This window comes from Candidatus Vicinibacter proximus, assembly GCA_016713905.1.
GTDB lineage: Bacteria > Bacteroidota > Bacteroidia > Chitinophagales > Saprospiraceae > Vicinibacter > Vicinibacter proximus.
Map to the genome: position 1 here is coordinate 1,379,386 of JADJOE010000001.1, position 115,343 is coordinate 1,494,728.

Annotated in this window: 98 protein-coding genes (2 of these 98 only partly in view); 40 read left to right on the forward strand and 58 right to left on the reverse strand. The window is 36.3% G+C overall.

The genetic code is table 11. From position 1 onward, the window contains the following. The 8 genes from ggt to IPJ83_05360 all read right to left on the reverse strand — a co-directional run. A protein-coding gene (gene ggt, locus IPJ83_05325) for a gamma-glutamyltransferase (protein MBK7879962.1) crosses the window boundary here: on the reverse strand, positions 1 to 876 show its 5' portion. It extends 813 nt beyond the left edge of the window; only the first 876 of its 1,689 coding nucleotides appear in the window; the start codon lies at positions 874 to 876; its stop codon lies beyond the left edge, outside the window. A gap of 122 nt (positions 877 to 998) precedes the next feature. After that, positions 999 to 1,961: a ChaN family lipoprotein gene (locus tag IPJ83_05330; protein ID MBK7879963.1), complete on the reverse strand. Its 963-nt coding sequence runs from the start codon at positions 1,959 to 1,961 to the stop codon at positions 999 to 1,001. 475 nt (positions 1,962 to 2,436) lie between these two features. Further along, a complete protein-coding gene (locus tag IPJ83_05335; protein ID MBK7879964.1) occupies positions 2,437 to 2,922 on the reverse strand; it encodes a hypothetical protein in 486 nt (161 codons plus the stop codon). A gap of 117 nt (positions 2,923 to 3,039) precedes the next feature. Beyond that, positions 3,040 to 3,465, reverse strand: coding sequence for a DUF1801 domain-containing protein (locus IPJ83_05340; protein MBK7879965.1), 426 nt, complete (start codon positions 3,463 to 3,465; stop codon positions 3,040 to 3,042). 141 nt (positions 3,466 to 3,606) lie between these two features. Continuing rightward, on the reverse strand, positions 3,607 to 4,635 hold the full coding sequence (locus IPJ83_05345) for an LLM class flavin-dependent oxidoreductase (protein MBK7879966.1): 1,029 nt from the start codon (positions 4,633 to 4,635) through the stop codon (positions 3,607 to 3,609). A gap of 88 nt (positions 4,636 to 4,723) precedes the next feature. Further along, complete coding sequence (locus IPJ83_05350) at positions 4,724 to 5,593, reverse strand: pirin family protein (protein ID MBK7879967.1); 870 nt, start codon at positions 5,591 to 5,593, stop codon at positions 4,724 to 4,726. Positions 5,594 to 5,916: 323 nt separating this feature from the next. Continuing rightward, entirely contained in the window at positions 5,917 to 6,459 is a 543-nt protein-coding gene (locus tag IPJ83_05355; GenBank protein MBK7879968.1) for a GNAT family N-acetyltransferase, read from the reverse strand. Between the two features lie 523 nt (positions 6,460 to 6,982). Beyond that, entirely contained in the window at positions 6,983 to 7,654 is a 672-nt protein-coding gene (locus tag IPJ83_05360; GenBank protein ID MBK7879969.1) for an ion transporter, read from the reverse strand. 572 nt (positions 7,655 to 8,226) lie between these two features. On the opposite strand from IPJ83_05360, the gene IPJ83_05365 reads away from it, so the two are divergent. From IPJ83_05365 to IPJ83_05380, 4 genes are read left to right on the forward strand one after another with little or no spacing between them, the layout of a single operon-like run. Beyond that, a complete protein-coding gene (locus IPJ83_05365; GenBank protein MBK7879970.1) occupies positions 8,227 to 8,844 on the forward strand; it encodes a TetR/AcrR family transcriptional regulator in 618 nt (205 codons plus the stop codon). Between the two features lie 34 nt (positions 8,845 to 8,878). Then, complete coding sequence (locus tag IPJ83_05370) at positions 8,879 to 10,210, forward strand: TolC family protein (GenBank protein ID MBK7879971.1); 1,332 nt, start codon at positions 8,879 to 8,881, stop codon at positions 10,208 to 10,210. Positions 10,211 to 10,242: 32 nt separating this feature from the next. Then, on the forward strand, positions 10,243 to 11,289 hold the full coding sequence (locus tag IPJ83_05375) for an efflux RND transporter periplasmic adaptor subunit (protein ID MBK7879972.1): 1,047 nt from the start codon (positions 10,243 to 10,245) through the stop codon (positions 11,287 to 11,289). A gap of 51 nt (positions 11,290 to 11,340) precedes the next feature. Next, positions 11,341 to 14,391, forward strand: coding sequence for an efflux RND transporter permease subunit (locus tag IPJ83_05380; protein ID MBK7879973.1), 3,051 nt, complete (start codon positions 11,341 to 11,343; stop codon positions 14,389 to 14,391). 85 nt (positions 14,392 to 14,476) lie between these two features. Here IPJ83_05380 and IPJ83_05385 read toward each other — a convergent pair whose 3' ends face one another. The 6 genes from IPJ83_05385 to IPJ83_05410 form a co-directional block, all read right to left on the reverse strand. Beyond that, entirely contained in the window at positions 14,477 to 15,301 is an 825-nt protein-coding gene (locus tag IPJ83_05385; protein ID MBK7879974.1) for a hypothetical protein, read from the reverse strand. Positions 15,302 to 15,646: 345 nt separating this feature from the next. Continuing rightward, the gene (locus IPJ83_05390; GenBank protein MBK7879975.1) at positions 15,647 to 15,832 is read right to left on the reverse strand and encodes a hypothetical protein; all 186 of its coding nucleotides are present in this window, start codon (positions 15,830 to 15,832) and stop codon (positions 15,647 to 15,649) included. A 23-nt stretch (positions 15,833 to 15,855) separates the two neighbouring features. After that, positions 15,856 to 16,341 (reverse strand): hypothetical protein, encoded by a 486-nt coding sequence (locus IPJ83_05395; protein ID MBK7879976.1) that lies wholly within the window; start codon positions 16,339 to 16,341, stop codon positions 15,856 to 15,858. 656 nt (positions 16,342 to 16,997) lie between these two features. Continuing rightward, positions 16,998 to 18,860 (reverse strand): ABC-F family ATP-binding cassette domain-containing protein, encoded by a 1,863-nt coding sequence (locus tag IPJ83_05400; GenBank protein MBK7879977.1) that lies wholly within the window; start codon positions 18,858 to 18,860, stop codon positions 16,998 to 17,000. Between the two features lie 62 nt (positions 18,861 to 18,922). Beyond that, positions 18,923 to 20,248, reverse strand: a complete 1,326-nt coding sequence (locus tag IPJ83_05405) for a hydroxymethylglutaryl-CoA reductase (GenBank protein ID MBK7879978.1) — start codon at positions 20,246 to 20,248, stop codon at positions 18,923 to 18,925. A gap of 8 nt (positions 20,249 to 20,256) precedes the next feature. Then, positions 20,257 to 21,282 carry a type 2 isopentenyl-diphosphate Delta-isomerase gene (locus IPJ83_05410; protein MBK7879979.1) on the reverse strand — a complete coding sequence of 342 codons (1,026 nt, stop codon included), beginning with the start codon at positions 21,280 to 21,282 and terminating at the stop codon, positions 20,257 to 20,259. A 415-nt stretch (positions 21,283 to 21,697) separates the two neighbouring features. Here IPJ83_05410 and IPJ83_05415 point away from each other — a divergent pair, with 415 nt between their 5' ends. Both IPJ83_05415 and IPJ83_05420 read left to right on the forward strand, forming a co-directional pair. Next, the gene (locus IPJ83_05415; GenBank protein MBK7879980.1) at positions 21,698 to 23,485 is read left to right on the forward strand and encodes a hypothetical protein; all 1,788 of its coding nucleotides are present in this window, start codon (positions 21,698 to 21,700) and stop codon (positions 23,483 to 23,485) included. 6 nt (positions 23,486 to 23,491) lie between these two features. Then, positions 23,492 to 24,208 (forward strand): tetratricopeptide repeat protein, encoded by a 717-nt coding sequence (locus IPJ83_05420; protein ID MBK7879981.1) that lies wholly within the window; start codon positions 23,492 to 23,494, stop codon positions 24,206 to 24,208. A gap of 251 nt (positions 24,209 to 24,459) precedes the next feature. Here the strand turns inward: IPJ83_05420 and rpmA are convergent, their stop codons facing one another. The 7 genes from rpmA to IPJ83_05455 form a co-directional block, all read right to left on the reverse strand. Beyond that, positions 24,460 to 24,777 carry a 50S ribosomal protein L27 gene (gene rpmA, locus IPJ83_05425; protein MBK7879982.1) on the reverse strand — a complete coding sequence of 106 codons (318 nt, stop codon included), beginning with the start codon at positions 24,775 to 24,777 and terminating at the stop codon, positions 24,460 to 24,462. An 18-nt stretch (positions 24,778 to 24,795) separates the two neighbouring features. After that, positions 24,796 to 25,107 (reverse strand): 50S ribosomal protein L21, encoded by a 312-nt coding sequence (rplU, locus tag IPJ83_05430; protein ID MBK7879983.1) that lies wholly within the window; start codon positions 25,105 to 25,107, stop codon positions 24,796 to 24,798. A 267-nt stretch (positions 25,108 to 25,374) separates the two neighbouring features. Next, on the reverse strand, positions 25,375 to 27,570 hold the full coding sequence (locus IPJ83_05435) for a TonB-dependent receptor (protein MBK7879984.1): 2,196 nt from the start codon (positions 27,568 to 27,570) through the stop codon (positions 25,375 to 25,377). Between the two features lie 140 nt (positions 27,571 to 27,710). After that, positions 27,711 to 29,252 carry a phosphatase PAP2 family protein gene (locus tag IPJ83_05440; protein ID MBK7879985.1) on the reverse strand — a complete coding sequence of 514 codons (1,542 nt, stop codon included), beginning with the start codon at positions 29,250 to 29,252 and terminating at the stop codon, positions 27,711 to 27,713. A gap of 14 nt (positions 29,253 to 29,266) precedes the next feature. After that, positions 29,267 to 30,199, reverse strand: a complete 933-nt coding sequence (locus tag IPJ83_05445) for a transporter (GenBank protein ID MBK7879986.1) — start codon at positions 30,197 to 30,199, stop codon at positions 29,267 to 29,269. A gap of 361 nt (positions 30,200 to 30,560) precedes the next feature. After that, positions 30,561 to 31,391 (reverse strand): SPFH domain-containing protein, encoded by an 831-nt coding sequence (locus IPJ83_05450; protein MBK7879987.1) that lies wholly within the window; start codon positions 31,389 to 31,391, stop codon positions 30,561 to 30,563. Between the two features lie 109 nt (positions 31,392 to 31,500). After that, positions 31,501 to 32,556 carry a tetratricopeptide repeat protein gene (locus IPJ83_05455; GenBank protein ID MBK7879988.1) on the reverse strand — a complete coding sequence of 352 codons (1,056 nt, stop codon included), beginning with the start codon at positions 32,554 to 32,556 and terminating at the stop codon, positions 31,501 to 31,503. 168 nt (positions 32,557 to 32,724) lie between these two features. Here IPJ83_05455 and IPJ83_05460 point away from each other — a divergent pair, with 168 nt between their 5' ends. Together IPJ83_05460 and IPJ83_05465 are read left to right on the forward strand one after the other, a co-directional pair. Then, positions 32,725 to 34,041 carry a hypothetical protein gene (locus tag IPJ83_05460; protein MBK7879989.1) on the forward strand — a complete coding sequence of 439 codons (1,317 nt, stop codon included), beginning with the start codon at positions 32,725 to 32,727 and terminating at the stop codon, positions 34,039 to 34,041. Positions 34,042 to 34,198: 157 nt separating this feature from the next. Further along, positions 34,199 to 34,846, forward strand: a complete 648-nt coding sequence (locus tag IPJ83_05465) for a hypothetical protein (GenBank protein ID MBK7879990.1) — start codon at positions 34,199 to 34,201, stop codon at positions 34,844 to 34,846. A gap of 87 nt (positions 34,847 to 34,933) precedes the next feature. On the opposite strand, the gene IPJ83_05470 is transcribed toward IPJ83_05465, so the two are convergent. Beyond that, on the reverse strand, positions 34,934 to 35,122 hold the full coding sequence (locus IPJ83_05470) for a hypothetical protein (GenBank protein MBK7879991.1): 189 nt from the start codon (positions 35,120 to 35,122) through the stop codon (positions 34,934 to 34,936). Between the two features lie 76 nt (positions 35,123 to 35,198). On the opposite strand from IPJ83_05470, the gene IPJ83_05475 reads away from it, so the two are divergent. Then, positions 35,199 to 36,167 (forward strand): hypothetical protein, encoded by a 969-nt coding sequence (locus tag IPJ83_05475; GenBank protein ID MBK7879992.1) that lies wholly within the window; start codon positions 35,199 to 35,201, stop codon positions 36,165 to 36,167. 124 nt (positions 36,168 to 36,291) lie between these two features. On the opposite strand, the gene IPJ83_05480 is transcribed toward IPJ83_05475, so the two are convergent. The 8 genes from IPJ83_05480 to IPJ83_05515 form a co-directional block, all read right to left on the reverse strand. Further along, positions 36,292 to 36,696, reverse strand: a complete 405-nt coding sequence (locus tag IPJ83_05480) for a DUF1761 domain-containing protein (GenBank protein MBK7879993.1) — start codon at positions 36,694 to 36,696, stop codon at positions 36,292 to 36,294. A gap of 67 nt (positions 36,697 to 36,763) precedes the next feature. Beyond that, positions 36,764 to 37,468: a UMP kinase gene (locus IPJ83_05485; protein ID MBK7879994.1), complete on the reverse strand. Its 705-nt coding sequence runs from the start codon at positions 37,466 to 37,468 to the stop codon at positions 36,764 to 36,766. An 85-nt stretch (positions 37,469 to 37,553) separates the two neighbouring features. Beyond that, positions 37,554 to 38,390 (reverse strand): elongation factor Ts, encoded by an 837-nt coding sequence (locus tag IPJ83_05490; protein ID MBK7879995.1) that lies wholly within the window; start codon positions 38,388 to 38,390, stop codon positions 37,554 to 37,556. A gap of 48 nt (positions 38,391 to 38,438) precedes the next feature. Then, positions 38,439 to 39,149, reverse strand: a complete 711-nt coding sequence (gene rpsB / locus IPJ83_05495) for a 30S ribosomal protein S2 (GenBank protein ID MBK7879996.1) — start codon at positions 39,147 to 39,149, stop codon at positions 38,439 to 38,441. A 27-nt stretch (positions 39,150 to 39,176) separates the two neighbouring features. Continuing rightward, positions 39,177 to 39,572 (reverse strand): 30S ribosomal protein S9, encoded by a 396-nt coding sequence (rpsI, locus tag IPJ83_05500; GenBank protein ID MBK7879997.1) that lies wholly within the window; start codon positions 39,570 to 39,572, stop codon positions 39,177 to 39,179. 6 nt (positions 39,573 to 39,578) lie between these two features. Next, positions 39,579 to 40,022, reverse strand: a complete 444-nt coding sequence (rplM, locus tag IPJ83_05505) for a 50S ribosomal protein L13 (protein MBK7879998.1) — start codon at positions 40,020 to 40,022, stop codon at positions 39,579 to 39,581. Positions 40,023 to 40,477: 455 nt separating this feature from the next. Further along, on the reverse strand, positions 40,478 to 41,524 hold the full coding sequence (locus IPJ83_05510; GenBank protein MBK7879999.1) for a response regulator: 1,047 nt from the start codon (positions 41,522 to 41,524) through the stop codon (positions 40,478 to 40,480). After that, positions 41,508 to 42,797 carry a PAS domain-containing sensor histidine kinase gene (locus IPJ83_05515; protein ID MBK7880000.1) on the reverse strand — a complete coding sequence of 430 codons (1,290 nt, stop codon included), beginning with the start codon at positions 42,795 to 42,797 and terminating at the stop codon, positions 41,508 to 41,510. Before IPJ83_05515 ends, IPJ83_05510 begins: the two co-directional genes overlap by 17 nt. A gap of 84 nt (positions 42,798 to 42,881) precedes the next feature. Between IPJ83_05515 and IPJ83_05520 the strand changes: the two genes are divergently transcribed. After that, positions 42,882 to 43,310 (forward strand): CBS domain-containing protein, encoded by a 429-nt coding sequence (locus tag IPJ83_05520; GenBank protein MBK7880001.1) that lies wholly within the window; start codon positions 42,882 to 42,884, stop codon positions 43,308 to 43,310. An 88-nt stretch (positions 43,311 to 43,398) separates the two neighbouring features. After that, entirely contained in the window at positions 43,399 to 43,848 is a 450-nt protein-coding gene (locus IPJ83_05525) for a universal stress protein (GenBank protein ID MBK7880002.1), read from the forward strand. Positions 43,849 to 43,988: 140 nt separating this feature from the next. Here the strand turns inward: IPJ83_05525 and IPJ83_05530 are convergent, their stop codons facing one another. Both IPJ83_05530 and IPJ83_05535 read right to left on the reverse strand, forming a co-directional pair. Continuing rightward, positions 43,989 to 44,384 (reverse strand): hypothetical protein, encoded by a 396-nt coding sequence (locus IPJ83_05530; protein MBK7880003.1) that lies wholly within the window; start codon positions 44,382 to 44,384, stop codon positions 43,989 to 43,991. 11 nt (positions 44,385 to 44,395) lie between these two features. Continuing rightward, complete coding sequence (locus IPJ83_05535; protein ID MBK7880004.1) at positions 44,396 to 45,241, reverse strand: universal stress protein; 846 nt, start codon at positions 45,239 to 45,241, stop codon at positions 44,396 to 44,398. A 272-nt stretch (positions 45,242 to 45,513) separates the two neighbouring features. On the opposite strand from IPJ83_05535, the gene IPJ83_05540 reads away from it, so the two are divergent. Then, on the forward strand, positions 45,514 to 46,131 hold the full coding sequence (locus IPJ83_05540) for a hypothetical protein (protein ID MBK7880005.1): 618 nt from the start codon (positions 45,514 to 45,516) through the stop codon (positions 46,129 to 46,131). A gap of 6 nt (positions 46,132 to 46,137) precedes the next feature. Here the strand turns inward: IPJ83_05540 and IPJ83_05545 are convergent, their stop codons facing one another. The 14 genes from IPJ83_05545 to IPJ83_05610 all read right to left on the reverse strand — a co-directional run bounded on the left by IPJ83_05545 (position 46,138) and on the right by IPJ83_05610 (position 64,674). Continuing rightward, complete coding sequence (locus IPJ83_05545; protein MBK7880006.1) at positions 46,138 to 47,184, reverse strand: NAD-dependent epimerase/dehydratase family protein; 1,047 nt, start codon at positions 47,182 to 47,184, stop codon at positions 46,138 to 46,140. A gap of 5 nt (positions 47,185 to 47,189) precedes the next feature. Further along, complete coding sequence (locus IPJ83_05550) at positions 47,190 to 48,140, reverse strand: NAD-dependent epimerase/dehydratase family protein (GenBank protein MBK7880007.1); 951 nt, start codon at positions 48,138 to 48,140, stop codon at positions 47,190 to 47,192. Positions 48,141 to 48,177: 37 nt separating this feature from the next. Continuing rightward, the gene (gene asnB, locus IPJ83_05555; GenBank protein ID MBK7880008.1) at positions 48,178 to 50,085 is read right to left on the reverse strand and encodes an asparagine synthase (glutamine-hydrolyzing); all 1,908 of its coding nucleotides are present in this window, start codon (positions 50,083 to 50,085) and stop codon (positions 48,178 to 48,180) included. A gap of 102 nt (positions 50,086 to 50,187) precedes the next feature. Beyond that, the gene (locus tag IPJ83_05560) at positions 50,188 to 51,495 is read right to left on the reverse strand and encodes a hypothetical protein (protein ID MBK7880009.1); all 1,308 of its coding nucleotides are present in this window, start codon (positions 51,493 to 51,495) and stop codon (positions 50,188 to 50,190) included. A gap of 23 nt (positions 51,496 to 51,518) precedes the next feature. After that, positions 51,519 to 51,980, reverse strand: a complete 462-nt coding sequence (locus tag IPJ83_05565) for an IS30 family transposase (GenBank protein ID MBK7880010.1) — start codon at positions 51,978 to 51,980, stop codon at positions 51,519 to 51,521. A 45-nt stretch (positions 51,981 to 52,025) separates the two neighbouring features. Further along, positions 52,026 to 52,523 (reverse strand): IS30 family transposase, encoded by a 498-nt coding sequence (locus tag IPJ83_05570; protein MBK7880011.1) that lies wholly within the window; start codon positions 52,521 to 52,523, stop codon positions 52,026 to 52,028. A 149-nt stretch (positions 52,524 to 52,672) separates the two neighbouring features. After that, entirely contained in the window at positions 52,673 to 53,959 is a 1,287-nt protein-coding gene (locus IPJ83_05575) for a hypothetical protein (GenBank protein ID MBK7880012.1), read from the reverse strand. After that, on the reverse strand, positions 53,953 to 55,191 hold the full coding sequence (locus IPJ83_05580; GenBank protein ID MBK7880013.1) for a glycosyltransferase family 2 protein: 1,239 nt from the start codon (positions 55,189 to 55,191) through the stop codon (positions 53,953 to 53,955). Before IPJ83_05580 ends, IPJ83_05575 begins: the two co-directional genes overlap by 7 nt. Before the next feature lie 16 nt (positions 55,192 to 55,207). Further along, a complete protein-coding gene (wecB, locus tag IPJ83_05585) occupies positions 55,208 to 56,239 on the reverse strand; it encodes a UDP-N-acetylglucosamine 2-epimerase (non-hydrolyzing) (GenBank protein ID MBK7880014.1) in 1,032 nt (343 codons plus the stop codon). A gap of 172 nt (positions 56,240 to 56,411) precedes the next feature. Then, positions 56,412 to 57,929 (reverse strand): polysaccharide biosynthesis C-terminal domain-containing protein, encoded by a 1,518-nt coding sequence (locus IPJ83_05590; protein ID MBK7880015.1) that lies wholly within the window; start codon positions 57,927 to 57,929, stop codon positions 56,412 to 56,414. Between the two features lie 58 nt (positions 57,930 to 57,987). Next, positions 57,988 to 60,471: a YfhO family protein gene (locus IPJ83_05595; protein ID MBK7880016.1), complete on the reverse strand. Its 2,484-nt coding sequence runs from the start codon at positions 60,469 to 60,471 to the stop codon at positions 57,988 to 57,990. A gap of 131 nt (positions 60,472 to 60,602) precedes the next feature. After that, positions 60,603 to 62,492, reverse strand: coding sequence for a T9SS type A sorting domain-containing protein (locus IPJ83_05600; GenBank protein ID MBK7880017.1), 1,890 nt, complete (start codon positions 62,490 to 62,492; stop codon positions 60,603 to 60,605). Between the two features lie 161 nt (positions 62,493 to 62,653). Then, entirely contained in the window at positions 62,654 to 63,898 is a 1,245-nt protein-coding gene (locus tag IPJ83_05605) for a hypothetical protein (protein MBK7880018.1), read from the reverse strand. Continuing rightward, positions 63,898 to 64,674, reverse strand: coding sequence for a hypothetical protein (locus IPJ83_05610; GenBank protein MBK7880019.1), 777 nt, complete (start codon positions 64,672 to 64,674; stop codon positions 63,898 to 63,900). Before IPJ83_05610 ends, IPJ83_05605 begins: the two co-directional genes overlap by 1 nt. Positions 64,675 to 64,901: 227 nt before the next feature. Here IPJ83_05610 and IPJ83_05615 point away from each other — a divergent pair, with 227 nt between their 5' ends. The 3 genes from IPJ83_05615 to IPJ83_05625 are packed head-to-tail and all read left to right on the forward strand — an operon-like array spanning position 64,902 to position 69,670. Then, positions 64,902 to 65,855: an SDR family oxidoreductase gene (locus IPJ83_05615; GenBank protein ID MBK7880020.1), complete on the forward strand. Its 954-nt coding sequence runs from the start codon at positions 64,902 to 64,904 to the stop codon at positions 65,853 to 65,855. Positions 65,856 to 65,860: 5 nt separating this feature from the next. After that, the gene (gene rfbB, locus IPJ83_05620) at positions 65,861 to 66,916 is read left to right on the forward strand and encodes a dTDP-glucose 4,6-dehydratase (protein MBK7880021.1); all 1,056 of its coding nucleotides are present in this window, start codon (positions 65,861 to 65,863) and stop codon (positions 66,914 to 66,916) included. A 6-nt stretch (positions 66,917 to 66,922) separates the two neighbouring features. Then, positions 66,923 to 69,670 carry an SLBB domain-containing protein gene (locus IPJ83_05625; GenBank protein ID MBK7880022.1) on the forward strand — a complete coding sequence of 916 codons (2,748 nt, stop codon included), beginning with the start codon at positions 66,923 to 66,925 and terminating at the stop codon, positions 69,668 to 69,670. 30 nt (positions 69,671 to 69,700) lie between these two features. Here IPJ83_05625 and IPJ83_05630 read toward each other — a convergent pair whose 3' ends face one another. Further along, complete coding sequence (locus IPJ83_05630; protein ID MBK7880023.1) at positions 69,701 to 70,198, reverse strand: hypothetical protein; 498 nt, start codon at positions 70,196 to 70,198, stop codon at positions 69,701 to 69,703. 153 nt (positions 70,199 to 70,351) lie between these two features. Between IPJ83_05630 and IPJ83_05635 the strand changes: the two genes are divergently transcribed. The 5 genes from IPJ83_05635 to IPJ83_05655 all read left to right on the forward strand — a co-directional run bounded on the left by IPJ83_05635 (position 70,352) and on the right by IPJ83_05655 (position 73,408). Further along, complete coding sequence (locus IPJ83_05635; GenBank protein MBK7880024.1) at positions 70,352 to 70,684, forward strand: PadR family transcriptional regulator; 333 nt, start codon at positions 70,352 to 70,354, stop codon at positions 70,682 to 70,684. A 3-nt stretch (positions 70,685 to 70,687) separates the two neighbouring features. Continuing rightward, entirely contained in the window at positions 70,688 to 71,344 is a 657-nt protein-coding gene (locus tag IPJ83_05640) for a PspC domain-containing protein (GenBank protein ID MBK7880025.1), read from the forward strand. A gap of 150 nt (positions 71,345 to 71,494) precedes the next feature. Further along, positions 71,495 to 72,088: a TIGR04282 family arsenosugar biosynthesis glycosyltransferase gene (locus IPJ83_05645; protein MBK7880026.1), complete on the forward strand. Its 594-nt coding sequence runs from the start codon at positions 71,495 to 71,497 to the stop codon at positions 72,086 to 72,088. A 212-nt stretch (positions 72,089 to 72,300) separates the two neighbouring features. Then, positions 72,301 to 72,987, forward strand: a complete 687-nt coding sequence (locus IPJ83_05650; protein ID MBK7880027.1) for a MotA/TolQ/ExbB proton channel family protein — start codon at positions 72,301 to 72,303, stop codon at positions 72,985 to 72,987. A 22-nt stretch (positions 72,988 to 73,009) separates the two neighbouring features. After that, entirely contained in the window at positions 73,010 to 73,408 is a 399-nt protein-coding gene (locus IPJ83_05655; protein MBK7880028.1) for a biopolymer transporter ExbD, read from the forward strand. Between the two features lie 80 nt (positions 73,409 to 73,488). Here the strand turns inward: IPJ83_05655 and IPJ83_05660 are convergent, their stop codons facing one another. The 3 genes from IPJ83_05660 to IPJ83_05670 all read right to left on the reverse strand — a co-directional run bounded on the left by IPJ83_05660 (position 73,489) and on the right by IPJ83_05670 (position 77,438). Beyond that, entirely contained in the window at positions 73,489 to 75,858 is a 2,370-nt protein-coding gene (locus IPJ83_05660; protein ID MBK7880029.1) for a 3-hydroxyacyl-CoA dehydrogenase/enoyl-CoA hydratase family protein, read from the reverse strand. Positions 75,859 to 75,936: 78 nt separating this feature from the next. Beyond that, complete coding sequence (locus tag IPJ83_05665; GenBank protein MBK7880030.1) at positions 75,937 to 76,776, reverse strand: T9SS type A sorting domain-containing protein; 840 nt, start codon at positions 76,774 to 76,776, stop codon at positions 75,937 to 75,939. A gap of 116 nt (positions 76,777 to 76,892) precedes the next feature. Further along, positions 76,893 to 77,438, reverse strand: coding sequence for a 1-acyl-sn-glycerol-3-phosphate acyltransferase (locus IPJ83_05670; GenBank protein MBK7880031.1), 546 nt, complete (start codon positions 77,436 to 77,438; stop codon positions 76,893 to 76,895). 22 nt (positions 77,439 to 77,460) lie between these two features. Here IPJ83_05670 and IPJ83_05675 point away from each other — a divergent pair, with 22 nt between their 5' ends. From IPJ83_05675 to IPJ83_05690, 4 genes are all read left to right on the forward strand, one after another. After that, positions 77,461 to 78,396, forward strand: a complete 936-nt coding sequence (locus tag IPJ83_05675; GenBank protein ID MBK7880032.1) for a transporter — start codon at positions 77,461 to 77,463, stop codon at positions 78,394 to 78,396. A gap of 120 nt (positions 78,397 to 78,516) precedes the next feature. Next, a complete protein-coding gene (locus IPJ83_05680; protein ID MBK7880033.1) occupies positions 78,517 to 79,002 on the forward strand; it encodes an RNA polymerase sigma factor in 486 nt (161 codons plus the stop codon). A gap of 12 nt (positions 79,003 to 79,014) precedes the next feature. Further along, complete coding sequence (locus IPJ83_05685) at positions 79,015 to 79,632, forward strand: hypothetical protein (protein ID MBK7880034.1); 618 nt, start codon at positions 79,015 to 79,017, stop codon at positions 79,630 to 79,632. Positions 79,633 to 79,644: 12 nt separating this feature from the next. Further along, positions 79,645 to 80,100: a hypothetical protein gene (locus tag IPJ83_05690; protein ID MBK7880035.1), complete on the forward strand. Its 456-nt coding sequence runs from the start codon at positions 79,645 to 79,647 to the stop codon at positions 80,098 to 80,100. A gap of 372 nt (positions 80,101 to 80,472) precedes the next feature. Here the strand turns inward: IPJ83_05690 and IPJ83_05695 are convergent, their stop codons facing one another. Both IPJ83_05695 and IPJ83_05700 read right to left on the reverse strand, forming a co-directional pair. Beyond that, positions 80,473 to 81,057 carry a 50S ribosomal protein L25 gene (locus IPJ83_05695; GenBank protein MBK7880036.1) on the reverse strand — a complete coding sequence of 195 codons (585 nt, stop codon included), beginning with the start codon at positions 81,055 to 81,057 and terminating at the stop codon, positions 80,473 to 80,475. Positions 81,058 to 81,128: 71 nt separating this feature from the next. Further along, complete coding sequence (locus tag IPJ83_05700; protein MBK7880037.1) at positions 81,129 to 82,064, reverse strand: ribose-phosphate pyrophosphokinase; 936 nt, start codon at positions 82,062 to 82,064, stop codon at positions 81,129 to 81,131. Positions 82,065 to 82,124: 60 nt separating this feature from the next. Here IPJ83_05700 and IPJ83_05705 point away from each other — a divergent pair, with 60 nt between their 5' ends. Beyond that, positions 82,125 to 82,544: an SET domain-containing protein-lysine N-methyltransferase gene (locus IPJ83_05705; protein MBK7880038.1), complete on the forward strand. Its 420-nt coding sequence runs from the start codon at positions 82,125 to 82,127 to the stop codon at positions 82,542 to 82,544. Between the two features lie 42 nt (positions 82,545 to 82,586). Here the strand turns inward: IPJ83_05705 and IPJ83_05710 are convergent, their stop codons facing one another. Both IPJ83_05710 and IPJ83_05715 read right to left on the reverse strand, forming a co-directional pair. Next, positions 82,587 to 90,902, reverse strand: coding sequence for a hypothetical protein (locus IPJ83_05710; GenBank protein MBK7880039.1), 8,316 nt, complete (start codon positions 90,900 to 90,902; stop codon positions 82,587 to 82,589). Between the two features lie 183 nt (positions 90,903 to 91,085). Then, positions 91,086 to 91,670, reverse strand: a complete 585-nt coding sequence (locus IPJ83_05715; GenBank protein ID MBK7880040.1) for a thymidine kinase — start codon at positions 91,668 to 91,670, stop codon at positions 91,086 to 91,088. A 148-nt stretch (positions 91,671 to 91,818) separates the two neighbouring features. On the opposite strand from IPJ83_05715, the gene IPJ83_05720 reads away from it, so the two are divergent. Both IPJ83_05720 and IPJ83_05725 read left to right on the forward strand, forming a co-directional pair. Beyond that, entirely contained in the window at positions 91,819 to 92,538 is a 720-nt protein-coding gene (locus IPJ83_05720; protein ID MBK7880041.1) for a hypothetical protein, read from the forward strand. A gap of 44 nt (positions 92,539 to 92,582) precedes the next feature. After that, positions 92,583 to 93,251, forward strand: coding sequence for a rhomboid family intramembrane serine protease (locus IPJ83_05725; GenBank protein ID MBK7880042.1), 669 nt, complete (start codon positions 92,583 to 92,585; stop codon positions 93,249 to 93,251). 12 nt (positions 93,252 to 93,263) lie between these two features. Here IPJ83_05725 and IPJ83_05730 read toward each other — a convergent pair whose 3' ends face one another. Beyond that, complete coding sequence (locus IPJ83_05730; protein MBK7880043.1) at positions 93,264 to 94,223, reverse strand: GSCFA domain-containing protein; 960 nt, start codon at positions 94,221 to 94,223, stop codon at positions 93,264 to 93,266. A gap of 110 nt (positions 94,224 to 94,333) precedes the next feature. Between IPJ83_05730 and IPJ83_05735 the strand changes: the two genes are divergently transcribed. Next, positions 94,334 to 94,771: a hypothetical protein gene (locus IPJ83_05735; GenBank protein ID MBK7880044.1), complete on the forward strand. Its 438-nt coding sequence runs from the start codon at positions 94,334 to 94,336 to the stop codon at positions 94,769 to 94,771. A 123-nt stretch (positions 94,772 to 94,894) separates the two neighbouring features. Here IPJ83_05735 and IPJ83_05740 read toward each other — a convergent pair whose 3' ends face one another. Both IPJ83_05740 and IPJ83_05745 read right to left on the reverse strand, forming a co-directional pair. Next, the gene (locus tag IPJ83_05740) at positions 94,895 to 100,438 is read right to left on the reverse strand and encodes a gliding motility-associated C-terminal domain-containing protein (protein MBK7880045.1); all 5,544 of its coding nucleotides are present in this window, start codon (positions 100,436 to 100,438) and stop codon (positions 94,895 to 94,897) included. Between the two features lie 58 nt (positions 100,439 to 100,496). Continuing rightward, positions 100,497 to 100,928: a hypothetical protein gene (locus IPJ83_05745; protein ID MBK7880046.1), complete on the reverse strand. Its 432-nt coding sequence runs from the start codon at positions 100,926 to 100,928 to the stop codon at positions 100,497 to 100,499. A gap of 95 nt (positions 100,929 to 101,023) precedes the next feature. Here IPJ83_05745 and mtgA point away from each other — a divergent pair, with 95 nt between their 5' ends. Together mtgA and IPJ83_05755 are read left to right on the forward strand one after the other, a co-directional pair. Continuing rightward, a complete protein-coding gene (gene mtgA / locus IPJ83_05750) occupies positions 101,024 to 101,737 on the forward strand; it encodes a monofunctional biosynthetic peptidoglycan transglycosylase (protein MBK7880047.1) in 714 nt (237 codons plus the stop codon). Between the two features lie 502 nt (positions 101,738 to 102,239). Beyond that, entirely contained in the window at positions 102,240 to 102,383 is a 144-nt protein-coding gene (locus tag IPJ83_05755) for a hypothetical protein (protein MBK7880048.1), read from the forward strand. Positions 102,384 to 102,805: 422 nt separating this feature from the next. Here the strand turns inward: IPJ83_05755 and IPJ83_05760 are convergent, their stop codons facing one another. Then, positions 102,806 to 103,267, reverse strand: a complete 462-nt coding sequence (locus tag IPJ83_05760; GenBank protein MBK7880049.1) for a DUF1573 domain-containing protein — start codon at positions 103,265 to 103,267, stop codon at positions 102,806 to 102,808. Positions 103,268 to 103,453: 186 nt separating this feature from the next. On the opposite strand from IPJ83_05760, the gene IPJ83_05765 reads away from it, so the two are divergent. The 10 genes from IPJ83_05765 to IPJ83_05810 form a co-directional block, all read left to right on the forward strand. Next, the gene (locus IPJ83_05765) at positions 103,454 to 105,862 is read left to right on the forward strand and encodes a transketolase (GenBank protein ID MBK7880050.1); all 2,409 of its coding nucleotides are present in this window, start codon (positions 103,454 to 103,456) and stop codon (positions 105,860 to 105,862) included. Between the two features lie 67 nt (positions 105,863 to 105,929). Beyond that, positions 105,930 to 106,640, forward strand: coding sequence for a polyprenol monophosphomannose synthase (locus IPJ83_05770; GenBank protein MBK7880051.1), 711 nt, complete (start codon positions 105,930 to 105,932; stop codon positions 106,638 to 106,640). A gap of 444 nt (positions 106,641 to 107,084) precedes the next feature. Beyond that, positions 107,085 to 107,537 carry a division/cell wall cluster transcriptional repressor MraZ gene (mraZ, locus tag IPJ83_05775; protein ID MBK7880052.1) on the forward strand — a complete coding sequence of 151 codons (453 nt, stop codon included), beginning with the start codon at positions 107,085 to 107,087 and terminating at the stop codon, positions 107,535 to 107,537. Further along, on the forward strand, positions 107,530 to 108,441 hold the full coding sequence (gene rsmH / locus IPJ83_05780; GenBank protein ID MBK7880053.1) for a 16S rRNA (cytosine(1402)-N(4))-methyltransferase RsmH: 912 nt from the start codon (positions 107,530 to 107,532) through the stop codon (positions 108,439 to 108,441). The genes mraZ and rsmH overlap by 8 nt, the downstream gene beginning before the upstream one ends. A gap of 3 nt (positions 108,442 to 108,444) precedes the next feature. After that, complete coding sequence (locus tag IPJ83_05785) at positions 108,445 to 108,768, forward strand: hypothetical protein (GenBank protein ID MBK7880054.1); 324 nt, start codon at positions 108,445 to 108,447, stop codon at positions 108,766 to 108,768. Positions 108,769 to 108,772: 4 nt separating this feature from the next. Beyond that, positions 108,773 to 110,896, forward strand: coding sequence for a transpeptidase family protein (locus IPJ83_05790; GenBank protein ID MBK7880055.1), 2,124 nt, complete (start codon positions 108,773 to 108,775; stop codon positions 110,894 to 110,896). A gap of 61 nt (positions 110,897 to 110,957) precedes the next feature. After that, positions 110,958 to 112,364 (forward strand): UDP-N-acetylmuramoyl-L-alanyl-D-glutamate--2,6-diaminopimelate ligase, encoded by a 1,407-nt coding sequence (locus IPJ83_05795; GenBank protein MBK7880056.1) that lies wholly within the window; start codon positions 110,958 to 110,960, stop codon positions 112,362 to 112,364. A gap of 121 nt (positions 112,365 to 112,485) precedes the next feature. After that, entirely contained in the window at positions 112,486 to 113,742 is a 1,257-nt protein-coding gene (locus IPJ83_05800) for a phospho-N-acetylmuramoyl-pentapeptide-transferase (GenBank protein ID MBK7880057.1), read from the forward strand. After that, positions 113,743 to 115,047, forward strand: coding sequence for a UDP-N-acetylmuramoyl-L-alanine--D-glutamate ligase (murD, locus tag IPJ83_05805; GenBank protein MBK7880058.1), 1,305 nt, complete (start codon positions 113,743 to 113,745; stop codon positions 115,045 to 115,047). A gap of 5 nt (positions 115,048 to 115,052) precedes the next feature. Continuing rightward, positions 115,053 to 115,343: the start of an FtsW/RodA/SpoVE family cell cycle protein gene (locus tag IPJ83_05810; GenBank protein MBK7880059.1), read on the forward strand. It continues 897 nt past the right edge of the window; only the first 291 of its 1,188 coding nucleotides appear in the window; its start codon is at positions 115,053 to 115,055; its stop codon lies beyond the right edge, outside the window.

A 115,343-nucleotide genomic window follows, 5' to 3' on the forward strand; every position in this document is an offset into this window, starting at 1 on the left:
ATTTGCACATTCCATCATGTTCAACATTTCTACCAAGGCAACTCCTCCCGAACTCGGAGGAGGCATTGAATAAATGTCATATCCTTTGTAGCTTCCTTTTATTGGTTTGCGTTCTATGGCCTGATATTTTTCAAGATCTTTTTTGGTGAGAATGCCACCATTTTGTATCATGAATTGCTCAATCTCTTCTGCAACTGCACCCTTGTAAAATCCATCCTGACCTTTATCCCTGATAAGTGTCAGGGTTTTGGCAAGTGCCGGTTGTTTCCATAATTCTCCGGGTCTGGTGAGTACGTCTTTTGAGTTTTTAAAATAGTTTTGTATAAATGACTTTGAAGAAGATTCTCTGGACAACCATTGTGCTTCCTGATATAAACTCCAGGTCATAGGAAACCCTTTTTGAGCGAGGTCTATGGAGGGTTGTATTAAAACAGACCAGGGCAACTTTCCATATTTTCGGTGTGCAAGAAAAAGTCCGGCTACAGTACCCGGGACTCCAATGGCTTTTATGCTGTTGTGATTGAGATCTTCTATCAGTTTGCCTTCATTGTCAAGAAACATATTGGCAGTTGCTGCTAGAGGTGCCTTTTCCCGAAAGTCAATGGTGGTGACCGCACCTGATGAATTCATGTAAACTAAAAATCCACCACCTCCAATATTTCCTGCAGCAGGGTGGGTGACCGCCAGCGCAAAAGCAGTCGCAATACTTGCATCAATGGCATTCCCTCCTTTTTGCAAAATTTCAATCCCTGTCTGTGAAGCAAGTTTATTGGAGGTAACAACCATCCCATGTTCGCCATAAACTTGCGCAGAAAGCTGAGAAAAACAAAAACAGATTGTTAAAATCCAGAAAATTTTTGCAGCCTTATACTCCATGTTATACTTTTTTTATAAAAAAACTCATCACTTTTTGGATCGACTTATCCAGCCAACCAGCTAATGATTTTTTTTGCTGAAAATTTAATGTAAAAGCTTACCATCATGTAAGCAGATAAATTTTATTCTTTGAAGGTTCGTGGCACACTTGGATCTGTGATGATGATGTAATCTCCCAGGTGTTTGTGTTGACTCCAATCTATATTCGGAAATGAATCATCAGTCCCTGTTGAAATGATAAGAGATTTTGCCTTTGGATGATATTTTTTTAATTGCGTCACGATGGCAAACCCTTCATCACTGTGAAAACGACCGTTGACCTGCATCACTTTCTTATGCTTGTTCTTTTTCAAGTAATTTGCAATGGAATAGGCCATCGTTGCATCCCAAAGTGACTGTCCCAAAATTAAATTAAATCCGCCCATTTGCATGACTGGAGGAGCTTTCTTAGTGGTATCTGTGGTGGCTGCAGGAGCGTGTGCCGTCAAGGCCATCAGCTTGTCATAATATTTTCCGGAGGCGGTATCATAGGGCAAGGGTGCAAAAAATCTTTTGGATTCATCGGAAAGAGCCATCAGTGCTTGTTGACCTTTTCGGCCGGCAAGATTAGTGTAGCGGCTTGGAGCGTTGGCACAAATCACATCCAGTCCATTGGTTTTGGAAAACTCAACCATGGGTTTGTAATCTCTGTAATTGCTCCATACCCTTGCATCTTTTGTAAAGTTCTTCTCCCGTATTCCCCCTTTGAGATATTCGTTCATGACAGTCTGTACATCTCTGTCAAACATTTCCATTGAAAGGGCGGTGTTGTTTGAGAATTTCTGATGCATGGTTTCCAGCATCTTGTTTTCCAGATAATGAGCCACTGAATCATTGTGCTCTTCCCCAAAAAAAAGTACCTGGTAATTTTGCATGTCTTCGGCAATGTCTTTCAAGGTGACTTCCTTGCTAAGTTTTACAGAATATATCCGATAATTATTTTCTGAAATTTGTCCAAATATCGGTGTGGCAGAAAATAAAATGAAAAGCAGAGAAACATTTTGGAAAAGGCGCAATGCGCTTAATTTAATTGGATGATTGATCATACTTGGATTTAAATTGTTTTTGGTAAATGATTAAAATGATATTTTTTAATACAGTAATTCGCTTTAAGCAAAATAAAATATATTCAATCCTGCAAGTTCAAATTGCCAAATAAACTATCTGATGGCAATAGAACTCCTTTGATAGGATAACTTACTTGATTCAAATATTTATTCGCTTTAAGTGTATTAAAGGTTTAAAATTAGTGCTTCCTGAATAGATTCACCTCCAAGGACTCCAATTATATTTTGGGATTAAGCTCAGGTAATACCTGAATCCAGCCTCAAACTTGCTGTGCAGCCTGGCTATTGAAGGATTAAACTACTGAAAAACCCTTAACCCGATTCAAGCTTTGTATAACATTCCCAACCATCTCTTTAACCAGAATTCTCATCTTTTGTTGTTTTTTAGGATGGGATATTAAAAACATATTACAATAAATTATATATGAAAAACAGCTGTAATGAGTCTCTGATGTTAAATTTCTGCAAGAATTACCGTGTAGTTTTTACCATACGCTTTAGCACATGACGGACAAGTGGTGTAAAAGAAATACAATTTTTTCATCACCTTGTTTCGGGCGATTACGAATTTTTTCATTTCTACAATCCAATCTTCCATCTTGCTGTAAGGGCCTTCGAACACTTTGGATAAAAAATTTCCGGAAATTCTGGCCATTTCTGATTGGGGCACTTCCTTGGTGACGGAAATGTAAACCTCACTACCCCATAGGGAATTTTCATCCGAAAGCATAAGTGGTACCTCCACCTTTGCACCCGCCTGTTCAATTTTTTCCATATTCCTTTTCATCACTTTTCCATAATTAATTGGAATATGAAAAAAACTGATTACGTGATCCTTCACAAATAATTTGTCAACAAAATTAACCTCTTTCTCATCCCATGGTTCCGGGTTGAATCTTTTGCAACAACCGGTCTCTTCTGATTCACTTAAAATTTTCATATTGGAATATTTAAAATGGATACATCGGCTAAGATGAGAATTCATTTTTATTTTATGAATGACAATTGTTATCAGGGAGTATGACAAGCAACACTTCTAATTATTGTCGATCTTTAATTATTTATTTCCGTATTTCTTTTGCAAGTATTGGATGGAAGCTCTCATAAGACCTTCCAGTTTCAACAAGTCTATATCCGATAATTTATTTACATAAATACAGGCTTTCCCCATTTTGAATTTTCCAAGGCCATTTAATAAATGATTGTGTTCCTCCAGACCTGTGAAAACATAGAGCGATATGGCAGCTTTACGCGGTGAAAATCCAATCAGGGGCGCAATTCCTTCATGCCCGCTGTCATATTTGTAATGATAATTGCCAAATCCAATGATGCTGGGTCCCCACATTTTAGCTTCAAACCCGGAAACATTTTCCATGAGCTTGATCAAGCTTAAACTATCCTTTTGCTTTTGTTCAGTTTCAGCAAATGAATGAATAAATTCAAGCACATTCTGATCGGTTTCTACAGTTCTGTTTTTTGCCATTTTATTGAATATTCATTTTTATAGTCTCACATGCTAACCAAATTTAATAGGTGGTAGTATATTTTTATAAACTTTCAATACCAGCCAACAAATTAAGGCAAAATTGACAATAACAGAGCTCGTTATTTAGTCCGTGAATAATCATGATTTATTTGTCAGACTATTGTTTACCAGGGGCGAAACCTTTGTTCCAATTAATTCAATTGCCTGCAAGAGCTTTTCGTGTGAGAGCCCTGCATCCATCTGAAAGGTAAATCTGGAAATCCCACCAAGAGCTTCACTGTGGCGAAGAATTTTAGCTGCCACTTCTTCCGGATTGCCTACCAGCAATGCGCCTAAAGGTCCGTTTTGGGCATCAAAACCCGTCCTGGTCACGGGAGGAAAACCACGTTCTTTTCCAATTTGGGTAAACATCTCTGCATAACCTGGATAGTAATTTGCAATGGCTTCGTCTGTTTGTTCAGCAACATATCCCAATGAATGTAATCCGACTTTTAACTGAACGGGATCATGACCTGCTTTTTGTCCGGCCTGTTTGTATAAATCAATTAATGGTCTGAACCGATGGGTCTCCCCACCAATGATGGCAACCATCAGCGGCAATCCAAGTTGCCCCGCGCGCACAAAAGAAGCAGGAGTTCCTCCCACACCGAGCCAAATCGGAAGCTTTTCTTGCAACGGACGAGGATAGATTGGTTGATGCTGAAGCGGCGGTCGAAATTTTCCTGACCAGGTAATAAATTCCTGATCGCGTATTTTTAACAGGAGATCTAGTTTCTCCGTAAACAAGGCATCGTAATCATTCAAATTCAAACCAAAAAGTGGAAAGGACTCTATGAAAGACCCTCGACCTGCAACTATTTCGGCTCTTCCGTTCGAGATTAAATCCAAAGTGGCGAAATTTTGAAAAACCCTTACCGGATCAGCTGCACTAAGTACAGTTACTGCACTGGTTAATCGGATTCTTGAAGTGCGGGATGCCGCCGCAGCTAAAATCATGGATGAGGCGGAATCCAAAAATTCTTTCCGATAATGTTCTCCCATTCCAAATATTTCCAGCCCAACTTGATCCGCAAATTCAATTCGTTCGATAAGTTCATTAAGTAATTTTGCAGGATTTGCTTTTGCTTGAGAGGGAGCAGCTGCAAAACTGTCTATGCCAATTTCCATTTCTTAAATTTTGGATTATCTCCAATCAAACCAATGAACATTCAAATGGTTGGAAGTCCTGTAGAATAATCTTCATCAAGAATGAAGGCTATTCTTCTATAAGCATACCCATTTTACCCATTTGATAATCTCGCATAGCCATTAAAATCTCTGTTTCCGAATTCATGACAAAAGGTCCTTGCTGAACTACTTTTTCATTCAGCGGCGCACCGGATAATAAAATATATTGCGAGGCGGTTTTGGAAAAAATTTCTATTTCGCCTGGACTCTGGTCAAATACCAATAAGTTTTCCGCATCCACAATGCCATAACCTCCTATCCGTACAATTCCATGTACGATGTACAATATGGTATTGAATTCTTCTGATGTGTTGATGATTTGATTTCCATCATATAAAGCGTCGCTCCAAATGATTAATAAATCATGAGCAGTAGGTGCCATAGAATGTATATCCTTATGTTTTCCTGCAATTAATTTATTCGTGACCAATTGATCTTCAGAATGGAAAGTAGGTATTTTGTCTGCGGGAAAGTAATGATAGCTTGGTTGCTTCATTTTATTCGAAGCAGGTGTATTGATCCATAACTGGATGATTTCCTGTTGACCGTTATGCTCTGTTAATTCTTGTGAAGGACGTTCACTGTGGATAATTCCCGCACCGGCATTCAACCATTGGACATCTCCTTTGCGTGCAATTTGACTATTGCCCCGACTGTCCCGGTGATGAACTTCCCCATCCACCACAAAGGTAACCGGTGAAAATCCCCTATGTGGATGAGGACCTATTCCCTGATGAAGAGCAGGCGCAAGATTTGTGAAACTAAACTTTCCATGATGCAGCAATAAAAAAGGATCTACCTGCACCACATGCGGATTGGGTAAAGCCTGTTTGATCAATGTTCCGCCCATGTCTACATCTACGGAAGGAAGCAGATATTTCACTTTTTTGTGTACCATTTAGGAAAGAATTATAGAGAAGATTAGAAAGTAATTATTAGAGGAAAACCAATACGAAGTACCTCAAGACTGAACTGAACAAATGCACACAAAAATAGTGAATCCTTAAAGAATGTTTGTTAAAATTAGGTGTGAAATAATTTGATGCATAGATGTTATTATTGAATTAGATATGTTTGGAAAGAAAATATAAATTGAAATATTTTTTCAAGGAGCTAAAAAAAAATGACATTAAGTTTAACGTTTATGAAATTAAGAATTAAAAATTTGTTCTATTAAATTCCAATTCCATAAAACGGAAATACCATATAGGTTTAATCTTTTTATATATGGGCCATAGTCCATTCTGATCTAGTGATTTTCATCCAGTCACAGCAAATGTCCTCCCACATAAATTTCTCTATAAATTTCAAACCACATTTTTCCAGGACTTTGCGGGATGCGACATTTTCTTCATGTACCATGCCGATGATTTCTGAAAGATCCAGTTTGTTAAATCCATAATCCAATGCAGCCATGGCAGCTTCCGTGGCAAATCCTTTGCCCCAGTATTGTGGAAGTATGCGATAACCCACATCGTAGAAACAGGTGTGATTATTTTCATAATCGGTGATGAATTTTAGACCACTCCAACCAATAAAATTACCGGTATTCTTCTCTATTGCCGCCCAACGCCCAATGCCATGATCATTATATTGTAGACGGATGGATCGTATAACCTTTCTGATTTCTTCTATATGTTTAACAGGTGTATTTCCTAGATATTTATGAACCAAAGAATTTGAATCTAATTCAAAGAGAGAATGCTCATCCGTTGGCAATATCTCTCTGTAAACAAGCCGATTTGATTCTGTATAAATTTTCATGATATTTTTTCGATTCTGCAGATTTGACGCATAGTAAAGATTAAATTTATTTCTGGGCCAAGTCTAAGGTAAGCAGATAAATTTTCTGTCTGTCAAAACTCATGGAATTATTTTTCTAAAAGTTACGCTAATGGAAACCACCTTTCAATTAACAGCAAATGGAGAAAACTAAAATTGCACTACTGATGGAATCATACAACCGCGAAGATCAGGTATGTACATTTATTGGATCACCCGGTTTAGTTGCTGCGGATGCAGATAAAATTAAGCAACTGGCATCGAAGCTTTCAAAACCAAATAGAAATATGGTATTCCGTTCTTTACACAACAGAGGAGCTGCAGGTATATTTAACGAAGGGATTTCTGAGCTATGGAGGCTGCAAAGAGTGGTCAAAGGCCATGGCTATTTTCATTTTTATAACAGACCTGATGAAGATTGTCCTCCTGGAAAACAACTGCTCAAAAATCCGGAGCCCAGAATGCCTTCAGAACTCACCTATCACCAATACCATATTCTCAAAAACTACATGAATGCCCTGCATGCCGTGGATATTCCCATAGCCGGCGAGTTAAGGGAAATATATCGGGTAATGATGTCCGGAATAAAATTTTTAAAGCCATCATCAGTGGTATTTTCTTCTGTGGTGACTGGGTATTTATCTCCATAAGCGCCATAATTAATGGTAGAATAAGCCCACCAAATTGCATCCTCTGCGGTAAGAATGTTACTCTCCGGGTCGTGTTCTACCTGTAGAATTGCGAAGGAGGAAAATATAATCTTAAAAGTAGCCACTATGGCAGCAGTTCCAAGGGCACTGTTGGATCTTTTTTGATAAACATGGTTTACCAGATGATGGACGGATTTAAACGCTCTCAGGATTCGAAGCAATCTGATTAATCGGAAGGCTCTCCCGGTCCTCAATACATCTACTGCAGGAATACTTGCAAGAAGATCTATCCAGCCCCACTTCATATACGACAACTTGCTTTTGGCCTTATAAAACCGATAGGAAAAATCAAATAAAAATATCAGGCAAATCATATGATCCAGAAGGTGCAATATTTTGGATATTTCCGGCGGTAATCTTAACATGGTGTCCAGCATCAAAGCAACCAACACATAGATGGACAACAGGATAATCAGGATGTTTAGGAAGCCTAATTTCTCTGTTTTTTCCATTTGTTCTGTTTCCATAAAATTTGAATTAAGTTTTAAACCATGTTAACCAATTTGAATAAGTCAATAAATCATGGTCAAAGGTTTATTGTAAAAATAGTGCTGATTTTATTCTTCCGGCACTTTTGAATGAGGGGAAAATGAATGAAAAGCAATAGGCCAAACCGTAATACCTGTTTTTAGCATTATTTTGATCAAGTTAATCATTGCAAAGAGTTGAAAGCGGGACATTTTGTGAATTTACTGTACCAAAGTCGTAAGTCTATTTGCTGGGACCAATCCTAATCGAATGCTTAAATTTTACGATTTTTTACCCGACATGTTTGAGAATGAAATTTTTTAATAACTGATATTATGCATTATACATATTATTAAAATAAATATTTATATTATAACGATCATTTTACTAAACACTGTTTATTATATTTGCGTTGTTATTTTGACAAGCTGATCAAAATGGGATTTGTGAAAAGGGGTTCATTTAAACAATTGAAGAAAGCAATTGGAAGAATGAAATACTCCCAAAGCAAATGTCTTATTTTTCACAAGTTGCTTTTTAATGACTTAATCACTAACTAATCAAGCTGTACATGGGTATTTCAGAAAGAAAAGAAAGGGAAAAAAGCGAACTTCGGGAGCTGATACTCTTGAAAGCAAAGGAAATTCTGTCCAAAGAAGGCCAGGATCAGTTGTCTATCCGAAAGATCGCCACCGCTGCTGAATATAGCCCCGCAACCATTTACTTATACTTCAAGGATAAGGACGAAATCCTTTTTTCTTTGATGGAAATGGGCTTCACCCTGATGGGTAAGTTCCTGATGGAAGCTATCTCAGAACCGGATCCGGTAAAGCGGATCGCAGCGATTGGAAGAGGCTATGTGCGTTTTGGTATTGACAATCCGGATTGGTACGAATTGATGTTTAATTCCGAAAAGCCAATGAACCACCTGGAGCGTTGTAAAGAGGTCTGGGGACAGGGATTGAGCCTCTTCGAACTGCTGGTATCTACCTGTCAGGAAGTCATCGAAAGCAAAAGAACTAAAGCAGATAATCCACACATCATGGCTCTGCAGCTGTGGAGTAATGTCCATGGTCTGGTAAGTTTAGTGCAATCCCAACGATTGGATATCATCGAACAAGCACACCCGGATCACTTGGTTGCTGCAACCCTTGATCACATCATGAATTGCATATTTATCCACGAATAATTTTTTTACCCATTTGCTAAACAGTGTACATATTATGATCACAATTTATAAATCGGCACAGTGGCTTCTTATTTTGTTTATGTTGAACCAAATTGCCACAGCACAGGACTTTGACCCAATGGTTAAAGCGGTTTGGAAACAAAACAAAGAACTCCAGGCACGAAGTTTTGAACTCAAAAAGGCGGAGTCATCATTTATGGAAGCCAAGGCAATGTATCGGCCTTCTGTGAATTTTGGAGCGCAGTACACCCTAGCATATGGAGGTCGGTCAATTGCCCTCCCCATTGGCGATCTCTTCAATCCCGTGTACAGTACCCTAAACCAACTAACAGGTACGAATAATTTTGGCAGCTTGGAAAACGTAGAGACCCAGTTTTTACCCAATAATTTTTATGATGCGCACATCAGGGTTCAGCAACCCATTTATTATCCGGAAATCAGTTTGGGGAAATCCATTAAACTGGAACAAATCAAACTCCAGGAATTGGAAGTTAAAGCCTACAAACGACTGCTCAGTAAAGAGCTGATGACAACGCTGTTTCAATATAAAAGTGCTGAGGCATATTTGAACATAGTTCTACAGTCAGACACATTGCTTGCTGAAGCCCTTAGAACGACCTCCAGTATGGTTAGAAATGGAATTGCACTTCCGTCTGCACAACACCGAATTGAATCTGAAAAGGCCTCGCTGGAAGCCAAAAAATTGGAAATACAAGCCATGCGTAACAATGCATTGGATTATTTGACATTCCTTGTAGGTCCGGATGTGCAAATTTTGTTAAATGGATTGGTATTATCAGAATTTCCCACGATAAACAAAACAGAACGAAAAGATGGAGAGGAATTAGAACAATTGAAATCAGGAATAAAAATCAACGAGCTTCTTCAAAAAAAGGAAAAACAATTTTACAAACCTCGTTTAGGTGCACAGTTGGATCTGGGGTCTCAGGAATTTGATTTTGGTTTTGATCCATATGTCTTGCTTGGAATCAATTTAGAAATCAATCTCTATGATGGGGCGCGACACAAATATCGAAAAGACCAAAATAAATCAACCCTTGCTGCCATACAAATGAGACATGACCACCTTGAAGATCAATTTGAACTCCGTTCCGCAACCAGTCTGAATAATCTGGAATCAGCTATGGCGCAGGCAAAAACCTTTGCACCACGAATTGAGCATGCAAAAAAAATGTATCAGGAAATTTTTAAAAAATACAAAGAAGGATCGGTTAACTATTTAGAACTGCTGGATGCACAGACACTAAGTTTTAGAACCGAAACAGAATATACTTTGTCCCGTTTTCAGGTATGGATCAGATGGGCCGAACATCTTTACAACACGGCCAACTATCCAATTGATTAATCTTATTTTTTATTGCAATTTAATTTGAACAAATGAAAAAAATTCTCTTTTCCGCTTTCATTTTTATTTCCCTTTTATGGGCATGTAAAAAACAACAGCAACCTACTCCCGAAAATAATTCTCAGGACTTGAATTCAACTCCGGTTAAAACTGCAAAAATAGAATCCGGCAAAGAATCTGAGACCATTTCTGCACTGGGTATTGTAATGTCTGAATCGGATGCAAAACCTTCCTTTAAAACAGGTGGAATCATAGACAGAACTTTTGTGAAAGAGGGCGATGCGGTAAAGAAAGGACAATTGCTCGCAACACTGATCATGACTGAAATTAATGCACAGGTCAAAATAGCAGAAGAGGCTTTGGAAAAATCAGAGCGCGATTTAAAACGTGTAAAAAATTTATACACCGACAGTGTCGCCACGCTTGAACAATTTCAAAATGCATCCACAGCTTTGGAGATGGCCAGAAGATCCGTAGAAATTGCCAGATTCAACAGAGGACAAAGTGAGGTTCATTCCCCGATTGCAGGAAGAATTGTGAAACAAATTTTGCATCCGGGTGAACTCGCCGGTCCCGGGATTCCTGTTTATGCGATTATGGGTACTCAAAATCAGGATTGGACGGTTAGAGTAGGTTTGACTGATCGCGATTGGGCAAGAGTAAACATCGGAGATCCTGCCGAGATAAGTCTGGATGCTTATCCTGAAAAAAAGTTTACAGCAGTAGTAGATGACAAAGCTCCTGTTGGTGGCGAAGCCAGCGGTACACTGGACGTAATTTTAAAAATTAAGAACCTCAATATTTCACTTGCAGCAGGTTTGGTGGCCAAATCCATTATTTATCCAAAATCTGTTTCAACCTACACAACCATACCAATTGAAGCAATGGTGGAAATGAATCAACAGTCGGCTTATGTTTTTGTCATAGAGGAAGGAAGAGCAAAAAAAATCATGTTGAAAATAATAAGACTCATCGGGGATAAAGTAGCAATTCATGCTGAGACATCCTTACCGGAAGAAGTCATTACTACAGGGTCTTCTTATCTTGAAGAAGGTGACTTAGTTCGTAAAGTTAATTAGCATTAATATTTCAAAATATAATGGATCATTGTGGTCATTAAAAAATAGATCATGTCTTTTAATCAGTTTTTTGTAAAAAATTATCAATTCACTTTGGTGCTGTTTATCGCAGTGCTGATACTTGGGGCCAACTCTTTGATGAATATGCCGAGGGGAGAAGATCCTCCTTTTGGTGCACCTATTTTTTCCATCGTTGCAATTTATCCCGGGACAACACCTAAGGATATGGAACAGCTTATAGTGGATCCGATCGAGGAAGAATTATACCAACTCTCTGACATCAAAAAAATCAACACTTCTATTTCAGATGGACTGATGGTAATGTTGGTAGATTTTAATTATGGTGTGGATGTAGAAGCCAAGAATAATGACATAGTTAGAGAGATCAACAGACTTCGTCCGGATTTACCTGATGGACTGCTGGAACTCACCGTCAAACGCGCAGCAAGTAGTGATGTGGCAATTCTACAAACTGCCTTAGTATCTGAAACTGCAGATCCGCAAAAAATGAAATCTGAAGCGGAACGTCTGGAACGTGAACTGGAAAGAATAAAAGAAATTAAGTTTGTAGAAATTCAAGGTGTTCCGGACAGACAAATTAAAATTGAATTGAACCTGGAAAGAATGGCTCAACTAAAAATTGGTTTGAACCAGGTTCTTGGTTTGATACAAGCCAACAATATTAATATTCCCGGAGGGGATGTAGACCTTGGACAAAGAAAATTTAACATCAAGACTTCTTCTGAATTCGAACACATTGAAGACATACAAAAGACCATTATTCACACGAACAACGAAGGTAAAACCTTAAGATTGTCAGATATTGCCCAAGTTTATTTTGACGAAAAAGAAACAGACCACATTGCGCGGTTTAATGGGAGCAAGGCTCTTTGGGTGGTCACGGCTATGAAGGATAAAAAGAACATCATCACGGTGCGTAAAAAAATGCAAAAGATTTTGGATGAATTTGCCACCACTCTTCCTTCAGATATTAGAATGGAGCAAGCTTTTGATCAGGAGACAGGTGTCCGTAACAGACTTTCCGGTTTGGGAATGGATTTTATGATTGCTATTTTCTTGGTCCTGCTGACATTGTTGCCATTGGGTACACGCGCCTCTATCATTGTGATGATTTCCATACCATTGTCATTGAGTATAGGGTTGTTTTTACTGGACTTACTTGGTTATACCTTGAATCAGTTAAGCATCGTAGGCATGGTCATTGCTTTAGGATTGTTGGTGGACGACAGCATCGTGGTAGTTGAAAATATTGAACGATACATGCGTAAGGGAATTTCTGCGAGGGAAGCCGCTGTTTCTGCTACCAATCATATACTGGTTGCAGTACTTGGTTGTACCGCAACTTTACTTCTTGCTTTCCTTCCGCTTGCGAATCTCCCTGAAGGTTCTGGTGATTTTATACGTTCATTGCCAATGGCTGTAATGCTTACTGTACTGGCATCATTGTTTGTCTCGGTTACAATCATTCCATTTTTGTCCAGCATTATGTTAAAGGCTCATGAAAAGGACAGTCATCAGGATGGAAATATTTTCTTCCGTGGATTTAAAAATTACATCAATGCACCTTATCAAAAACTTCTTATCTGGTGCATTGGTCACCCGGTTAAAACATTGTTGACCGCAGCGGCTATTTTCGTGGCATCTTTTACATTAGTACCGAGATTGGGATTTAGTTTATTTCCTGCTTCCGAAAAGCCCATCATTATCGTGGACATAGAAACAGAACCAACCAGCAACTTAAAACATACAGACAAGTTGGTGCGCAAAATTGAACAATTTATCCTAAGCAAACCGGAAGTGATAAGATTAGCATCCAATGTAGGCAAAGGAAATCCAAGAATTTATTACAACGAATTTCAAAAGCAAAATTCAGATGATGCTGCGCAAATGATGATTTTTTTGGATGACGAAACCTCTGTTCCGGAAATTGTAAAATTTGCAGATCAATTGAGAGTAGAATTAAAACAATTTGCCGGCGCTGAAGCGAAGGTGAGAAGATTTCAACAGGGTCCTCCCATCACAGCGCCCATTGAGATGCGCATCCTGGGCAGCAATCTAGATACTTTACAATCACTTGCGAATGACGTTGAACAAATAGTGAATGCTACGCAAGGGGCACTTTATGTACGCAACGATTTAAAATTTAAGAAATCAGATATTCAAATTGAAATAGATAGAGAAAAAGCCGGCATGTTTGGATTGACCACAGCAGAAATTGCAAAAACCATAAGGTTAGCCATTGCAGGATTGGAGGTGAGCGAAATCAGAGATGAAGAAGGAGAGGAGTCTTCCATTCTTGTCAGTCTTGAAAAACCAAGCAGCAATGCATTGGAAAATTTTAATCGCATCAATGTGACTTCTTTCAGTGGCGCATTGGTTCCTTTAAAGAATATTGCTACCATCCAAATGACACCATCTGCACCTGTAATCCACCATTTCAATAAAGAACGATACAGCTCGGTAAGTTCATTTGTTGCAACCGGATTTAACACCGATCAGATGACCAATGAGATCATTCAAAAAATTAAAGACCAGGTACCAATGCCTCCTTCATACAGATTGATCGCAGCAGGGGAAAGAGAGTCAAGAGATGAATCGTTTGGAGGAATAGGAACCATCATCATGTTGGCAGTTTTTGGTTTGCTTGCCATACTGATTCTTGAATTCAGAACTTTCAAGTCTACACTTATTGTGCTGAGTGTAATTCCAATGGGTATCATTGGCGCATTTCTTGGATTGTTTGTTGCAGGAGAAACGCTCTCCTTTGTAGCAACTGTAGGAATCATTGCACTGGCGGGAATTGAAATTAAAAATTCCATTTTGATGGTTGACTACACCAACGGACTTCGTGCGAAAGGAATGGGACTTCTTGAGGCAGTGCTAGATGGTGCCGAGACTCGTTTTTTACCCATCTTGTTGACTTCACTTACAGCGATTGGTGGACTTACTCCTTTGGTGTTGGAAAGATCTCCATTGATCAGTCCATTGGCCATTGTGCTGATTGGTGGATTGATCAGTTCAACGCTTTTGAGCAGATTGGTCACACCGGTATTGTATTATCTTATTCCACCAAAAGTTTAGTGGAATTATAAATAATGCATGATAAAATATTTTGTTCTTAAAACAAAAAAAGCCAATGAAAATCATTGGCTTTTTTATTTATCCACTACCACCAACGGAGTAGATTTATTTCTTTGGTGTCTCCATCCGGTAGAGTAACCACCGCTAGACTGTTGCAGAAACCTTCACCATAATCAATACTATATATGGAATTATTGGTACTCAGACTGAGTTTTCCCTGCACCAGCCATGGACAATTTGCTTTATAAATCAAAGCATCCACGGTAGTAACCGTGAAGGAATCTCCTGCTCGGTTAACACCGGTAGAGGATCCAAGAATGGACCATACATCGTCAGCAATTATTTTATCGGTCAGCGATCCTTCGATTTGGGTGAGTGTCTGATTGCCTTCCCACTCAATAGTTTTTCCGGAAGGGAACGATAATTTTCTGTTGGTAACCAACCTGCTCAGTACATTTTGGCTCATTGCATTCTTGCCCACATTCGTAAGTACTACCGTGCCCTGAATTTTTATGTCATCAAGATAGAAATTCGTATGGTTCACCGTGCGGACAGCGCCGGTTGTATTGAGGGGGGCGGACATTTGTACAGTTATGATGCCCTTCCTGATATGTCCATTGGGACCAGTTACACCCGCTGAACCATAATCAATTATCAAAGTATTAGGATAAGTTCCCTTGGCATTTAACCAGGTCCTTACTGGATATGTACGAGTCTGAGCAGTCTGCAAACCATTTTCAATTTGGTCATTGATTTCAGACTCATTAATTTCAAGAAGATTTTGTTGGGTAGCCAAATCTAAGGAGGAATTCACAAACGCATTGTCACCAAACAAACCATCCTTTCTGCAGGATTGAAAAGCAACCACGCCAAGGATTGCAAGAACGGAAAAAACCTTTTGAATTTTCATAGAAACTTTATTTTATGTTGAAAATCTGAAGTACCATTCTTTGACATAAATTCGATTCAAAGGTTTAAAATCGGGCAGTATTTTTATTGCGTATCTCTACAACCAAATAGAATTGACAGCAATTTACAGATCGCAAGGGTTAAATTCAGCACGTGGCACTGTTGTGCAGCCTCTTCATTAACTCATTAGCTAATTTTCAAATTTTCAAATTCTTTCATTCCTTTACCCGCCGCTTTCGCGGTGCCTTCACTCATCGTGTTGTCGCACGATACTCTGCTGAAGCAGAGATCGTTCAGTATAGTCCTTTTATTAACTCATTAGCAAATTTTCAAATTTTCAAATTCTCTAATTCTTTTCCTCCTCTTCTTCTTCCTCATGCTTCATGTTTAAAGAATCCGGAGGCGGAAGATTTGGGGCAACCGCTTCCACATTTACAGGTGTAACTTGCTTTTCAGCAGGTGGTTTTGAATTACTCGTGCAAGCCATCAAAACAATTAGTCCTAAACAAAAAGACTCAAATAATCTTTTCATAATGTAAAAATTTATTTTTTTAATTAATCCTCATCCCCACTTTCGCCATTTGGTGGTTGAGTGAAGGATGCAGAATTCAATTCAGTGTGTCTTATCTGACCTCCGGTATAACCCGTTCTTGCCATCAAACCAAAACTTACCAATCCAATCAAAAGAATCAACCAAGCCAAGGATTTGTATATTTTAAAATCTTTTATGACAGACAAATGTCCCAGAATCGACAACACCCCCAATACTATTATGGACACCAACGCATAAACAGCAACGTCCTCATGCATGTCAATTACATTCTCCGAAATACCTTGAATGTTTTCGACCGTTTCCTCAGCAGCTTCACCTGTGAAATAGGCAATCCCCGCACCGATTGCCGAAACAATGAATAAATTGTATGCAGCCACACTCGTCTGCTTACTATCCATCCAAAGTGCATGCACCAAGACCATCACACCAAGGATTGAACCAAAGATTGGAAGATGATTAATTAAAAGATGAACATGTGTTTGATCCATAAGATTTTTTTGTCTAAATTAGAAGAAAATTATTTTGCAGGGTAGTTGCAAGATCATGCTGATCAATGATAAAAATCATTCCGCGCCACAAGCAGAATTCAAACATCAATTATCTTTAGAATGTTAATTGAGAATTACGAACAAATTTTCAAGAAATTTACTTAGTGATGTGGATGAATTGCAATTCTACTTTTACAAAATTGAGAAATTAATTTCCTGCCTCAGAGATCCGTTCAGTATAGTCCTTTTGTTAACTCATTAGCTAATTTTCAACTTTTCAAATTCTATCATTAGCCGCTTTAGCGGCTGACTGTCGAAGCATTCAGGCAGGGTTCCCTCACATATCGTGCTTTCGAAGACCACTATATTAAGAAAGTCCAGATTTTTATTAACTAATTTTCAAATTTTCAAATTCTTTCGTTAGCCGCTTTCGCAGAGCCTTCACTTATCCTGCTGTTGCACGATACTCTGCTGCCTCAGAGATCGTTCAGTATAGTCCTTTTATTAACTCATTAACTAATTTTCAAATTCTTTCTTTAGCCGCTTTCGCAGAGCCTTCACTTATCGTGCTGTTGCACGATACTCTGCTGCCTCAGAGATCGTTCAATATAGTCCTTTTATTAACTCATTAGCTAATTTCCTAATTTCCTAATTTCCTAATTTTCCTCCACAATTTCCATCCACCTCATCTCAATCACGTCCATTCGATCCTGAATTTCAACGAGACGCTTGTTGGAGTTAATAAATTCAGTACTGGTGGGATTAAGGGTAGCGAAATTATCTATGATCCGGGATCGCTCAGCGCTCAATTTTTCCAGTTCCCGTTCGATTTGTTGCATTTCTTTTTTTGCAACTTGATTTATTTTACGTTCTTTCTGGCCTGCATTTTCTGTGCTTGGTTTTTCTGTTTTTTCTACGTTAGAGTTTGCAAGAGCCTCTTTTTTTAACGCCTCTCTATACTCAGAATAATTTCCTGGAAAATCTCTTGTCTTTCCACCTTCTTGCAGAACAAAAAGATGTTGGACCAATTTGTCCATAAAGAAACGGTCGTGGGAAACAATGAGTAAGACTCCGGGAAATTCCATTAGAAAATCTTCCAAAACATTTAGTGTCGTGATGTCAAGGTCGTTTGTAGGTTCATCAAGAATTAAAAAATTTGGATTTTTGATGAGGATGGTGAGTAGATATAATCTTCGCCTTTCCCCTCCGCTCAACTGGCTTACATACACTTGTTGCTGAGGACGTGGAAAAAGAAATTTTTCAAGCAGACTTTCAGCAGAAAGTTTATGACTTTTTTTTAAGGGGATATAATCTGCAATAGATCGTATGACATCGATCACTCTTTTGTCTTCCTGAAGATTTAGTCCGTCCTGTTCATAATATCCAAATAATACAGTTTCTCCAATAATAATTTTTCCACTGTCGGGCTTAAGACTTCCTGTAAATAATTTTAGCAGACTGGTTTTCCCAATTCCGTTAGGGCCAACCAAACCCACCCGATCTCCGGATTTAAATTTGTAAGAAAATTTATCGAGAATAGTTTTTTGACCAAATGACTTAGTGACGTTATGTAGCTCAAGAATTTTTGAGCCCAGTCTTGTGTGGTCAATATCAAATTCAATGTCTCCAACTTCTTTAGGTCCCTCTAGAGATTCTTTGTTTTCGTAAAAGTTGTCGACCCTTGATTTTGATTTTGTGGTCCTAGCTTTTGGCATTCTGCGTACCCACTCCAATTCGCGTTTCAGCATTTTGCGCATCTTGTCTTTAACGACGGTTTCATTCTGCATACGCATTGCTTTCTTTTCCAGAAATTCTTCGTAATCACCTTGATATTTGTATAGTGTACCACGATCGAGTTCTAAAATTTGATTACAAACATTATTAAGAAAATACCGGTCGTGTGTGACCATCAGTAAGCTGGCCTGACTTTGTTCCAGATATTTTTCAAGCCATTCGATCATCTCCAGATCAAGGTGATTGGTAGGTTCATCCAGGATCAGAAATTCAGGTTTGCCACACAAAACTTTTACTATGGCCAGTCGTTTTTTTTGTCCTCCGCTGAGCTGGTCTACTGGAAAGTCAAAGTCGGGTAATTTAAATTTTCCGGCAAGTTCTCGAACATATGCTTCAATTTCCCAGGCTTTAGATTCTTCTATGAGGGCAAGAGCCTTTTGTGTCTCTGCATCATCATGTGACTTTTGAGCAGTGTAAAGCGCTTTTAATGGTTTTATCCAGTCATCGTGGCCTTCCAGAATGGTTTCCAGTATGTTGTGTCCAGGAGAAAATTCCGGATCCTGCGTAAGGTATGCAACCTGTATGTCTTTATTTATCCAGTAACTGGAAGATTGTCCTTCGGGTGGTTCAATGCCGGCAGCAATTCTAAGCAAACTTGACTTGCCGCTGCCATTCCGTGCAACAATTGCAATTTTCTCGCCTTGATTTACCTTAAGATTTAAATTTTCAAACAAAACTTTTTCTCCATAGGACAAGGAAATATTTTCAAGTGTGAGATAATTCATGTTAGGTTTATTATTTAATCGATGTTCTTAGGAAATTATACACAAGAAAAAAATCAGAAAAGTTATTGTGAACATTTTTGAGCTTCTAAAAAATTTCGCACTTTGGTAAAACTCACTTTGTTGTTTTTAAAGTATTCCAATGCCAATGCACTTTCCTTTTCAGTTGCATGAAGATGATGGAGAATATTCGCAAGATGCATTTTCATGTGGCCTTGTTGAATACCGGTGGTAACCAGAGATTTCACTGCAGCAAAATTTTGTGCAAGACCTGTTGCTGCGGTAACTTTCATCAATTCTTCAGCAGAAGGGTGATCCAATAATTCAAGCGATCTTTTTGCAATCGGATGCAGAGCAGTAAGACCGCCAACAGTACCTAAGGCAAGTGGAATTTCCAACCAAAAATGAAATATTCCGTTATCCACACTGCAATCGCTGAGACTTCTGTACTGTCCGTCCCTGGCGGCATATGCATGGCCACATGCCTCTATTGCCCTAAAATCATTTGCAGTGGCAATAATGACTGCATCAATCCCATTAAATATTCCTTTGTTGTGTGTTACTGCACGATAAGGATCCTGTCTCGCAATTTTTATGGCAGTATAAAATCGCTCAGCAAATTCTTCTGAACTCATTTCTTCTGCAAAAGAACCAAGCTGGTCAATAGGACAACTCACAGATGCCTTGACAATACAATCTGGGGTATAATTCGAAAGGATGGACATGATAATTTCTATATCCCGTGCGCCCTCTTCCAGATGATCTTGTTCGGTGATAAACTGTTCGAAACTTGCACTAAAAGATTCAAGACAGGAATTGATAAAATTGGCACCCATCGAATCACAAGTTTCAAACCCCAACCGCCACTGGTAATAATTTTCCAGTTCACCGATTTTAATAAGTTCTATAGAACTGAATCCGCCACCCCGGTTTTCCATGTTGCGTAGGGTTTCTTTTGCATCTGCACGCATTCTCTTTTCGATTTCCGGAATCCACGCTCTGAGCCATTCTTCCTTTCCCAGCCATTTGAAATGAATTTGGCCAAGCTTTCTTGTGCTAAGTACTTCGGCTTTGATACCACCCCTGTCCATCCAGAATTTTGCTGCGGAAGCAGCTGCAGCTACAACACTACTTTCTTCTATGACCATCGGAACACAATAGGTTTTTCCGTTGATCAGAAAATTTGGTGCTACACTGAAGGGCATTGGAAAATTGCTGATGGTATTTTCAGAAAATCCATCCAGAATTTTTTGCTGGTCTTCGTTGCGATGCCAGTAACTCATTAATTCATGCATCACATTTTCCGGATCCTTGAAAAAATTTTCAACTATCCACTTGATTTTACCCCTTTTATTTAGTTTTGAAAAACCTGAAATGGATTTGCTGTTCATCGACTCACTCATCCGTTTTGATTTTTAATTTTCAAAAAGGATCGGCACATATTCAGTCCACTGATTTGTTGTTCAAAAAATAATTTCAGATTTTCATAATCCCCCATAGCATGTTTGAGAAAGGCAGACGCCATACCATAGAGAGATGGCATATTACTCAGCGACATTAGATAATATGCATCAAGAAAATGCCGCACACCACCGGAAATAATAATCTGACCAGTCTGAACTTCTGATTTTTTTTCCACAAGGCGATTGCAGATTTGTACCATTTCCTCTGCAGAATGTCCAATGTTGGCCAAGGGTGTAAGCGCCTCTCTTTTAAATTCATCATCGCGAAGCAATTCCAATAATGCAAAATTTGTTCCGCCAAAAGCGCCAAATTCTACTGCCTCAAGGGGAAGAGATAGCAGGGAATTCATGGCATTAAATCCCATCCCTTGTCCTACTTCCTTGACGATAATCTTATAATCAAATGCATCTAAAATTCTTTTGATGGTATCTATTGGTTTTACCCGAATGCGATCCCCTTCAGCTTGCATGTATTCCTGCATCGGATTAATATGAATGATCAGCCCATCTGCCTCACAAATTTCCATGATTTCGCGGATCAAATCTAATTTGTGATCACCTGCCCACATTTCCAACTGAGCTATACCCAAATTTGCAAAAAGTGGCTGTCCTCCGATAATCTTACGGACTTGAAAATCTGATCTGGTCTCCGGTTGGTCTATTAATTTCCTGCAGGAACCAAGACCCATCCCAAGTTTGAACTCACTGCACAGACGGGCCAGATTTGAATTAATCATTTTTGCCTTAGCAGTTCCACCGGTCATACTGGATATCCAAACCGGATAATCCATCTCAATTCCGGCAAGACTGGTGGGCCATTTAGCAAGCGGTTCAGGATGGATAGCATGGATGGGATCATATTCAAACCTGGCGTCACACATATGAGCAGGTGTTCCCGATTGAAAGGTAAGGCTGATGTGATCATCCTTACGGTCAATTTGGTCTTGCGGATTTGAGCTCATTTAACAGGATTTGAAACAAAAGAACAAGAAACTATGGTCCTTGTTTCAAGATTTCACAAGATAAAGCTTTTTTTTATCACCGTCTTGCAGGGAGATGGCATCCATTCTGGTTAATTTTGCAATAGCATAACCCAAAACACTTCTTGAGTATGGCTAAGTTGTCTTTTTGACCTTAAATTTTTGTTCCAGCTTACGGTAAATTTGGTAAACAGGATCACATCCAGTTCCTCCAAAATACAGTAGCCAAAAGGTATATTTTGTTAGGTTTAAAACCCCATGATTTAATTTTTCAAATTTCAAAAAAATGGAAATTATCCTTGAATTTGTGGTGTGAATAGAATTTTATTTGTATATTATCATAATTCAATTACGATGGTTTATAATAATTTTGCAAAGTTTCAGTTTTAACTCCTTGATGAAGTATAATGCTTGTTACCATTACCTCCTTTTTATTCTGGCCAATATTGGTTTAGCGCCAAACCTTTGGGCCCAAAAGGATACTTCGAAAAACAGTGTGCATGTCATACATTCTGAATTTCTAAGATTTGAACGTTTCGATGGTAGAGAAATCCAATATCTAAGCCAGGATATTGCCGTACTGCATAAAAAAACATACCTTTTTTGTGATTCTGCTGTCATCGAAGGACAGAGGGTATTAGCCATCGGTCATGTGAGAATTGTGGAAGGGGACAGTTTGCAGATATTTGGGGATACTTTGTATTATGATGGTCAAAAATTACAGGCAGATTTTATCAATAATATAGTTTTGCGCCACAAGGACAGACAGTTATTTACTTCAGCCTTACATTACGATCTTAAAAAACGAATTGCAAGTTATACCACTGGGGGATTGTTGTCTTCCGGCAATACCCAACTGGAAAGTAATCGCGGATACTATCATGCCAAACAAGAAATGGCATTCTTTAAGGATAGCGTGAATGTTATCTTACAAGACAGCATGAATTTGCAGGCTGACTCAATGATTTTTGATGCAAAGAAAAATCATGTTGTCTTTACAGGACCTACTGACATTAAGCAAAAAGACATGAACATTTTTGCGGAAGCAGGATATTACGACATTAATTTGCAAAGATCATTTTTTTGGAAAAATCCTGTTTACAGAAAGTCAAGCCAATCTGCCGATGCAGAAAATATTGAATTTCGTGCCCAGGAAAATGTAATCATCCTTACAAGAAATGCCTGGATAAGAGATAGCGTTCAGCAAGCAAAAGGAGACAGTATTTATATTGACCAGGCTAAAGACATGGTTTATATTTATGGCAATGGCTGGTACAAGGACAAGGACCGAAGTCTGAAAGGAGAGTCCATTATCTACAATAAAAAAACCAAATCTCTTCAAGTTCAGGGAAGAACACAGGTCTTTGAAGGGAAACAAATTATTACCGCAGATAAAATTGTTTATTCAGGGGACAAAGATCTTGGTGAAGCTTTTGGTGAAGTTATACTCAGGGATACCCAGTCTGGTTTTGAAATACATTGCGACACCTTTCAATACAACAAAAAAGATAAATTGCTTATTCCAATTGGAAAAAGAAAATATATTTCAACGCCTGTAGATAATGATACTCTCTACATGACGGCAGATAGTTTGCTTTCTAAACAGATTTCCGAAAATGGTGATACATTTAACATCATGAGAGCGTTTTATCATGTTAAAATTTGGAGTAATAAAATGCAGGGACTTTGCGATTCACTTTATTTTGATGGTAGAGATTCTGTCTTCAGAATGATGTACAATCCTGTTTTATGGGCAGACACCACTCAGTTTATAGGAGATACCATCCTGCTCTATCTTAAAAATAAAGCGCTTAACCAAATTCATCTTATTCAAAAAGCATTTGTTTTGACGGAATCCGTAACCAACCTTACTAATCAAATGAAGGGTAGATACATCACTGCTTTTTTTGCGAACAAAAGAATGGACCATTTGACTTCACAGGGAAATGCAGAATCAGTTTATTTTATTCAGGATGAAGACAAGGCTTACATTGGAACCAATTATATTAAATCAAGCAGCATGAAAATGGTCTTTAACGATCAACGCAAAATTGACAAGATTCATTTTTATACCAAACCGGAAGGAAACATGCTTCCACTCCATTCAGGCAAAACAAAACTTCTGGAAGGTTACATTTCCAGATCAAAAGAAAAACCAACTTCATTGGAGGACATTATTAAATAATTTATAATGAGTAGGCTTTTATTTATTCTATTCGTCAATACATTATTACAAGCCCAGTCATTTGATCAGGGCCTTGATTTTTATGCACAGGCAGATTATCAATCAAGTCTCAAAGTTTGGGAAGAATTGACTGCAATGGGATACAGAAACAGAGAATTATTTTACAATCAGGCCAATTGCTATTACAAATTAAAAAAATATCCTGAAGCAATATTATATTACCAAAAAGCAATTGCAATAGACCCTTCTTACTCAGAAGCAAAAGATAATCTTAAGTCGGCAGAAGGACAGGCCGGAATTGAAGACATTTCCCTGCCTCAGTTTTTCTTATTCAGTTGGTTTATTAAATTAGGCAACGCATTTAGTGTTTTGTTTTGGTGGGTTTTAAGTGCCTTTCTCTTCAGTATCTCTTTCTGGATTTGGTTCAGGATTAGGGAATTTAGAATATTCAGCACGTTCCTTTTCTTTTTTGCCTGTATAGCTTGTAGTCTTTCTTTATATCAAACCATAACGGCAGGAGATCACCACAAGGCTGTCTTGATGGAAAATAGTCCTATTTTACTCTCGCCAGATACTTTGAGTACCATAAAAATTGAACTGCTCTCCGGGGAAACGCTGGAGGTGATGGATCATTTGGATCCTTGGGTTAAAGTACAAACCAAATCATATGATGCGGGCTGGATCCTGAAATCAAAGTTAAGATTGGTAATGGATTCACTTTAATTTAGTCCTTTTTTACAAAATTCATTTTTGCTTTTAAAGGCTTAAGAGATAATGTAATTATTCTCGGAAATTTGACCCTAGAATCTTCTGTTCTTACTAGCTAAATTAACAACAGTATGGTTAACAGTCCATTCAAGAACCTTAAAATACATCAAAAAGAAAAGGTCTACAATTTGCATTGAAGACCTTGATATTTTTTAATTTTGAAAGGATTATTTAAAATCGAATCAAAAATAAATCTGTGTTAAAGACTATTCTTCTTCTGAAGACGCAACTACCCTGGTAGGGGCATTATTAGCAACTACGGCTGTGTTTTCGCCGGCTACAATATGCACAACATTTCTGTCCTTACGTGTTTTTGTAAATTTTACCACACCGTCTGTAAGTGCAAAAAGCGTCCAATCTTTTCCTACGCCAACGTTTCTTCCCGGATGATATTTAGTGCCCCGCTGTTTAACAATGATGTTCCCTGCAATAGCCTGTTGGCCTCCAAATAATTTAACCCCAAGACGCTTACTATTACTGTCCCGGCCGTTACTGGTACTACCTTCACCTTTCTTATGAGCCATTTTTTTATAATTTAAACTTTAGGCAATAATGGATTCAATCTTAATTTGAGTAAAAGACTGTCGATGACCGTTTTTCTTCTCGAGGCCCTTTCGTCTCTTCTTTTTGTAAACAATCACCTTGTCTCCTTTTACATGATCCAAGACAGTAGCCTCTACTTTAGCTCCTTTGATCGCAGGTGCACCTATTGTAGTTGCACCGTCGTTAGACAACATTAATACATCGTCGAAACTAACAGAAGCGCCTTTCTCGGCATCGATATGATGAACATACACTTTTTGGCCTGCTGCGACCTTGAATTGTTGTCCCTGAATGTTAACTATGGCAATCATTTTTACAGATTTTTAAATCGGAGTGCAAATATAGCGCTTCTCAGCATTTCTTCATTGAAAAATTGTTAAAAATCAACAAATTAACTGGAAAGCTTAGGCTTTTTAGAGATTCGTCCGTTAAGTAATTTTAAAAATAAATTATTTTTAATATATATAAATATCTAAATAGCAATTAATTAATTCGAAAATATGATTTTTACTTGGAGTTAATTCCATGATTCTCATAATAGTGTCCTTCCTAATAGGTTTATCTTTCCCAAAACCTTTTTAGATGCGAAACCCTATAGAACAAACAAAACTTCGTCCATCTGAACTCCAAACTCCTCCACCAGGATAAATTACAGGCCTTTTGGTGAAATAGGAAGTGTTTAAGAAATTGTTTACTCCAGCCCTTAAAATAAATCGTTTGGCAAATTTGCACGCAAGGTTCAGATCCCAGATACCATAGGATGGGACGACTCCTCTAGCTCCGTTAGCTGTTGGCTGAATGGTATTTAATGGGTCGGAATAGCTGTCAGACACATAACTGTATTGGAGATTGGCACTTATGGTCTTATAAGCTACCTGCAGTCCATTCCTACTTATCCAACGTGGTACACTTTCTACCTCATTTCCACTTATATCCACATTAGCTGTACCAACGGAAAGCTTCGCATCTTCAAAAGTGGCTTTCATTAAACTGGTGGAAGTAAATAAACCAACTCTCCATTTTATCTTATTAACCAAATTGATTTCAGTATATATTTCCAATCCATTAGTAACACTGTTTCCAATATTCGTCTTAAATGTGTAACTTCCGGTACTGTCTTTTAAAACGAGATTACCCATTCGATGGTCGTATCTCATTCTGAATAAGGTAATGTCAAATTTTAAAAATTTGCTGATAGAACAATTAGCACCTATTTCTGCATTATAGCCAAAAGCATCTTCTAAATCTTTATCGGCTCTTTCCAAAACGGAACCCGGAATGATATCCTTTAAAAGTACTGGTCTGTAGGCTTGTGAAATTCCTCCATAGATCTTAATATTTTCTTTGAGGTAGAATTGGCTACTGATGCCGAAAGCAGGAATTTGGTGGTCAATTTGGTTGGGAGTTTCCTTTGGGTCATAGTAACTTAAAGTACCTGTCATATCTGTTTGACCGTATTCATAGCGCATTCCAGGAGAAATACTCCATCGATCATTTATATAAATCATATTTTCCAATGACAAGGCAATACTTTGGCTCTTAAAACGCAAGTCCCTGCCAAATGGTCCGGATACATTCAAATCAAAATCTGAATTCGCTGTGCCTTTACCTTGTTGCCTTCTGTTTAAATCATTGTTAAAATATCTCAAACCAGCTGCAAGAGCATGGCGTATTTTTCCAGTTTTATATTGGTGTAACAATCGCAATTCGGAAGTTCGTGAATTGAAAACATCAATATCTACTACTCTTGTTTTGTATTGCTGAGTTACCGGATCTATTAAATCTACTCTATCTGCAAACCCTTCAAATTGAACAGAATTCCTGTTACCAAATAATCCGGATACAACCCAGTTTAAGGTGGTGTTTGCATTAATCTGCCAATTTAGAGTCAGGGAAGGAACTGTGATGTCAGGATTAAAATAATTTCTTGAACGAGTGGATTGCCTTGGATCGGCTAAAAACATACTGTCAGTAAGCGGACCCGGAATCTTGTACACATAACTGCTTCTGCCTACCTCAAAGGATAATTTAAGTTTGTCAGAGAATTGGTAACTGAGATTTAAAAATTGAGCATCTGCTTCAGAATTTGAATTTTTTCGATATCCCTCTGAAACCCGTTTTTGATAATATCCAAAATAGCTGAATTTACCAATAGTGCCCCCGATAGATGCGTAGGTACTAAATAATCCATAGGATCCGATTGAACTGATAGATTCAAAACTAATCGGTTTGATGGTATCTGCTTTTTTGGTCACATAGTTGATCAAGCCTCCAAACTGCGCACCATATTGCAATGCTGAAGTTCCATGCACCAATTCAATTTTTTCAATGGCCTCCATTGGCATACTGTAATGACTGGCAGGATATCCATACAAATCTGAATTAATCATGACACCATTTTGTCTGATATTGTACTCCCAACTTCTATGTGGATCCAATCCCCTGGTTGATATATTCACCTGGTTACCGGAACCATCCATATCATAAATAAATGCACCAGGAATTTTTGCAAAAATTTGACGTCCTGTTTTTTCAGCAAGATTTGCAGGTAAATCTTTTACAAGTATTACTTCATTTTTTTTACCGGCAATGATGTAAGTTTGATGGATGGCTTCAAGTTGCCTGATTTCTGTTTGTTGACGGTATCCTTTTATCGTAATTTCGTTAAGCAACTTTTCTGTGACACTATCTTGTATTTCATTTTGACCAAATGTAAGTTGTGAGATTAATAATCCACAAAATACACTGACTAATTTTAACAACTTCTGGTTCATATAAACAGTTTTAATCTCCGCAAAGATAACCTATTTACCATCCATAAATTTGTATAAGAATTAAAAAATACTTAAAAAAAACCCCACAGAAAATTTTCCATGGGGTCTGAAATTATTATGAATGCTTAACAAAAAACGTATTACTCAACTCCATCTGCCTTGGCTACATTTACAGAATAACTCCCAATGTTTTTACCTTGAGCAACGCCAATTTCAGAATCAAACCTGAAATGAATTCCACCATATACTCTGGATAAGGATGCTTCCTTTGCTATTTCTTCAAATTCACTTCTGCTGTTTGGAAAGAAATGGGATAACACCTCTGCACCCGCTCCTGAAAATACTGAATGTCCCGAACTGTAGGATGGAAAATTTGGTATTCCTAAAATGGTTTTAAAGCCTGGTATAACTTGTGAAGGTCTTGGATAATGATAATAATATTTTGTATCCCAGCAGCTCACTCCACCATCCATTATGGCCATGTTCAAATAGGCAAGTATTCTGGCAGTTCTCAATGGGTTATATTTGGACGACACGATATGTTCACAAGCAATTCTGTTCCAATGACCGGGAGGAGAATAAGTGCCAATGCCATCCGACCAGAAATTTGCAATTTGTCTTTGTTCAAAGGTCAGGTTTTTTGCAATGGTTTTCAATTCTTCAGCTGCAACATTAAACTCTGTGCTGCCTATTGCAGGGGGAGGTAATGGTCGAACCGCTTCGACGCTCGGTATGAACCATGGTTTAACGGATCCAAATAATGGAGTTATGCCCACAGGTCTCACTGGATCCTCCAAATTATCCCACGCCCATCCAAATCTACCTTTGGCTGCTAATTTTATGGAATCTGATATAGGTCTGGGAGTTTGCGCATTTTTCATGCCATCAGTTGATGCTCTTTTAGTATATACCGCAGCAACTACTTTAGCCAGAGAATCTCCTGCAGTAATTTCACTTTTTACATTGATTCCTGCCCATCCCAACACGTTCTTGTGTTCTGCTGCCTTTAAGGCAATATAGTCTTTGGCTAATGGAAACATGGCAATTAGGATCGTTTGAGAAACTGTGGCAATAACTGCACCTTCTGAAGGGTAACCAGGTAAATTATTTTTTGGTAAATTGGTTACAATACTTGAATCATTCAAATATGCCGGCAACCTATTGTACTTGTATTTAAGATTCCAGGCAGCAATTAAAGCATCATATTGGGCACCGCTCAAATAGGCAAGCATCCTGCAGGCATATGGTGGATGTGAAAAAGGGAAATAGGGATAAGTGGATGGAGATGCTGAATTAGGAACTCCATAACTTCCATCCGGATTGGGTGCAGGAGGTAAATTATATTTGGCCACAAGATCCCGAGCGATTTCATTCCATCGGATGAGCCCGTTATTTCCCCAGTATTTTATTGCCGTCAGTTGTTCCGTACTTGGTTTAGCAGAAGCTAATTTTAAATCCGCCAATTCTTTAAGATAGTTTGCAGAATTAGTAGCCTCCGGTGTTTTAACATCATATTGATTTACATCACCAATCAGGATAGTCTTCCATGTTCCCCCCTGGGCATCCAGACCGGAAAAATTATAAGTTTCAAACGAATAGCCGGTTTCTATATCCTCTTGACAAGAAAGCCCTAAGAAGCAAATTGCAGTGAATGCTACTATAGATTTAATATATTTTTTCATTGGATTATTTTTAATTAATTTGAGTTAGTTGTTGTTTTGTTCCAGAGGCCAAATTGATAGGCTAAACCTCCGCTGTAAATCGTGGATTGTCCCACATTGCGCCCTTCAAGGACATAATTTCCTGAACCAATAATACTTAGGCCTTTTACAAATGTTGGATAATACTGAAATCCAAATCCAACTCTGCGATTATTCATCTTATTTGATGGGAATGGCATGTCTTGGCGTCTTATGTCATGACCGGATAAACTGGTCATTCCATCATAGTTTGCCTCCAGCCTCAAACCTTTATCAAACAACCACATGCCAAGCAAAACATTAAATGTGGTGGCATTTGGCATGTCCACTTTATTGGAATAATATCCTTTGTCCGTATAATAATAATCCCTGTCCAAAGTTATTTCACTCCTTCTATGATAACCGTACATTCCTCGGACAAATAGTCCAAAATCCAATTCATACTGCAACATTCCTCGTAAAGAGGCTTCTGTTGCACCCAACCCAATGCTGAATGGTAAATAGTCCGGATTGTAATCACTAACAGGAGTTGTAAGGCCTAATGTGGAATGTAAAAGCACGGAACCTGGTCCAAGTTTTTCTCTAATAAGTTCAGCCTTTAACCACAAACCAAGATCTTGGATTCCTTGATCACCACTAAATTGGCCTGCAGTTGGCTTTGTCTTTACCCAGGGAAGAGCTGCCATAAAATTAATCTTATCGGTCAGGCCGAGTGAAAACATTGGCATTAGGCTTTGACGATTCAAGGTGCCAATATTACCATTGTTTCTCTTCAGAGTCCCTTCCCAATATTCATCCCAACTGTCATGTGAATAAATTGCAGCTACACATATCTGACCCTTGGGCATCATCAGATTGTCAGTCGGCGTTTGTGCTTTTGACTGCACAATAAATGTAATGGTAAGTAAAAAAAGTAGACTTCGTTTCATTTGAGTATAGTTGAAAGTTAATGAGTATTAAAATACTTGTCTACTTGGTCAGTGCTTCTATAAATAAGAAAGGGCTGATGTTTCAGCCCTTTTATATTAAAACTTTAAAACTCAATCTTGATAAAATCTCTTTTTCTTTCCAAACTATGAGTCAAATGTAAGATGACATTTAAGGGACCTTTAAACTATTTGACGAAACCCAGATAGAAATATGTGAAACATTAGTTTTGAAGGATAAGATGTTCTTCTGTGTAAGTAGGATAAGGTAATTTAAAATTGATCGTAGGTTTTCATCCCGGGTTTAAGCAATAAAAAATCCCCCAAAATGATTTGGAGGATTTCTTTAACATGAATTTATTTTTTATCCATTCATTTCTATCACAGGGCTGGTCTCTTTGTCAGAACATAATACGACCATAAGATTTCCTACCAATCTTGATTTTTCCTGCTCACTAAACTCTGCAATTTTTCGCTCTTGAAGCTGGTGTAAAGCATTTTCAACCATTCCAACCGCACCTTCGACTATCTTGAATCTGGCCGCCACTATCGCCTCAGCTTGCTGCCTTTTAAGCATGGCTGCAGCGATTTCAGGTGCGTATGCAAGATATCCGATTCTTGCTTCCATGACTTCGATCCCGGCAATTTCAAGTCTTTCCTGCAGCTCCCTTTCAAGAGAGTCATTGACTTCAATGCTGCTGGATCGAAGCGTGATTTCTTCATGATTTTCCACATGATCATATGCATAATGACCGGCAAGCTTACGTACCGCCGAATCAGTCTGGACTTTAACAAAGTTGTACAAGTCCTCAACCTCAAAGGCAGCTTTGAAAGTTTCTCTTACACGCCATACCAATATCACACTGATCTGGATCGGATTACCACGTTTGTCATTCACCTTCAATCTTTCACTGTCAAAATTATTCGCTCTGAGCGAGATTCCTTTCTTGGTATAAAATGGGTTTGCCCAGTAAAAACCTGCATCCTTAAGAGAACCCACATACTTTCCAAAAAGTGTTAGAACTTTTGAAAAATTAGGGTTAATGATGATAAAACCGGAAATTAAGAGAAACCACAAAATTCCTCCTGCAACCCACCAAAATGGATTTTGATAAAAATAACCGCTAACTGGTAAGAGGAGAACGAGTAATAAAACCGGCCATCCTGAAATCGGGGTAAAAATTTTTTCTTTCATTTTTCTTCGTTTAACACCATAAACAAAGGGATTGAAAGATAGGTTCTTTAATGCATTGACTTATCGAAATGCGAAGTAAAATGAACGACGTAGATAAATTAAAATCGGACTAAAACCTTACAGGTTTTTTCTTTTGTTGGGTCTTTAGTTCAATTTGTTCTGGTTCCTTATATTCTATTCCTTGCATATGACTCAATTCTGCCTCTGCAGCCAAACAAGGCAGCAAAGTCCAGTATCCGGATGACATAATGGTTCGGAATATTTCTGCAGCTTTTTCTTTTTTATTATCAAGATGGTATTTATACCCTAATGCATAGGCCTTGATAGCCCAGTCTTCAGCATCTATAATGTTATTTGGAAGATTGGTCAAATCTACCAATTCCTTTTCTGAAATCTCTCCTTTATAAAAAAGCATGGCATCATGATAAGCCTTAGAGGAAGCAAGAATATGCATGTCCTTGGAGATGGCATTCAAAATATTCTTAACGTCTTCCGATCTTCCCGATCTGGTATAGCACTGATATTGCCAATAATAACTTCTTACCCATAAATCTGTATTTGTGGAAAAATCACCACAAACTTCAAACATTTTATCGGCACTTGAAAAGTCATTGTTACATTGAAAAGCTAAACCCATCAACAAATAGTTTTTGAATTGTAAGGTCATGTCAGCTATGGAATCTGTACCCCACATACCGGTTAGACCCTTAGGATTACTAATTTTTTCCATTTTTTGGCCGGCTTTCCAAAAATTATCGATGGCCCCGGTAAGCTGCCTGCCCAAAAGCATTGCCTCGCCTCTGTATAAATAAAGATCTGCCACTTCAGGAAACTTTTCAATCCCCTTAGAATATAGTTCAATTGCATTTTCCACTTGCCCGTTAGCCACAAATGCCCGACCATATTGTATATAACCTTTAGGGTCATCTAGTTTGCTCAGATAAACAGTCCTTGATTGTTCAATATATGCTTCACGGTATTGCTTTAAGGAATCGGCATCCCTCCACTCCTGAAGCTTATTACCTAATAAATTGACCGCAAATGCCACACCCGCTTTTGGATCTTTACCTGGATCTACAACATTCCCATCCCCTGATTTGGGATCATTTTTACATTGAGAAAATAAAAGTATTGTAGCGAAAAAAAGACAAATTTTTGATTTCATGTGGACAAGAATTATATTATTCCTAATTTTAAGACAAAGTTCTAAATTTCTGGTGACTGAAGAAGAAACACGAACCAATTAACATAATCTTTAATATCAGGTAGTTAGGCGACTAGTCTTATAATTTCAAAACATTGTCTGAATTCATCAACATAAATGATATACTAAATGGAAATTAATCTAATGAAAATGAATATGCTGATTTTCCAGAGTGTTATAGTGATTCTAAGCTTCTGCATCTCATGTAACATCGAGCCGGATTCATTTCAAGTGAGCTCCACACGTGCCAATTTGCCTATAGTTTTTGTTCATGGCACACTGGCTTCCGGAGATACTTATACTACGCAGTTTCAGAGATTTTCAAGCAACAATTATGAGGAAGAACTTATGTTTACCTATGACTGGAATACTTTGAATATGGCAAATTCTGTGGGGTTGCTGGACAATTTTATAAATTCAGTCATGGTTAAAACCGGAAAGCCAAAGGTGATTCTTGTAGGACATTCCGCCGGAGGCAGTCTAATCTACAATTATTGTAATGATGCCCTGAGAGCTGGAAAAATAGACAAGTACGTCCAATTGGGAAGCAATAAACAAATAAAACCTGCAGGGAACAATGGCCAGATTCCAACACTTAACATTTGGTCCACCGATGATCTGGTAGTAGCCGGAGATTCTATTCCTGGGGCCATTAATATTAAACTGACTGGCCTGGATCATTATCAGGTTGCCACGCATTCCTCAGTATTTAGGGAAATGTATAAATTTATTATCGGCGACCTGCCTCAATCCCTAGATATAATTCCAATGAACGATTTTACAATGGGCGGTAGAGTGGTGAGCTTGGGCGAAAATTCAATAATTTCGAATGTAGAGCTTAACATCTTTACTGTGGATCCAAATACAGGCTTTAGACAAAATGCCACACCGGACACTGTTTTGATTCCGGATGCGAATGGGTGGTGGGGGCCTGTAGATGCAAAAAAAAATACCTATTACGAATTTGAATTGAAAAAAATAAATGATCCAAACTTTAGAATAGTTCATTATTACCGGGAACCTGTATTGAGAAATAATCCATGGATTTATTTGAGGGCATTTCCTCCGCCAGGCTCAACGATTGGATTTTTATTGAACAATCTGCCTAAAGATGATATGCAATCGGTCGTGGCCGTTTTCTCCTCAAATCAAGCGGTTGTGAACGGTAGAGATTTGCTAAAAGTAGACAATTACACGCTTTCTATTCCTTCGTTGACTGCAGCCAACCAAACTACCATTGCTCTTTTTCTCTATGATGAAGGTGATTGTAAAACCTCCCTGGACAGCAAACTTATATTTTCCTTTCTTCCATTTTTAAAAGGTGCGGATGTGTTTTTTCAAACTAACATCCCGGGCACTATTTCCCTGGAGCTTAATGGTAGAAAATTAAATGTGCCCAACTGGAAGTCAGCTTCAGAAGGGGTAATTATTCCTGTATTCGATTGATATATTTTTAGGAATATTTTTTAGATTTTTTAATTCTTATTCCATTCGATACTAGTTTTAAAACTATTGAATATTAAATTTGACTTTGGAAAAATATTTACATATTGATTCTTTTTTTTGGTGCAGAAATATTCTTCTGATAAATTTATTTTTTTGTTTGTCTTCCGGTTGTATTACAGAAGAGCCAACACCTGCAAAACCATGTGAAGAAGAAATTCAGCTTGAAGAAATCAAGCCCTTTGGTCAATCATTTTCTTGGCTATCTTATGAATCAAATTCGGACATTTTATTCAAAAATGAAGCTGGAAATGAATTAGTTTTTTCTTTAAGTGAACCTAGTAAACAACATGTTCAATCCGTTTATAAGGCAATGGTAATTTGTGAAAAGGACTCTTCTTTAAAACAAATTGTTTCCTATCAAATAATTAAAACTTCCATTCGGTTTTCCAAGTCATCCAAAATGGTGAATCCACTACGGGCATTCGTATTTGAGCTTACCGTGTTGTATGATGAATTTCATCCATTGGATAATAATAGATTGGATGTGTTAAGAATTTTTTCAATCTCGCAAGTGGATATTGAAAATGAACAAAGAGATTTGTTACTGGAAATTCCCATCTATAATAAGAATTATGAGTTTTATCAAGATCAGTCAAAGCAATTGCCATTCGTTAATTTTGGAGTTAAAGGATATTCTAATGTTTACGTCCATTCAGCGGCCCAAACTCCTGGTCTTTACTTTAACAAACAGTTTGGTGTGGTTGCATTCCAAACTTCAGATGGTGATTTATGGATTCGCCAGTAAATCAGTTCGATTTAGCTGATCGTATAGCATGAACAATTTTGTGAAGAGTTTTAGGAAATACGATTTAGCAAGTTTATTGATCATAGCTTATTTGGCTTCATTATCTTTAATAAACTTACAATTCTTTGGAAAAATAAGTTTGAGTGAATTGATTTTTCCTTTTCTGGTGGTTTCCATTTTTTTACAATTTAAGTCATGCTTAAATCCCCAAAATATTTTTTTTTCTTCTGATTTATTTGTTGGTTTGTTTGGGCTACTTACTTTATTTTCTACCATAATCTATACCAACAGTCACACCATTTTTAATTTAGTAAGCTTCGTCTATTTGGTTTTATTGGGCTTAACATTTCGAATGTATACCATTGGGGTGTCTGTAAGAGTGGTCGAAGTTTTGGTAGTTGGATTTAGTCTTTGTGGCGTTTTTCTGTTTTTAACCGGAGCTATAGGGTGGATTATGGCTTTGCAATTTAAGCAGCACAATTTATGGGCTTGGTATTACCTTGATTTTCCGTATCTGGGAAATGTACCCAGGGCAAGAGGGTGGGTAGGTACGCCGGAAATGATGGCTTCTATATTGAGCGCTAGTTTGTTGCTAAAACTATTTGTCCTCAGAAGAGAAAGGCTAAATGTTCAATTACTAAAATTGGTGGCAGCATTAGAAATTGTAGGTTTGTTCTTTTGTTTATCAAAAACCCTAATTTTATTACTTGGGGTTTGTATCCTGATTTTTTCTTTACAACATAAACCGGCAATAAAATTTGTCGGGGTTTTGGTCGGTTGTTTACTTTTTCTATTTTATTTGGTGGGAACTCATTTTATTTGGATTAGATCTCATGAGGTAAAGCCACAGTTATCATCAAAAATAGCCATTTCAAATCTGGGTACGGTCTGCCAGAACCATCATATTTTTTCTTCACCGTATTTTGAACTCAAACGGGCTGCCCTATTAGCCAGAGAGGAAAACGGAATTTTTTACCTAAAAGGGGCATCGTTTAATGCGTGGTTGGATCACCTCAAATTGGAAAATAGATTTCCAAATCATATTGAATCCTATGATCCTCACTGTACCTATTTAGGTGCCTATGCGGAGCTTGGATGGCTGGGATTATTAAGTGTAACCGGCTGGTTACTTACTCCGATTATCTTACATTTATACCGGCGCAAAAGTAGGAGGAGCAAAGAATTTAATTTGATTCTCGGCATAAACCTATTCTTTATATTATTGGCCATTAATACTGACCTTCTCCATTTTAGGCATTGGTGGATTCTTTCATTTGGTTTTATTCCCTTTTTGAATAGAAATTCAGATTCATTAAACTGAATACCATTAATGGGTTACAAAATCCAATAAACTATAGTCTTTTCAATTTATGCTTGAGAAGGATCGGTCCTATAGATACAAAACAGGTTGAATCCAGAAGTAATTTTACTTCTTCATCTACAAGTTATGTCCAGGATGCGAGAATTGCACCCATAACCACTGAAATACTAATGAAATATCCGGCATCAATGAGAAATAATTGAATCGATCTTTTAGAGAAGATATATGTTACCCCCAAAGAGGTACAAATGAATCCAACGGAAATTAAAAAACCATGTTTTATACCATCCGCCATTCCACTTTTATCGGTGGTGATGAGATTAAGATTTAATATGATGCAGAAAAATAAAATCAGGAAAAAGGCTGTTCCGTAAAGTTGAGCCATATTGCCATTTCGTAACTGATCATCCGTCAGCTTATTTTCTTTTTGCCATTTTGGGCCAAACATAAATGGACCATACCAAAAATAACCAATCACAAATGCAAGTAAACTTGAAACGATTACTGCTAGCCAATTTATGTGAGACATAATTTTGTATATTAGTAATTTAAGAAATTCGATTTAAATGGGTTGGTTGGGTTTAATAAATCAGTGATTAGAATACTGTTGTACCTATTTTTTCACCTCTTACAATTCTGATCAAATTGTCGTTTCGGTTAATGTCAAAAACGACAATAGGTATCTTGTTTTCTTTACAAATAGTGAATGCAGTCATATCCATAACCTTAAGGTCCATACGAATAACATCGTCAAAACTTAAGTGATCAAATTTTATAGCATCTGTATTTTTTTCAGGGTCTTTATCATAAATACCTTCTACACGGGTTCCTTTTAAAATTACATCCGCGTTAATTTCACTAGCTCTCAGTGCAGCAGCAGAATCAGTAGTAAAATAGGGATTACCAGTTCCGCCAGCAAAAATAAGTGTTCTGCCTTTTTCGAGATGTCTGGTAGCCCTTCTTCTGATATATGGTTCTGCTATTTGTCTCATTTCTATGGCCGAAATCATTCGTGTAAAGACGCCCAAAGTTTCCAATGCACTTTGCAGAGCCATACCATTAATACAGGTCGCCAGCATGCCCATATAATCACCTTGCACTCTTTCAATTCCCGAATCTGAACCTAAACCTCTAAATATATTGCCACCACCAATCACTACGGCTACTTCGACCCCTTCGGTTACAAGACTTTTTATTTGTTCTGCATAGTAACGCAACATCGCAGGTTCAATGCCAAATTGTTGCTCCCCCATAAGGGATTCTCCACTGAGCTTAAGAAGAATTCGTTTGAACTTAATCATGCTTACAAGCCTTAAATTTATTATTAATCTTGATATTTGAGTGCAAAAAAAAAGCGAATGATTTTTCATTCGCTTTTTTTTTTTGTTAACCTAGCATCACGTGTTTGAAACCAATAATACTAAGGTCTTTATCTATGGACTTGAGATAACTTGATATCGTGTGACTGCCGTCCTTTACAAATTGCTGATTCAGTAAAGTGTTTTCTTTGTAGAATTTCTCCAATTTACCCATTGCAATCTTCTCCAACATAGCCTCAGGCTTTCCTTCTGCTCTGGCTTGTTCTTTTCCAATTTCAATTTCCTTTGCAATGATTGTAGAATCTACATCACCCTTATCTAAGGCCACCGGCTTCATTGCAGCAACCTGCATTGCAGCATCTTTACCGGCATCAGCAAACTGACTGCCAACTTTGTTTAGACCAATTAATACACCTGCTTTATTCCCCATATGAATGTAAAACTCTACCTGAGGAGCTTCTAGTTTCTCATAATGAGTAAGTTCGATCTTTTCACCAATTGCTGCAACTAAGTCAGTAGTCTTTTCCCCTATTGTAGTAGTTCCTTCAAAAGGAAGTTTAAGAAGCTCTTCCAACGAACTTGGATAATTTTTTAGCGCTATTTCAGCAATCTTTTTTGTGTTATTTATAAAGTCTTCATTTTTGGAAACAAAATCTGTTTCAGAACTTAACTTTACAATAATTCCTCTGGTTTTTTCAGGATTAACAGCGGCTATAACCACTCCTTCTTTAGCATCACGGTCCGCTCTCTTAACAGAAAGTTTTTGACCTTTCTTACGCAATATTTCGATAGCTTTTTCAAAATCTCCCTCTGCTTCTGTTAATGCCCCCTTGCAATCCATCATTCCTGCTCCGGTTGCGTCCCGGAGATTTTTTACATCTGTTGCGGATAAAGTAAAACTCATTTTTATTAATGTCTTTTATTCAATAATTTATTTAATCTGGAATGGCTGTTAATTTTCTGCATTTCCTTCGGTGCCACGCTCTGCCAAACCCTCTTTAATAGCTTCTGCTAAATAATTGGTAATCAATGCAATTGATTTTGAACTGTCATCATTGGATGGAATTGGAAAATCCACTTGATTTGGATCAGAATTGGTATCCACCATGGCAAATGTTCTAACACCAAGTTTTTCTGCTTCCTGTATAGCCAAATGTTCGTGATGAATGTCAATAACCAATATTGCAGATGGCAGTCTGTTCAAGTTAGAAATACCACCTAGAACCCGGTCCATTTTGTTTCTTTCACGACTTAGGGTCAATCTTTCCTTTTTAGTAATGTTGGTAACAGTAGCATCCGTTAACATGCGCTCTATATTATTCATCTTTTTTACAGAACGGCGAATAGTAGTAAAGTTGGTCATCATTCCACCCAACCATCTATCTGTTACGTAAGGCATGTTTACACTCTTGGCAGCATTGGTTACAATCTCTCTTGCTTGCTTTTTAGTTGCCACAAACATAATCTTCTTACCCGATTTGGCGATCTGCTTCAAAGCTTGAGCAGCTTTTTCCATGCAATCTGTAGTTCGATTTAGGTCAATTAAATGAACACCTTTATGTTCCTTAAAAATATAAGGCCTCATTTTGGGATTCCATTTCTTCTTAAGATGCCCAAAATGTACTCCGGCATCTAACATTTGTTGATATGTAGGTTTTTCCATGATTCCAGCTTGAATAAATTGAATAAATTAACGCTTGCTAAACTGTGAAGATCGTCTTGCTTTCCTTTTTCCAAATTTCTTACGTTCAACTTCTCTTGAGTCTCTGGTTAGAAATTTTTTCTCTTTCAGTGGTTGTCTGAAATCGGCATCCACTTTACAAAGTGCTCTCGATATTGCCATCCGAATAGCCTCGGCCTGTCCTTTTAAACCACCTCCGTCCACTGTAATTTTAACAGTATATCCGGCACCACCTTCTACACTTTGCATTGGATCCAATACTTTTTGGGCAATGTCTTTGATGGGAAAGTATTGGTCAAGACTTCGTCCATTAATGGTAACAGAAGGGTCTGTACCTTCAATTTTAGAAAGGTAAGCCCTTGCAACGGCTGCCTTACGTCTTCCTACTGCGTTGATAATTTCCATATTTGATTAAAATGTAATGACTTCAGGTTGCTGAGCTTGGTGATAATGCTCTGGTCCTGCGTAAACAAATAATTTTTTATACATAGCGTCACCTAACTTATTTTTAGGTAACATCTTTCTTACTGCGGTCTCCACAACTCTGGTTGGGATTCGGTTGAGTAACTCTCTGGGAGTAGCAGACTTTTGACCACCTGGATAACCACTGTAGGTTAGGTAAGTCTTGTCATTCATTTTATTCCCGGTAAATCTTACTTTCTCCGCATTGATCACGATTACATAATCTCCACAATCAATATGGGGAGTGTAATCTACACGGTGTTTGCCTTTTAATATATGGGCTATACGAGACGACATACGTCCGACAACCAGGTTTTCGGCATCAACCACAAACCAGCGATGTTTTACATCCTCCGGTCTGGCGTGACTTGTCCTGTAACTTAAAGTATTCACTTTTATAATTTTAAATGATTCAAATGCTTATTCTAAAAGCGGGGCAAAGGTAAGCCTAATCCTCTTCAATTTTCAAATATTTTTGAATATATTTTTTCTAATGTATTGAATTAGAGCCTCTTTTTGGATCATTTTTTTTAATAACCACCCTAAAATCAAGTTTTTAGGTCAGTCCTTTCTTGTTTGATTACTTTCTTTTAGAAACCCAATTCTCCTAAATTATAGTTTTTAATTAGCTAGCATATAAAAATGAATATAAAAATAAATAAATATATAATATATTCAAAATAAATTATTTAAAATATAAAGGCCCATTTTTAGATAGACATTTGTATGGTGCTGGCTTTTTAATGGATAGGAGTCAAGTCTTGGTCCTCTATCCCTCTCTAATGAAAACACCTGACTAAACACATTAATTTATGATAAACAGAAAGTGCTTTTGGGTAATTGGTGTCTTACTCAAATATAAATTCCAGTTTTTTGTTGTTTTTTATGGTGATTCCCTTGGAATCAATTTCAATCAGCTTCTCTTCTTTAAATTCGCTCAGGGTGCGTATAAGAGTTTCTTTTGCCATCCCGCAAAATGCCGCCAAATCCTCACGGCTAAGCTGAATTACATTTTGGTTAAATGATTTATTCAAAATAATCAGGTGGTAGGCGATTTTTTCGCGCACATTGCCAAAAGAATTTACCGAAAGCCTCTTTGCTGTCTCATAATATTGTCGAGAAGTAAATGAAAGCAAGCTTGGCAATAGATTTTCTTTGATGATAATTTCTTCTAATTTTTGTTTAGGCAACATCTTGACAAGGGAAGGTTCAATGGTTTCACATTGTGAATGATACTTTGGTTGAAAAAGATAATGAGCATCAACAAAATTATGGTTGTTGATAAAATTCAAAATTATGGTTTTAAAACCAACAGTATCCATTGATTCTTTGATCATTCCATCTTCTAACCAGTGAATGGAATGAACACTTTCTTCATAGGTCCATAATTTACTTTTCTTCCCATATTCTCTGGATGATGTGGTCTGTATGAGTTCCTGGACAGGGTCTAATTTCTTAAATTCATCAAAACGAATTAAAGAAGATAATCTTTTTTTTTGAATGGCAGAACCTAGTCTTGCATACTTTAATAACTTACTTTCAATAACCTGGAGCAGGTCTGAATCTTCAAAGGGTTTCATAAGGTAATCCTCGGCACCAAGATTCATTCCCTTTCTAAAATCTTCCTTCTCTGCTTTAGCAGTTAAAAAGATCAAAGGAATATTTTTTAGTGCTTCGTCATGACTCTTAATCTTTAGCACGCCAAATCCATCTAAATTGGGCATCATGATGTCACAAAGTATCAAGTCCGGATTACATTCTCTGGCCTTTTGAATACCATCAAGGCCATCTTCAGCAAGCACAACATCATAACCGGCGAGGTCTAAGATTTCACCAATGTTCTCGCGCATTTCTGCATTATCTTCAATAATAAGGATATTATATTTCTTTGACATATCTTGGAATTAATATAGAAACTTTTGTTCCTTTTGGTTGAACTCTTGAAAAACTAATGCTTCCCTGAATAGAATCCAGGTATTTTTTAACAATATTAAGACCTAATCCGGTACCTTGTATATTCAGCACGTTGGTTCCTCTAAAGAAAATATCGAAGATAAATTTTATCTCCTCTTCAGGTATACCTATTCCCTCATCAATTACTGTAATAGCAACAGAATCTACATCTGAATGAAGTGAAATCTCAACAAGACTGCCATCTCCGGAATATTTTATGGCATTCGATATAATGTTATTAAGTATGTGTTTTAGGCAGGATTTATCAGAATATACCAAATCATCAAATCCTGGTTTATACAATAATGTCAACTTTTGATCCTTTTTCTTTATGGCGGAAAAATCCTCAATCAATTCAGAAATTAGTTCTATTAAATTGATGTCTTGAGGTTGTAATTCAAACTTGCCTTCTTCAATACGGGTAAGGGTTAAGAATTCATTCAATATTCCGCTTAAATAATGTATATTCTTTTTAATTTTTTCAATATGTGAATTTCTTTTCTCCAATAATTCTTGGCTGTCATATTTACTCACCAAAGAAATAGAGCTTAGAATATTTGCGAGAGGTGTTCGGAATTCATGGGAAGCAATAGAAACAAACCTTGACTTCAAAATCCCTAAATCTCTTTCTTTTTCAAGTGAATTCAATAATTCTTGTTCCCGTAATTTAAGTCTAAGTTCAACGCTTTTCCTGATTTCAATTTCTTCCTCAAGATTCTTATTGGTTGCGCTTAATTGATTAATGGTCTCCTGTAATTGGCCGGTCCTGGATTGAACCTGATCTTCCAAGGAACGGGTAAGATTTTGAAGTTTCTTTTCACTCTCTTTTTGCGCACTTAGGTCATGCACAATTCCTGTAAAAAAAATAATCCCATCCAAATCAATTTGACTAATGGCCAGTCGCATAGGAAATTGGATTCCATCTTTTTTTAATCCGGTAACCTCCCTACCTATTCCAATTATCTTCTTTATGCCAGTCTGTACATAATTCTGAATATACCCGTCATGTTTTGAATGATCAGGCTCAGGCATTAACATACTTACATTGTTTCCAATAAGTTCTTCATTTGTGTATCCGAAAAGCTTTGAGGCACTTTCGTTCAATTTCAACATCCTGCCCCTGGAATCAATCACGATGATCCCATCAATTGCAGTATTGAACACTGAACTTAGAAAAGTACTGTCATTAAAATAATGATGTATATCAAGACTCATAATGTAAATTGAGCAGAATCATCCAAATAATTGACAAATATCAAGATATATAGCAAAAAACCCATTTACTTTGCACAAAAAAATATGATAAACTTAAAAGAACCTGTAAGTAGTATAATGACAAAGGACTTGATCATTGTAACACCCGAGGATAATTTGTTGAAAGTTAAGAAAATCTTCGAAGAGCATTCCTTTCACCACATTCCTGTGGTAAATTTTAGAGATATAGTGGGTTTGGTCAGTAAATCTGATTTTTTGCTTTATGTTAATTCTGAAGGTTTCGCAAAAGATCTTGAGGTATCTGAAGACCAAAAACTACAATTCACTAAGGTCAAACAAATAATGGTAACAAAATTGGGGAAACTGGAATGTGATGACAGGATTGAAGTGGCAATTGATGTGTTCTTAACCAATTTCCTGCATTGCTTGCCGGTCGTTGAAGGATCTGAGCTGAAAGGTCTCATTACTCCGTTTGATATCCTGCGATATGTTGTTGCTGAAAACAGTAAATAGGAAGTTTTAATTACGGTATTTTTATTACCAATTATAGTATATTCGCAAGGTTGCTATTTCGTAGCCGGTAAATTTTAACATATGTATTATGTATAAAGTGATACTTTGCCCATATGACCAGTCAGAGAATGCAGGACGAGCAGTTGAACATGCAGCCAGATTGGCTGATTTTCACAGCGCGAAACTTATCATTCTGAGTGTTTTTGATGATCCATTCAAGTTTGAAGGAGGGTCTTATTTGCTGAATAATAATGTGTTGGCCATGGATTTAATGTCCAAGATGAAAGTGGAGTTGGAAGCAGATATGGCTAAAGTAGTTTCAGATTTGAAAAGTCTTCATACAAATCTGGATGTTGAACTTTTAAATCTTGATGCCAGCGATATCGGAGAAAGCATTTTGGAAACTGCCAAACAGAGTAATGTTGACTTAATTGTTATGGGATCTCACGGAAGGAAAGGAATCAAGCGATTAGTTATGGGCAGCGTTGCCGAATATGTTTTTAGAAATTCAAGCTGTCCTGTAACTATTGTTAAATAGCACTTTCTTCGTCAAATTACCCAATGGTGCTTGATGCCGTACGTAAAGCGCTGATTCAACCCACACCAATGACACAGTTCATTGTCCCTTCCGCTTCCATATTTTATTTAGATAAATTTCTGTTTCTTTTAAGTTATACTCTAACTAATATATGACTCCTCATGACCTTGAATATCTTTTATGAAGGACTCTGCCTCATTATTCTGTTTTTCAAGGGTCCAATCATCGGTCACAGTAGTTTCAATCCAAACATTACCGGATTTTCTAAAAACCTGCACATGCAATCCAAAAATTTCTCTGAATTTATTTTCAAGTGTTGAGACTTTTGTGCTTGGGAAAATCTCAATCTCTCCCTCGCCATGTACGGACCTGCAGTTTTTAATAAGTGTATTGGGATCTACCATACTCTCTTTGTTGGAGCCTTTAAACTTTTCATGTGGTTTAGTAAAAAATTCAACCTTCAAATAAGGATATCGTTCAGAGAAATTTTTTTGAATTTCTCTTATGGTATGGTTGTCGCTTACATTTATTTTCATGATTAAGACAATTAACATTCAAGATTTGAAAGAATTGGTAAATCTCCGTGAAATGCCATTTCCTTGGCATGCTTTTCTTTAAACAAGGAAGTCCAGAAATTTCGCTTCCGGCTAATAAGATAAATCAAATCACAAGGGTGTACACTCATAAAAGCCCTAACACCTTCAACAAAATTCGGGCTTTGCTCAATGTGATAAGAGGTCTTCTCATAGGTTTCCAATGACGGATCAAGTTGCTCTTTGTGCAAAATATTAGCCATTTCTGGAAATTCTGCAATCTCATCCACAATGGTGACAACTGCTATATTGGAGTCAAATGTTTTAGCAATCCAAAGCAAAGGTTTTAATACACTCTTATCTTTAAACTGCTTATTATCATATGCAAACAAAATATTCATTGGTGTTCTAAAATGAGCGCTTACCGGAACTACCAATGTCGGGATAACACTTTCCGACAAAACTCGTGTGGCGGTGCTGCCAATTAACTTTTCTGTTAAATATCCTTTACCTTGAATGCCCATTACGATCAATCTAACTCCCAACCGCTCTGAAACATCCAATATCTCTGACTCAGGATCTCCATACTTTACTTCAAAACTTAGCTTAACTTTAGTTGTGGGAAAACTTTTTAGGGTCTCCATGTTAAATTCCTCTAAGCTTTTCTCATAGGAACCTTTCATCGACTCTAACTCCTCATTACTTGGAACAAATACATAAGCATCTGCAGAAGCAACAGGAATCTGAAAGACGTAAAGCACATGTACCGCGCAATCTAAAGCCTCGGCTGTTGAAATTGCATATTTCAACGCGTTTCTGGAACTTTCAGAATAATCGACAGGACAAAGTAACATACCCATGAAACTTACATATTTAAGACGCAAGATACCGGTATTGGTTTTATTTAGTTTTGATATCAGTCAGTTAAGTCCATGATATTCATCATAATAAAAGAGAGGTTGGTCTATGTTTTGACGTGGCTATTATGCCAAGTATTTTTTAAGAATAAATATTAATGATATATTTAATATATAAATTGTTTCAAATCATACAGTCGATCTAAATTGCGCTGAATCTATGAAAAGTGAGGGGATAAATATTTGATTCAAATGTACCATCTTTGTAGCCAGAGATGTATCAGATTATTACAGGAACCATTTTAGTCAGCATACTCCATGCCTTGATACCAAGTCATTGGATTCCTTTGATTTCTGTTTCGAAAACATCAAATTGGACTAAAAATGAGACGCTTAAAATTACATTTTTTGTGGGTTTATGCCATGTGCTAAGTTCTATTTTGCTTGGGGTATTAATTGGATTTATTGGCTTCAAATTGAATGTGGAATTCAAAGCAATATTTAAACTTGCAGGGCCAATCCTTTTAATTATTATGGGCATATTTTTTGTTTATCGCCATCACACGCATCATCATTTTCAATTGGATGGTGATTTGATGGAGCCCCCAATCCGCAAAAAGCAATTGATATTATCTTTAATGATGTTTATGCTTTTATCACCATGTATTGAGATAGAAGCTTTCTTTTTTGCGGCGGGTTCCTATGGCATTTATCCCTTGCTAATGGTGGCGCTTATTTATGCTTTATTCACACTTGCCGGAATGTTGATATGGGTAGACATCTCCTGGAGAGGGATGCAGAAATTTAATTTTCATAAGATGGAACACGGTGCCGGTTTGGTCACGGGAAGTATTATTATTATTACCGGAATTGTTAGCTTTTTTTTAAATTAAAATACACTAAACACTCATTTTGTCCCGGTGTTTTAATATACAAGATTCAATTAACTGAAGATTTTGTTTGGTCCATTCAATTGTTTTCCTTAAACCTTCTTCAATCTGAATCTGTGCTTCAAAACCAAGTTTTTCTTTAGCCTTAATCGTACTCCCAAACCTTTTAATTGAGGTATCCCAATCTCTTTTAGGCAAGATCTCAAGGTCTGACTTACTATCGGTTATTTTTATAATTAACTCAGCCAATTCCCGAATTGTCGTCTCCCGGCCACTGGCTAGATTATACACATCACCGGGATGACCTTGGCTTGCACAAGCCATTAGACCATTAGCAATGTCATCCACAAAAATAAAATCCCTGGAGCCACTCCCCGCATTTTCTAATTGCAATGACATTCCTTTAATTGCTTTATAGATAAATGTGGGGGTTACATTTCTCCACACGGTTGCCGGAGTGCCTCTCCATTCACCGGCACCCAGTATTTCTCCGGGACCATATACATTTTGGAAGCGGGCTCTTACAGTAGGTAATTTGTGTTGTTTATGATAATAAACTGCATAAAACTCTCCCACGATTTTGGATATAGAATATGGACTGTCCATCACTAGGGATACATGATCCTCTTCAACTGTTGCTTCTGCAGTGGTCACAGATTTTTCGGCAACTGCACAACCAGCAGCTGAATAAACTACTTTTTTTACATTCGAATCATTTTTAAATTTATCAAAAAGTTTGATCGATGTAATCAAATTATTATCGTGATCTGCAATTGGATCGTATATCGAACTTTGATTGCCATGGTAAGTTGCAAGGTGGAATATGTATTCAGGCCTTTCTTTATAAAGTTGATCCAGAACTGCATCATTTGCAATGGATGAATGTATAATTTCCACCTTGGGAATCCCTTTAATATTGATCTCTTCTGAAGAAAGTAGATTATCTACTACAAATATTTTCTCTGGGCTTTGTAGAGACAGTTTTCGAACCAAGTTACTCCCAACAAAACCTGCGCCTCCTGAAACAACTATTTTCTTACCTTTAAAAAAATCCATATCCATTAATCCATTTTTTTAAGATGGGTAAATGTTTGCTCGATTCCAAAATCTTGGTAATATTGAATCGCATTTGCTACCCCAACTTCCAATAAGGTTTTCGCTTTCCAATTAAAATGAGCCTCAGTTTTTGAAGGGTCAATTAGAATAGTAAAAACATCATCTTCTCCTCTTTCTCGTACTTCAACTTCTTTATCCAGTTTAATATTCAATGCCTTTACAGTCGCATCGAAAAGTTCTTTGATCGAATAGTCCGAACCTGTAGAAATGTGGTAATATCCCTTTTCACCCTGACCTTCCAGAGCTTTTTCCACAACATCCACAAGGTCATCGATGTAGATGAAATCTCTCCTGGTATCCATGACAAAACAAGCTTTTCCAGAAGTGAGTCGCTGAAAAAAAGTTGGTAATGGACCACTGATGTTTCTTGGACCATATGCATTGGCAAGCCGGAAGGATAAAAATTCTATTCCACTTAACTCTATATATTGCTCACCACCTGTCTTACTTATGGCATAGCTACTTCCACCTGGATAATCTCCTGAAAACAACGGATGCTTTAAAGTTATAGGTTGTTCCAGTGGTTTTAAACCATAGCACAGGGAAGTTTGAAAATAAATAAATCTCCTCACACCTGACTTTTTTGCGGCATTTACGACGTGAATTGTACCAAGAATATTTGTATTTACATCTTCGATCCAATTATTTGGATCTTTATATGCTGCTGCAGCATGAACAACCAATTCAGGCTTAAATTCATCAAAACATTTATTTACCAACATCTCATCAGCTATGGTGCCTTCAATGATTGTTAAGTTGGAATGTGGCTTTAGATTATCTCTTCGCCCCGTCTGGTAATTATCAATAACCATAATATGATCTCCTTTCGCCAGTAAACGATCAGCCAAATGGGAACCAACAAATCCGGAACCTCCAGTAATTAATATTTTTCTCATTTTATTTAATTTAACACTTTATGAATAAAATAAACGACTATTTGTTCAATAAATCCTTATCAAAAAATTCCTGATGCCAAATTTCTAGACATAAAAATCCCCAAAGGTTTCTCCCAAATTTGGATTCATTTTCAATTTTTTGAAGGACTTTTTTATTGTCCACAAAATCGCGATTTTGGGCTTTGATAGAATTAAATGTGTCGAAGATAAAATCTTTCACAGGTCCTTTTCGTGACCATTCTACAAGCGGCGTAGGGAATCCCATTTTGTCCTTTCTCTCTAGTATCTCACTTGGAAGGTACTTGGTTACCATTTTCTTAAAAATATGTTTCATATCACCATTCTCAAATTTTATATTGGAAGGGATGGTAGCTGCCAATTCAACTATTGGGTGATCCAGTAAAGGAACTCTGGATTCAAGACCATTTGCCATACTCATACGGTCTTCAACCTGGAGTAACGCAGGTAGTAATGTTTTAAAATCAAAATGAGTCATTTGATCAAAGTAAGACTGTTTTCCTACATTATCTCCATCGAATATTTTTTTGAAAGATTCATATGGGTTGTACGGTCCAAGAAGATCCCACCTGATAGCATCGCCAAGTTGTGGTGCCCTATTGATCAATCTGAAATATCTTTTGTCCCTTTCATCAAATAAACCATCTTTCCAGAATTCAGTCAACATTGGCTTGTAATTCCTGAGAGAAATTAGATTTGGAATGATGGATTCGTAAGTGACAATAAAGTTTCCGGATTTGTCAGTTCCTTCAATGGCCGCTTTGATACATTGTTCGAAATATGCAATAAGGTATCTGGTATACCCACCAAAAATTTCATCCCCTCCCTGACCTCCCAAAACAACTTTTCTATATTTGGATGCAAGGCCAGATACCATATACTGAGGAAAAGACCCTGGACCCGCTACTGGATAATCTAAATGATAAATTACTTTATGAATGGATGCAATAAAATCCTGATCGGTTATATCAATTTCATGGAGCTGGAACCCTTTCTTATTACAGAGTAATCTTGCATAGGAACTTTCATCATAGTCCTTACTGAATGAAAATTTTCCGGTAAAGCCAAGAAAATTCTTCCCTTCTATATCAGAAGCAATAGAAGCAATAGCACTTGAATCCAAACCTCCACTTACATAGGCACCGACCGGAACGTCGGACCTTAAATGAAATTTAACAGAATCCTCTAAAAGTTCTTTAAGCCGTTCTTCAAAGTAATTGGCGGTGTGTAAAAAGTCCGGAACATAATGAACCTCCCAGTATCTTTCGATAATTAAACCTCGATCATTAAGTCTTAGTTTGTGTCCTGGGAGCAATTCACGTATCCCATCAAAGAGTGTTTTTCCCTCCTGACAAAATTGAAAGGCCAGATAATCTTTTAACCCTTCAAGGTCAACTTTTTTATCATCCAGAAAAGGGACAATTGCTTTGCACTCAGATCCAAAATAAAACCTATTTTCATTTTCATGAAAATAAAGTGGTTTGATACCAAATCTGTCTCGTGCGGCAAAAAGTGTTCTGGATTCAGCATCCCAAATAACAAATGCAAACATACCCCTGAAATGATGGACACAATCTTCGCCCCATTTCTGGTATGATGCAATAATTACTTCTGTATCTGATTGGGTACGAAATTCAAAGCCATCAGCCAACCCTTTCTTCAGTTCCAGGTAATTGTATATTTCTCCATTATACGTTATCGTATAACGGCCATCTTGTGCATGCATGGGCTGGTGCCCAGTCTCCGAAGTGTCTATAATGGACAATCTTCTGTGGCACAATCCTACTTTACCATCCTGACTGGTCCAAATACCTTCTCCATCTGGTCCTCTGTGCCTGATCAGTTCGTGCATGGACTTCAGTTCTTGTAGAAAGGAATGGTCCTTTTTAAGAATATTTTTTTGGTAGATCCCAGCTATACCACACATGTATTTGACGATCTGCTTTGTAATACAATAATCGCCGCAAAGATGCTAATATTTGTTCAAATTACACAATTAGTACATGTCTATATGCCTTGATTTTGTGTGCTAACGCACAGAATTATGTCCAAATATTTTAAGCTCAATTTTTTTAAACCATTGTTTTTTATCCCAACCCATCGTCCAAACGATTTGTTTTACCCATTCTGTTAAATGAGCTTTTATATAAGGTTTAGGGGAAATCAAAAATGGATATTTCTGATAAAATCTTAATTTGCTTAATGCATTACGGTTTGTTTGTGTAGAGCCTTTTAGTGCAGCATGCTTTTCAATATTTCCAAAAACAAAATCAATAAATTTAGAATAGGTAAATTTCCCGGATTGTACAAGGTCAATATATGCATTCTCTGCCAATTTTTCACAATAGTCAACATCTGCAATTTTTTCAAGTACCTGGTTCATGTTTGACCAATCTTTATGAATTGGGATGTAGTGCACCCAGGGTTGGAGTATACCATTGTAATGCCCCTCTATCAATACCTGGCATGTTTTACTGACAGCGGCTTCAAAATGTCTTGGGGAAATCGCGAAATAAGGGAATTTACCATCCAGATTTTTAAAGCAGTGTTCTTCGACATATTCAAAACTTAAATTTGATTTTTCAATCATGATTTTTTCACAACAACTTCGAATACTTCCATCTGGATCGTGAAGGCTGGCCCCACCTTCACAGCCTAACATGGTTCGAGTATCTGCAACAAAGGCATACCAAGCTTCACCAAATAGAAAATCTTGAGGGTCATTCGAAAGATTTGTTCTAAAATTGGTTCCTTCACAATATTTGTTGAATGTCTCCGTCAGTCGCCACTTAAATGTGCCAAATAAACCAAGATTATAAGGCATTTTTCTTGCTCTGTATGCAATGTCATATCGTCTTTTATCATGAGGAATAGCATACTGACCATAATCCTTAATCATTTGGTCATCAATGTAACCTGTAAGCACGGTATGGTAATATTCTAACCCGGTTTTCTCTTTTGGGTAAACGGTTTGAAATAAGGTTTCAGGTAAACAAGAAAAAATTTCTTTTACACCAAATTCTTTGAAAAAATTGCATAGACTTATGGTATGTATATATTCATCTTGCACAATTGCAACTTTGTAGGAATCCATATTTTTTAACACACTCCATTGTATAAATTCATCATCAAATTTCTTATTAATGTTAGGTAAAAAAAAAGTAAAATGAAAGATTACCACATCAAATTCACATTCTAATAAAATATTTGGAGCACCATATGCAATATTCCAATATTCAACTTGATGGCTTGTGGTGTACCCGAAAGCCTCAAGATGTCCTGAAATGGCTTTTCGCTGCGCTCTTGGTTTTTTGTGATAGAGGATTAAAATTTTCATTATAGAAAATTTGGATTGTAAGTTCAATTAATAAGTGCAATTTTTTCAAGTAGCACTTGATTAGCAGTTAAATAATTAAATTTTCTTATAGGTCTGTTGTTTAACATTTTTTCAACATAGCGGACCTGTTTATCGGTTACAAATATAAGATTTGTTTTCTTTGGAAAGTATCTCCTGATTACTCCTATTCTATTTTCGACTGTTCCCTTGTCTTGACTTGTATAGGGCCTAGTAAAATACGTAGACACATTAAACAACTTTGCAATTTCATGATGACGACTAAAAGCCAGGTCATTATCAAAAGTTAAGGTCCGTGGCTTGTACATGTTTTTCTTTATGCATGATATAATACCTTTCATAACATTTATACTATCCTTACCAGATAACTTTTTTATTCGAGTATGTAAACTAGCCCTATCTGTTAATACTAATAATGCGGCTTTATGATTTTTGCCCATCATAAGGTCTACTTCTAAGTCACCCAATCGCTTGCGTTTGGATACAATAGATGGCCGTTTTTCTATTGGCGTTCAATTTAGAATAACTCCTCTATTGTCTTTCCTGTTACCTCGTTTGTGTCGTCTCCTGCAGTGTCTAAGACACTTGTATAGGTCTTTATATTGTCTGTTTTCCTTGGTATTTGAGTGATTATATTCCCATGTCCACCGATAAATTCGTTCATGGCTAACCGCAGTTATGTTGTTAAATTTTGCAGCATTACTTATTAGTTCTGGACTCCACTTATCTATTTTGAGCTGATTAGCTACTATTGATTTTTTCTTATAGTTAAATATTATTCGTTTCGGTTTGTTTTGATGTCGCAATATTGTCTTTCTCTGTGCATTGTTAGCTTTGTAAGTGCCTGCAATTTGACCTCTTTGGGCAATATTTCTTTTTAATTCTCGACACACCGTAGATGGATGGACATCAATTTTTTCGGCAATCAATTTTTGCTTCATTCCGGCTTCAAATAAAGCCTCAATCTGGTATCTTTGCTCTAAGCTGAGCTGGTTGTAATTTTTTGACATAGACAATCCAAAGATTGCACTACTTGGTCAAAAGAAAAAAAGCCCTTAAAAGCTTTTTTTCCTTTTTTTTGAAAAATTGCACTTATTTGTTGATCTTAGCATTAGTTATCATCATATAAACTATATTTTTAAAAAAAAGTAAATCCACCTTATAAAATTTTATTTCTATAAATTAAACTATCGAATTTTCCCGTCAATGAAAATACTTTCAGAACTAATTTTACAAAACTCCACATACTAAATTTAATAAATAATAAGGGAGAGGTAAAATATGGAAACCTATGATTGAGTTCTAATAATTTAAATTTTATGTCCAATTTTATCTTGCTATTATTATGAATTTTATCTTTACAGTGATTTATTATTAAATGAACAAACTTCGAGTAAGTATATTTTTTGCTCTCAATAATTTCTTTATAGGCAGATATTGCAATATTTTCACAATAATTGATATCCTTTACTTTGGTTATTACCTCATTAATATTACTCCAATCTTTTTTTAATTCGATATAATGAATGTTAGGCTTTAGGATGTTTGCATACTTGCCTTCAAATAAAATTTGACAATTCATCATGATGCATGCTTCAAAATGACGTGGAGAAAGAGTCGCTAAATTGATATTCCAATCTTTATCTAGAAAACATTCTTTTTTGGCCTCATCAAAGGTTGCATTTGGATTTTTTTCTATAAATAGATCTACATTTTTTCGAATGGTTCCGTCAGGATCATGAAGGCTTGCTCCACTTTCTGTACCCAAAACACACCTGCAATCATTTAAAAAATTTATCCAGTTATTTCCCAATAGTACGTCTTTTGTTTTATTCGATAAATTTAATTTTAAGTCAGTTATAATAGAATTAAATTTATCAGTTATAATCCATTTATAAACACCTAATTCTCCTAACCAGTATGGGTTTTTTCTTGCTCTATAACCGATATCAAATTTTCTTTCTATATGAGGTTTTGTTTTGTTTTTCCATTTTTCAACTTCTAGATCATCACTATAACCCGGTAAGACTGTAATGTAATACTCTACGCCAGATTTTTCCTTTGGGTAAACTTTTTCAAAATCTTCTTCAAAAAGACATGTAAATACTGATTTGATGTTGTGAAGTTTAAAAAATTTGCAGATATAATCTGAATAAATATATTCATCTTGTGGAATTGCAACTTTATATCCATTTAATTTAATCAACTTATTTAAGTTATAATTAAATAAATTTTGTTCAGGATTTGACCATTTTAGAATTAATATGGAATAATGATATATTATCACATCAAAATTCATTTTCTGAACAAAGTTAGGAATTCCCAATGCTACATTTAGATAATATACATTATTTGGCTTACTGTACTTTTTAAAACAATCGATACTCTGGGAAAATGTAAGTCTTTTATTGAAATCCCAATTATTGTATAAAACTAAAATTAACATTTTGTACTTTTGATATCAGTTCCTTCTATCCACTTTCTTAGTAAAAGATCTAATTTATAGTTTGCTTCTATAATATTTGAAAAAGAATTTCGCTTAGAAATAATTCCTAATTCTAAGAATTTTTGAATCATTGGGTATTTATCTATAAAATATTTCCTCAAAAATGATTTTAATTTTAAGGAATTAATTTCAAAATTTATTGTCCAAAAATTTATAAATATAAAATTTAGTATATTATAAATAGAAGAATGGAGTAATGATTTATAAAAGAGATAATAGTTATCTTTTTTGATTTTACGGTTTGGCCATTTAACCTTCTTCAAATCGAAATAAATGGTTTTTAGTAAATTATTAAAGTCTATTGATAAGAGAATGTTATGCATATTTAAAGCAAACATGTAATCGCCAGCCACATGATTTTGCTGACTTGCATACATACCTTTAATTGGAAAAAATGTATTTACATTTTTTAATTTATCTGCATCATTAAAAAAATTGTAGGCAAACTCTGGGTGAATGGCACATTTCATACCATTTGATGATTCACTAATAAAGGCATTTTGAATTGGAAAAGGTATTTCACATCCAATTATGGATCTGTTTAAAATAATTACTCGGGATGTATAGTCTGGTGCATATTTAAGGAAAAACGTACTTTCATTTATTTCTTTTGCAAATAATTCCCTCCTTACGAAACCAAACATGATTTTTCCTCTATAATAATTATTTGGATCTTTTGATCTGTGTTTAAAAAAGTTAAGTAATTCTATTAATTGACTATTAGGATTAAATGTATTTAATTGGAATTCAACATTAGGAAAAATTACATAGCCGGGAGAGTTTACTAGACCTAATATGTTGTTATGAAAGTAGGTTTCCCGCCAATTTATTACATCAAAATTATTGTATAAATTTATTTTATTTGCTACTTCTAAAGCACTTGGAAGCAAAGTTACTTTATCTGTTAATACTGTTAAATAATCTCCTATAGCTAACTTTATTGCAAATGAAAAATTATCCGACATCGATAATTTTCCTCCTGTCCAAAAGTATTTGAATCTCGAATCTTTTTGATATTCTAAATATATTGGTTCAGCCGATTTATTTTCACAGTTGTCAGATATAATTACCTCAAAATTCTCAAAATTTTGAAGTTTTATTGACTGCAGACAATAGTATAAATAATCGGGCCTGTTTTTAGTCGGGTATATGATGCTAAATTTTGGATTCATCTTAATTCAAAATAATTTAATTTACCAGATTATTCCAAATTTCCTGACTGGCATACCCATCACCATATAGTGCTGTTTTGTAATTTATACATGGCTTGGAAAGTATGTCTTTTATATTTCCTAATTCCTCCCAGACCAATGTGTTCCAACCTCCATCGAGGGTCTCAATCCATTCTGTTTCACTGCGGATGGTGATGCATTTTTTCATTAAGATATATGCCTCTTTTTGAATTCCACCACTGTCTGTTATAATGGCAATGGATTGATTCATTGCAGTAAGATTGTCAAAATAAGAAAGTGGGTCTTTAAATTGGATGTTCTTATAAATTTTGTCTGATAAGCCTGTTTTTATCTTTTGTTGCGTCCTTGGATGAACATAGAATTGGATTTGCGTCTCTAATCTGTCAAGAGCCTCTAGTATTGAATTCAATCTTGCTAGGTCATCTGTATTATAGGGTCTGTGTAAAGTTACATAGATAAAGTTGGATTGGCTTTCATTTATAATATTTCGCTCTTTGGCAATCCTGATCATATCACACATTACGTCTCCTGTTTTAAATACGCCCCGCGTAATTCCTTCTTTATTTAGATTTTCAATTGCCGATTCAGTTGGAACAAAAAGGTAATTGGCAACATGGTCCGTTAGCAAGCGATTAATCTCTTCAGGCATATTTCTATTGTAACTTCTTAATCCTGCTTCAATATGCACAACCGGAATATTAAGTTTAGATGCTACTAATGCACCGGCAAGTGTAGAATTGGTATCTCCATAAACTAAAACAAAATCCGGATTCTCTTTAATTACAATTTGTTCAATTTCAATCATCATCCGTCCGGTCATTTCCCCATGATTTCCCCCTCCCGCATTTAACTGGTAATCTGGTTTTTTAATGCCTAACTCATCAAAGAAGATCTGACTCATTTTGTAATCATAATGTTGACCCGTATGTATGGTTACCAGATTTACCAATCCCCTCGATGCTAATTCAATCGGAGCGTGTTTGATAAATTGCGGCCTGGCACCTATAATCGCTATGATTTTTTTCATGTATTTTTTAAATCCTTATATTCCAATAAATTCTGTAAATCAACCTGTCTTGATTTACTATAAATTTTGTAAGACTTCATCAACTGCAAAATTATAAATATTTCCACCACCGCACCAATTTAGACTTTGTAAATCAAAAAACGATCAAAAATTCATTCCAATCGTGGATTTTCTATTTTTGACTGATTTTGAATTTATTTAATATCATATTAAATAAATTTGTAATATCATTAGATGGCTTAAGTACAATAATGCTGGTTGCAAAAATTAAAGTCCACACCAATCCTTTAATAATAATATTTAAAAATGCTGAGCTGTGTAAATGATTCAGCATTTTGACATTAATTAGATTAGAAGTTAAGTAACAGAATATCGTGGTTAATGCGACACTTATTATGGCAATTAAGGTAGATTTATTAAATGGTTGTAGACCAAACTTAATTTTAATGAAAAAATATCGCCCTAAGTTAAACAGTATTAAACTTAATAAACCCGATACTGCAACTCCAAAAATTCCAAAACGACTAATGAAAAAGTAGTTTGAGAATACACAAAAAATAGATATTATCATCAGACTATAAAAGTTAAACAAATAATGTTTTGAGTAAGCAATGATTTCAGAATTACAGCCTGTGATCATATCAATTATTCTCCCAAAACCAAAAAAGATTATAATATAAAATGCTTTGTCATATCCCTGATTTTGTGGTAAAAACTTTATAAAATCATCAAAACAATATATTATACCACCAAATATAAATGCTCCGATTAAAAAGTTATTTAAGGAAGTTTGCTTATAATATTTATCTACTGTATCCCAATCTTTCTGACGGATTGCCCGCGATAAGAGTGGCATGACTACTGCAAGGATAGAGTTGTATGGGACCGACATAATACCAATGATATAATAGCCAATATTAAATATGGCGACATCGTGCTGGCCGTTAATTGCACCTAGCATTAAAGTATCTATGTAACTAACAATTGTTGAAAATGAATTTCCAAGGATCCCAATTAAACCAAATAATAAAATCTTTTTATAAAGTCGCCTGGTTAAATTACTAATGGATAGGCTGACCTTAAATTTATCCAAATAAAATATATAAACCCAAACAAGCCCTGCGGAAATACCAACCAATACTGTAAAGCTTATAAAGTAGGTAGCAAAATCAATTATTTTATACCCATAACAAAGGATCAATATGGTGTTTCCTATCCTTGGAACCAATTCATTTACAGTTCTGGGTATAACAGTTTTTAAGTGAACTGCACAATAATGTCCACCCAGACTCGATAGCAAAGTAAAAAAAGTAGTTGTGTAAATTAAAAATCCAAATTGTTTAAGTGAAGGACATTTGGAGTAAAAGGACCCAAATAATTGTTCTTCAAAAATAAAGCTTATGGAAGAAACAATAATATACCCTGCAAGTGGAATACCCAAAACAAGGAGCAGAAAGTCCTTTGCTTTCTGCTTTTCATATAAGGAAAAAAATCGGTAAATTATATTTGTAGTTCCAAGATCTGCAAATTGAGTGAGTACCAAAGCTAACACAATTATGGTTCGTGTCATTCCAATTTCTTCACCTGTAAAATATTGCGGCATCAATATGATCAGATTAAAATATCCAATCAACATCGATATATAGATAAAAAATGTAGAACGTATGCTTTGTGATCTAATAATTCCCACTTTATTATTTTTACTAGAAGTGGTTAGATTTTCAAATTCATCTTTAAACTAACTGAAATTACTCCGACACAAGAGCAAAAGACTTCTTATACATACTCCAAAGAGAAAATATTAAAAGTAAGATGAGTAAGGAGGAACAACAATAACTGATAATTTCTCCTGTATAAAACGACTTTGGTTTGAATTCTAAAATCAATTCATTTTTTCCAGCCGGTATGTTAACTCCTCTTAGTGCATAATTAACTCTAAAGAGATCAATTTCTTTATCATTAAGTTTAGCGGTCCATCCAAGATCAGGCCCATACCATATTTCAGAAAGTACAGCCAATTGATTTGAATTGGTCTCAAGCTGATACTTAAGTTTATTTGGTTCGTATTCAATTAACTTGATGGTGCCCTGCCCATCACCCGCTTGACTTATTTTATCTTTCCATTCATTATGCAATATTGCAGTTTGTTTTAAATCTCTCTTCATTAAAAGATTAATTTCTTCATCCGCATTGTTAACCCATTCAATATTTTTAACAAACCATGCAGCCCCATTGGATGCAGGATTTGGAAGCACCACTTCTTTTCCTTTTTCACCAAAAATCATGTATTTGGTATTCAACATATTTAATACTTGTAGTTGATTCATGGAAGAAACAAAGTTGCTGTCAGATATATTGCCGTTAAAAGTTTGCAATATTGTCTGCATTTTATTTCTTTCCACGTCTATACATCGGTCAATGAGATCCTGGTACCTTCTAAGTTTTGCTGGGTGGTAACCACCAATAGTATGATGGAAATAGGATGGAAATGAATTATTATAAGTATCTACCGAATTATCCCAAACCCTATACCCAAGGGTTTTATCTGTAAGGATTTGTTTGTCCACTTCACGCGGTTCAAATACCGTGGACTTGATGTTTTGTTTCACAAAATCCCCCTGAGTAATATATCTGCTGTTAATAGAAAATATATCAAATAAAGCTATGATGGAAACAATTGACGTAAAAAGGATATTGCTCATCTTATTTAAAGTATACAAATAGATTACCCCGGATACCAATAGAATTAAAATCATTCCTCTAAGGGCATCGCCTGTCATCATTGCTTCACGAAGTTTTACAATTACCTTTACCTCTTCACCACTTTGGCCTTTGCTGAGATCAAAAAATCCAGGTCCCATCACCCAGAAAAATAGACAAAATAAGGAGAGCACTCCGGCAGTGTAGAAAATTGCTTTTTTTAACTTAGGGGTGTCTATTTTTCCGCTAACAATTTTTCCAATCGTATACACTCCAAAAATAGTGCAGTAAATAGAAGCAATGCTGAGCACAGAACTTGGAGCTCTGAATTTATTATAATATGGAAGATATTCGAAAAGAATTCTGTTGAGTATTTCAAAATTTTTTCCAAGCGATAAAAGACAAAGTAAGGGTAGGCTTATTGCAAACCACCATTTTGTTTTTCCAGGAATAATGAAACATCCCAGAATAAAGAAAAAGACCATTGTAATGCCAAAATAGAACGGACCACCCGTAAATGGCAGTGCTCCCCAATAAGTTGGGACTCTGGTATTCGAATTTACAGGGATTCTTAAATCTTTAAGTTCAGATTTAAGTGCGCCATTATTTATAGCCCGCTCGCCATTGGCCCCACCAGCCACTCCAGGGATAATGCCCGCACATAAATCTATCCAGCCATTACTCCAGTTCATTGCATAATCCCATTCAAGCCCGTTTTTATTACTGGATTCTCCGGACGTATTGGAATTTGAAAGTACAGAACCTCCCCTCATGGTTTGTTTTACATATTCTTGGGTAGTCCACATCATCGTTGCAGATGAACATAAACCCAAAAAGGCAACAAGGCCAAGAAGAAAATTCGCCTTGATAAAATATAACCAGTCTCTTGACTTAATACTCTCTATCAGATATATAATAAATAAAGGTACTGCTCCCAAAATAATATAATAACTCATCTGCACATGATTATTCATAACCTGAAGCGCAAAGCCAAATCCAAAAACTGTCAACCCCAATAGCAGTTTCTTATGGTAAGCAAGCCAAATACCAGCAAGTGAAAGCCCTGCATAAGCAATTACGAGCAATTTTGTCATGTGTCCTGCCTCAAGCAGCAACAAATTCCCTGTTGAGAAAGCTACTAATACGCCACCTAATCCAGCTATATAAAGAGGTATCCCAAAAAGCAAGAGTGCCAGGTAAGTAAATAACATAATTCCAAAAAATGTATTAACCGGTGATTTTGCCAAGCTATAGGGAATGTTTTGTACATATCTCAATAAATTTCCCTGCATGGGCATGGCGGTTTGATACATGGGCATACCACCAAACATACTGTTTGACCACAATGCAACATCATCATGGGTTTTATTATATTCAATGCCTTCATGTGCCATAGCCTCCCAAGACTGAATGTCGCCTTGCTGTAATACCTTTCCTTTCAAGGCTGGTAGAAAATATAATGCACACACTATCCAAAATCCAATAATCATTAGAAAATGGGGAATTACTTTTTTAATATCAAAATTATTCATATATAAATATGTATTATATGTATAGACAAAAGTACAAAGCTTTTTAAATTATAGCCAATTAATTTTCAATCGTTTAGAGAAAAAAAAAGCCCGGCCATATGGCCGGGCTCAAATTTAATATTTCGTTTTTATCATTTAACAACTACAAACTTTTTGGTTTTAGTACCCTCATCAGTCGAAACTCTGATAAAATACTCCCCGGAATCCAAACCGTCCACAGGAATCTGAATATTTTTAAAAGTTACGTTTTTGTATGGAAGAAAATTTAATACCCTACCATTTAAATCGAATAATGTTAGATTGGCATTGGTTTCTTTTTCAAAATTCAATTCAAGTTTCAATTGCCCATTTTGAATTGGATTCGGGTAAACTTGAATTACATTATCACCTAAAGAAGTTTCATCATTTTTTGTAAGAATGGTAATATTTAATCTTAATACTGGCGATTCATTTCCAGGCCAGGATTCATACCATACTCCAATATTGTCAATTACCGGGGAATTAAACGGATGACCACTATAGTTTTTTTCAAGGCTCGAAGCATGATATCTCCATGTGTTAGGATCAGAACTAGGTTCATCTGGATGTTGAGCTACAAGAAAATATCTCTTGTTGGGTTTTAATACAACTTGCCCACCGGTCAAAACATCTGTCAAAGGTTGATTAAGCAATGAATATGAAGGTTGTGTGCCTCCTTTAAAGATTTCTTCAGATACAAGTTCTGTAGAAATACCACTCACACCACCCATTTTTTCAAAATTTGAAAAATCTGCATTTACTTCATCCTTCACGGCTAGAAGAAAAATCTGCATATTATAATTGTTTAATGTAGCTAATCTATCATAAGCTACTGCAAAATCAGCAGAGGTTGCAGCGAATTTATCAAAGCCATTCCAACAATCTGAGGTGTTATATAGTGTAGCGACTGAATAGCTAATTCCTCCATTCGCTCTAATTCCACCCCGCGGTCTAGGCTCTCTTGCATATTGACTTACAGTCACTTCAAAAGAATCAATTTTGGAATTATCAACAGCATTGTATTCTGTTCCTTGTCCCCCTGTAAACGACCATCTGATAAAGTATTTTCCATAATCAAGTGAGCTTGGTACAAAATAATTAGGGGTTGAAACGGAAATGTTATCATCTGTTAGTGCTAGGTTTGCCACCAATGAACTGTCCTGAAACAAAACTGTTTGTCGATCCGCTCCAAAGAGGGTCACTTTAAATTTTAAATCACGCTGAACCATACCTCCTAAATTACTCACCCGCGCACTAAATTTGAATGTGTCATTGCAAATTTGAGACTTTGGTTGAGCGTAGGTTGATGGACTATAATAAACACTATTGATAGCAAGATCCAAATCGGGTAAGCTTACTAATGTAACATCATCTACTATCCAGAAATAGTAATCGCCATCAAAAACAAATCTAAATTGAACATCTTTCTTACCAACGGCGACACTTGAGATATCAATCACCTGCCGGTTACTTCTGGAAGTGCCAGTTCCTTCAAGAATATTTTGATTTATTGGAAATATAGTCCAAGTTTTTCCGCTGTCGTTGCTGACCTCCAAAAAACATTCCGCCGCATAATTTTGAAAGTATTGGTAAAAAGAGACAGCAACAGAAGAGGTGAAGCCTGAGCAATCTATCAATGGACTTACAAGTGCTCCACTATGAGGAGATGGAGCACTTCCCTGACCTTCATTATTCTCTATTCCTCCGTTATCTAGGAAATCTGAGTCAAAAATCATGGCACCATCTGCTTTGCTGGGAGAAAGGATACTTCCGGCCTCGTTTGAATAAGCTCCCTTTGAAGTACCATTAGCGGCATAAGTCCAAACTGCGTTCTGGATCGAATCGGCTTTTGATGAACTTAAACCAACAGTACTCCAATTCCCAATACCATTTGAAAAAGTGGAATTTGGATCATTTGGACCTCCCCACAGAATAGTTTGTGCTTCACTGGTTTGAAAAATTAAAACCATGAAGGCAAATGTTTGTAATAATTTAATACTCATTTTATAATTGATTGATGTTTAGCAAATAATGGCTAAAGATATGGAATAATTTCGAATTCAAGATCTTTGAATATATGTTGTGTGTAGCTGGAATAATTTTACAAATATAAGATTATCAGCGCTTTGCAGTATTTCCGTTTTCCTTATTTATAAAAAATGTTTTACTTTAAGTAATAATTTTGTTCCAGATAACTGATTATCTTTTCTGTTGGACCTTTTTGGTCATCGAGAAATTTTGTGATTGCTTGTTTTTTTTCATTATGCCAGTTGGGGATATTGGAACTTATAGCCAGGTTTACTAAATCTTCCGGTCTTCGGATTTCAAATCCAAACTTATTTTCCATAAATATTTGAGCCTCCCTAAATTTTTTATGATGAGGGCCAAAACAAACGGGTACGCCAAAAGCAATTGGCTCCAGAATATTGTGAATTCCCTTTCCAAACCCCCCACCAACAAACGCAAGGCTTGCTTTACTATATAAGTTTGCTAAAAGTCCAATGCAATCAATTACTAAAAATCTAGATTCCCGGTCATAAGCTCCAATTCCCTTTGAGTATAAATTGACTTTATCTTCTAATATGGTTTCACATTCTAAAATGTAATTTTCATCCACATTATGAGGAGCAATTATTATCTTCCATTCACCAATACCTGGCAATTGTATAGCTCTTTTCAAGATTTCCAGATCCTGTTTCCAACTGCTCCCAACAACTAATATTGGACTCTTTCCACAAAATTCATCAATGTATTCATTTTCGAAAACTTCTTTTCCAAGATTAATAATACGATCAATTCGTCCATCCCCGGCCAATAAGACATTATCAAATCGTTTTAGCCTTAAAAATTCAAAGCTATTGTGATCTTGCACAGAAATTAAACAAGCTTTTCGTAAAATATCCAGAAAACCACCAGCCCAGGATTTCCTTAGGTAACTGTTTTGATGTAAGCTCACAGACACAAATGCAAATGGAATAGACCGTCTAGTAAGCTCACTAAGGGTATGGTACCAGAAATCATATTTGATAAAAATTACAAGCGATGGATTAATTTTATCAATGAATTTTTTTACATCATTTAAGTTGTCTGATGGAAAATAACTGACTACATCTGCCTGGGGGTATTTTTTTCTAACATCGTAACCAGACGGTGAAAAAAAGCTAAGCCAAATGAGTTTATCAGGATATTTAAATCTTAAAGTATCAATTAATGACCTACCTTGTTCGAATTCTCCTAAAGAAGAACAGTGTATCCATATATGTGAATGGTTTTCAGGATTTTGGGCAGCAAGCCAACCATCAAAATTTTTGCGTCCGTCAACCCAATTTTTGGCATCTGCCCTGAACCAGGCAGCTACTCTGATCAGACTGAAATAACTCGAAATTAGTACCCTGTAAATAATCCACATCAATATTCAATTAAAGCAGAATCATCTTTAATAAAAAATGGGAGATACCATCCAAATTTAAAATTCAGAATTAAATCTTTTCTTCCAATTCCTAAAGTGGAATTTTGCAAATCGTAATTATAACTTCTTCTGATCTCTGTAAATCCAAGGATAGGTTCGAAACCAGTATAAAAGTTAACCCTCCCACTATGACTTCTGAATTCATAACCAAGGAATCCAAGGATGCTAAATCCATTGGTTAAACGATCAAGTCCTTTCCGGAAGTCGGTATTCAATTGCGTGGCCGATCTTGCATCATCCTGTATTCGAATCCTGTGTTGTAAAAACCCTAAACCCAACTTCCAACTTAATCCATGGGTTGCTACATCTTGTCGCCCCATGGTCCAGATTTTACCAGTGTAAACATGAACCCACATGGCTCTTTCTTTTAGTTGTACATTATTCAACAATCCATCCTCACCAATTATCTGTCCAAGGTCAGTGGTACGGTATGGTCCCAATACGTCTTCATGCACTGTGTTTCCAAATCCAAACGAATATTTTACGCCTAGTGACATACTCTTCCCTTGTGGGGGCTCATAACTCAAACCTCCACCAATAATTTGATGGAATCCAAATCGTTCCTTAAGTTGTCCGGTTGGTAAGCCTGCACCTAGATTTAGGTCAATGAAAATTCCTTTTTTGTCAAAAGCTAAATCTTGACTTTGCCCATTTTGGAAAGAATAAAAAAAGGAACTCATTATGAGGGTAAGTATAGTATGGTAATTTCTGATCATTTTCTCGACTATTAAACCGGCAAGATACTATTTTATACCCACCGTATAAGACATTAACGATTCCAAATCCATTTTATTAAACAATTTTACATATAAAAAAGAAATATATAAAATATATTGAAAATTAATAATTAATAATTATAATATAAGTTTAATATAATTAATTATATATATATTCTATTCTGATTATCAATAATTACATATTAAATATTAAATTTGCCTTTAATATGTATAAAGGTAGAGTTTTAATTACTGGAGCTGCAGGATTTATTGGATCTCATTTATGCGACAGGTTTGTAGCAGATGGCTATCAAGTAATAGGCATGGATAATCTGATCACCGGTAATCTTGCAAACATTGATCATCTATTTAAACTAAAAGAGTTTGAATTTTATCATCATGATGTAAGCCGTTTTGTTTTTGTGCCTGGACCTCTTGATTATATTCTTCATTTTGCCTCTCCGGCTTCCCCAATTGATTATCTGAAAATGCCAATCCAAACTTTAAAGGTCGGTTCACTGGGTACTCATAATTTATTGGGATTGGCTAAAGAGAAAAAGGCAAGAATATTGATCGCTTCTACCTCGGAAGTTTACGGGGACCCATTGGAACATCCCCAAAGTGAAAGTTACTGGGGTAATGTAAATCCAATTGGACCAAGAGGAGTATATGATGAGGCAAAGCGATTTCAGGAGGCAATAACTATGGCATATCACAGGTATCATAATTTGGAAACTCGAATCGTTAGAATTTTCAATACTTATGGTCCAAGAATGAGAAAAGAAGACGGACGGGTGCTCCCTGCATTTTTTTCTCAAGCCATTAGAGGAGAGCAGCTTTCAGTTTTTGGAGATGGGTCGCAGACCAGGTCATTCTGCTATGTGGATGACCTCGTGGAGGGAATCGTTCGTTTGTTGAAAAGTAATTATTCCTTGCCGGTTAATATAGGTAATCCTCAAGAAATAACTGTGCTTGAATTTGCAAAAGAAATTATGGCTTTAGTCAATAATCCAAAAGCTAAGATAGCGTACTATGAGCTTCCAGTGGACGATCCAAAACAAAGGCAACCCGACATCAGTCTTGCAAAACAATTGTTGAAATGGGAACCTCAATTCAACCGTAAAGAAGGACTTCAATTAACTTACGAATATTTTAAAAAGATTGTTCCTTTGAATATGTGATGGATATGACCAAAAAGAATATTTTGATTACAGGTGGAGCCGGATTTATTGGTTCGCATTTAGTTAGGTTAATGACAACCAAATATCCTCATTATAAAATTATTAATCTGGATGCACTTACATATGCCGGAAATCTTACCAATCTAAAAGATATAGCAAAAGCCAATAATTATAAATTTATTAAAGGCGATATCAATGATCTTCCATTTTTACAAGAATTATTCAAAATGGAGAATATTTCCGATGTAATTCATTTGGCTGCAGAATCACATGTGGATAGGTCGATTGAAAATCCTGCATCCTTTGTAATGACCAATGTTATAGGTACAACAAATCTATTAATTACCGCTAAAGAACATTGGCACGACAATTTTTCAAGTCATTTATTTTATCATGTTTCCACGGATGAGGTATACGGCTCTTTGGGAGAACAAGGTTATTTTACGGAATTAACGCCTTATGACCCTCGCTCACCATACTCTGCCTCCAAAGCTTCTTCGGATCACTTAGTGCGGGCTTTTAACCACACCTACGGATTGCAAACGATCATTTCAAATTGCTCCAACAATTATGGCCCCAATCAATTTCCGGAAAAACTGATCCCCCTGATGATCAATAATATTATACACAATATCCCACTACCAGTTTATGGAAAAGGGGAAAATGTAAGGGACTGGCTTTGGGTGAAAGACCACATTTCGGCAATTGATCGAATCTTTCACTGTGGTAAAACCGGGAATACATATAACATCGGCGGGAATTCTGAAATGAAAAATATCGATTTGATTTATATTTTATGCGATATTCTAGATAACAAACTCAACAGGCCAATTGGAACCTCAAAAGCGTTAGTACAATTTGTCCCAGACAGGCCAGGACACGATAAGAGATATGCAATCGATGCCACAAAACTTAAGGAAGAACTACAATGGACTCCAACCATGAATATTCATGAAGGTCTGGAACATACAGTGAATTGGTATTTGGCCAATGGAGAATGGCTCAATGAAATAACATCAGGAGAATATAAAAACTATTACCAAAGACATTATTCAAAATAATCTAACATGAAATTCAGACACTTTTGTTTAATGATTATCGCCATGACTTGTATTTTATATGCGCAAGGTCAAAATCAGCAAATTTATCAAATAAAAGCACTAAAAGAAATTGAATCAAGAGGAGTAACAGAAGAGCAATTGAAAGAAAGACTAAGTTCCCGAGGTATCGATTATGATGAGCTTTCTAAAATGAGTTTTGAAGAACTCTCTTTGCTGCAAAATGAAATTGAAGGAGTTGTTAAAGAACTTGAAATTGAAAATAAACAAAAACAATCTCAAAAAAATGTTCCCTCTGCAATTGATGATAATTCAGTAAATAGTTTAAAAATTGCTTCAACTAAATCACTCAATGATACAGTGCCGATAAAAATTGCAGATCCATTAATGGATACAATGAAAAATAAGATTAGCGAACATACTTCCGACAAAAGAAAAGCTGTGTGGGGGCATCATATTTTCAACAAACAAGATGTTCATAAATTCAATTTAACCAATCATGGAAAACCTCCAGGTACTTATGTGCTTGGCGAAGGAGATAAACTAACTATTTCAATATGGGGAAGTAGTCAGTTAAATGAGGTTTATGAAATTAACAAAGAGGGATATATTAATCCTCAAAGAATGCCTCGTATTTTTCTTAAAGGTGTAACTTTAGAAAAAGCCAAAGTAATCACATTAAATACTTTTAAAAGATTTTACCAATTTAATATTAACCAATTTGACCTTTCTCTTAATGAAGGACGAACCATAAATATCAATATTGTAGGTGAAGTTGCCAACACAGGTTCTTTTACAATTGCCGCAAGTCAAACTGCTTTGGATGCAATTATTTCTGCAGGTGGTGTTTCAGAAATTGGAAGTGTACGCAAGATTAAGATAGTAAGTTCTGGAAAGGAGAAAATTCTGGATATATATAAATTTATCCAAAATCCAATCTTGGAAAAAGATTTCTTTATGCAAAATAATGATTTCATTGTTGTACCGGTTGCGGAAAGAATCGTTACCATTGAAGGAGCCGTAAATAGAGCTTCACGATATGAATTGTTAGATGGTGAGGACTTAAACAAATTACTTTTTTATGCTGGTGGTTTGACGGAGGAAGCAATCACTGGTGTAATGCAATTGGAAAGAATTGAAAATGACAGAAGAATAATTCTAGATATCCCTTATAAGGAGTTGCTAAAGGGCAAGGGAGATTTTAAACTTAAAAGAGGAGATTTTATAAAAGTTTTTAAAATCAATTCAGAAGTTGAAGATTATGTTTATTCCAAAGGGGAAGTTAGAGCCCCATCCTCTTATCGTTTTTATTCAGGAATGACCTTAGGAGATCTTATTAAAAAAATTGAATTTACTTCAAAGTCGAACCTGCAGGACGCGTTTATTTTGCGAAAAAATCCAGACCAAACTACCAACCTAATCAGGGTAAATCTAATTGAGGTAAGAAAGGGTTCCGAATCTGCCAATATTGTATTAAAATCTCAGGATGAATTAGTTGTTTACAAACTATCAGATTTTATCGATCGAAGCTACATTTCTGTGAGTGGTGCGGCTCGTCAGCCTGGTAAATTTACAGTAGATGCCAATGAACAATTGAAATTGAAAGATCTTGTTCTTCTAGCTGGTGGACTCAGATCGGATGCGTGGAAGTTTGCGTATTTATTTAGAAAAAAATCAACCAATGACAAAGATTTGGAAGTAATCAGAATTAACCTTGGGAATAAGAATGCAGATTTAAATGAAGACCAAAATATTGCCATACAGCCATTTGATAGTTTATTAATCTTATCTGAGAATGACTTTAGCAATGCTACGTATGTTGAAGTCAATGGAGCAATCAATGCACCTGGTAGATACCATTTTGCTGAAGGAATGACGGTTAATGATTTAATTTCTTTGGCTAATGGTTTTTCATTTTCCGCACTTTCAACAAATATTGATATTTTTCGGGTAGAAATCTTAGATAACAAACCTACCAAAACCATTGTAAAATCATACAACAGTCAGAAAAATCTTAAAGAAGCTCTAGATTCTGGTGCTTTTCAATTACAACCTTTTGATATTGTCGTTGTACGCAAACAACCTGATTTTGAATTACAACAATTGGTAAGTCTTGATGGGGAAATTAAATATCCTGGACTTTACGCATTGTTGAGTCCCAATGAAAAAATATCGGATCTAATCCAAAGAGCAGGAGGATTGGGGCTCGAATCATTTCCGGAAGGGGCCACATTGTACCGAGAGCAGGATGATATAGGTTATATTGTATTGAACTTAAAACATGCATTGAGTTCGGTTAACTCTAGGTATAATTTAATCCTCAAGGATAAAGATGTACTTTATATACCCAAAAAGAAGGATTTGGTTAGAATATCAGGTGCTACTAATGCCTCAAACTTGTATCCGGATAAATTATTAGCTTCAAATAATTCCATAACTGTTGCTTTTCATAGCGGTCGTCGGGCTAAATTCTATTTAAATCATTATGCAGCCGGAATAAATGAAAATGGCGATATTAAAAAGGTGACAGTCGAGCATGCAAATGGTAGAATTGAAAAAACAAGAAACTACTGGTTCTTTAAAAAGTCGCCCAAAGTATATAAAGGGTCAATCATTCATGTAGGATTAAAAGACCCAAAGACCCAAAAAGTAAAAATGGATAAAAAGCAAGTGGATTGGAGTAAAGTGGTAGTCGATACATTTGCCCAAATTACTGCAGTCCTTTCTATTGTATTATTGATTCAGAATCTCAAATAATTATACCATACCATTTGGCATGCCATTCCATTATTCTGCATCCAGCTGAATAAACTGGCCATTTGGCATTACCTCAATTATCCATTTTGAAGTTTCCTGAGGCCTGATATCTTTGCCATCCAAGAATTGTACTCCTTCAACAATATAAATGGTTTGAGGATCATCAATGTTAGCCATCCTTCTGATAAAATGATTACCCTCTGTGAAAAATCCTGCTACTTCAGCATCGTCCACCCATTTACCCGTTTCATCAAAACTGAATAAGATAAAGGAATACTTCATTAATCTCGCCACCCAGAAAACTAAAATATAACCACCTGATGGAGTCTTCCAATGAAAACCAGGCAAAATTTCAGTAAATTCGTCCAATTCAAATGGTAAATTAGGCATAAGCATCTCCTCCAATAATGCAGAAGGCAATTGATCATTGGCCAAACCAAAATCATGTTCAGAACCTTCCTGAAGAGTAAATGGTAAATTGGCTTCAGGGAAGTAAGCGAGCAATTTTAAGAATTGAGAATCCATCATCCACAAAGATGCTTTTTATCTTATTTATTACCAAGAATTTTGCCAGTTTGTCGATACAAATCACCACTGAGTCGAATTTTTATGCAATTACAAGTACTTTGTTTTGCATAGTACTAAATAATGGTATATCTTTGTTTCATCAAATCCAATTCAATGAAACTTGAAAATACAATTGCACAAATGAAAAAGGGAGTTCTGGAGATGTGTATCCTATCCATTATCAACAACAACGAAGCTTATCCTTCTGACATCATCAACCAATTAAAAAGGGGAGAGTTGATCGTAGTGGAAGGGACACTTTATCCCATACTTACCAGATTAAAAAATTTTGGAATGCTCGATTACTACTGGCAGGAATCTACCTCAGGTCCGCCACGGAAGTATTACAAAATCACTGAACTAGGGAAGGAATCCCTTACCCAATTAATAGAAAACTGGAATCAGTTTGTAACAGGAGTCAATCAATCATTAAAAAACCAATTATAATCCATGAACAAAATACTTCACATCAACGTCGGGGGATACCCTTTTTCAATTGATGACATTGCCTACGAAAAGTTGGACACCTACCTTTTATCTCTGAGAAACCATTTTGAAAAATCTGAGGGATGTAAGGAAATAATGCAAGACATAGAATCTCGAATAGCAGAACTCTTCCTCGAAAAGCTTTCCGGAAGATCAATTGTTTCTCCGGAAATTGTACAGCAGACCATTGAAATAATGGGAACCCCTGAAGTTTTTGGAGCAGAATGGGCAAATACTGAGACTAATTCAGGGCAGGATAAGACCTCTGCTGAATGGGGAATAAAGACAGGAAAACGACTATTTAGAGATCCTTATGATTCAAAAATAGCAGGAGTTTGCAGCGGACTTGCGCATTACCTGGGAATTCAGGATGTTGTTTGGGTACGATTAGCTTTTGGGTTTGGTGTTTTAGCTGGAGGATTTACCATACCGCTTTACGCCATACTCTGGGTTGCAACTTCTGAAGCATCAAGCCCTTCTGATAGACTGGCTATGAAAGGGGAACCTATCAATGTGCAAAATATTGCCCGTAAAGTTGAGGAGGAAATCGATAATCTGACAGACAGGTTTGAAAATTGGAATGAAAAAAGAAAATTTCGAAAAAAAAAATGGAGGTCATGATCAGAACTGAAAAATGGCCTTCACCTGCCATCTGCAGCAGAAGATGAATATTGTGGTTATGTATTAAAAAGTAGACTGCCCACCTAATAATTAGGGGGCAGTTTTGTTTGATATATTACCTTCATATTTTACAATTAGATACATTGGTTAATGAGCACAAAAAGTGCATTAATAGTCTTTATCAGAAATCCGGTAATTTCAAGGGTTAAAACCAGAATAGCTTTAACCCACGGGGCAGAAATGGCTCTTCAAATCTACGAGCAACTTCTTGAAATAACTCGGTTACATACTTCATCCTTGCAGATAGATAAATATCTTTTTTACAGTGAATCAATATTAAATGATAATTGGAGTAATGAAATTTATCATAAAAGAACCCAGTCAGGTAATGACCTAGGTGAAAGGATGAAAAATGCATTCACAGACATTTTGAAAAAACATGACAACGCCATAATAATAGGGAGCGATTGTCCATATATTACTTCGGAACTTATTCAGACCGGCTTTGCAGAATTGGAAAATAAAGAAGTGGTCATCGGACCCGCAATAGACGGTGGTTACTATTTACTGGGTATGTCTACTCTTTTACCGTTCTTGTTTGATAATATGCCTTGGAGTACGGATCAGCTGACAAACCAAACCATTAAAATACTTAATCAGAATCATTGTGGATACGCAATCTTACCTAAACTTAATGATGTAGATGAGTACCTGGATTGGGAAAATTATCTTAATCATAGGTAATTTCTCCAAGTTCTTTAACAAGTGGTCAGAATTTGAATATCCGATTTATTCCTTATTGATACCCTGCTTTCACTAAAACTTCCAGGTATTTCCGGATCAAACATCCTTTTTTTTCTCAAATATTAAAAAAACTTTACATTTGTATAGTTTTTGGGCTTACATATACCAAAGTATACTCCATTTACCGTTAATACTAAAACTTAAGTAAAAATATGTTCTTCTTACAAGCTACTGTTTCTGATTCCACTGCTGTGGCCAATGCTATGGCCAGTAAAAGCATTTTTGATATCATTCTGAACAGTGGTCCTTTAGGGGTCACCATTATATCCATTCAAGTCTTATTGTCCATTATTGCTCTTTATATTTTTATAGAAAGATGGCTTACCATAAAGGCAGTGGTTAAAGAAGATGAAAGGGTAATGCAAAACCTTAGGTCAAATATTACGAGTGGAAACGTTGCTGCAATTCAGGGGATTTGTGCCAGTAGCGACACCCCTTTGGCAAGAATGGTTGAAAAGGGCCTTCAGCGTTTGGGTAGACCAATGCCAGAAATCGAAAGCGCAATCGAAAATGTCGGACGTGTAGAAACTTTTAGATTGGAGAAAAAGGTGAATTATCTTTCTTTGATCGCGAGATTGGCTCCGATGTTTGGTTTTCTCGGAACCATCATGGGGGTAATTAAAATATTTTATGATATTTCATTGACCGATAACCTTTCCATTGGTATTATATCTGGTGGATTATATCAGAAAATGCTCACCTCTGCTGGAGGTCTATTCGTAGGTATTGTAGCATTTGTTGGTTATTATTTTCTGACCATGATGCTGGATGAAGAAGTTAATAAATTAGAACGGAGCAGCATTGAATTCATGGACATGTTGCATTCCCCAGTAAAATAAGAATATCCTAAAAAACAAACATATGAATATCAGGGGTAGAAAGCGAGAAGGTGCAGAGTTGAGTGTTGAATCACTTAACGATATTATGTTTTTCCTTCTATTATTTTTTCTTATTGTCTCAACCCTCGCCAACCCCAATGTCATTAAACTTATGCTTCCTTCTTCCAAGCAAAGTGAGCAGACATCAAAGAAACCGATCAGCATTTCTGTAACAAAAGATCTTCGATATTATGTGGAGAAAAAGGAAGTACCCTTTGAAGAATTGGAACCCACATTAAAATCCTTTATTGAAAAAGCACCAGATCTCACTGTGGTCCTGCGATTAGACCAGGGGTTGATGGTCCAGGATATGGTGAATGTACTGCAGATAGGAGTAAACCTCAAGGTTAAGATGGTTCTTGCCACAGAAAGGGTAAAATAAAAACCATAATAAAACCTAAAATAAATGAATGATTCATTTATGTCATTCATTCATTCACAAATGAGATTGCAGTTTAAAAATTAATTTCTCAATGGTTTGTTGTGTTCAAGCATGAACTGAATTCTTTCCAAAGTTTTTGGTTCTGAACAAAGGCTAAGAAAAGCTTCCCTTTCTATATCCAATAAATATTGCTCACTCACTTTTTGAGGTGAAGAAAGATCGCCTCCGCACAAAACATATGCGATTTTCTTGGCTATCTTAATATCATGTTCAGAAGCGTAATTTCCTCTTTTAAGACTATTTGCGCCGGTATATAAAGCAGCAAGTCCTGAGCGTCCCAGGACCATAATATCTTTTCTAGGAGATGCCATAATATAATTTTCAGCCAATTGGAGAACTTTCAATTTAGCTTGGTATATCGCATTATTCCCATGGATACAGACCTGATCCCGATCAGATAGCAAATAACCAAAGTCAAATGCTTCATACGCACTTGTAGCAACAGAAGCCATTGCTATTGTTTTAAATTTTTCTATTAATTGCGGTATATGAACTTCCCCTTCTTTGAGTTGGTCTGATAATCGCAATGCAAATTCTTTTGTACCGCCTCCTCCTGGTAATAATCCAACGCCAACTTCAACTAAACCAATATAAGACTCTACCGAACAAATAGCGGCATCACAATGCATAAGAATTTCGGTTCCACCTCCGAATACATATCCCTGAGTAGCAGTCACCACCGGAATGGAAGAATACCTGCAACGCATGGAAGTATTTTGAAATAACCGTACAGCCAAATCCAATTGATCATAATCCTGTTGAAAAGCCATCATGCCAATCAACATTAAATTGGCTCCTACGGTAAAATTAGTTGCATTGTTTCCGATTACAATTCCTTTCCAGCCTTGTGTTTCCGCAAGGTTTATGGATTCTTGGATGCCAGTTAAAATACCTTCTCCAATCGCATTATATTTACTCCTGAACTCTAAGCAGAGTACACCATCTCCAATATCATATAAATAGACTTCAGGGTTTTTATAAACTACTTTAGTTTCATCAAGTAGTCTCAATTGAATATTTTCTGTTTGGCCTGGCAAGGCAGTATATTGGTTTAGGGCAATATCCCAATACAATAGTTGACCTTGGGTTAGTTTGTAAAATGCAGGAGCACCAAATGTAGGCATATTTTTTACCCATTCGGGTTCTTCTAATCCGACTTCCCGGATCAACTCTAGGCCAGTTTCGAAACCAACTGCATCCCATGTTTCAAAAGGCCCTAGCTCCCAGCCAAATCCACTTTTCATGGCAAGATCAATAGGGAAAAACTGATCTGAAATCTCAGGAATCCGATGGGATGCATAAGCAAATAAATAACCCAAAGATTTACGTATCAAATCACCTCCGGCGTCTTTGCATTTAATCAGAGCCCTTAATCTTTTTGGCAAATCCTCGATTTGTTTGGCTATTTGTATACTTTCAAGTTTGGCTTTTGGCTCCTGACGATATTCATGTGTTTGCAGATCAAGGGCAAGTATAATATTCTTTCCAGATTCGTCTCTCTCATCGGTTTTTGCAAAAAATCCCTTACCTGACTTTTGTCCATACCATTTATTATCCAACAGAAACTTTAAATACGGAGGAAGCTGGATACCTTGAATAATTTGATCATCCGGGCAATTTTGTTTCAGACCCTGTATAACCATCATCGCTGTATCCAATCCCACCAAATCAGTTAGTCTGTAAGTACCTGACTTTGGTCTGCCAATGGCCGGACCTGTGAGTTTGTCTACTTCGCCAATATTCAATTTTAACTCAAAGGCAAGTTCAAAAATTTTGGCCATTACAGGTACACCGATTCTATTGGCTACAAATGCCGGGGTGTCTTTGCAAACCACAATGTTTTTTCCGAGAAACCGATTACAAAAGTGCTGAAGAAAACTTATAACATCAACAGAAGTTTCAACTGTTGGAATAAGTTCTAATAATTTTAAATACCTTGGTGGGTTGAAGAAGTGAGTTCCGCAAAAATTCTTTTTAAAATCTTCTGATCTTCCTTGCGTTAAAAGATTGATGGGAATACCAGAAGTGTTAGTAGTGATTAGACTGCCAATTTTACGGTGTTGTTCAATTCTCTCATAAATAGATTTTTTGATGTCAATTTTTTCTACCACCGCCTCCAAAATCCAATCACAATCTTTAAGCTTGTTTGAATCTTCATCATAGTTACCTATTGTGATCCGTTGTAAAAAACTTTTATGAAATATATTGGAGGGTTTTGCCTTAATGCATTTATCCAAAGCTTCTCGGACAATTTTATTTTTGTCTGGTGAATCATGAGCCAAATCCAGAAGAAGAACCTGAAAACCCGCTCCTGCAAAATGACTTGCAATAGCCGAACCCATCAATCCTGATCCAAGTACGGCTACTTTATTTATTCGTCTGGTATTCATATGGTAAATTTCGTGAATTTACCGATAATGACAACAGAAATCAATAGATATTGGAAAAAGTGTTATTTAATCTGAAAGCTAAGGTCTTAATGACTTCTTAAATAATCTTTGTGTCTTCAATGTTTCACCGTCATTGGCTTGAAATTGTAACAGATATACCCCATCCACCAAATCAGCAACATTGAAACATTTTTTTCCGAATTCGAGCGGTATTTTTTTAAGACTTTTGCCGAGAAGATCCCGGACAATAACTTGGCTCACTTTACCTGTTTCATCTTTGATATTTACCAAATCATACGCGGGATTAGGATAAAAGCTAATTGAATTTCCAGCATTTAAATATTTGGTGGATGAGCTAACTTCTTCATTTAGTTGCAGGTTCACTTTAGCAGATCCGTCTCCTGAAAGATCATTATCTGCATTGACACCATTTCCGGCGGCATAAAAACTCACAGGGCCTGAGCCCGCTGTAGGTGCAGTCCAGTTAATTTCAAAAATGTTGACATCACTTCGATTATTGTGCTCTGCATATAATCTGTTGTTTAAGGCAGTACTGATTTTGACATTTTTTGTGGCAGGACTTAAATTTTTTAAATCCGGCCCATCTATGCCCAGAGAGGCATTCAGAACAAGCATCTGAAAGCCATAGCCCTTGGGAGTATTGCCACCTATATGATTTACAGTAACTTTAACCAAATACTTTTCTCCTGGTTTATAGCTTGCAACAGTATCTCCATTGAAGAAAACTTGTAATTTAAGACTTACATCAATCGGACCGTTATGACAACTTTTGCAAACCGTATTTTCCTTTGGCGCACCTGTGCTGCCAATACCCTGCGAACCTGCTCGCCCACCTTTGTTAGACATGGTAATAAGGCCAATAAAAGTCAAAATAAAAACGATGTACAAATACTTCATAAGCCCAGAGTTTAGTGTGACAAAATTATATCCTCTTAGATGTAAACCAATTTAAGGTAATGTTAAATTTGCCAAAAGATTAAAATTGTGTATTTGACTGTATAAAGGAATAATAGTTAAAAATTGTACTCGCTATTTTTTCCCTTAATTCCCTTAAATAAGGACTCCAAATAGTCCATGTCCTTTTTCTCATCCTCTGATGGGATAAATGGTGGAAGGAATTTAACTTCGTGGGAGCCAAAGTCAAATTGGCAGGGAATAATTGGGATACCAGCTCCTTTGGCGATAAAGTAAAAACCTGTTTTGAAGTGTTCAACTTTCTTTCTTGTTCCTTCGGGGGCCATTACAATGGCAAAATTATCATGAGCATTGAATATATTGACATAGGACTGTACCAAATTAGTGGATCGGTTTCTTTCCACAGGATACCCTCCCAGCGCTCTGAAAATTATTCCAAGGGGAAATCTGAATAAGCTGGATTTACCAAGATATTTTACTTTGTCCAGTCGACAAGCTTTGCGGACCAACAAACCCAATGGAAAATCCCAGTTGGAGGTGTGTGGAGCAACAATAATAATATACTTTTTAAGATGATGCATTTGTTCAAAACCGCTGGTCTTCCAACCCATCAATTGGAGCAACAGCCTGCAAATCCATGTCATATCTTTGAGCTTAAATTATGTTATGATAAACAAAGCTAATCAAGAAAATGGTAATCTCATAGAAGCCGAAGATTCCGGTTTTGGAAAGTCTTATAGTGCCCAGTTTGGTCGAATGATTTTGCCAGATGGCAGGTTTAATGTTGAGCGGGTGGGGAAAAAAGCCCATTCCTGGTTTCATGAATTGATCAATTTGTCCTGGCCAATATTTCTGTTGTTGATTTTTATTTTTTACAGTTTAGTGAATTTTGTATTTGCAGGTATTTATTTCCTGATTGGTCCGGAACAAATCAATGGAATAGAGCCAGGACCAAGCTGGTCTTTATTTTTACAGTGTTATTTCTTTTCAGTTCAATCATTTACTACAGTAGGGTATGGTGGGCTTCATCCTACTGGATTTGGTGCTAGTTTTCTGGCAGGAATAGAAGCATTGTCAGGACTATTAACTTTTGCCATCATCACAGGTCTGGTCTATTCCAAATTTTCCATCCCGGGTAAACACATTATTTCCTCTAACAATTTGCTCTTTGCGCCCTACAAGGAAATAAAATCCATACAGGTAAGAATTGCCAATGAAAATCAGTACGATCTGCTAGATATTGAAGCTAATTTAATCGTCGCATACATTCCGGAGCAATCCAAAGCCCGGGTTGTGCGAACACTCCCATTGGAAATTAAAAAAATAGCCATGTTTCCATTAAGCTGGACATTGGTACATCCTTTAAATGAAGAGAGTGAATTAAGGAATTTTTCAAGGGAAGAATTCCTGCGACTCAATTTTGAATTCATTTTGCTGGTAAGCGCGTATGATGAAGGCACTGGAAGGACTATTAAAAGTATACATTCATATGATAAATCCGACTTTGTTTTTAATGCTAAATTCAAACCAATGTTTGAATTAAAAGATGGTAAAACTTACCTCCATTTGGATAAAATCAATGAAATTGAACATTTGGATTAAACCATTTGAATAAATAATTATCTAACCTTTAAATCGATTCTTTTGAAACATGCAGATGATGAAGTAATCCTGGATTTAATTAAAAACTCAGGCAGTTTGGAAAGAGGTTTTCGTGCTTTGATGGAAAAATACCAGGAAAAGTTGTACTGGAATATCAGGAGAATGGTACTGAATCACGATGATGCAGATGACGTTCTGCAAAATACCTTTATAAAGGTATACCGAAATATTGGACAGTTTGAACAAAAAAGCAGCCTGTTTACCTGGTTGTACAGGATCGCCACCAATGAAACCCTTAGTTTCATAGAGAGAAACAAGAAGTGGAAATATGATAACCTGGAAGATCAAAGCGAGCATCCAGCAATCTTGGCTTTAAAGTCCGATCCTTATTTTGATGGAGATGAGATCAGTCTTAGACTGGAAGCGGCCGTGTTGACATTACCTGATAAGCAAAGGCAGGTCTTCCAGATGAGGTATTATGAAGAGATGTCTTATAAAGATATAGCAGAAATATTAAATACTTCTGAAGGAGCATTGAAGGCATCTTTTCATCATGCAGTAAAGAAAATTGAAGAATTTGTTAAATCAAAAGAAGATAGCTTCTAAGTTGTTAAGTAAATGGATGATAATATAATATATGAACCCGAATTCCTGCACCTTTTAAAAGAAAGAGGTTCTTTTAAAGTGCCTGAACTTTATTTTGAGGAATTTTTAGAGCGGAATGAAAAAATAAGCCAGTTTGGTTACTTAGAATCTGATTTAAAGAGTCAGGATTTTCAAAATTGCCCAAAGGATTATTTTAAAGAGCTTCCGGATCTGATTTTAGAAAAAGTAAGGATTGATCATGTTTTACCTCATCAAGATAATTCGAAATTTCAAATACCTCAGGGGTATTTCCAAAACTTGTCAGACGAGGTTTTAGGGCAAATAAAGCATGACCAGACCTTAGCCCCAAAAAAATATTTCAGAAGTAGTTGGTTATACGCAGTGGCAGCAATGTTTGTTTTGGCTGTTTCACTAGTGGTGCTCAATTACCAAAATAACCAATTAGACAAGAATCTGGATCTCAGTAAAATTGATGAAGAGGTATTGATGGAATTTGCTTATGAAAATGCTGGAGATATGGATTCAGAAAGTTTAGCAAATTTATTGGATGAGGATGAATTGTATGAAATGGATCTCCAAATTGAATTAGGTGGAAATGATTTGGATGAAATGATTGAATTTTATCAATAAAAAATAAATGTTATGAGAAATGTAATGACAATATTATTAGGTTTTCTTATTCTTGGCAATAAGATGATTGCTCAAGAAGATAATGCGGAAGATTATGGGAAAAAGGAAAGATTTAGAGAAAAACTTGAAGCCCAGCGAATTGCTTACATTACCAATAAATTGGATTTGAGTTCTGAAGAATCCATAAAATTTTGGCCGGTTTATAACGAATATTCCAAAAAAAGATTGGAAATCAGAAAAGAAACCAGGGAATTGAGGCAGGGAAGGGGTGATAATCGAAATTCTGTGGATGATCAATTGGCTATTCAGGAGAAGGAGCTTCATCTGAAGAGGGATTATTATAATAGATTCAAACTTTTATTGCCAGAGAAAAAATTGAGCAGACTTGAAGAAGTGGAAAAAGAGTTCAACATGGAGGTAATAAAAACCCTGAGAGAACGAAGAAATAATAGATCTGGAGGTAGGTGATTCCTGTTTAGAATTCATTGAACAGCCTTCCGTCCGTAACTCATCTTAATTTACCGGTGACAGGAATTCCTAAAGTGCCCTAGATCAGGGGAACTTCACAGGTAGTTAAGGAATTTTAAAATTGAGTCCATACAGAATATTTTGCATGAACCTGTTGTAATTTTTGAATTTGTAATTGGTTGTTTTAAGGGGGCATTTAACCAATTAACATGTCTAAGATTAGTAAATATGCCGGTTTTTAAGCTGTGGCTTACAGTTTAAGTATCCTATATTTTCAACACGATAGTTTTTTAAAACAAAAAAAATACGGAAACTCAATAGCATCCGTATTTTTTTAATTTATCTATTTAATTAAGCGAGTAGCTTAAAAAATTATTTTTTAGCAGGGGTAGCAGTTTCCGCTGTTTTTAACGCTCTTGGAATCTCAATAGATACAATTGGCGTCGCAGCTGGAGTGACAATCTCAATACCATTTTCCGGGGTAATATCTCGGATTCTCATGGTCTGACCTAAATCCAAGGTAGTGATGTCGACAAAAAGCTCAGAAACCAAATGTTCGGGAACAGTCTTGATTTTGATCATCCTCATCCTCTGAACCATTTTTCCTCCTGATTTTACCCCAACAGCGGCACCTTTAAGCCTTAGTGGAAGCTCAACCTTGATGGAAGTTCCCGGCACTAACTTTAAGAAATCTATGTGTACCACAGCATCAGTAACCGGATGCCATTGTATTTCTTTAAGAATGCAACGATGAGTTGTTCCACCCAGAACGATGTCTGCGTATTTAAAATCCGGATTGTAAATCAATGATTTAAGATCTCCATTGGTTGCGTTGAACTGGATATTCTCATCCTTTGAGTACAGAACACAAGGAACAAGGCCTTCTTTTCGGTAGGACTTTGCGGCCTCTTTACCTATTTTACTTCTTTCTTGACCGTTAATGACGACTGATTTCATGAATCTTCAGTTTAAAAATTCTTTAAAAGGAGCGCAAAGATAGCAAGAAACTAAATAAAATGATAAAAAATTTAGCTTTTATCCATAAATAATGCAGTAATTGATCTATGCTCGTGGGTATTTCGAATGGCTCTGGCAAATAATTTGGCAGAAGACAGCACAGTGATTTTAGGAATTTCCTTGCGTAGTGGGAGGGTATCGGAGACAATTAGCTCATCAATAGAGGAATTCATAATCACATCATAAGCTTTTCCTGACAAAACAGGGTGGGTGCAAATTGCTTTAACTTTAGTAGCTCCTTTGGCAATGAGGGCATCAGCAGCTTTGGAAAGGGTACCTGCAGTATCCACAATATCATCGATCAAATATACTTCCTTTCCCTTTGGGTCGCCTATAACGGTGATTCCTTCCACTTCATTGGCCTTTTTGCGGTATTTATCACAAATGACCAAATCCTTCTGAAAGTATTTTGCATAATTTCTAGCCCTTTTGACACCACCCACATCTGCACAGGAAAAAATGACATTTTCCATATTTGTGTTTTCCAGAAAGGGCATGAATATCGCTTCAGATTTTAGATGATCCACAGGAATGTCAAAAAAGCCCTGAATTTGATCAGCATGCAGGTCCATAGTCATGATTCTGTTGGCCCCGGCAGCTTGGATTAGATTTGCAATGAGTTTTGATGAAATCGGTACTCTTGGTTTGTCTTTTCGGTCTTGTCTGGCGTAACCAAAATATGGGATAACTGCTGTAATGTAATCGGCTGAAGCCCGCTTGGCAGCATCAATCATGAGTAACAATTCCATAAGATTGTCAGAAGGCGCAAAAGTGGATTGAATAAAAAAGGAAAATGTTCCTCTTACAGACTCATTTATTACTGGTTGCATTTCCCCGTCTGAGAATTTTTGAATGTTCATGTCTCCAAGAGGGAATCCATAATGGTCAGAAATCTGACTTGCGAGATACATGGATTGTGTACCTGAAAAAAGCTTTACGTGTTGCATCTTTGCTAATATGAGGCACAAAGGTAGTAATTTTACCATTTGTTCACATGGTCAGTTAAAATGCAGAGAATTCAGGGATTATTCGTTAGTAATTCAGGAAATATTGGGCGGGGAGTATTTACAGCCGAATTTATTCCTTCTGGTTCAATAATTGAAATTTGCCCAGTCCTTGTCATTCCAAAGGATGAAGTAGATGTAATCCATGAAACAGAACTCCATGATTATTATTTTATTTGGGGTGAAGAAGATGAAGCCGCGGCTATTGCCCTTGGGTATGGCTCTTTATACAATCATTCATACCAACCAAACGCAAATTTTATTTTGGATCTGGATAACCAATCCATTGATATATTTTCAATCAAAGACATACAGGTAGGAGAAGAAATTACCTTCAATTATCATGGAGACCCAGAAGCCAAAGATGAATTGTGGTTTGATGAAGATGGCAAAAGAATTAAAAGAATAAAATACAAGACTTAAAATTTTTGATTACTTTTTAAATCTTGTATTTCATTTTCAATATTAATACAGTTGAAATCCTCTGACTTTTGTAGCGTTTCTAAAATATGCCTTTATAAAATATTGTCCCTTAGGTAAATCATCTAATGGAATTTCGATAGGTTTTCCATTGAAATCCAAATTTAAAGGATTTGATTTTTTTACAATTGTTCCAAAAATATCCATTACCTGGTAAGCTAATATTGGATCATTCCAATTCGTGGAGTATATAAAGATGTTTTCTTTTGCTGGATTTGGATGTAAATCAAATCCATGCTCTTGACCAACTGGATCTATTTCATTCCCGATGGTTATGGAATTACTGGTTAAGACATTGAAGTCCATGTCTAAACCAATTAATTTATATTCATATTCTAAAGCTTGGATGGCTTTTAAATCTGACCATTCTTGCGGACAAGACTGAGGATTGAGTTCAGAGCTGTCCGTTTTTACGAATCCAATACTTTCAAATTGATCATTGTTACTTTCTTTTCGAAGAATTTGCAAATAACGTAAACAGCTTTTGCTGGTTTTAGTCCATCGAAGAATATTTCTGGTAGCTAATTGTTGTCCCTGAAGTATTAAGTTTTCTGAATAACTTGAGCGACTGTTGATTTCGTATTCAGAATTTATTCTGGTATCCTTATTGGATTGCAATTTAAATAATGGGTGGTACACTCCACCACCTATACCCTTAATAGTATCACAAGAAATGCCGGAGTAAATACCTGTAGTAAAAGGCCCAAATTGGTTGGTTAAGTCAGAATCAAAGTTTGGATCAGTCCCCTGGTGATATGGAGATATCATGAAGCCATCAAGTGCCTGAAGTCTAATATAATAGCTTCCGGGTTTGAGACAGAAATAGAAATATCCATCATGATATATTTTGCCATCACTAACAAAAGTTTTTGTAGACGATACCATTTGTCCGGATGTTGCATCATGAGCATATACTTTTAAACCATTGATGCCATTCTCCGTCAGATCATAAATTCCATTTTGATTAATATCAAAAAAGACATATCCTGTTATAGGAATACATTTATATAATCCTAGATCCCAACTTTTGTCATTTTCTCCACCCATAAGCATAGTGGTCTCTGTTGTTGCAACGCCATTGAAATTTCCAACATCTGAGTCCAGAGTATCAATGGTTTTGTTTGGGTCGGTAATACTCCATGGATTATTAACAATAAACTTGAGGTAATATTTACCCGGGTTCACTTGATCAAAAAGATACTTACCGGACTTGTTTGTTTTTGTAGCACGTACAAATATATTTCCAGGTGACGAATATAGTTGAACTGAGATACCCTCAATACCTTCTTCGCCTAAATCCATTATGCCATTTGCATTTTTGTCATGCCATACCATGTCTCCTATACTCCCTTTAGAATTTAAACCTGCAACATCATGGTCATCTTCATCTTCATTGACCAAAGGTCCGCCTCCAAAAATGTTGTCATCATTCACATCTCCCGGTATAACTTTTCTTTCATTGGAATTGTCAGATGCAGGATTACTGTCCGCATCTTTATGTCCAATCTGCGAGCCATTCAAGTCCGTAGAACCAGTTATTTCGGCCCAGTTGTAAAAACTTGCAATGGATGTATCCGATTCTACAATCAACCTAAGTGTTGTTTCCATTTTTTGTCCAGGTAGAAAAATATTCTTGAAAGAATATACTGGGTTTACGCCATTTAATTGCCAACCAGGATTCAAATTTGGAGGAAATGAATAGCCTTTATTTAAATAATCTTTAATTTCGATCGAATTTGCATTAATATTTCCTTGGTTGAACACTGTGATTTTGAATTCAATTGTATCACCGTAATTACCTTTGTCTGGATTTAGAATTTCCTTCCTTAATGCAAAGTCAACTATTGGCGTTAAAGCAGGATCATGGTCATCCTCATCTTGAATGTTATCCCGGTCTCTATCGATTCCATCATCCTCAATAAAATTATCTGACAGGGTATTTACCTTGCCACCTGAATCATTTAAAGGATCTGCATCATAGTAGGAATCAATGTCCTTGATGTAAATAGTTCCACTGGTATCTATTGCAGAAGTTAACTCAGCAAGATTTAATAAATCAAGCCCACCTGAATAGATGGATTTTATCAGAAGTTTTAAATGTATTTGGACACTGTCACCAGAAAGTAATAGTCCGTTCCATTGGTATTTACCGTGTCGAGGGGCTGAAATATAGCTCCAATTATTTTGTGGAATCCAATTATATCCTGATGGGATGTAATCGGTAATCAAGAATTGCTTGCATGGAATAACTCCTTGGTTATGAACCGATATGATGAATTCTGCGGTATCACCATAGTGAAATATTTTTTCCGGACTCAAGTACTTCCTGAGCGCCAAATCAAATATGGCGGGCATGTCCGGATCATGATCATCTTCTTCACCAAAGATATCTGTCGAGGAAATATTGTTGTCTGAAATACTGCCAGGAAGTACTGCTCTTTCAAATTGCTGGTCAGACATTTCTTTACTGTCAATATCAAATCCGGTAGTATTTAATCCTCTTGAATTGTAGGATTCACTGATTTCCGCATAATTTATCCAGTCTGTAATCGGCCTGTTACCGTGCTTAAGTTTTAATATTATTGGAAATCTAAAACTAGAGTCAGGAGCAACATGTACCTGCATTGTTCTAAATGCATATTTACCGGATTTTAACCAACCAGGATTGACATTAGGATCAAATTCTAAACCAATTGGAATATAGTCAACTACAGTAATTTGCCCCAAAGTATCGGTACCCTGATTAAAAATACTTATTTCAAATTGAATATTATCTCCAGGGTAATGAGGCTTTGGTGATATAATTTTCTTGGTCAGAGCTAGGTCCCAAATATTTATTACTGCGGGGTCATGATCATCTTCATCCTGTATGCCATCGCCGTCTGTATCAACGCCGTCATCTGAAATTTGGTCATCTGAGGAAGTGTTAACCTTCCCTCCTGGATCATTCCCAAGAATTTCATCAGAATAACTGTCGAAGTCATCCTGGGAGATATTCAGGTTGTGAATAGAAAATACTGAAATCCCTGAAACTTCGGCTTCATTGATCCAGTTTCTGGAACTATTTGTTGGCAAAATTTTTAGTACAATGTTTTGAATTAGCGAATCTGCAGGATTAAGGTTACCAAAATACCGATAGTACGCTTTATTTCCTTGCAAAGTCCAATTTGGGTTAAACATTGGGTCAAAAGAGTATCCCGAAGGAATATAATCTACCAGGTCAATTTTTTTAGCCACAACATTTCCCTGATTATAAACTACTATCTTAAAGCTAACTGTGTCATAGTATTTGTAAGGTGGTAATGATATTACTGTTTTGGTTAACGCCAGGTCTAAGAAAGGAACTTCTGCAATATCGTGATCGTCTTCATCTTCATTTGGATTGATTTTCCTTCTTCCATAGATCAGGTCGTCATAATTTGAGCCAGGCAAAACAGTGTTATCATTATTTCTATTCTGGTCTGGAGTTGAGTCATAGTCTCTGGTTTCTTGAAATGACTTATCCAGAAAAGAGGATATTTCAGCACTATTAATAGATAAGGATTTTTGCCTTAAATGGTAGTTGGTTCTAACCAAAATGTCAATATTTATTGAATCACCAGCATTGATGGAATCAATTACGTAGGAATAAGTACTGTCATTAATTTCAACCCATCCGGAATTATAAAATGGATCAAAGTCAAAGGCTTTTGACAGGTAATCTGTGACAGAAATTTTCCTAGCTATCTGACTCCCCTGATTATAGACAACAATTCTAAAAGCAACTAATTCCTTATTTCTGACTGGAACTGAAGCCAAACAAATTTTCTTTAAGGCTAAATCGTAAAATTCAAAGTCAGTACATGCTGTATCTTTTTGATCAATGACGTTGTCTTGATTTATTTCTAATTGAGATTCATTAAAAAGACCATATTTTTCCTTAAATTGTCCATTTGCATCTTTTTGACAAAATTGATAAATTTTGTCACCGGGACTTGTAGAGGTAAGGTCAATTTGGTATCTCAATTTAATAAAAAAACTGTCGATACCATAGGCATTCAAACTTCGATTTGAAGCAAGTGTCCATCCACTAGTCCCTGGATTTGTGGACAGAATTTGATATGCTCCTGAATTTATTTTGACTGAAGCACTTTGGTTAATCAAATCCTCATCCGGACTTGGTCTATCCGTTAAGCTATAGATTCCCGATTTCCCTCCTGAATTGACCACCCTGATCAGATATAAAATATCCAGAGCACCATCGGTTAAATAGTTTTTTGAAAGTATTGATTTTTTATGTGTAATTTGGGATAAATCTCCACAAGTTGTATCTCTCTTTTCCGGCTTAAAGTCATTGTTTAAATCTACAGAAGCCACATTAAAAATGCCCTCGCCTACGCGGGGTATCAATGGGTTAATTTGGCCGCAGGGATTATAGAAATTGTTGCCAAATGTACTTTGATCAAAATCCATAGTAACATTTAGTTTGACTAAAAAACTATCTGTTTCAAATGGGGCAATAGATTGTGCTGAAGCGATAATCCAACCATTCAAAGGTACGACATTGCTAAGCATTCCATTCAAACCAGTATTTGAGGAAAATTCTGCAGAAGTAATATGGATGTCATCATCAAACCCAGGTCTGTCTATCAAGTTATATATTCCATTGGCACCGCCTAAGTTTTTTACCAAAAGTTGGTATTGCAATGTATAAGTTTTAATACCTGTTTGTGTACTGCTAATTAATTCTTTGTCAATAGTTATATAGGGAATATCTGTGCAGCTTGTATCAATTGCGTCAATACTTCCATTGGCGTCAAAATCAAGCAAGGCCCTATTGAACAATCCTTCCCCTGAGCTAAAATGTGTTGAACTTGAAGTTCCACACTTGGTGTATTTATTATCACCTGTGGAACCTGGGCTAAAATCTAACTTCAAATTTATATGGAAGTAAATATTATGAACTACTCCAGGAGCAATACTTTGATTAGAGATAAGTGTCCATGGACCGGACCCCAATAGAGCGCTTCCACCGCGGTTGGGTATATCACTTGTATAAAATGTAGTTAAAACTTTCGCATCATCATCAAAATGAGGATCATCAATTAAAGTGTAGGTTCCTGTTTCGGTCCCTGTATTCTTCACCTGTAAGTGATATACAATAGCATAAGATGCATCGGATTGAATTTGGTTGGATTGAAGAACTTTTGTTACAGAAATTTTGGGTATCGGGCATGAAGAGGGAGCAGTAAAAATTGAATCCAGACATTGGTGATTGTCTGCATCTCTAATTAAGACTTTGTAGGTTGTGGCGCCATCCGCTTTAAAATTTTGATTTATCCCGTCACCCACAACAACAGCAGTTCCGTATGGAGAAGTCTCAAGAACCATTCCATTTAATACAACTTCGAATCTGTTTGTTGGTCCAGCCTCATCATTTTCGGCATTTATCAAAATTGCAAACCAATCATCTGTTGGGTCATAGATAGTATTATTATTGTTGCAGGTTGTCTGAAAAAATGTATTAACAGTCAGATTACAACATTCAATAACATCCAGATTATAGAAGCAATATTGTCTTATGGTATCTCCATGCGCATTTATACCAACAAAGTAATATGATTCATGGTTATCTTCTAATCCTTTTGACTTTTTATCCAGTATTAAAGTAGGCAGATTTCCCAATAGTGTTTGGGTAGTAGAATCATACCATGAATAATGCACTAAACCTGGAACCGCAACTAGTTCAACCAAGGCATCACGATTGGTGCAAAGATTAAGTTGTAAATTGCAACATGGGTCTGGTTGGTCAAAAGCATTTGCTGTTTCAAATACTATGCTTGTGTCATTAATAAAGTATAGTTTGATACCCACATTTTTTATTCCGGATGTTTGTAAATTGTATAAAGTAAATTTTAATTTACCATCCGGAATTGCAGGAACTCTTTTCTGTTCACCGGTAGACAATTCAACCATAATATCTCCAACAGGGCTGTTCACAACATCTACTTCTATAGTGAGGTCAAAACCATTTGTAATCCCATTACAAGGTCCAACAGTGATGATGGGGTCAAAAACCGAGCCTTCACTATCTGCATAAAAACCAAAATCATAAGAGTGATCATTGTGTCCATCTAAATCAGTCATGATTTCAAAATCAATATCTGAACCAACTACATTGGTAGCATTATTATCAATTTTTGGAAGATAACTACTTGGATTTTGGGTTTGTATGGCAACACCAACTTTAGATTGACTGGTATAATCTGGAATTCTTAAAATATAAGTTGAATCTCTGGTTAATTCTTTTATGTTGTATTTAAACGAATTTGGATGTTCATTTACCGTTGGAACAGGTGCGTTGGAAAATAAGTAGTTTCCCCTTTTATTTGAAATTGCCGATGCAATAACTACATTATTTTTAACCAGCTGAATCGTTACCCCTGCAATTGGTGGTTCTATTGGATCCTGGATACCATTTCCGTTTAAGTCTTTCCACACATAATTGCCTATTTCAATTGGGGCTGGAGGACTGGATATTTTGAGATCTCCAAGTGCGTTTGATTTTCCTACAAACAAGGTAAAATCAGGTGGAATTACCTGATATCTTTTGGTCCAATGCCCTTTTTTATTGTTGAGGTGTATCACTCCATTTGTGAATAATCCATTTGGGTCAGTAGCTGTGGTAACAACATCCCCATAACCGGGGCATTCTGCAAGTGCTCCACTTGCAGCTTCCTGACCTAATTTAACCCCTTGTTCATCCAATGGAAATTCACCATGATAGAATTCTCCACCTCCAGGACCAAATCCGGTGTTTCTTCCATCGGTTTGATTCACCCCATCACTCGCATTATTCTCTAAGGTAAATTTATCCATTAAAGGATTATAACTTGCTCTAAGGATATCTCCTGTAGGAAGGATTGAATAGGCGCCAGTGCCATTAGTGTTTTTTTGGTTAACCCCACCCTGAAGGCTATATCGGTCCATAATCCCAAGAACCATGTGGTCATCTCCATCAAATTCTATATCACTGAGAATCGGTTGTGGGTAATCACAAAATCCAATGGAACTTTCTATACAATTTGGATCCCACTCATCTCTCCAACCAAAAAAGCTTTTTTTATTTCCAAATGAAGGATAGTTAAAACTAAAATTCAGAATGCTTTTAAAACTTCTGGATTGCGGGTTGAATTCGTAAACATTAGAGGTCAGATCATTTGAAGTCGAACCAGAAAGGCTGCCATCACAAACTACTCCAATATATAGTTTTCCCCGATGTTGACGTAAAGCCCAAGGCCGAAAATTACCATTATTACATCCAGGGTCTGGTATGTCAAATGAATCGACATCGGATGAAGTTGGGATTGTAAATGGACTGTTCACATAAACAGAATATAGTTTTCTGGTATAAAGACTTATAATGTAAAGTGTTTTTCCATCCTCACTGAGATCTATACTACCATATGAAATCTTTCCAATTTGACTGAATGCCAAGGAATCCGCAGAGATGGGTGGAAATGCAATAGGAAGCTTTCGTTCAGTATTATTTGGGAAACCACCACTGGGTACACCAATCTTGTTCAAATCTAGGGATGTAATCTGCAATTGTGGCTTGGTTCTTATCATATACAAGCCTCCATATCCCTCAGGTCCAATTCCGGCATGTCTTTTCAAAACTGCGGAGGTAAAAATTATATCAGAATTTCTGGAATAAACAGTACCCCAGCAGGACCCAATTTCCTTTGCACTGGCCAATTTTTCCATGTTTGGGGCCGTTCCTCCCTGGGCTATGGGCACAATTCCAGGATAACTAGTCCCCCCGTTGTGAAAATCCCAATTTACCAAAGCTTCATAATTTCCCAAAGTGGAATTTGGCGCAATAGGATCTCCTATAACGTAGCATGGAGTAACTATTTTTGGTTGGAAACAATATTCTTGTGGGTAGTTTATTCCAAAGTAAATAAAGTCGTTGTTTTTATAAATAAATTGAACGGATGAGGAAGACCCTGGACCGAAAGGGCTCATTGGTCCATCAAAATCATATGCCTTAGTAGGGTTAAATTCCAGACGGTAAGGTGGTGTAATAAGTGGATTTAGCGTAAAAATTCCCTTTTCATTGGTTAATACATCCATTGCATGACCAAAACGGTCTGTTATCCTAACTTCAACTCCTTTTACTCCTGGCTCATAATAAACTGAGGAGGAATCTCTTTGGCCATTCGAGTTGTAGTCGCGGAAGACAAGACCAGAAATTTGAGAAGTAGTTTTGCCCATGACTAAGCATAGCCAAAACAGCGTAATCTGAAGTAGTCGGTTCATTCGGTCTTATTGTGATCGATATTGAAGGGCAAATTTTATGCCAATGGGAAGTATTGAATGATCACAAATACATAGTATAAATTTATATAATATTTAAGCGACACAACAGTAATTAGATGTGGCAATAAATGTCCGAAATTTATAATTTGGAATATAGTTGATAATGTACTTTAAGGGTAAATTTTATCTGAATGTTAAGATATTGCCCATGCTAAAGCAAGTTCTACATCGGGGTTCATATTTATCTTTTTCACCCAAGAGAATAGTTTCTTTTTCATAACCCAATCTGTAAGAGTGCGTTGCCAGATTTCCACAATGCGGACAAATTGCATGAACTTTTGTAATGTATTCAGAGACAGCCAGTAATTCAGGCATTGGCCCGAAGGGTAGTCCTTTAAAGTCCATATCCAATCCGGCAGCAATAACCCTGATACCTTTTAGCGCAAGAGTCTGACAATGAATAGTTAAGTCCATGTCAAAAAACTGAGCCTCATCAATCCCGACGACTTCAGTCTCGGGTTTTAATAGGAGGATCTCGTGAGAAAAACTAATTGGATTCGACAAAAGTGTATTTTCATCATGTGAAACTACCTCTCGGTCATCATAGCGGGTGTCCTTACTGGGTTTAAATATTTCAACTTTTTGGTTTGCTATTCTTGCTCTTTTTAACCTTCTTATCAATTCTTCGGTTTTTCCACTAAACATAGATCCACAAATGACCTCGATCCAGCCGCTTCGTTGTGATTTAAATCCTGGTTCTAAAAACATATGGGCTCAAATATCTGATATTTTCATATTTAAAATAAAAAAATATAATGGGTTAATTTCTGTCAAAGTTTAATTTTGTGTTTAAATCTCCATTTTTTCTTAAAAAATAAGACCGCCTAATGCGCGTTAGTTTGTAAAAGTTACCTACATGGAAGTTCAAAATGTAAAGAAGTTATTATTAAAATTGGATCAAATACTGAGTCTTTATGAGGGTAATGACGCGCTCAGTCAATCTGAAAAGGAATTGATGTTAGATTATCTGAGAAGGATTTACACCCTTGTGCTCCGATTTAAAACTGAGGATGAGACAGAAGTGATAGGAGCATCAGAATTCGAAAAAATTCTTGGCAGCAAAGTGCAGGCACCTGGTCCTTCATCTACGCCTAAGGAAAAAATAGAACAAATTCAAAGAGAAGAAATTAAGTCTGCAGACAGTTTTGTGCAGACTCCTAACCTCGTCCCCCCCCACATGGATACAAAAGTGCAGGAGGCTAGTCATTCTCCTGTGATTGTATCGGAAATACCACCGGCACAAAGTTTCAAAAATGTATCCCAACAAAATCAATACGATCAATTGTTTGACCATTTGAAAATTTCTGACTTATCGGATAAATTAGAATTAGTACCCTTAAAGGATATTCGCTCAGGAATGGGATTGAATGAGCGTATTTTGGCCCAAAATGAACTTTTTGGGGGAGACAAGGTTGCTTTTGATCAGACATTAAATGACCTAAATAATTGTGGTAATTTTGAAGAAGCTCGATCTTTATTATGTGAAAGGATAATTCCAGTGTATCACTGGGATCAACCGGATAAGGAAAGATTTGTTGATTCTTTTATTAAATTGGTGCAGAGAAGGTATTTATGACCATAAACTATAAATTACAAAAGGGGCATTTTTTAAATAGTCTTTTGATTGCTTTTTGTATTTGTTTGTTTATATCCCTGGTTCATTTATTTTTCGAATTGATTCCTGCAGATAAGTTTAGTTGGAGTATTTATCCGCGTGATTTGTCTCAATGGTATGGTGTTTTTACAGGACATTTTATTCATGCCAGTTGGAATCATTTATTGAGTAATATCACACCTTTATTCGTCAGCCTTACGATGATATTTTTTTTCTATCGAAGTATTGGTTGGGCTGTTTATTTTATGATCTGGATAATTACCGGATTTGCAGTTTTTATGTTTGCCAGAAGCAATTCACATCTTGGAGCCAGTGGTCTGGTATATGGCCTGATAGCATTCGTATTTTTTTCCGGAATTTTTAGAAGAAATGCAAAGTCAATTGTCCTGATGATCATTATGACAGTGATGTATGGCAGTTATACAGCAGGATTCTTACCTCTTGATGAGAAAGTATCCTTTGAGAGTCATATTTTTGGGGCATTAGCCGGTCTATGGACGGCTTTTGTGTTTAGAGATTTCAGAGAGCACGATGAAGAGATCCAAAAGCCTTCCTGGAGTGGTGAAAATAACTCAAAAGAATATTTTTTTTCAAAGGACTTGTTTGACAAAACCTTACAACAGCGCAAGGAGGAAGAAGAGTTTCGTCAAAGGGAAGAAGATATTAATTTATGATTTAATATTACCTTAATCCCATCGAAATTTTACTTGCGGGAATTTTATTTTTATTGATTTTTTGGCAGCTTCTATTTTTTTCTCAAAGTTAAGATGAGATGGACTCTCAGGATATAAAGGGCGATGACCTATTTGCAATTGTAACGATGCAATTTCTGAGTTGACATTTTTGGTTTCGTCACTAAAAAAACTATTCTCAAAATAATGCCAGATGTATTCAAATGCCTCTTCAGAAGGATGAACCCTATCCGGTTTTGAAAATCTATAATCCCTTAAGTCATCCATAAAAATTTCATATGCCGGAAAATAGTGAACATGTCGAAACATGTTGGTAAGATGCGCGACAACCAAAATTAGAGATGCCTTACTTCGTGTGTTTTCTATAAAGCCATCCTTGAGATATCTTACCGGACTTATGCTGAAGATGATTTTTAAATCCGGAAATAATGTTTTAATGTTTTTTATGGTCTCACTCCAGGCATTTATGATTTGCTCTGTAGTTGCTATAGATTTAATGAATTTATCTTGAGGTAGTTTGTGACAATTGGAGACAATCTGACCAGTTTCCTTTAATCTGTAAAAATGAGCTGAACCAAAAGTGATGATCAGGTAATCCGTTGTAAGAAAAAATTTATATGCTTTGGAAATGCATTCATTTATTCGGTTAAGGCAAAATTCCAGATTTGGGTGTGAAAATTTGCCATGATGATCAAAGGAATGATAAAAATCCCGGTGGAAGTCGAGATCCAATGCTGAATATATTTTATTTTCTTTAAGCTTGTTTAATTGGTTTGCCAGAACTAATGGATTAAAGGAAATTCCAAAGGGGCTTTCCAGGGAATCAAAGTGATAGTAATTGAATTTCTGAAAAATGTTGTCTGCAAAACAAGAACCCATGCATAATATTCTATTTTCATGCTGGATGGATAAACCCGATTTATACTCCGGGAACGTTGTTCTGAATGTTTCCAAGGATTAATATTTTGTTAAACAGTTCAATAATAAGGATTAAGAACCGGGATTAAAATTTTATTGTTCTAATTTTGTGTAAAATTAGTGGTAACATTTTGACTTATACTTTTATTTTTAGAATAGTTTCAGTTTGCCTGATTATTGCGGGTGGAGAGCGTATCTCCGCCCAGGTAAATAAGAATTATTGGCCAATTTTAGGAAAGGTAGCCTACAAAAAGGAATATGATGAATTGCTTGGATTAAAAGTAGATAAACCGGTTTTTAGTCCTGAGGTAAAAGGACTAGAGGGTAAGTTCATTCAATTAAAAGGTTACATTATTCCAACAGATGGGTATAAGAATCATAAGGAATTTGTTTTTTCAGCGTTTCCATACAGCAGTTGTTTTTTTTGTGGTCAAGCGGGTCCAGAGACTGTTTTGGAAGTGGCCGCAAAGTCTCCAATTACCTACACCTCTGAACCAATTGAGATCAGGGGAAAGTTAAAATTGAATAACACGGACATAAACAGGCTCATGTACCAATTGTCAGAGGTAGAAGAAATTAAATAGAACATAAATTCTTATAATTTCTTCGTCCTTTAGAATCCAATAAAAAATGAAATGATTCGATTGGGCAGCAATATTTTTTATTCAGTCAGAGCCCCAAACCATAGATTTTGTTGTGTCCTTATTTTATTTTAAAAGACTGATATTTCCTTTTTTGATAAACTTTTCTCCTCCGATACAATACGCTTCCAAATAATACCCAAAGACATCTGGAGGTAAAGGCTTACCATTAAAATAGCCATCCCACCCAACATTTATATTATTTGATTGAAATACCAATTGCCCCCATCGATTGTATATTCTAAGTAGAATCTTATCTATTTGAGTGGATCTCACATACAAGATGTCATTATGACTATCACCGTTTGGAGAAAATGCATTGGGAAGAAAAATGGTTGAAGAATCACAAACTGGTAATGTTACACTCACCAAAACCTCAAGATACTTAGAGCATCCAAATGTATCTGTAACACGCACAATATATCGTATGTTGCGGGTGGGGCTTACAGTTATGCAAGGACAAGTAGAGCAAATAAGGCCATCTTCCGGTGACCATTTATACTTATCTCCTCCATTGGCACAAAGAGTGACTTTTGCACCTGCGGGAATTATAGTGTCATTTGAAATGGAGATAGAATTTGTATCTAAAAATGGAATTAAGCAGAAAGTATCTGTTGAAATACAATCATATTCGTTGAAGTAATCCAAGTACAAAGTTTTGGATTTATCCACTATTACTGTTTGGGTAAATAGTTCAGGATTTAGCACATCATCGCCTCGCCATTTATATTTAACTTTATTTTTTGCCTGGATCATAATCGTATCATTTATACATACTTGATCCACAATTTTTAATCCTTCTTTATTTGGAATTACTACAATTTGATACAAATATCTTTTGTTGCAACTGTCCGGTGAGTATTCTATAAGTTCAAAATTAAAGATAGACAAGGAGTCAACATCTTGGGCGGAAAAAATATTTTTGCTACAAGTGTCGCAGGTAAGTTTGGTTCCGGACCATAAATAATGCTTACCCTGAATTGGATCTTTTCCAAGCAACAGATCTGTGCCGAAACAAACAGAGTCCTTAATTTCATATTTTATATTTTCTTTAAAATTATAGTTTATAGTATCCCTAAAACAAACGCAGGTTTTAGGTAGTACTGTTAGAAGATAACTACAAAAGTTTAAAAGAAGATTATTTATTCTAATGGATTTGGTGTATATTCCATCAGTATTAAATTCATTTTTTCTTAAGTTAATTGTAACAATCTGGCTGTCGATTGAATCTAAAACATGATTTCCGTTTTTGTCTTCAAACAAACCAAAGCATATTTCATCACCTCCAAATTCAATAAGGTCTGTCAATTGAAATTCAAATTTGACTTCTGTTTCCGAGCTGCTTGAAATAGAAACCATGTCCAAATTAATTAAATCAATACCAAGTAATTTTCTATATATAGGTAATCTATTAAAACCGGTCTCATAGAATACGGGACAGGTTATTTGATTTTGTTTACATTTGGAAATTTTACTACTATAACTGCTTACTTCAATTTCAAGATCTTTGCAATTGATATTATTTAGTCCGGATATTTTAAATTCGAATTCAATTAAATTTCCAGCGGGTATATTGTCCTCAAGATCAAAGTATAAAATGCTTTGTCCTGTTGACTGAAAAATATTTGGATTTTTTTGATTATGATTAGAAAGATTACGCACAGAATTTAATACATACATTAATGGATCAGGGAGTATGATTTTTAAACTTTCATCTCCATGGGTAATATCATTAGATTGTATACTTATCTTGATTGTGGCCGAATCTACACAATCTGTTTCATTTTTTAACAATGTGTTAATCTTCGTAATTGTGTTCGATTTTATATCATTTATCCTTATCTGTTTGCTATTTTTTGTTACGATGTTTTGCAATTGGCCGCAAAGATTAGTGCCATTCGTTTTAAATTCAATATAGCTGTTTACAGTAGCGTTGCAATTTGTCATCGCAAGGAATTTGAAAACTATGCTATTTTCAGGCGCAAGGAGAATTCCTTTTAAACCTGAAGATCTTAGTATAGGATCTAAATCTGCTAAATTCCATCTGAATGTATTTTTGCTGATTATTTGCGGGGGAGGTAATATTCTGAATGGACTTCCTTTAGGGTAACTAAATTTTATTTCCTGATCAATAAACGTAATTCCTTCTGGTAGTTTTACGATTAGGTACACATCTGTTGCAGCGCCTCTGTCCGCATTGTAAATTTCCAAATCTATTTGCGGAAGAGTATCACAAAGGTCCAGGTTTCTTTCCATCTGCATTAAATCCATTTCCAATTCTGGATTTTCAGGTTTAATAATTACTGAAAAACTGTCCGTGGTGCAAGCCCCGGAACTTTGTTCTTCTCCTTCACAAATCCAGGTGCTGATGATATCCAGAGTATCTATCTCGCAAGCATTAAAATCAATTTGAAAATAAATTCTGTAAAAAGTATTAGGCTGAAATCCTTTGACCACAAATAAATTGCTGTCTAGTTTGGAAACATTTAATAACGGAATAGTAGATAGGTTTAAATTTGAAAACGTATTTTTTCTGGATGTAATTTTGAATCTGAAACTCCCCGATATTGGAAAATTTGATATTTCAAAATCCCACCCAACTTTTTTTCCGGAAGCAAAAATCGTTTTTACAGGTTGAAATATGAATTTATTGCCATTGAGTATTTCAATTGAAGTAAGTTTAGAAAAAATATTTTTTGTAAAGAAAATACTGGTGCTTGGATCAATATAGAAATGTGCACTTTTATCTCCGCTAAAATTGTAGGTTGCGATTAATTGTGCAGTGGATTCAGTAAGTTTCTTACAGTCTTCAATATAACCAATGGGAATTATTTTCAACGTGTACGCTTCATCAAACCTGATGCTGTCAAGACCGGCTTGTGGTGCATACCAACGATTATTTTTGAATACGGAAGGGAGCTTTAAGGTCTTGTAGAGTGTGCTTTGGCCGGAAATACTGTAATGTATTTCCATAATAAAACTGTCAATGATTATACCATCAATTTGTTGAAAAATGAAGGAGTCAATTTTAAACAAGGATCGGTACTCAAAAGGAAAAAAGTTATCTAAATTTGGAAGTACTCTTATTTGTAACTGTGGCAAGGTAATTTTATCCGTGCAGATAAATTTCTTTACGCCTTCCTGGGTGATTTCAATCCCCATGGATGTTAACTTAATCGTGTCCTGTTTTTCGTAGCATGAGTAAGGATTTTTAGGTGGTGCAGATTTAGCTATTAAAGAGGACTTTGTAAGGATAATTACTTTAGCAATTCGTTGCCCTGTATATGAACTTATTACTCCAGTTGTATTTATGTAAACACTATCCCCATTTTCAAATTTATAGCCAGGGGGTAAACCGGCTCCATACTGGTTGGCTAATTCAGGTGTTATTGGTATGTATATACCGGTACCAAATCCATCTTCAATTAAAGTAGGTTTAGTACAAGAAGGTAAAGCTTCCTTATTAAAGTACTCTTTATATAGCGGATATTGGAATTCGTAGGATTTTTGAGAATTATTTTTAATTATTTTTATTGTGGAATAAATGTCCGAATAACTTAAGTCTGAGAAAATATAGAAGTTCAGAGAATCATGGTTTAAATTTTCATTATCTACTTTTAAGCGGGCTTTGAAATCGAATATAATGGTATCTCCGGTGATAAAGTGCTTAAGCTCTGCTTTGCTCAAATCTGCTATATTATTCGACTTAAAACGATCATTGTCAGGATCCCCCTCTCCTAAATTATGTCTGAATATATTGGATTCAAAATCTACATAAGCTGAAATCGTGTCCTGAACATATACGGAAGAAACACAAGGAAATTCAACAAGCTTTTCAGCAAAAGAAGCAGGACCGCACTCATCAATTTTATTCATGCATGTAAGATGAGTTTCAAGGCAAATTTTTGCAATGAGGTCAGGCATTAATTTTATTTTATTTGGGCAGGTAGAAATGAATTCAATATTAGAAGCTATAAATTCTTTAAAACATGATGAGCCGCAATCTAATTTTACTTGAAAGGTTAGATTCATAGTTGATGTAAAAGGAGGTGTAAATTCAAGTAAAACTGAAGTGAAATTATTGAATTCAATAATTTTCGATACTGGACTTTTACCGTTTAGTCGAAAACTTGAATCTACCAAAACAAGGGGACAAGGGATCTGGATTCTTATAATTAAATTTCTGTCAACAGGAACCGGGTTTAATTTTATTTGAGATTCTAAGGAATAAACCTTTTTGTCTACCAGTATGCCGTCATTCGGTGACATAACCATATTGGCTGAAATTGAAGTGGCAGATGAAAAGTTGTCAACCTGTCTGTTCTGCGTCATTCGGTCACTACCCGGGATGCACAATGAGTTATATTTGTAACTGTAGAACCAAGGAAAATTTGTCGGAATGGATGGAGAAGAAGTAAGGCAAGTTGCAAATCTAAAATTTAATTTAAATGATTCACCAGGATTAAGATTGCTTATTATGATTTTGACTTCATGGAAGGCGGAATCCATTTTACATCCAATAAGATTCAGATGGTCTTTGTATTCAATAGAATCAATTGTAGCATTGCCGACTATGGTGAAACTATCGTACAAGAATCCAAAAGTATATGGTCCAGTCAGTACATTACTTGCTTTTAAAGTCAAAACAATATTTTCTGCCACAGCCCCACCGGTATTATAAACGGTAAGCATTTGTAAGGCACCATCCTTTGAACAAATGCATTCCGGGAATTGTGGCATAGGATTGAAACTAAGACTGGCTTCTTTATTTGGAATTACAAAATCAATTCCTGAGGATTCTTCATAAAGTTGACAATTGATGTTGTTACAACCCCAAGAAGCATTAAAAAAAGATTGTACGAATTCTTTAAGACAACGTGCATGATTAATTTGTTCTTCAATGATAATGATTTCACCATTTTCAAAGGACTCATCCCCGTCACCTGTTTTTTTAAAATCTTCCGGTCCTAATCTCAATCGAAGCAAGGTATCATTACTAAAAAGTGTTTGTCCGAACGTACTTGTAATATCCAGAGGGTCATGCTTGTCTTCAAAAATAAATTCACTCAATGCGCCAAGTCTGGTGTTTCGGATTCTTACCAATCTTTTAAAGGAGGCTCCAACTTCTTTAACCATTGATGGTTGATTTTCAATGACTAAAAACCCAGTCTCAATTTTGAATGGTGGAGAAGAAACAAAAGAGTCCCTGGTATTCAAATAATCGACAACCCATTTATTCTGGAATACCTTGCCATTATTCACTGCGTCGTAAATTTGACAATCAGATTGCAATGAAAAATTAATTGTGGTTTGTTTGCCTTTTAAAAGAGATACTACTATAAATTCAGGTTCGTTGAAAGAGCTAATGATTCCCTCTAGGGCTCCTGTAAGGCTCCCAGATTGATATGCCATCCCAAGAGGTAAATAACCTTGTACTTTAATATTGCTCAGATCTGCTCCGGTATTATTTTGTAGAATCAGACCAAAGCTCCCTTTTCCACAAACATTAAAAATCAAGGGATCAACTTGATTGATAATTAAATTTTGTGTAAGCGAAGTTTCTGCATTAAGGAATAAAATGCACAATACAATACAAAATTTAGTTTTCATAAATCATAAGATAAATCTGTCACCAGATTTTTATAAAAAAATGAAAACGGTTAAGGGACTATTTTCTTAAGAACGTCCAAAGTAAAATAAAGATAGCTCCTATTTTGACTAATATGTACATTAAGACAATAATAGGTTTTGATTGTATACTTTCCAGGGGTTCGCTCCAATAGGAAAAATAGGGAAAATATTTAATTTTTATAGGAACCCCATCTTTCAGGACACCCTTACATCTGAGATCAGGAGATATTCTGTTGTCCAATTCTTCAACATAGCCATCATATCTTTGTCGATATTGTGTTGCATGTGCTTGATATTCATACCAATAAGTTCTGTCAGGTGCGCAAATATGTTCAACAATTAAGGCGTCAGACTCCTTGTAAAAGTACTTTAATGCAATGGTTCTGAAGGGATCTTCAATATTGAAAAGGGGCAATATGAAGAAGCACAGCAAGAAAAAAGCAAGCGAAAACTTAAGGTAATACCACATTTAACCAGATAAATTTTGATCAAACTTACACAAAAGAATGAAAAATCATAAAATGAATTATTTTTAGGCGAGTGAAGCATCGATTTGAATTACTATTGCAAAAATTCATCCGTCTCAGGGCCTGGCAAAAGGTGCTGGCTTTAATTGTATTTACTTTATCCTTACACTGGTTATATCTTTTATTACTAATTGTAGTTTATCCCCCGATTACGACTACCCAAATAGGAAGTTTGATAGATGGGTATGGAATAAAGAGAAATTATGTATCCTTTTGCAATATTTCACCAATGGCACCATTGGCAGTAATAGCCGCTGAAGATCAATTGTTTATGGGTCATTTCGGCCTGGATCTAAACAGTATTGAAAAGGCAATGGAGCATAATAAGTTGAAGAAAAAGCGCAAGAGGGGCGCATCGACAATAAGTCAGCAAGTTGCCAAAAACATTTTCTTATGGCAAGGAAGGAGTTGGTTACGAAAGGGTCTAGAAGTATACTTTACCTTTATGATAGAAGGACTTTGGAGTAAAAAAAGGATTATTGAAATGTACCTCAACACTGTTGAAATGGGAGAGGGTGTATTTGGAATCGAGGCAGCGGCCAGGCAGTATTTTGGAAAATCTGCACGTTTTTTAACCAGGGAGGAGGCTGCCATGATAGCAGCAAGCTTACCAAACCCAAAGCGGTATAAAGTTAAACCCACATCTGCCTGGGTCTCCCTCCGCAAACCCTGGGTTTTACAACAAATGAGTCAACTGGAATCAGATGAAGAGGTGAGAGAGCTTTTGTCTAAAGCGTATCATAAAAAGTGACAGGAATTAGATTTATTTTAAATTTTTTAAAGAATTTAAAGTTGCGTTTTCAACTTCTACTAACTTCCTAAATTTTCTTTTTATTTCATGATGTGTATACAACCCAATCAATATGTCCATGATAATTTTTGGGTAAAACATGATGAGTTTGCAATAGATGAGTCCATTGACGACGATTAAATTTCACTGAAGTTGAGTTGCTAGTTATCCTAAGCGGACTATTAAAGTTATTAATTAAATTTTTTAATAACAATAAGGAATTTATAAAACTTATATAGTATGAACATTTCATCACCATGATTAAATAATTTTCCTTAAACAATTGGTTACTTTTTTAATCTTTTTTTGAAAAAAAAACTATTCTTCTTCATTAAATTTATTAAACCAAGTTCTGATGGATTGAAAATTAATATTGATTACCGCAGCGCCCTCCGAACGTTTGTGTAGGAGAAAATGTATTACTTTTTTTTCTACCCAATGGTGGAGCGGAAACAATATTCCAATGAGCAATACCTTTATGCCAAATAATTTCCATGGTGTACCATGTGAGGTAAATGATCTATTAGCTGGCTTCAGGTTCTATCCAGATAAGGACGGTTCTCCGGATCTAGTATTGATTATTGGTTTGCATGGAAATGGAACATAAGCATTTTTAAGGGAATTACCTGGTTCTGATGCCATAATTAAATATAACTCTTCCTTAAAGGATCATGGTGGCTCTTGTCCTGATTGGTGCGAAAGGACGGGAGCAGGAGCTAGAGTAATTTATGAAGAAGATTGTTGGTTGATCTGAAAGTTTCCAGGGAGTGTTAGACCCCTCTGGGGTGAGGTTATTTTAGAATAACAACTTTGTTTTAAATTCCGTTTCTGTAAGAAGTTAAGCTTAAGGAGGGGTATTTTAAATACTTTATCATTTTAAATTTTACAGACTTATCAATGTAATTGACCTATTTTTTTTAGATTAAAAAAGATCGTTGGCAAAAACGATTTTGATAAAAGCTAATAAAAAACCCATCCAAGCCTAAACTTGAATGGGTCCCAAATATAATCGTAAATTTTTAGACTAAATTAGCCTTTAGGAGTAAGGACGTTACCAGTACTTTTAGGTACAGTTTCATCATGTTCTGCCGAAATGTTTCCTTTAACAAATAAAGTAACTTCTTCTTCGCCTTCGTTGGTTTGAATTTTTACCGTTTTGTTAATGGCTCCTTCACGTTGGGTGTCATAACGAATTTCAATCACCCCTTTTTCACCAGGCATGATTGGTTCTTTAGGCCAGGTAGGAACTGTACAACCGCAAGATCCGCGTGCATTTTTAATGACCAAAGGCTCGTTCCCTTTGTTAGTGAAAGAAGCAGTTCTAAGCGGCTCAGAACCTTTCTTAATGTCACCATAATCCACAGTGGTATTGTCGAACACCATTTTAGGACCATTGGTTGACTTAGCAGGAGTAGCAACCGGGGTAGCTGTCTGTGCATAAACTGCCACTGAACCCAGCAGAGCAAATACTAAGAAGAATAAATTTTTCATGCAAAAAGTTTTTTTGAATTTGTTATACAAATATAGGTAGGTTAACAATACATAGACCCGTTGTATTCGATTTTGTGTGTTAAAGCCGTGTTAAATATAAAACTTTATTTTTATCATATATATATAAAGGTGAAAAACAATGTTTGAGCCATATAATCTTTTATTTTTGCCTGGTAAATCTGAGCCATGTCTATCTACTCAATCATCCAAAATCTGTTAGATCAAATTGAAGGTCCTGAAGCAGAATATAAAAGAGAAGTAATTAAAGATTTGTGGGTATGCCTGGTATCCCGAGAAGTTTCCCTCCTGGGGAGAAAGGAAGTACTTACGGGTAAAGCGAAGTTTGGTATTCTTGGAGATGGGAAGGAGTTGCCCCAGGTTGCTATGGCCAGGGCTTTCAAAAAAGGCGATTTTCGATCAGGGTATTATAGAGACCAGACCTTCATGTTTGCACTTGGGCTGTGTTCTGTAAAAGAGTATTTTGGGCAATTGTACGCGGACCCACAAAATGATCCATTTTCCGGTGGCAGGCAAATGAATGCTCATTTCGCTACGCCACTTATTGACCAGGAAGGGAATTGGACAGATCACACAAAAACGTATAATGTATCCTCAGATGTTTCGAGTACTGGTGGTCAAATGGCCCGGGCATTGGGACTGGCTTTAGCCTCGAAACACTATCGCCAGAACAAAGAACTAAAATCATATAGAAAAAGCTTTTCCAATAAAGGCAATGAGGTTTCGTTTGTCACCATCGGGGATGCGTCTACCTCAGAGGGCGTGTTTTGGGAAACCATGAACGCAGCATCTGTTCTTCAGGTGCCATTGGCAGTTTGTGTTTGGGACGATGGTTATGGAATTTCTGTACCTATTGCCTTACAAACAGTGAAGCAAAATATTTCAGAAGCCCTAAGTGGTTTTGAAAAAAACAAAGATGGAAACGGATTAAAAATTTTTACTGCAAAAGCATGGGATTATCCTTCTTTAGTGAAGCTTTTCCATGAAGGGGTAGAAGAAGTGAGGAGAGAACATGTTCCTGGGTTATTTCACATTAAAGAGGTTACACAACCGCAAGGTCATTCTACATCTGGTTCTCATGAAAGATACAAGTCTAAGAAGAGATTGGATTGGGAAGAAAAATTTGATTGTATTAAGATGTTTTCTGAGTGGATCACAGAAAAAGGGATTGCTTCCAAAGAATTATGTGATGAGTTAAAAGAGTTATCTAAAATTCATGTTCGGGATCAAAAAAATGAAGCTTGGTCTGATTTTCTCACTTCAGGACAAAGTAGAAAAAGGGAATTGTTAAATATTTTGGAGAGTAAGGCAGACATTCCTTTTGTAGATCAGGCAGTAAAAGTCATTCATGCAACCAAAGACATTTCCTGGCATGAGTTGGTCCAAATTGCAAGAAATTGCATTGGGAAATCAAGAAAGCATGGGTTGTCCTCTGGTTTAACCTTACTTGATGAATGGATCTCAAACCAGTTCCAACAAGCACAAGTGGATTATCATGCGCATTTATATTCTGAAACAGCTTTCTCAGCGTTAAAAGTAAAAGAAACACCACCTCAGTTCAGTGAAGGTACAAAGGAAATGAATGGTTACCAGATCATCAACCAATATTTTGATCAGTTATTGGCAAAATATCCGGAAGTAGTTGCATTTGGAGAAGATGTAGGTATGATTGGAGATGTGAATCAAGGTTTCGCTGGATTACAGGAAAAGTACGGTGACCTTCGGGTTTTTGATACCGGCATACGTGAGTGGACGATTATTGGCCAGGCTATTGGTATGAGCATGCGGGGACTTAGACCGATTTCTGAAATACAATATCTGGATTATATAGTGTATGCCTTGTCCCCCTTGATGGATGATTTGGCCACTTTAAGATATCGTTCAGACGGAATTCAAAGAGCGCCCACTATAATTAGAACACGCGGACATCGGTTGGAAGGAATTTGGCATTCAGGTTCACCAATAGGCATGCTGTTAAATTCATTAAGAGGGGTACATGTATGTGTACCTAGAAATATGACTCAGGCGGCCGGAATGTATCAGACTTTGTTGCAATCTGATGATCCCGGCTTGGTTATTGAATGCCTTAACGGCTACAGGTTGAAGGAAAAAATGCCTGATAATTTGGGAGAGTATACCATTCCTTTGGGTAGGGTGGAAGTATTACGTCAAGGAAATGACGTCACATTGGTTACTTATGGTTCTTGTGTCCGGATAGCTGAAAAGGCAATCGAACAACTTTCCGAATTTGGAATCGAGGTAGAACTTATTGACGTCCAAACACTTCTTCCTTTTGATTTGGATCGAGGGATATTAAAATCTCTTCGCAAGACCAACAAGCTGGTAATCTTGGATGAGGATGTGCCAGGAGGTGCGAGCGCATATATTTTACAACAAGTTTTAGAAGAGCAAAATGCATTTAGATTATTGGATTGTAATCCGGTAAGCATTACTGCATCTGCGCATAGACCGCCATATGGGAGCGACGGAGATTACTTTAGTAAGCCAAATGCAGAGGATGTAACAGAGAGGATTTACCAACTCATGCATGAATATGAACCCAGTAAATACATTTAATCCGGGTTGATATTGGTTGCGGAATATTCAGTTAATCAAAGTATTTTTGGAACTTAATTATTAATCATTGTCCACTTCTTTAGTCATTATTCCTACTTATAATGAGATCGAGAACATCGAATCGATTATTGGTGCCGTTTTTGCATTGCCGGTGGAATTTGATATTCTGATAGTGGATGATGGATCACCCGATGGAACAGGAAGCCAAGTTGAACTTTTGATTTCAAAATTTCCCGATAGGTTGTTTTTAATGAAACGACCGCAAAAGTCCGGTTTAGGAACTGCTTATATTGCTGGGTTCAAATGGGCCTTAAACAGAAATTATGAATATATTCTGGAAATGGATGCCGATTTTAGTCATCCTCCCGCTAAGCTGGTTGAACTTATGGAATCCTGCGCATCCGGAAATGCAGATGTGTCTGTTGGGTCCAGATACATTCCAGGCGGGGGCGTAGTGAACTGGCCGTTCTTGCGATTACTTTTGTCTAAATCTGCTTCCATTTATGTTCAGTGGATAACCGGGATGAAAGTCAAAGATCCTACTGCAGGTTTTGTGTGTTACTCCAGAAAGGTTTTAGAACAAATAGAACTAGATAAAATCCGTTTTGTTGGTTATGCCTTTCAAATCGAGATGAAATACAATGCTTTTAAGCTTGGCTACCGGATTAAAGAGATCCCGATTATTTTTCCGGACCGTGTAAAAGGCAAGTCTAAAATGAATATTCTGATTATTCGTGAAGCATTACTAGGCGTATTTAAAATGCGTTTCGGGAATTAAGTTTACATATTGGTAAATTGTTAGTCAAGTCACCAATAGACCTATTCAAATTATGGACAAATATTTAGGATGACACAGGCATGGTTCACTACCTATCGACTAGGATAATATCCACAACATTCTCCCTAATAAAGACTTTTATACCCTATTCCGGAACCCTGATTCCATTAACCGGGAAGTTTATATATATATTTATATAATCTTTAAACAATAGGTTATACAATTCTTATATATTTGAGTAATATTAATGTGTATATGAGGGTTTTCGAGGACATTATAAAACAGAAGTGTAATCATTTTGCTTATAAATTGTAACTAATTTGGTTACATGCTGATTCTCAGTGGAAATAATATATAGATTTTTTATATTTTTAGTGGGAGAAAGTGGGAAAAAGTGGAAATAGGTTATATATTTGACCCAACAAACCAACATGAGGCCAAAGAATGTATAAGCTAAGTGGCGAATATGAGATTAAACTGGATGATAAGAGCAGATTGCGATTACCTTCAGCATTGATGCGTCTTCTCGAAGTTAGTGACAGAAAGGGCCTTGTGATAAACCGTGGTTTTGAAAAATGCTTGATACTCTACCCGCAAGAAGTGTGGGAAGAAAAGACGAAAGAAGTTAACCAGCTCAATCCGTACAACATTAAGAATAGGGAGTTTGCCAGGTATTTTTACCGGGGTGCAACTCAATTAGAACCCGATGCGGCTTCCCGTATTGTGCTTCCCAAGACCCTTATGGAGCATGCGGGAATTCAGACTGAAGTCATGTTGTTGGCATTTAATGATCAGATTGAAATTTGGTCAAGGGACGAATATTTGAAGATGGTAGATAACGAGCCTGAAAATTTTGCCGAGTTGGCTCAGGAAGTTTTTAGACATAAAGATGTCTGATTCTAAATATGTTCATATTCCCGTACTGCTTACCGAATCTGTCGACTCGTTGGTAAGTAATCCAGATGGGGTTTACGTGGATGTGACCTATGGAGGTGGAGGACATAGTCGCGCGATTCTTGACAAACTAAATCCTGGTGGTAGGATTTTTGGTTTTGACCAGGATGAAATGGCAATAAAGAATAAAATTGAAGACAATAGACTCACTTTGGTGTGGTCAAATTTCAGGTACTTAAAGAAATATCTGAGATATTATAAAGTGGAAAAAGTGGATGGTATTCTTGCAGATCTAGGTGTTTCTTCTTTTCATTTTGATACGGATGACAGAGGTTTTTCATTTCAATCTGATTATCCTTTGGATATGAGAATGAATCAGGAACAGGAGTTAAATGCGGAAGGTGTATTGCAAACTTATTCAGAAGTGAGACTTGCAAAAGTTTTTACTCAATATGGTGAGCTTACCAATGGGCATTTGATTGCTAAAAAATGGATCCAAGACAGAAAAAGCACAAGGCTTAATGGATGTGCTTCATTTGCGGAGTGGGTGAGTCCATTTGTTTATGGAAAAAGAAATAAGTTTTTGGCACAACTGTTTCAAGCTCTGAGAATCGAAGTAAATCAGGAATTGGAAAGTCTAGGCGAATTCTTAATGCAAGCTTCAGATTTATTGAAACCAGGAGGAAGATTGGTTGTGATCAGCTACCATTCTTTAGAAGATAGAATGGTTAAGAATTTTATCAAAACGGGATTATTGGATTTAGAAAATGATTATTCATTGAACAGGCATAAAAAAACAATGAAACAGTCGTCGAAAGATGTTATTGTACCTTCTGAAAATGAGTTAGAGAGAAACAGCAGATCACGGTCAGCCAAAATGAGGGTAGGTATAAGATTAAATGATTAAAATATGGAATACAACAAACCGCCAAAGATTGATAGAAAAAAATTCAGTAGTGTAAATACCATGTTGATTTATAAAAATTTGCCTTATATCTCTTTGTTGTTTGTTTTAGCGCTCATTTATGTAGCCAATGTTCATTATGCAGAAAAACACTTAAGAGCAACGCAAGTTTTGAATGAAGAAATTAAAGAATTAAAATGGGATTACTGGTCTTTGAAATCTGGTATCATGTATAACAGTACAGAAGGACAGATATTAAAAAAAGTACAAGAAAAAGAAATATATGTGCCGGATCAAGCACCAAAAAAGTTGATTCGTGTAGAGAATTGAAAAAATGGATCGTAAGAAGGAATTTTTACTCAGGGTATATGTGACTTTGGCAGTCTTTCTGCTTGCTGGAGCGCTATTGTCCTGGAAGGCAATCAAGATTGTTACGATCGAGGGGGATATGTGGAGACAAAAAGGGGAGGAGTTGTATTTCAAACTCGTCTCCATTGAGGCAGAGAGAGGAAAAATATTAGCAGATGATGGAAGTCCATTGGCGATTTCCTTACCGTTCTTTGAAATCAGGATGGATACCAGAGCTAGGGGTTTGACCAAAGAGGTATTCAAGAAAAATGTGGACTCTTTAGCCTATTTTCTTTCAAGAGATTTAATGCAAGATAAAGGTCCCAGAGAAATTAAAAATATGCTTGTTAAAGAACGACAAGATGGGAACCGATATCTTTTGATTGCAAGGTCTATTGATTATCAGCAAATGGAATCGTTGAAGAAATATCCAATTTTCAGGGATGGCCAGAACAAGGGTGGACTTATCGTGATCAGAAAAGATAAAAGAGAGAAACCATTTAAAGTTTTGGCGAGCAGAACAATAGGACTTAACAGAGAAAATGCACAATCCATTGGTTTGGAAAGTTCTTTTAATCAGTATCTTAAAGGGGAAGAGGGTCAGCGATTGATGAAAAAAGTGGGTCACAACATTTACTTACCCGTTGACGATGTCATTGAAATTGAAGCCAAGAGAGGGAAGGACATAGTGACCACAATAAACATAGGTATTCAGGAGGTTGCAGAAGATGCATTGGCAGAAGCAATATTGAAACATGGTGCAATAAAAGGTTGTGCCGTAGTAATGGATGTCAAAACCGGAGCAATAAAAGCCATGGCTAATCTTGGATTTGATGCTGAAGGAAACCTTGTGGAGAACTTTAATTATGCGATTGCCAGTTCCACAGAACCAGGTTCAACCATGAAACTCGCTTCCACCTTAGCGATGCTTGAAACAGGAAAAGTAGACCTAAAAACATCCGTGGATTTGAATGGCGGGGAAGCTTATTTCTATAATAAAAAGATGAAAGATTCTGAGAGTCATGGTGTAGGAATGAGTGATTTGCAATATGCTTTTGAAAAGTCATCCAACGTAGGAATTTCAAAATTGGCAAATGCCATTTTTAGCAGTAACCAAGGGCAAAAGCAGTTTGCAGATTATTATAGAAAATTTGGACTACACAAGAAAACCGGAATTGAATTGGATGGTGAACCAGAACCTGTTATTAAGCACCCGGAAATAGATAAAGAGAAATGGTACGGCACTTCTGTTCCATGGATGAGTGTTGGGTATGAATTGCAATTAACCCCTCTGCAGATCCTAAATCTTTATAATACTGTGGCAAATAATGGTCGAATGATGAAACCATATATTGTATCAGGGATTCTTGATAATGATGTAGAAGTAAAGAAAATTGAACCAAAAATATTGCGCGACAGTATAGTTTCTAACAACACTTTATTACAAGCAAAGGCATTATTAAAGGGCGCCGTGGATAATGGGACAGCAAAAATTATTTATACAGACCAATATTCTATTTCCGGAAAAACCGGTACAGCGGTAACCAACTATTTCGTCACCGGAATGGAGCAAAAAGATTATCAGGCTTCTTTCTGCGGATATTTTCCAAGTGAAGATCCTGCATACAGTTGTATAGTTGTTATATATAATCCAACCAAGGGTGGGTATTATGGAGGACAAGCTGCCGCACCGGTATTTAAAAGAATTGCGGATCGTTGTATGAGAGATATGAACAGGATTGCTGTTCAGATTAACGATCAACCAAAGCCGGCACTGGCCATGGAAGTACTACCGGTGGGTAATCATGGATATGCAGGTGACTTTAAAAATCTTTTTGGATTTATAGGATTGCCTTATAATGATCCAAAGAAAAGTGATTGGATAAGAACCATTTCCAATAAGGAGGGTGTGTATACCTTGCCACAATATCAGGAAAAGGGAAAGGTTCCTGATCTTGGAGGAATGGGATTACGAGATGCCATGTTTGTATTAGACAAATTAGGCATCGGTGTGGTGGCACACGGAGTTGGGAAAGTAAAATATCAGAGCATTTCACCGGGTACATTATTGCCTGGTGGTGATCAGAGAATTGAAATATTTTTAGAATAAAAGTTCATTGAAAAGTTTATCACAAATTCTACCTCATTCTGGCGGATTCCAAATAGTTGGAATGTTAGATCAAAAAGTGGAAGGGTTTTCTTCTGATTCAAGGGAAGTAAGATCAGGGATGGTCTTTGTGGCAAGGAAGGGATTGATAGCAGATGGTCATCAATTTATACCAGCAGTTATCGAAAGAGGAGTAAAAATTGTTTTCTGTGAAGCCTTGCCGGAAGAAATTCTAGTGGATGTCACTTATATCCAGAGTAAGAATGTAACCGACGTTCTGTCTCAAATGTTGAATGAGTTTTATGATCATCCATCAGACCAACTTAAGCTTATTGGCGTTACTGGCACAAATGGTAAAACAACTACTGCAACATTATGCTATGATTTGTTTAAATCATTAGGATATAAAGCTGGACTAATATCCACAGTTGTAAATCGAATACATCTTGCAGAAGAAAAGGCAACACATACAACACCGGATATAATAAAGTTGTATTCTTTGTTAGACAAAATGGTGAAGGAAGGTTGTTCTTATGTTTTCATGGAAGTAAGTTCTCATGCAATTGATCAAAACCGAATAGCCGGGCTAAATTTTTCTGGTGCAGTTTTTACCAATTTAACGCATGATCATCTGGATTATCATAAAACGTTTGATTCATATTTAAAAGCAAAGAAAAAGTTCTTTGATGGTTTATCAAAATCCTCTTTTGCATTAATCAATTCCGATGACAAGCATGGTCAGGTAATGGTTCAGAATTGTAAAGCAAAGATTTATACTTATGCTTTAATGGGGATGGCTGATTTTAAATTAAAAATTCTTGGAAACGATTTGCATGGTCTCCATCTGAAATATAAGCAGCAGGAATGGTTTTCAAGATTAGTTGGCGTCTTTAATGGATATAATTTGGCTGCAGTACTTGGAACAGCAATTTTATTGAATGAAGATGAAAATCATGTCCTTCCAAAGATGTCGGATTTGAAATCCGTAGAAGGCAGATTTGATTGGATGAGAAATGAAGTGGACGGGAGAGTTGGCATTGTGGATTATGCACATACCTCAGATGCTGTGGAAAAAATTCTTCTCAATATTCAAGAACTAAGAAAGCCAAATCAGAAGATCATAACCATAATAGGTTGTGGAGGAAATAGAGATCGTGATAAAAGGCCAGAAATGGCGCGCATTGCATCAGAGTTGAGTGATCAGTTGATTCTTACCTCGGATAATCCCAGAGATGAAGATCCTGAGGATATAATAAAGCAAATGGAAATCGGAATTACTTCTGAAAATTTCCATAAATACATAGTGGTTGTAGACCGCGAACAGGCTATTAAAACGGCATGCGCCTTTAGCCATGAAGGGGATATTATTCTCCTTGCAGGAAAAGGCCATGAGAAATATCAGGAAGTCAAAGGGGTAAAGACCTTTTTTGACGACAAAGAAAAACTAAGAAAGTATTTACTTAACATATAAAAGATTATAGAGTAGGTTCTATTATCATTCTCAGGTTGGTTTTAACAGTTACAGCAGGAGTATTGCAACCAAAGGGATTGGATCCCTGCTGTACTGTTAAATTTCCGATTAATGAAAAACCATGTTGTACTATTTATTTCAATTTACAGAAAAATTATTCCATCTCCCAGGGGGACGATTATTTAATTATATCTCCTTTAGGGCTGGATTGGCTATAATTATTTCTTTGATTATTACGATGCTGTTTGGTGAACGCATCATTCGTTCTTTGAAAAGACTGCAAATAGGAGAAACTGTTCGCGACTTAGGGCTTGCAGGTCAAAAAGAAAAAGAGGGTACTCCTACCATGGGTGGCCTGATCATTATTTTGGGTATTATGGTTCCGTGTCTCCTTTTAACCAGGTTAGACAATGTATATATTCAAGTAATGATTTTCACAACATTGTGGATGGGTGTAATTGGGTTCTCTGATGATTACATTAAAGTGTTTCTAAAGGATAAAGAAGGCTTGAAAGCTATTTTTAAAATTTTGGGTCAAGTCGTTTTGGGTGTGGTTGTAGCGGTGGTTATGCTGTATCATGAAAATGTAGTTGTCAGAATGACCAAAACAGAAGCATTAAAATTTCAATATAGCATTGAAGATGAAATCATTTCTTTTGACAAAAATTCAAATAAAATTTCAGAATATGTATATGTTAAAACGGCATTGACCAATGTTCCGTTTTTAAAGGGTAATCGGTTTGATTATGCATGGCTTTGTAGTTTTATGGATGATAATGCAGCCTCCATGCTTTGGGTAATTTTTATACCGTTTGTTATTTTTATTGTTACCGCCGTGTCCAATGCAGCAAATCTTACAGATGGTTTAGATGGATTAGCTACAGGAGTATCTGCGATAATTGCTGCAACATTAGCTATTTTAGCCTATGTTTCCGGTAACTCAATAATAGCGGAGTATTTAAATATTTTTTATCTCCCATACACTGGAGAGTTAGTAATTTTTGCATCTGCTTTTCTCGGTTCTTGTGTTGGGTTTCTATGGTATAATTCATATCCGGCTAAGGTGTTTATGGGAGATACCGGTAGCCTTACCTTAGGAGGAATTATAGCTGTCCTCGCAGTATTGTTAAGAAAAGAGTTACTTATTCCCGTATTGTGTGGTGTGTTTCTAATAGAGAATTTTTCCGTTGTTCTTCAAGTAGCTTATTTTAAGTATACAAGAAGAAAATATGGTGAAGGTCGTCGGATCTTTTTAATGTCACCGTTGCATCATCATTTTCAAAAAAAGGGAATGCATGAAGCTACGATTGCAGTTCGATTTTGGATCATTACCTTGCTACTCGCAGTACTAACCATTATTACCCTAAAAATGCGATAAATGGTATTAATTCTTGGATGCGGAGAGAGTGGATTTGGTGCAGCATTGTTGGCCCATAAACATGGATTGCCGGTATTCGTAAGTGATCAGACCATGATCCGGGAGGAGTTTAAACTAAAGTTTATCGATCTTGAAATTGATTTTGAGGAAGGAGGACATGAAATTGCTTATGATATAATACCCACATTAGTAATAAAAAGTCCTGGAATACCTGATAGCGCAAAAATTATAAAGTATTTTGTAGATCGTACAATTGAATTAATTTCTGAAATTGAATTTGCATATCGCTACTGTAAAGGAAAAATAATTGCGATTACCGGGAGTAATGGAAAAACGACCACTACCAATCTTTGTTATCATATGTTGCAATCTAATGGTTACAATGTTGCGAAGGCTGGGAATGTTGGTTTTTCTTTTGCCAGAAGTTTGGCCATGGAGGATCATGAATTCTATATTTTGGAGTTGAGTAGTTTTCAATTGGATACCATACTTAATTTTCGACCAGATATTGCCATTTTAATAAATATAACACCCGATCACTTGGATCGATACGATAATAATTTTGACAATTATATTAAGTCAAAATTCAGGATATGCATGAATCAGAGATCTGATGATGTGTTCATTCTAAATTCAAATGATTTGACTATTCAGTCTTATCTGAAGGCGAACTCTTTCAAAGTAAAAATAGATCCATTGGACGTTAAGTTGGATAAAGAGGAGAATGTAATTGTAAATGGTGAAAGATTATTTTCTTTAAAAAATTCCCGATTAAAAGGAAGCCATAATGCTTTGAATGCTGCATGTGCAGCTACTGCAGCGCATTATGTTGGTTTGACTTATGATGAAGTTCAAACCAGTATGGATAGTTTTGTCAACGATCCACATAGATTGGAATTGGTGGAGACCATTAATGGTGTAATTTATATTAATGACAGTAAAGCAACTAATGTAGATTCTGTATACTGGGCATTGGATGCAATGAAGGGAAAAGTGATTTGGATCGCAGGAGGACAGGATAAAGGAAATGATTATTCTATTTTGCAGTCTTTGGTTAAATCTAAAGTGAAGGCACTCGTTGCACTTGGCGCAGATAATGTCAAATTATTGGACGCATTTAAGGAATATATTCCGGTGTTTGACACGCATGATATGAATTCGGCGGTAGTGCAGTCTAAGAAACTTGCAGAGGAAGGCGATGTGGTTCTATTGTCTCCGGCTTGTGCAAGTTTTGATTTATTTAACAACTATATGCATAGGGGAGATTTGTTTAAAGGAGAGGTTTTAAAACTGAAATTAATTTAGAGGGAATGAACGTACTTATTGAAAATATTAAGGATGGCATAAAAGGAGATCGGTTTTTATGGACCATCATTATCCTTTTGTCACTTTGTTCCTTATTGGCTGTTTACAGCGCATCAATATCCTTGACAAAGTACAATTCTGACAATACCATATTTTTTCTTTTAAAACATGTTCCTTTCATTATTGGTGGGTTGATTCTCGCTTGGTTTATTTCAAATATTGATTATACTGAATTCAGCAAATGGGCGCCATTTTTTTTAATTGTTGCCGTAGCTTTGTTAGTGTGGGCATTATTT

What these genes read in the sequence shown, in the direction of transcription:
- rsmH (MBK7880053.1), top strand. Translation starts at nt 107,530, where the DNA reads ATGTCTGATTCTAAATATGTTCATATTCCCGTACTGCTTACCGAATCT.
- IPJ83_05540 (MBK7880005.1), top strand. Translation starts at nt 45,514, where the DNA reads ATGTATCAGATTATTACAGGAACCATTTTAGTCAGCATACTCCATGCC.
- IPJ83_05625 (MBK7880022.1), top strand. Translation starts at nt 66,923, where the DNA reads ATGAAATTCAGACACTTTTGTTTAATGATTATCGCCATGACTTGTATT.
- IPJ83_05635 (MBK7880024.1), top strand. Translation starts at nt 70,352, where the DNA reads ATGAAACTTGAAAATACAATTGCACAAATGAAAAAGGGAGTTCTGGAG.
- IPJ83_05580 (MBK7880013.1), bottom strand. Translation starts at nt 55,191, where the DNA reads ATGAATCCAAAATTTAGCATCATATACCCGACTAAAAACAGGCCCGAT.
- IPJ83_05630 (MBK7880023.1), bottom strand. Translation starts at nt 70,198, where the DNA reads ATGATGGATTCTCAATTCTTAAAATTGCTCGCTTACTTCCCTGAAGCC.
- IPJ83_05345 (MBK7879966.1), bottom strand. Translation starts at nt 4,635, where the DNA reads ATGGAAATTGGCATAGACAGTTTTGCAGCTGCTCCCTCTCAAGCAAAA.
- IPJ83_05755 (MBK7880048.1), top strand. Translation starts at nt 102,240, where the DNA reads ATGAGCAATACCTTTATGCCAAATAATTTCCATGGTGTACCATGTGAG.
- IPJ83_05335 (MBK7879964.1), bottom strand. Translation starts at nt 2,922, where the DNA reads ATGAAAATTTTAAGTGAATCAGAAGAGACCGGTTGTTGCAAAAGATTC.
- IPJ83_05645 (MBK7880026.1), top strand. Translation starts at nt 71,495, where the DNA reads ATGAGCACAAAAAGTGCATTAATAGTCTTTATCAGAAATCCGGTAATT.
- IPJ83_05510 (MBK7879999.1), bottom strand. Translation starts at nt 41,524, where the DNA reads ATGTCAAAGAAATATAATATCCTTATTATTGAAGATAATGCAGAAATG.
- IPJ83_05355 (MBK7879968.1), bottom strand. Translation starts at nt 6,459, where the DNA reads ATGAAAATTTATACAGAATCAAATCGGCTTGTTTACAGAGAGATATTG.
- IPJ83_05405 (MBK7879978.1), bottom strand. Translation starts at nt 20,248, where the DNA reads ATGAACAGCAAATCCATTTCAGGTTTTTCAAAACTAAATAAAAGGGGT.
- IPJ83_05525 (MBK7880002.1), top strand. Translation starts at nt 43,399, where the DNA reads ATGTATAAAGTGATACTTTGCCCATATGACCAGTCAGAGAATGCAGGA.
- IPJ83_05715 (MBK7880040.1), bottom strand. Translation starts at nt 91,670, where the DNA reads ATGTTTTTAGAACCAGGATTTAAATCACAACGAAGCGGCTGGATCGAG.
- IPJ83_05380 (MBK7879973.1), top strand. Translation starts at nt 11,341, where the DNA reads ATGTCTTTTAATCAGTTTTTTGTAAAAAATTATCAATTCACTTTGGTG.
- IPJ83_05720 (MBK7880041.1), top strand. Translation starts at nt 91,819, where the DNA reads ATGGAAGTTCAAAATGTAAAGAAGTTATTATTAAAATTGGATCAAATA.
- IPJ83_05705 (MBK7880038.1), top strand. Translation starts at nt 82,125, where the DNA reads ATGCAGAGAATTCAGGGATTATTCGTTAGTAATTCAGGAAATATTGGG.
- IPJ83_05330 (MBK7879963.1), bottom strand. Translation starts at nt 1,961, where the DNA reads ATGATCAATCATCCAATTAAATTAAGCGCATTGCGCCTTTTCCAAAAT.
- IPJ83_05410 (MBK7879979.1), bottom strand. Translation starts at nt 21,282, where the DNA reads ATGAGCTCAAATCCGCAAGACCAAATTGACCGTAAGGATGATCACATC.
- IPJ83_05435 (MBK7879984.1), bottom strand. Translation starts at nt 27,570, where the DNA reads ATGAACCAGAAGTTGTTAAAATTAGTCAGTGTATTTTGTGGATTATTA.
- IPJ83_05655 (MBK7880028.1), top strand. Translation starts at nt 73,010, where the DNA reads ATGAATATCAGGGGTAGAAAGCGAGAAGGTGCAGAGTTGAGTGTTGAA.
- IPJ83_05440 (MBK7879985.1), bottom strand. Translation starts at nt 29,252, where the DNA reads ATGAAAAAATATATTAAATCTATAGTAGCATTCACTGCAATTTGCTTC.
- IPJ83_05365 (MBK7879970.1), top strand. Translation starts at nt 8,227, where the DNA reads ATGGGTATTTCAGAAAGAAAAGAAAGGGAAAAAAGCGAACTTCGGGAG.
- IPJ83_05570 (MBK7880011.1), bottom strand. Translation starts at nt 52,523, where the DNA reads ATGTCAAAAAATTACAACCAGCTCAGCTTAGAGCAAAGATACCAGATT.
- IPJ83_05490 (MBK7879995.1), bottom strand. Translation starts at nt 38,390, where the DNA reads ATGAGTTTTACTTTATCCGCAACAGATGTAAAAAATCTCCGGGACGCA.
- IPJ83_05475 (MBK7879992.1), top strand. Translation starts at nt 35,199, where the DNA reads ATGTATACCATTGGGGTGTCTGTAAGAGTGGTCGAAGTTTTGGTAGTT.
- IPJ83_05670 (MBK7880031.1), bottom strand. Translation starts at nt 77,438, where the DNA reads ATGACATGGATTTGCAGGCTGTTGCTCCAATTGATGGGTTGGAAGACC.
- IPJ83_05660 (MBK7880029.1), bottom strand. Translation starts at nt 75,858, where the DNA reads ATGAATACCAGACGAATAAATAAAGTAGCCGTACTTGGATCAGGATTG.
- IPJ83_05385 (MBK7879974.1), bottom strand. Translation starts at nt 15,301, where the DNA reads ATGAAAATTCAAAAGGTTTTTTCCGTTCTTGCAATCCTTGGCGTGGTT.
- IPJ83_05480 (MBK7879993.1), bottom strand. Translation starts at nt 36,696, where the DNA reads ATGTCTCACATAAATTGGCTAGCAGTAATCGTTTCAAGTTTACTTGCA.
- IPJ83_05600 (MBK7880017.1), bottom strand. Translation starts at nt 62,492, where the DNA reads ATGAGTATTAAATTATTACAAACATTTGCCTTCATGGTTTTAATTTTT.
- rpmA (MBK7879982.1), bottom strand. Translation starts at nt 24,777, where the DNA reads ATGGCTCATAAGAAAGGTGAAGGTAGTACCAGTAACGGCCGGGACAGT.
- murD (MBK7880058.1), top strand. Translation starts at nt 113,743, where the DNA reads ATGGTATTAATTCTTGGATGCGGAGAGAGTGGATTTGGTGCAGCATTG.
- IPJ83_05575 (MBK7880012.1), bottom strand. Translation starts at nt 53,959, where the DNA reads ATGTTAATTTTAGTTTTATACAATAATTGGGATTTCAATAAAAGACTT.
- IPJ83_05550 (MBK7880007.1), bottom strand. Translation starts at nt 48,140, where the DNA reads ATGAGAAAAATATTAATTACTGGAGGTTCCGGATTTGTTGGTTCCCAT.
- IPJ83_05675 (MBK7880032.1), top strand. Translation starts at nt 77,461, where the DNA reads ATGATAAACAAAGCTAATCAAGAAAATGGTAATCTCATAGAAGCCGAA.
- IPJ83_05795 (MBK7880056.1), top strand. Translation starts at nt 110,958, where the DNA reads ATGTTAGATCAAAAAGTGGAAGGGTTTTCTTCTGATTCAAGGGAAGTA.
- IPJ83_05350 (MBK7879967.1), bottom strand. Translation starts at nt 5,593, where the DNA reads ATGGTACACAAAAAAGTGAAATATCTGCTTCCTTCCGTAGATGTAGAC.
- IPJ83_05515 (MBK7880000.1), bottom strand. Translation starts at nt 42,797, where the DNA reads ATGAGTCTTGATATACATCATTATTTTAATGACAGTACTTTTCTAAGT.
- IPJ83_05710 (MBK7880039.1), bottom strand. Translation starts at nt 90,902, where the DNA reads ATGAACCGACTACTTCAGATTACGCTGTTTTGGCTATGCTTAGTCATG.
- rpsI (MBK7879997.1), bottom strand. Translation starts at nt 39,572, where the DNA reads ATGGAAATTATCAACGCAGTAGGAAGACGTAAGGCAGCCGTTGCAAGG.
- IPJ83_05760 (MBK7880049.1), bottom strand. Translation starts at nt 103,267, where the DNA reads ATGAAAAATTTATTCTTCTTAGTATTTGCTCTGCTGGGTTCAGTGGCA.
- asnB (MBK7880008.1), bottom strand. Translation starts at nt 50,085, where the DNA reads ATGTGTGGTATAGCTGGGATCTACCAAAAAAATATTCTTAAAAAGGAC.
- IPJ83_05535 (MBK7880004.1), bottom strand. Translation starts at nt 45,241, where the DNA reads ATGGGTATGTTACTTTGTCCTGTCGATTATTCTGAAAGTTCCAGAAAC.
- IPJ83_05455 (MBK7879988.1), bottom strand. Translation starts at nt 32,556, where the DNA reads ATGAAATCAAAAATTTGTCTTTTTTTCGCTACAATACTTTTATTTTCT.
- IPJ83_05470 (MBK7879991.1), bottom strand. Translation starts at nt 35,122, where the DNA reads ATGGTAGAAAATAAAGTAAGTAGCCCAAACAAACCAACAAATAAATCA.
- IPJ83_05450 (MBK7879987.1), bottom strand. Translation starts at nt 31,391, where the DNA reads ATGAAAGAAAAAATTTTTACCCCGATTTCAGGATGGCCGGTTTTATTA.
- rfbB (MBK7880021.1), top strand. Translation starts at nt 65,861, where the DNA reads ATGACCAAAAAGAATATTTTGATTACAGGTGGAGCCGGATTTATTGGT.
- IPJ83_05415 (MBK7879980.1), top strand. Translation starts at nt 21,698, where the DNA reads ATGAAGTATAATGCTTGTTACCATTACCTCCTTTTTATTCTGGCCAAT.
- IPJ83_05800 (MBK7880057.1), top strand. Translation starts at nt 112,486, where the DNA reads ATGTTGTACTATTTATTTCAATTTACAGAAAAATTATTCCATCTCCCA.
- IPJ83_05740 (MBK7880045.1), bottom strand. Translation starts at nt 100,438, where the DNA reads ATGAAAACTAAATTTTGTATTGTATTGTGCATTTTATTCCTTAATGCA.
- IPJ83_05485 (MBK7879994.1), bottom strand. Translation starts at nt 37,468, where the DNA reads ATGATTAAGTTCAAACGAATTCTTCTTAAGCTCAGTGGAGAATCCCTT.
- IPJ83_05340 (MBK7879965.1), bottom strand. Translation starts at nt 3,465, where the DNA reads ATGGCAAAAAACAGAACTGTAGAAACCGATCAGAATGTGCTTGAATTT.
- rpsB (MBK7879996.1), bottom strand. Translation starts at nt 39,149, where the DNA reads ATGGAAAAACCTACATATCAACAAATGTTAGATGCCGGAGTACATTTT.
- IPJ83_05460 (MBK7879989.1), top strand. Translation starts at nt 32,725, where the DNA reads ATGGAAATTAATCTAATGAAAATGAATATGCTGATTTTCCAGAGTGTT.
- mraZ (MBK7880052.1), top strand. Translation starts at nt 107,085, where the DNA reads ATGTATAAGCTAAGTGGCGAATATGAGATTAAACTGGATGATAAGAGC.
- IPJ83_05370 (MBK7879971.1), top strand. Translation starts at nt 8,879, where the DNA reads ATGATCACAATTTATAAATCGGCACAGTGGCTTCTTATTTTGTTTATG.
- IPJ83_05605 (MBK7880018.1), bottom strand. Translation starts at nt 63,898, where the DNA reads ATGTGGATTATTTACAGGGTACTAATTTCGAGTTATTTCAGTCTGATC.
- IPJ83_05520 (MBK7880001.1), top strand. Translation starts at nt 42,882, where the DNA reads ATGATAAACTTAAAAGAACCTGTAAGTAGTATAATGACAAAGGACTTG.
- IPJ83_05610 (MBK7880019.1), bottom strand. Translation starts at nt 64,674, where the DNA reads ATGATCAGAAATTACCATACTATACTTACCCTCATAATGAGTTCCTTT.
- IPJ83_05445 (MBK7879986.1), bottom strand. Translation starts at nt 30,199, where the DNA reads ATGAAACGAAGTCTACTTTTTTTACTTACCATTACATTTATTGTGCAG.
- IPJ83_05685 (MBK7880034.1), top strand. Translation starts at nt 79,015, where the DNA reads ATGGATGATAATATAATATATGAACCCGAATTCCTGCACCTTTTAAAA.
- IPJ83_05765 (MBK7880050.1), top strand. Translation starts at nt 103,454, where the DNA reads ATGTCTATCTACTCAATCATCCAAAATCTGTTAGATCAAATTGAAGGT.
- IPJ83_05420 (MBK7879981.1), top strand. Translation starts at nt 23,492, where the DNA reads ATGAGTAGGCTTTTATTTATTCTATTCGTCAATACATTATTACAAGCC.
- IPJ83_05560 (MBK7880009.1), bottom strand. Translation starts at nt 51,495, where the DNA reads ATGAAAATTTTAATCCTCTATCACAAAAAACCAAGAGCGCAGCGAAAA.
- IPJ83_05665 (MBK7880030.1), bottom strand. Translation starts at nt 76,776, where the DNA reads ATGAAGTATTTGTACATCGTTTTTATTTTGACTTTTATTGGCCTTATT.
- IPJ83_05680 (MBK7880033.1), top strand. Translation starts at nt 78,517, where the DNA reads ATGGAAAAATACCAGGAAAAGTTGTACTGGAATATCAGGAGAATGGTA.
- IPJ83_05745 (MBK7880046.1), bottom strand. Translation starts at nt 100,928, where the DNA reads ATGTGGTATTACCTTAAGTTTTCGCTTGCTTTTTTCTTGCTGTGCTTC.
- IPJ83_05650 (MBK7880027.1), top strand. Translation starts at nt 72,301, where the DNA reads ATGTTCTTCTTACAAGCTACTGTTTCTGATTCCACTGCTGTGGCCAAT.
- IPJ83_05785 (MBK7880054.1), top strand. Translation starts at nt 108,445, where the DNA reads ATGGAATACAACAAACCGCCAAAGATTGATAGAAAAAAATTCAGTAGT.
- IPJ83_05545 (MBK7880006.1), bottom strand. Translation starts at nt 47,184, where the DNA reads ATGGATTTTTTTAAAGGTAAGAAAATAGTTGTTTCAGGAGGCGCAGGT.
- IPJ83_05390 (MBK7879975.1), bottom strand. Translation starts at nt 15,832, where the DNA reads ATGAAAAGATTATTTGAGTCTTTTTGTTTAGGACTAATTGTTTTGATG.
- IPJ83_05790 (MBK7880055.1), top strand. Translation starts at nt 108,773, where the DNA reads ATGGATCGTAAGAAGGAATTTTTACTCAGGGTATATGTGACTTTGGCA.
- IPJ83_05695 (MBK7880036.1), bottom strand. Translation starts at nt 81,057, where the DNA reads ATGAAATCAGTCGTCATTAACGGTCAAGAAAGAAGTAAAATAGGTAAA.
- IPJ83_05700 (MBK7880037.1), bottom strand. Translation starts at nt 82,064, where the DNA reads ATGCAACACGTAAAGCTTTTTTCAGGTACACAATCCATGTATCTCGCA.
- IPJ83_05615 (MBK7880020.1), top strand. Translation starts at nt 64,902, where the DNA reads ATGTATAAAGGTAGAGTTTTAATTACTGGAGCTGCAGGATTTATTGGA.
- wecB (MBK7880014.1), bottom strand. Translation starts at nt 56,239, where the DNA reads ATGAAAAAAATCATAGCGATTATAGGTGCCAGGCCGCAATTTATCAAA.
- IPJ83_05690 (MBK7880035.1), top strand. Translation starts at nt 79,645, where the DNA reads ATGAGAAATGTAATGACAATATTATTAGGTTTTCTTATTCTTGGCAAT.
- IPJ83_05360 (MBK7879969.1), bottom strand. Translation starts at nt 7,654, where the DNA reads ATGGAAACAGAACAAATGGAAAAAACAGAGAAATTAGGCTTCCTAAAC.
- IPJ83_05395 (MBK7879976.1), bottom strand. Translation starts at nt 16,341, where the DNA reads ATGGATCAAACACATGTTCATCTTTTAATTAATCATCTTCCAATCTTT.
- IPJ83_05400 (MBK7879977.1), bottom strand. Translation starts at nt 18,860, where the DNA reads ATGAATTATCTCACACTTGAAAATATTTCCTTGTCCTATGGAGAAAAA.
- IPJ83_05595 (MBK7880016.1), bottom strand. Translation starts at nt 60,471, where the DNA reads ATGAATAATTTTGATATTAAAAAAGTAATTCCCCATTTTCTAATGATT.
- IPJ83_05375 (MBK7879972.1), top strand. Translation starts at nt 10,243, where the DNA reads ATGAAAAAAATTCTCTTTTCCGCTTTCATTTTTATTTCCCTTTTATGG.
- rplU (MBK7879983.1), bottom strand. Translation starts at nt 25,107, where the DNA reads ATGATTGCCATAGTTAACATTCAGGGACAACAATTCAAGGTCGCAGCA.
- IPJ83_05530 (MBK7880003.1), bottom strand. Translation starts at nt 44,384, where the DNA reads ATGAAAATAAATGTAAGCGACAACCATACCATAAGAGAAATTCAAAAA.
- IPJ83_05640 (MBK7880025.1), top strand. Translation starts at nt 70,688, where the DNA reads ATGAACAAAATACTTCACATCAACGTCGGGGGATACCCTTTTTCAATT.